This is a genomic window from Achromobacter sp. RTa (assembly GCF_000757485.1).
Classification (GTDB): domain Bacteria; phylum Pseudomonadota; class Gammaproteobacteria; order Burkholderiales; family Burkholderiaceae_B; genus Achromobacter.
The window spans coordinates 333,954-447,134 of record NZ_JPYO01000042.1 but is presented as its reverse complement, the minus strand read 5'-3'; the positions used below and the strand labels follow the sequence as shown (position 1 = coordinate 447,134).

The 113,181-nt window shown below is 66.3% G+C and carries 105 protein-coding genes and 1 pseudogene (1 of these 106 cut by a window edge); 54 read left to right on the top strand and 52 right to left on the bottom strand.

Features of this window, described 5'->3' with window-relative positions:
* A protein-coding gene (locus tag JL37_RS19780) for an IclR family transcriptional regulator (protein ID WP_043546245.1) crosses the window boundary here: on the top strand, positions 1-556 show its 3' portion. Its footprint begins 215 nt before the window's first position; the window shows 556 of its 771 coding nt (coding positions 216-771); the start codon falls outside the window, past its left edge; it ends in the stop codon at positions 554-556.
* A gap of 11 nt (positions 557-567) precedes the next feature.
* On the opposite strand, the gene JL37_RS19775 is transcribed toward JL37_RS19780, so the two are convergent.
* On the bottom strand, positions 568-1,017 hold the full coding sequence (locus JL37_RS19775; protein WP_043546244.1) for a MarR family winged helix-turn-helix transcriptional regulator: 450 nt from the start codon (positions 1,015-1,017) through the stop codon (positions 568-570).
* A 3-nt stretch (positions 1,018-1,020) separates the two neighbouring features.
* Entirely contained in the window at positions 1,021-2,619 is a 1,599-nt protein-coding gene (locus JL37_RS19770; RefSeq protein ID WP_043546243.1) for an MDR family MFS transporter, read from the bottom strand.
* 330 nt (positions 2,620-2,949) lie between these two features.
* Here JL37_RS19770 and JL37_RS19765 point away from each other — a divergent pair, with 330 nt between their 5' ends.
* Together JL37_RS19765 and JL37_RS19760 are read left to right on the top strand one after the other, a co-directional pair.
* Positions 2,950-5,442: an AsmA family protein gene (locus tag JL37_RS19765; RefSeq protein WP_043546242.1), complete on the top strand. Its 2,493-nt coding sequence runs from the start codon at positions 2,950-2,952 to the stop codon at positions 5,440-5,442.
* The gene (locus tag JL37_RS19760) at positions 5,439-5,825 is read left to right on the top strand and encodes an MOSC N-terminal beta barrel domain-containing protein (protein ID WP_043546241.1); all 387 of its coding nucleotides are present in this window, start codon (positions 5,439-5,441) and stop codon (positions 5,823-5,825) included. The genes JL37_RS19765 and JL37_RS19760 overlap by 4 nt, the downstream gene beginning before the upstream one ends.
* Before the next feature lie 19 nt (positions 5,826-5,844).
* Here JL37_RS19760 and JL37_RS19755 read toward each other — a convergent pair whose 3' ends face one another.
* The 4 genes from JL37_RS19755 to rsmD all read right to left on the bottom strand — a co-directional run bounded on the left by JL37_RS19755 (position 5,845) and on the right by rsmD (position 8,561).
* Positions 5,845-7,068, bottom strand: a complete 1,224-nt coding sequence (locus tag JL37_RS19755) for a benzoate/H(+) symporter BenE family transporter (RefSeq protein WP_043546239.1) — start codon at positions 7,066-7,068, stop codon at positions 5,845-5,847.
* Positions 7,065-7,316 carry a YfhL family 4Fe-4S dicluster ferredoxin gene (locus JL37_RS19750; protein ID WP_043547072.1) on the bottom strand — a complete coding sequence of 84 codons (252 nt, stop codon included), beginning with the start codon at positions 7,314-7,316 and terminating at the stop codon, positions 7,065-7,067. The genes JL37_RS19755 and JL37_RS19750 overlap by 4 nt, the downstream gene beginning before the upstream one ends.
* A 116-nt stretch (positions 7,317-7,432) precedes the next feature.
* Entirely contained in the window at positions 7,433-7,936 is a 504-nt protein-coding gene (gene coaD, locus JL37_RS19745) for a pantetheine-phosphate adenylyltransferase (RefSeq protein WP_043546238.1), read from the bottom strand.
* Positions 7,937-7,994: 58 nt separating this feature from the next.
* Positions 7,995-8,561 carry a 16S rRNA (guanine(966)-N(2))-methyltransferase RsmD gene (gene rsmD, locus JL37_RS19740; RefSeq protein ID WP_043546237.1) on the bottom strand — a complete coding sequence of 189 codons (567 nt, stop codon included), beginning with the start codon at positions 8,559-8,561 and terminating at the stop codon, positions 7,995-7,997.
* A 223-nt stretch (positions 8,562-8,784) separates the two neighbouring features.
* Between rsmD and ftsY the strand changes: the two genes are divergently transcribed.
* Positions 8,785-9,840, top strand: a complete 1,056-nt coding sequence (ftsY, locus tag JL37_RS19735) for a signal recognition particle-docking protein FtsY (RefSeq protein ID WP_156124370.1) — start codon at positions 8,785-8,787, stop codon at positions 9,838-9,840.
* A 265-nt stretch (positions 9,841-10,105) separates the two neighbouring features.
* Here ftsY and JL37_RS19730 read toward each other — a convergent pair whose 3' ends face one another.
* Entirely contained in the window at positions 10,106-11,764 is a 1,659-nt protein-coding gene (locus JL37_RS19730) for a CYTH and CHAD domain-containing protein (protein WP_043546235.1), read from the bottom strand.
* 312 nt (positions 11,765-12,076) lie between these two features.
* Between JL37_RS19730 and JL37_RS19725 the strand changes: the two genes are divergently transcribed.
* Both JL37_RS19725 and JL37_RS30555 read left to right on the top strand, forming a co-directional pair.
* On the top strand, positions 12,077-12,853 hold the full coding sequence (locus JL37_RS19725) for an ESPR-type extended signal peptide-containing protein (RefSeq protein ID WP_043546234.1): 777 nt from the start codon (positions 12,077-12,079) through the stop codon (positions 12,851-12,853).
* Positions 12,757-20,802 carry an autotransporter-associated beta strand repeat-containing protein gene (locus JL37_RS30555; RefSeq protein ID WP_043546233.1) on the top strand — a complete coding sequence of 2,682 codons (8,046 nt, stop codon included), beginning with the start codon at positions 12,757-12,759 and terminating at the stop codon, positions 20,800-20,802. The genes JL37_RS19725 and JL37_RS30555 overlap by 97 nt, the downstream gene beginning before the upstream one ends.
* Before the next feature lie 150 nt (positions 20,803-20,952).
* On the opposite strand, the gene phnE (JL37_RS19715) is transcribed toward JL37_RS30555, so the two are convergent.
* The 6 genes from phnE (JL37_RS19715) to JL37_RS19690 form a co-directional block, all read right to left on the bottom strand.
* Positions 20,953-21,777 (bottom strand): phosphonate ABC transporter, permease protein PhnE, encoded by an 825-nt coding sequence (phnE, locus tag JL37_RS19715; protein ID WP_043546232.1) that lies wholly within the window; start codon positions 21,775-21,777, stop codon positions 20,953-20,955.
* Positions 21,774-22,646: a phosphonate ABC transporter, permease protein PhnE gene (gene phnE / locus JL37_RS19710; RefSeq protein ID WP_043546231.1), complete on the bottom strand. Its 873-nt coding sequence runs from the start codon at positions 22,644-22,646 to the stop codon at positions 21,774-21,776. The genes phnE (JL37_RS19715) and phnE (JL37_RS19710) overlap by 4 nt, the downstream gene beginning before the upstream one ends.
* Positions 22,643-23,413: a phosphonate ABC transporter ATP-binding protein gene (gene phnC, locus JL37_RS19705; RefSeq protein WP_043546230.1), complete on the bottom strand. Its 771-nt coding sequence runs from the start codon at positions 23,411-23,413 to the stop codon at positions 22,643-22,645. The genes phnE (JL37_RS19710) and phnC overlap by 4 nt, the downstream gene beginning before the upstream one ends.
* Before the next feature lie 7 nt (positions 23,414-23,420).
* Positions 23,421-24,419, bottom strand: a complete 999-nt coding sequence (phnD, locus tag JL37_RS19700) for a phosphate/phosphite/phosphonate ABC transporter substrate-binding protein (protein WP_043546229.1) — start codon at positions 24,417-24,419, stop codon at positions 23,421-23,423.
* Positions 24,420-24,558: 139 nt separating this feature from the next.
* Positions 24,559-25,377, bottom strand: coding sequence for an IclR family transcriptional regulator (locus tag JL37_RS19695; RefSeq protein WP_043546228.1), 819 nt, complete (start codon positions 25,375-25,377; stop codon positions 24,559-24,561).
* Between the two features lie 11 nt (positions 25,378-25,388).
* Entirely contained in the window at positions 25,389-26,204 is an 816-nt protein-coding gene (locus JL37_RS19690) for an HAD-IIB family hydrolase (RefSeq protein ID WP_043546227.1), read from the bottom strand.
* Between the two features lie 158 nt (positions 26,205-26,362).
* On the opposite strand from JL37_RS19690, the gene ribBA reads away from it, so the two are divergent.
* The 6 genes from ribBA (at position 26,363) to JL37_RS19660 (ending at position 30,870) form a co-directional block, all read left to right on the top strand.
* Complete coding sequence (ribBA, locus tag JL37_RS19685) at positions 26,363-27,538, top strand: bifunctional 3,4-dihydroxy-2-butanone-4-phosphate synthase/GTP cyclohydrolase II (protein ID WP_043546226.1); 1,176 nt, start codon at positions 26,363-26,365, stop codon at positions 27,536-27,538.
* A 10-nt stretch (positions 27,539-27,548) separates the two neighbouring features.
* Positions 27,549-28,079, top strand: coding sequence for a 6,7-dimethyl-8-ribityllumazine synthase (gene ribH, locus JL37_RS19680; RefSeq protein WP_006391339.1), 531 nt, complete (start codon positions 27,549-27,551; stop codon positions 28,077-28,079).
* Positions 28,048-28,551 carry a transcription antitermination factor NusB gene (nusB, locus tag JL37_RS19675; protein ID WP_043546225.1) on the top strand — a complete coding sequence of 168 codons (504 nt, stop codon included), beginning with the start codon at positions 28,048-28,050 and terminating at the stop codon, positions 28,549-28,551. The genes ribH and nusB overlap by 32 nt, the downstream gene beginning before the upstream one ends.
* A gap of 224 nt (positions 28,552-28,775) precedes the next feature.
* Positions 28,776-29,741, top strand: coding sequence for a thiamine-phosphate kinase (gene thiL / locus JL37_RS19670; protein WP_043546224.1), 966 nt, complete (start codon positions 28,776-28,778; stop codon positions 29,739-29,741).
* Between the two features lie 62 nt (positions 29,742-29,803).
* On the top strand, positions 29,804-30,310 hold the full coding sequence (locus tag JL37_RS19665) for a phosphatidylglycerophosphatase A (RefSeq protein ID WP_043546223.1): 507 nt from the start codon (positions 29,804-29,806) through the stop codon (positions 30,308-30,310).
* Positions 30,307-30,870, top strand: coding sequence for a CinA family protein (locus JL37_RS19660; protein ID WP_043546222.1), 564 nt, complete (start codon positions 30,307-30,309; stop codon positions 30,868-30,870). Before JL37_RS19665 ends, JL37_RS19660 begins: the two co-directional genes overlap by 4 nt.
* A 10-nt stretch (positions 30,871-30,880) precedes the next feature.
* Here JL37_RS19660 and pyrF read toward each other — a convergent pair whose 3' ends face one another.
* Genes pyrF through JL37_RS19645 form a run of 3 tightly spaced genes read right to left on the bottom strand, consistent with a single transcriptional unit; the run spans position 30,881 to position 33,473 of the window.
* Positions 30,881-31,699 (bottom strand): orotidine-5'-phosphate decarboxylase, encoded by an 819-nt coding sequence (gene pyrF / locus JL37_RS19655; RefSeq protein WP_043546221.1) that lies wholly within the window; start codon positions 31,697-31,699, stop codon positions 30,881-30,883.
* Positions 31,700-31,705: 6 nt separating this feature from the next.
* Complete coding sequence (locus JL37_RS19650; protein ID WP_043546220.1) at positions 31,706-33,025, bottom strand: NAD(P)/FAD-dependent oxidoreductase; 1,320 nt, start codon at positions 33,023-33,025, stop codon at positions 31,706-31,708.
* A gap of 49 nt (positions 33,026-33,074) precedes the next feature.
* The gene (locus JL37_RS19645) at positions 33,075-33,473 is read right to left on the bottom strand and encodes a diacylglycerol kinase (RefSeq protein ID WP_043546219.1); all 399 of its coding nucleotides are present in this window, start codon (positions 33,471-33,473) and stop codon (positions 33,075-33,077) included.
* Positions 33,474-33,654: 181 nt separating this feature from the next.
* Between JL37_RS19645 and JL37_RS19640 the strand changes: the two genes are divergently transcribed.
* The 11 genes from JL37_RS19640 to JL37_RS19590 all read left to right on the top strand — a co-directional run bounded on the left by JL37_RS19640 (position 33,655) and on the right by JL37_RS19590 (position 45,815).
* Complete coding sequence (locus JL37_RS19640; RefSeq protein WP_043546218.1) at positions 33,655-34,392, top strand: FadR/GntR family transcriptional regulator; 738 nt, start codon at positions 33,655-33,657, stop codon at positions 34,390-34,392.
* Positions 34,393-34,438: 46 nt separating this feature from the next.
* Positions 34,439-35,473, top strand: coding sequence for an L-idonate 5-dehydrogenase (locus JL37_RS19635; RefSeq protein WP_043546217.1), 1,035 nt, complete (start codon positions 34,439-34,441; stop codon positions 35,471-35,473).
* A 61-nt stretch (positions 35,474-35,534) separates the two neighbouring features.
* Positions 35,535-36,509: a sialic acid TRAP transporter substrate-binding protein SiaP gene (locus JL37_RS19630; RefSeq protein WP_043546216.1), complete on the top strand. Its 975-nt coding sequence runs from the start codon at positions 35,535-35,537 to the stop codon at positions 36,507-36,509.
* Positions 36,510-36,573: 64 nt separating this feature from the next.
* Positions 36,574-37,203, top strand: a complete 630-nt coding sequence (locus tag JL37_RS19625) for a TRAP transporter small permease (RefSeq protein ID WP_043546215.1) — start codon at positions 36,574-36,576, stop codon at positions 37,201-37,203.
* A 55-nt stretch (positions 37,204-37,258) separates the two neighbouring features.
* The gene (locus JL37_RS19620; RefSeq protein WP_043546214.1) at positions 37,259-38,665 is read left to right on the top strand and encodes a TRAP transporter large permease; all 1,407 of its coding nucleotides are present in this window, start codon (positions 37,259-37,261) and stop codon (positions 38,663-38,665) included.
* Between the two features lie 13 nt (positions 38,666-38,678).
* The gene (locus JL37_RS19615; RefSeq protein ID WP_043546213.1) at positions 38,679-39,425 is read left to right on the top strand and encodes an SDR family oxidoreductase; all 747 of its coding nucleotides are present in this window, start codon (positions 38,679-38,681) and stop codon (positions 39,423-39,425) included.
* A 31-nt stretch (positions 39,426-39,456) separates the two neighbouring features.
* Entirely contained in the window at positions 39,457-40,323 is an 867-nt protein-coding gene (locus JL37_RS19610) for a fumarylacetoacetate hydrolase family protein (RefSeq protein ID WP_043546212.1), read from the top strand.
* A gap of 24 nt (positions 40,324-40,347) precedes the next feature.
* On the top strand, positions 40,348-41,883 hold the full coding sequence (locus tag JL37_RS19605) for a UxaA family hydrolase (protein WP_043546211.1): 1,536 nt from the start codon (positions 40,348-40,350) through the stop codon (positions 41,881-41,883).
* Between the two features lie 46 nt (positions 41,884-41,929).
* On the top strand, positions 41,930-43,141 hold the full coding sequence (gene manD / locus JL37_RS19600) for a D-mannonate dehydratase ManD (protein WP_043546210.1): 1,212 nt from the start codon (positions 41,930-41,932) through the stop codon (positions 43,139-43,141).
* A 3-nt stretch (positions 43,142-43,144) separates the two neighbouring features.
* Positions 43,145-44,710 carry a mannitol dehydrogenase family protein gene (locus JL37_RS19595; protein WP_043546209.1) on the top strand — a complete coding sequence of 522 codons (1,566 nt, stop codon included), beginning with the start codon at positions 43,145-43,147 and terminating at the stop codon, positions 44,708-44,710.
* 40 nt (positions 44,711-44,750) lie between these two features.
* The gene (locus tag JL37_RS19590) at positions 44,751-45,815 is read left to right on the top strand and encodes an Ldh family oxidoreductase (protein WP_043546208.1); all 1,065 of its coding nucleotides are present in this window, start codon (positions 44,751-44,753) and stop codon (positions 45,813-45,815) included.
* Between the two features lie 28 nt (positions 45,816-45,843).
* Here JL37_RS19590 and JL37_RS19585 read toward each other — a convergent pair whose 3' ends face one another.
* From JL37_RS19585 to JL37_RS19565, 5 genes are all read right to left on the bottom strand, one after another.
* Complete coding sequence (locus tag JL37_RS19585) at positions 45,844-46,854, bottom strand: amidohydrolase family protein (RefSeq protein ID WP_043546207.1); 1,011 nt, start codon at positions 46,852-46,854, stop codon at positions 45,844-45,846.
* 32 nt (positions 46,855-46,886) lie between these two features.
* Positions 46,887-47,420 carry a 3-hydroxyanthranilate 3,4-dioxygenase gene (locus JL37_RS19580; protein ID WP_043546206.1) on the bottom strand — a complete coding sequence of 178 codons (534 nt, stop codon included), beginning with the start codon at positions 47,418-47,420 and terminating at the stop codon, positions 46,887-46,889.
* Positions 47,421-47,548: 128 nt separating this feature from the next.
* Positions 47,549-48,517 (bottom strand): LysR substrate-binding domain-containing protein, encoded by a 969-nt coding sequence (locus JL37_RS19575; protein ID WP_043546205.1) that lies wholly within the window; start codon positions 48,515-48,517, stop codon positions 47,549-47,551.
* 11 nt (positions 48,518-48,528) lie between these two features.
* Positions 48,529-48,990 carry a RidA family protein gene (locus tag JL37_RS19570; protein ID WP_052097418.1) on the bottom strand — a complete coding sequence of 154 codons (462 nt, stop codon included), beginning with the start codon at positions 48,988-48,990 and terminating at the stop codon, positions 48,529-48,531.
* 26 nt (positions 48,991-49,016) lie between these two features.
* Entirely contained in the window at positions 49,017-50,474 is a 1,458-nt protein-coding gene (locus JL37_RS19565; RefSeq protein WP_043546204.1) for a 2-hydroxymuconic semialdehyde dehydrogenase, read from the bottom strand.
* A 141-nt stretch (positions 50,475-50,615) separates the two neighbouring features.
* Here JL37_RS19565 and JL37_RS19560 point away from each other — a divergent pair, with 141 nt between their 5' ends.
* Positions 50,616-51,107, top strand: coding sequence for a MarR family winged helix-turn-helix transcriptional regulator (locus tag JL37_RS19560; RefSeq protein WP_043546203.1), 492 nt, complete (start codon positions 50,616-50,618; stop codon positions 51,105-51,107).
* A 10-nt stretch (positions 51,108-51,117) separates the two neighbouring features.
* On the opposite strand, the gene JL37_RS19555 is transcribed toward JL37_RS19560, so the two are convergent.
* The 3 genes from JL37_RS19555 to groES all read right to left on the bottom strand — a co-directional run bounded on the left by JL37_RS19555 (position 51,118) and on the right by groES (position 54,206).
* A complete protein-coding gene (locus JL37_RS19555) occupies positions 51,118-52,044 on the bottom strand; it encodes a YihY/virulence factor BrkB family protein (RefSeq protein WP_043546202.1) in 927 nt (308 codons plus the stop codon).
* A gap of 196 nt (positions 52,045-52,240) precedes the next feature.
* Positions 52,241-53,881: a chaperonin GroEL gene (gene groL / locus JL37_RS19550; RefSeq protein ID WP_043546201.1), complete on the bottom strand. Its 1,641-nt coding sequence runs from the start codon at positions 53,879-53,881 to the stop codon at positions 52,241-52,243.
* 37 nt (positions 53,882-53,918) lie between these two features.
* Complete coding sequence (groES, locus tag JL37_RS19545) at positions 53,919-54,206, bottom strand: co-chaperone GroES (protein WP_006221616.1); 288 nt, start codon at positions 54,204-54,206, stop codon at positions 53,919-53,921.
* 208 nt (positions 54,207-54,414) lie between these two features.
* Here groES and JL37_RS19540 point away from each other — a divergent pair, with 208 nt between their 5' ends.
* The 4 genes from JL37_RS19540 to JL37_RS19525 all read left to right on the top strand — a co-directional run bounded on the left by JL37_RS19540 (position 54,415) and on the right by JL37_RS19525 (position 59,778).
* Positions 54,415-54,927: a sigma-70 family RNA polymerase sigma factor gene (locus JL37_RS19540; RefSeq protein WP_043546200.1), complete on the top strand. Its 513-nt coding sequence runs from the start codon at positions 54,415-54,417 to the stop codon at positions 54,925-54,927.
* 4 nt (positions 54,928-54,931) lie between these two features.
* On the top strand, positions 54,932-55,945 hold the full coding sequence (locus tag JL37_RS19535; RefSeq protein ID WP_043546199.1) for a FecR domain-containing protein: 1,014 nt from the start codon (positions 54,932-54,934) through the stop codon (positions 55,943-55,945).
* A gap of 102 nt (positions 55,946-56,047) precedes the next feature.
* Complete coding sequence (locus JL37_RS19530) at positions 56,048-58,579, top strand: TonB-dependent siderophore receptor (RefSeq protein WP_043546198.1); 2,532 nt, start codon at positions 56,048-56,050, stop codon at positions 58,577-58,579.
* Entirely contained in the window at positions 58,579-59,778 is a 1,200-nt protein-coding gene (locus tag JL37_RS19525) for a PepSY domain-containing protein (RefSeq protein WP_197064635.1), read from the top strand. The genes JL37_RS19530 and JL37_RS19525 overlap by 1 nt, the downstream gene beginning before the upstream one ends.
* 166 nt (positions 59,779-59,944) lie before the next feature.
* Here JL37_RS19525 and JL37_RS19520 read toward each other — a convergent pair whose 3' ends face one another.
* Genes JL37_RS19520 through JL37_RS19485 form a run of 8 tightly spaced genes read right to left on the bottom strand, consistent with a single transcriptional unit; the run spans position 59,945 to position 66,092 of the window.
* Positions 59,945-61,102: a thiolase gene (locus JL37_RS19520; RefSeq protein ID WP_043546197.1), complete on the bottom strand. Its 1,158-nt coding sequence runs from the start codon at positions 61,100-61,102 to the stop codon at positions 59,945-59,947.
* Positions 61,102-61,500 (bottom strand): Zn-ribbon domain-containing OB-fold protein, encoded by a 399-nt coding sequence (locus JL37_RS19515; protein ID WP_043546196.1) that lies wholly within the window; start codon positions 61,498-61,500, stop codon positions 61,102-61,104. Before JL37_RS19515 ends, JL37_RS19520 begins: the two co-directional genes overlap by 1 nt.
* Entirely contained in the window at positions 61,497-61,961 is a 465-nt protein-coding gene (locus JL37_RS19510) for a MaoC family dehydratase (protein ID WP_043546195.1), read from the bottom strand. The genes JL37_RS19515 and JL37_RS19510 overlap by 4 nt, the downstream gene beginning before the upstream one ends.
* A gap of 45 nt (positions 61,962-62,006) precedes the next feature.
* Complete coding sequence (locus JL37_RS19505; protein ID WP_081955126.1) at positions 62,007-62,972, bottom strand: nitronate monooxygenase family protein; 966 nt, start codon at positions 62,970-62,972, stop codon at positions 62,007-62,009.
* 1 nt (position 62,973) lies between these two features.
* Positions 62,974-63,657, bottom strand: a complete 684-nt coding sequence (locus tag JL37_RS19500; protein ID WP_043546193.1) for a 3-oxoacid CoA-transferase subunit B — start codon at positions 63,655-63,657, stop codon at positions 62,974-62,976.
* The gene (locus JL37_RS19495) at positions 63,641-64,321 is read right to left on the bottom strand and encodes a 3-oxoacid CoA-transferase subunit A (protein WP_043546192.1); all 681 of its coding nucleotides are present in this window, start codon (positions 64,319-64,321) and stop codon (positions 63,641-63,643) included. Before JL37_RS19495 ends, JL37_RS19500 begins: the two co-directional genes overlap by 17 nt.
* Before the next feature lie 14 nt (positions 64,322-64,335).
* Positions 64,336-65,235 carry an SDR family oxidoreductase gene (locus tag JL37_RS19490; protein ID WP_043546191.1) on the bottom strand — a complete coding sequence of 300 codons (900 nt, stop codon included), beginning with the start codon at positions 65,233-65,235 and terminating at the stop codon, positions 64,336-64,338.
* A gap of 26 nt (positions 65,236-65,261) precedes the next feature.
* Entirely contained in the window at positions 65,262-66,092 is an 831-nt protein-coding gene (locus JL37_RS19485) for an enoyl-CoA hydratase (protein WP_043546190.1), read from the bottom strand.
* A 220-nt stretch (positions 66,093-66,312) separates the two neighbouring features.
* Between JL37_RS19485 and JL37_RS19480 the strand changes: the two genes are divergently transcribed.
* Both JL37_RS19480 and JL37_RS19475 read left to right on the top strand, forming a co-directional pair.
* A complete protein-coding gene (locus JL37_RS19480) occupies positions 66,313-67,155 on the top strand; it encodes an IclR family transcriptional regulator (protein WP_052097416.1) in 843 nt (280 codons plus the stop codon).
* Between the two features lie 233 nt (positions 67,156-67,388).
* Positions 67,389-68,375: a tripartite tricarboxylate transporter substrate binding protein gene (locus JL37_RS19475; protein WP_052097414.1), complete on the top strand. Its 987-nt coding sequence runs from the start codon at positions 67,389-67,391 to the stop codon at positions 68,373-68,375.
* Positions 68,376-68,427: 52 nt separating this feature from the next.
* On the opposite strand, the gene JL37_RS19470 is transcribed toward JL37_RS19475, so the two are convergent.
* Entirely contained in the window at positions 68,428-68,814 is a 387-nt protein-coding gene (locus JL37_RS19470) for a VOC family protein (protein WP_043546189.1), read from the bottom strand.
* A 318-nt stretch (positions 68,815-69,132) separates the two neighbouring features.
* Here JL37_RS19470 and JL37_RS19465 point away from each other — a divergent pair, with 318 nt between their 5' ends.
* Positions 69,133-70,677, top strand: coding sequence for an amidase (locus JL37_RS19465; RefSeq protein WP_052097412.1), 1,545 nt, complete (start codon positions 69,133-69,135; stop codon positions 70,675-70,677).
* A gap of 33 nt (positions 70,678-70,710) precedes the next feature.
* Here JL37_RS19465 and JL37_RS19460 read toward each other — a convergent pair whose 3' ends face one another.
* Entirely contained in the window at positions 70,711-71,904 is a 1,194-nt protein-coding gene (locus tag JL37_RS19460) for a citrate synthase family protein (RefSeq protein WP_052097410.1), read from the bottom strand.
* Between the two features lie 121 nt (positions 71,905-72,025).
* Here JL37_RS19460 and JL37_RS19455 point away from each other — a divergent pair, with 121 nt between their 5' ends.
* Entirely contained in the window at positions 72,026-73,231 is a 1,206-nt protein-coding gene (locus tag JL37_RS19455; RefSeq protein WP_043546188.1) for a mandelate racemase/muconate lactonizing enzyme family protein, read from the top strand.
* Between the two features lie 28 nt (positions 73,232-73,259).
* On the top strand, positions 73,260-74,234 hold the full coding sequence (locus JL37_RS19450; RefSeq protein WP_052097408.1) for a tripartite tricarboxylate transporter substrate binding protein: 975 nt from the start codon (positions 73,260-73,262) through the stop codon (positions 74,232-74,234).
* 211 nt (positions 74,235-74,445) lie between these two features.
* On the opposite strand, the gene JL37_RS19445 is transcribed toward JL37_RS19450, so the two are convergent.
* Positions 74,446-75,627 (bottom strand): MFS transporter, encoded by a 1,182-nt coding sequence (locus JL37_RS19445; RefSeq protein ID WP_043546186.1) that lies wholly within the window; start codon positions 75,625-75,627, stop codon positions 74,446-74,448.
* Positions 75,628-75,960: 333 nt separating this feature from the next.
* Between JL37_RS19445 and JL37_RS19440 the strand changes: the two genes are divergently transcribed.
* Together JL37_RS19440 and JL37_RS19435 are read left to right on the top strand one after the other, a co-directional pair.
* Positions 75,961-76,248, top strand: coding sequence for an immunity protein Tsi6 family protein (locus tag JL37_RS19440; RefSeq protein WP_043546185.1), 288 nt, complete (start codon positions 75,961-75,963; stop codon positions 76,246-76,248).
* On the top strand, positions 76,245-76,790 hold the full coding sequence (locus JL37_RS19435; RefSeq protein WP_043546184.1) for a hypothetical protein: 546 nt from the start codon (positions 76,245-76,247) through the stop codon (positions 76,788-76,790). The genes JL37_RS19440 and JL37_RS19435 overlap by 4 nt, the downstream gene beginning before the upstream one ends.
* 101 nt (positions 76,791-76,891) lie before the next feature.
* Here JL37_RS19435 and JL37_RS19430 read toward each other — a convergent pair whose 3' ends face one another.
* Genes JL37_RS19430 through JL37_RS19420 form a run of 3 tightly spaced genes read right to left on the bottom strand, consistent with a single transcriptional unit; the run spans position 76,892 to position 82,763 of the window.
* Positions 76,892-78,373 (bottom strand): efflux transporter outer membrane subunit, encoded by a 1,482-nt coding sequence (locus tag JL37_RS19430; RefSeq protein ID WP_043546183.1) that lies wholly within the window; start codon positions 78,371-78,373, stop codon positions 76,892-76,894.
* A gap of 20 nt (positions 78,374-78,393) precedes the next feature.
* Positions 78,394-81,570, bottom strand: coding sequence for an efflux RND transporter permease subunit (locus tag JL37_RS19425; RefSeq protein WP_043546182.1), 3,177 nt, complete (start codon positions 81,568-81,570; stop codon positions 78,394-78,396).
* Positions 81,567-82,763: an efflux RND transporter periplasmic adaptor subunit gene (locus JL37_RS19420; protein ID WP_304413500.1), complete on the bottom strand. Its 1,197-nt coding sequence runs from the start codon at positions 82,761-82,763 to the stop codon at positions 81,567-81,569. The genes JL37_RS19425 and JL37_RS19420 overlap by 4 nt, the downstream gene beginning before the upstream one ends.
* A gap of 284 nt (positions 82,764-83,047) precedes the next feature.
* Between JL37_RS19420 and JL37_RS19415 the strand changes: the two genes are divergently transcribed.
* From JL37_RS19415 to JL37_RS19400, 4 genes are all read left to right on the top strand, one after another.
* The gene (locus tag JL37_RS19415; protein ID WP_231570393.1) at positions 83,048-84,118 is read left to right on the top strand and encodes a 2Fe-2S iron-sulfur cluster-binding protein; all 1,071 of its coding nucleotides are present in this window, start codon (positions 83,048-83,050) and stop codon (positions 84,116-84,118) included.
* A gap of 69 nt (positions 84,119-84,187) precedes the next feature.
* Positions 84,188-84,667, top strand: coding sequence for a Cu(I)-responsive transcriptional regulator (gene cueR, locus JL37_RS19410; protein ID WP_043546181.1), 480 nt, complete (start codon positions 84,188-84,190; stop codon positions 84,665-84,667).
* A gap of 16 nt (positions 84,668-84,683) precedes the next feature.
* Positions 84,684-85,064, top strand: coding sequence for an ISC system 2Fe-2S type ferredoxin (gene fdx, locus JL37_RS19405; protein ID WP_052097406.1), 381 nt, complete (start codon positions 84,684-84,686; stop codon positions 85,062-85,064).
* Positions 85,065-85,122: 58 nt separating this feature from the next.
* Positions 85,123-85,320, top strand: a complete 198-nt coding sequence (locus JL37_RS19400) for a heavy-metal-associated domain-containing protein (protein WP_043546180.1) — start codon at positions 85,123-85,125, stop codon at positions 85,318-85,320.
* Between the two features lie 58 nt (positions 85,321-85,378).
* On the opposite strand, the gene JL37_RS19395 is transcribed toward JL37_RS19400, so the two are convergent.
* From JL37_RS19395 to JL37_RS19370, 6 genes are read right to left on the bottom strand one after another with little or no spacing between them, the layout of a single operon-like run.
* A complete protein-coding gene (locus tag JL37_RS19395; protein ID WP_197064634.1) occupies positions 85,379-85,885 on the bottom strand; it encodes an aromatic-ring-hydroxylating dioxygenase subunit beta in 507 nt (168 codons plus the stop codon).
* Entirely contained in the window at positions 85,882-87,195 is a 1,314-nt protein-coding gene (locus JL37_RS19390) for an aromatic ring-hydroxylating dioxygenase subunit alpha (protein ID WP_043546178.1), read from the bottom strand. Before JL37_RS19390 ends, JL37_RS19395 begins: the two co-directional genes overlap by 4 nt.
* 29 nt (positions 87,196-87,224) lie before the next feature.
* Positions 87,225-89,135: an ABC transporter ATP-binding protein gene (locus JL37_RS19385; RefSeq protein WP_043546177.1), complete on the bottom strand. Its 1,911-nt coding sequence runs from the start codon at positions 89,133-89,135 to the stop codon at positions 87,225-87,227.
* 4 nt (positions 89,136-89,139) lie between these two features.
* Positions 89,140-90,036 (bottom strand): ABC transporter permease, encoded by an 897-nt coding sequence (locus JL37_RS19380; protein ID WP_043546176.1) that lies wholly within the window; start codon positions 90,034-90,036, stop codon positions 89,140-89,142.
* Positions 90,036-91,055 carry an ABC transporter permease gene (locus JL37_RS19375; RefSeq protein ID WP_231570392.1) on the bottom strand — a complete coding sequence of 340 codons (1,020 nt, stop codon included), beginning with the start codon at positions 91,053-91,055 and terminating at the stop codon, positions 90,036-90,038. The genes JL37_RS19380 and JL37_RS19375 overlap by 1 nt, the downstream gene beginning before the upstream one ends.
* On the bottom strand, positions 91,052-92,602 hold the full coding sequence (locus tag JL37_RS19370) for an ABC transporter substrate-binding protein (protein WP_043546175.1): 1,551 nt from the start codon (positions 92,600-92,602) through the stop codon (positions 91,052-91,054). Before JL37_RS19370 ends, JL37_RS19375 begins: the two co-directional genes overlap by 4 nt.
* Before the next feature lie 217 nt (positions 92,603-92,819).
* Between JL37_RS19370 and JL37_RS19365 the strand changes: the two genes are divergently transcribed.
* The 3 genes from JL37_RS19365 to JL37_RS19355 all read left to right on the top strand — a co-directional run bounded on the left by JL37_RS19365 (position 92,820) and on the right by JL37_RS19355 (position 94,527).
* The gene (locus tag JL37_RS19365; protein ID WP_043546174.1) at positions 92,820-93,314 is read left to right on the top strand and encodes a V4R domain-containing protein; all 495 of its coding nucleotides are present in this window, start codon (positions 92,820-92,822) and stop codon (positions 93,312-93,314) included.
* 10 nt (positions 93,315-93,324) lie between these two features.
* On the top strand, positions 93,325-94,035 hold the full coding sequence (locus tag JL37_RS19360) for a GntR family transcriptional regulator (protein ID WP_052097402.1): 711 nt from the start codon (positions 93,325-93,327) through the stop codon (positions 94,033-94,035).
* 195 nt (positions 94,036-94,230) lie between these two features.
* Entirely contained in the window at positions 94,231-94,527 is a 297-nt protein-coding gene (locus JL37_RS19355; RefSeq protein WP_043546173.1) for a hypothetical protein, read from the top strand.
* A 37-nt stretch (positions 94,528-94,564) separates the two neighbouring features.
* On the opposite strand, the gene JL37_RS19350 is transcribed toward JL37_RS19355, so the two are convergent.
* Positions 94,565-94,933 (bottom strand): helix-turn-helix domain-containing protein, encoded by a 369-nt coding sequence (locus JL37_RS19350; RefSeq protein WP_043546172.1) that lies wholly within the window; start codon positions 94,931-94,933, stop codon positions 94,565-94,567.
* A 104-nt stretch (positions 94,934-95,037) separates the two neighbouring features.
* Between JL37_RS19350 and JL37_RS19345 the strand changes: the two genes are divergently transcribed.
* Positions 95,038-95,742 carry a glutathione S-transferase family protein gene (locus tag JL37_RS19345; RefSeq protein ID WP_043546171.1) on the top strand — a complete coding sequence of 235 codons (705 nt, stop codon included), beginning with the start codon at positions 95,038-95,040 and terminating at the stop codon, positions 95,740-95,742.
* Positions 95,743-95,825: 83 nt separating this feature from the next.
* Here the strand turns inward: JL37_RS19345 and JL37_RS19340 are convergent, their stop codons facing one another.
* Entirely contained in the window at positions 95,826-96,590 is a 765-nt protein-coding gene (locus tag JL37_RS19340; RefSeq protein ID WP_043546170.1) for an IclR family transcriptional regulator, read from the bottom strand.
* Between the two features lie 292 nt (positions 96,591-96,882).
* On the opposite strand from JL37_RS19340, the gene JL37_RS19335 reads away from it, so the two are divergent.
* From JL37_RS19335 to JL37_RS19290, 11 genes and pseudogenes are all read left to right on the top strand, one after another.
* Positions 96,883-98,181: an ABC transporter substrate-binding protein gene (locus JL37_RS19335; protein ID WP_043546169.1), complete on the top strand. Its 1,299-nt coding sequence runs from the start codon at positions 96,883-96,885 to the stop codon at positions 98,179-98,181.
* A 50-nt stretch (positions 98,182-98,231) separates the two neighbouring features.
* Positions 98,232-98,603 (top strand): SCP2 sterol-binding domain-containing protein, encoded by a 372-nt coding sequence (locus tag JL37_RS19330; protein WP_043546168.1) that lies wholly within the window; start codon positions 98,232-98,234, stop codon positions 98,601-98,603.
* Entirely contained in the window at positions 98,604-100,031 is a 1,428-nt protein-coding gene (locus tag JL37_RS30110) for an MmgE/PrpD family protein (protein WP_156124341.1), read from the top strand.
* Between the two features lie 20 nt (positions 100,032-100,051).
* On the top strand, positions 100,052-101,206 hold the full coding sequence (locus JL37_RS19320) for an iron-containing alcohol dehydrogenase family protein (protein WP_052097400.1): 1,155 nt from the start codon (positions 100,052-100,054) through the stop codon (positions 101,204-101,206).
* Complete coding sequence (locus JL37_RS19315) at positions 101,206-102,120, top strand: carbohydrate ABC transporter permease (protein WP_231570391.1); 915 nt, start codon at positions 101,206-101,208, stop codon at positions 102,118-102,120. Before JL37_RS19320 ends, JL37_RS19315 begins: the two co-directional genes overlap by 1 nt.
* Positions 102,113-102,946 carry a carbohydrate ABC transporter permease gene (locus JL37_RS19310; RefSeq protein WP_231570390.1) on the top strand — a complete coding sequence of 278 codons (834 nt, stop codon included), beginning with the start codon at positions 102,113-102,115 and terminating at the stop codon, positions 102,944-102,946. The genes JL37_RS19315 and JL37_RS19310 overlap by 8 nt, the downstream gene beginning before the upstream one ends.
* Before the next feature lie 16 nt (positions 102,947-102,962).
* Positions 102,963-104,438 carry an aldehyde dehydrogenase gene (locus JL37_RS19305; protein ID WP_052097396.1) on the top strand — a complete coding sequence of 492 codons (1,476 nt, stop codon included), beginning with the start codon at positions 102,963-102,965 and terminating at the stop codon, positions 104,436-104,438.
* A gap of 103 nt (positions 104,439-104,541) precedes the next feature.
* Positions 104,542-104,919, top strand: a pseudogene (locus tag JL37_RS31075) (ATP-binding cassette domain-containing protein); the annotation flags it as partial.
* Between the two features lie 18 nt (positions 104,920-104,937).
* Positions 104,938-105,606, top strand: a complete 669-nt coding sequence (locus JL37_RS31070; protein ID WP_369798622.1) for an ABC transporter ATP-binding protein — start codon at positions 104,938-104,940, stop codon at positions 105,604-105,606.
* A complete protein-coding gene (locus JL37_RS19295) occupies positions 105,603-106,937 on the top strand; it encodes an FAD-dependent oxidoreductase (protein WP_043546167.1) in 1,335 nt (444 codons plus the stop codon). Before JL37_RS31070 ends, JL37_RS19295 begins: the two co-directional genes overlap by 4 nt.
* An 83-nt stretch (positions 106,938-107,020) precedes the next feature.
* Positions 107,021-107,809 (top strand): PhzF family phenazine biosynthesis protein, encoded by a 789-nt coding sequence (locus JL37_RS19290; protein ID WP_043546166.1) that lies wholly within the window; start codon positions 107,021-107,023, stop codon positions 107,807-107,809.
* Positions 107,810-107,839: 30 nt separating this feature from the next.
* Here the strand turns inward: JL37_RS19290 and JL37_RS19285 are convergent, their stop codons facing one another.
* From JL37_RS19285 to JL37_RS30910, 6 genes are all read right to left on the bottom strand, one after another.
* On the bottom strand, positions 107,840-109,069 hold the full coding sequence (locus tag JL37_RS19285; protein WP_231570388.1) for an MFS transporter: 1,230 nt from the start codon (positions 109,067-109,069) through the stop codon (positions 107,840-107,842).
* A gap of 18 nt (positions 109,070-109,087) precedes the next feature.
* Entirely contained in the window at positions 109,088-110,293 is a 1,206-nt protein-coding gene (locus tag JL37_RS19280; RefSeq protein WP_052097391.1) for a M20 aminoacylase family protein, read from the bottom strand.
* Between the two features lie 8 nt (positions 110,294-110,301).
* Complete coding sequence (locus tag JL37_RS19275; protein WP_043546165.1) at positions 110,302-110,796, bottom strand: 6,7-dimethyl-8-ribityllumazine synthase; 495 nt, start codon at positions 110,794-110,796, stop codon at positions 110,302-110,304.
* 58 nt (positions 110,797-110,854) lie between these two features.
* Positions 110,855-112,330, bottom strand: a complete 1,476-nt coding sequence (locus JL37_RS19270) for a sodium:solute symporter (protein WP_043546164.1) — start codon at positions 112,328-112,330, stop codon at positions 110,855-110,857.
* Positions 112,327-112,539, bottom strand: a complete 213-nt coding sequence (locus tag JL37_RS19265; protein ID WP_043546163.1) for a DUF3311 domain-containing protein — start codon at positions 112,537-112,539, stop codon at positions 112,327-112,329. The genes JL37_RS19270 and JL37_RS19265 overlap by 4 nt, the downstream gene beginning before the upstream one ends.
* A gap of 135 nt (positions 112,540-112,674) precedes the next feature.
* Positions 112,675-113,181 (bottom strand): aldehyde dehydrogenase family protein (locus JL37_RS30910; protein ID WP_231570387.1); only part of this gene is annotated, 507 nt, incomplete at its 5' end.

Below are 113,181 nucleotides of genomic sequence, written 5' to 3'. Positions count from 1 at the left end.
GCTCAACCTGACTTTCCATTTCCTGCGGATGCACGCGCTGGTCGAGGCGCTCAATCCCATCATGCTGGAGCTGTCGAAGTCCACGGGCGAGAAGATCAGCCTGTCCTTGCTCGATGGCAACGAGCTGGTCCACGTCATGCGGCACCAGACCCAGACCGAGCACTACCACGCATCGCTGGTCGGGCGCCGCGTGCCGCTCTACTGCACGGCGGGCGGGCGGGCCGTGCTGTCCTGCCTCGACGAGTCCGAGGCGTCGTCCCGCCTTGCGGCCGTCGAGCTGGCGGCCCATACGCCCAGGACCCTGACCACGGCGAAGGCGGTCAAGGCCGAAGTGAAAAAGGCCCGCGACCAGGGCTACGCCCTGATCGTCGACGAGTTCATCGTGGGGGAGGTCAGCCTGGCCGCGGCCGTGACGAATGCGCAGGGCGCGCCCTATGGGGCCCTGCACCTGTCGGGTTCATCCAACGCCTGGACGGGGGAGGAATACGCCGCGAAGTTCGCGCCCTTCCTCTTGCGCGCCATTGCGCAGTTCGAGCGCCGCAACCCGCCCGAATAGGCCGGACGGCGTCAGGCCTGCGCCGGCTTGTCGCCGGCGGCATGCAGGAAATTCTGTTCCAGCACGCTGAGCACGCGGTTGAGGGTGTCGATGTCGGCCGCCGTCAGGCCCTTGAGCGATTCCTCGAAGAAGGCGGCCCGCCTGGGCAGGGCGTCGTTCACGACCGCCTGGCCGGCAGGCGTCAGGCGGGCGTTGGTCAGCCGGTTGTCCTGAGGATCCACGGCGCGGGAAATCCAGCCCAGCTTCTGCATGGCCTGCAATTGGCGCGTGAGCGAGGCCGGGTCCAGCCGGCAGCGCTCCGCCAAGTGCTTTTGCGAGCACTGGCCGCATTCATGCAGGGCCAGGAGGATGCGCCAGCGCGGCAGGGCATGGCCGACGCGGCTGCTGAATGCGCTCTGCATGACACGATAGGTCAGCCCCATGTGCTGGATGACCTGCAGGCCTTGTTGCTGTTTGGGCAAAAGCTATTCTCCGACGCTGGCCGGCTCCGGCTTGGAGGGGCGGACCAATTGAACCGGGGGCACGCGCCGCACGCACCAGAGCGCGAAGACGGCGACGGCCAGGGCGATGAGCTGCCCTTCGTGGATGGCGCTGACGAGCGCGACGCGCGCGATCTCGATCAATGATGTCCCATCCTGACCCTGGTGCGCCAATTGTGCCAGGAACTGAGTCTGCGCCTCGGGATTGACCAGCATCTGCGGATCGTTCAGCTCAGGCAGCCAGCGGGCCGAGGCGCCGCGCAGCGTGGATTCGACGCCGCTGAAATAGCTGTGGCTGACCATGGTGCCGACGATGGCCGTGCCCACCATGCCGCCGATCATGCGCAGCGATTGCAGCAGCGCGGTGGCGATGCCCAGGTGGCTGCGGCCCGCGGTCTGCTGGGCGAAGACGGTCAGGTTGGGCATGATGAAGCCCATGCCCAGGCCGGCCATCAGCATGTAAACGGCGATGACGGCGTGTGAGGTGTAGTTGTGGGTGGTAACGATGCCCAGGCACGACAGGGCCATCAGGATGAAGCCTGCGTACAGCATGCGGTTGGGGTGGCGGATGCGGGTGATGATGCGGCCGTTCACGATGCTGCCCACCGTGATGAAGACGACCATCGGCGTGATCAGCATGCCCGCGTCCTGGGGCGACAGGCCGAAGCCCCCCTGCAGCAGCAGCGGGGCGTAGAACAGCAGCGAATACATGGTTACGCCGACCAGCAGCGCCAGCGTGAACAGCATGGCCAGGCCGCGATTGCGGAACATGTCCAGCGGCAGCAGCGGGTGCGGGCAACGCTTTTCCCACCAGTACAGCAGGGCGAAGGCCGTGGCGCTGCCCGCGCCCAGCAGCAGGATGGGCGTGCTCAGCCCTTCCTTGGGCAGCAGTTCGACCAGCAGCTGCAGCGAGCCCAGGCCCAGCGCGATGAGCAACGCGCCCTGCCAGTCCAGCCGCACGGGGCCGGACGTGTGGTTGCGCAGGTGCGGCAGGTAGCGCGCGACGAACCAGAGGCCCAGGGCGCCGATGGGCAGGTTCACGTAGAAGACCGAGCGCCAGCCATAGTGCTCGGTCAGCGCGCCGCCCAGGGTCGGGCCCACGGCGTTGGCGATGCCGAAGGCGGAGCTGAGCATCACCTGCCAGCGCAGCCGCACGTGCGGGTCGGGAAAGAGGTCGGGAATGGTGGCGAACGCCGTGCCCACCAGCATGCCGCCGCCGATACCCTGCAGCGCCCGGGCCAGCACCAGGGTGAGCATGCTGTCGGCCGCGCCGCACAGCGCCGAGGCAAGCGTGAACAGCACGATGGCCGTCACCACGAACGGTTTGCGCCCGTAGTAGTCGCCCAGCCGCCCGAAGATGGGAACGGTGATGACGGAGGTCAGCAAGTAAGACGTCGCTACCCATGCATACAGTTCGAAGCCCTTCAGTTCCGCCACAATGGTCGGCAGCGCGGTGCCCACCACGGTCTGGTCGATGGCGACCATCATCATGACGAAGCACATGCCGAGCATGGCAAGCAGGGTTTGGCGGAAGGGAAGCACCTGGCCGGGGGAATGGGGGGCGCCGGAAGCGGGGGCGGACATTATTGGATGGATCAATGATTGATGTATCAATTATTCTAGCCCTACAATCCGCCAGACAGAAAACCGTCAGCTTTCCACGTCCGTTCCGGAGGCTTTCCGCCCGCGGTTCGGCAGTTGGGCTGGGGCGAATTGCCAGGCGGCCTCGCGAAACCGGCCCGATTTGTTACGATAGCGGTATCTGTACGCTGGTCCGGCCAGCGTCTTCACCTCTCAAAAGGCCTGCGGCGCTACACGCCGGGCGGTCTTTTCCACCGGTAAAGCACCATCCCCGCGTCGCGGCGCGGAGGGCGGCATTCGAGGATTTCCAGTCGAGGTACCGACGGGGCAGCAATGAAAACGTGGTTCAAGCGCATTTTGATAGGCCTGGTGGTGTTGGTTGTCGTGGCCGTCGTTGGCCTGGCCATCTTCTTGCTGACATTCGACCCCAACGCGTACAAGTACAAGCTGGAAGAGCTTGTCCAGCAACGCTACCACCGCACGCTGACGATCGACGGCGAGATCGAGCTGTCGCTGTTCCCGCGCATCGGGCTGTCGGTGCAAGGCGTGTCGCTGTCCGAGCCGAATAGCTCCGAGACCTTCGCTTCCATCGATAGCACGCGGCTTGCGGTCGCCGTGTGGCCCTTGCTGTCCAACAGCTTCGTGGTGGACCACGTGGCCATCAGCGGCTTCAAGGCCCGCGTGATCCGCGACAAGCAGGGCCAGTTCAATTTCAGCAATCTCGTGGGCGGCACCTCGCCGGTCACGGCCGTGCCGTCCAATCCGGCGGAAGCGCTGGTGGGCGCGGCGCAGACCGCGGCGCAGGCCATTACCAACGGCAGCCTGCCGCAGCCCCGCAACAACATGCAGATCGACATCGCCGGCCTGGACCTGAAGGACGGCGAGGTGCAATTGCAGGACGCGATGAGCGGCATGGCGGTGGCCGTCACCAAGATCAACGCCAACACCGGCCGGGTCACGTTCAACCAGCCCTTCGACGTGCGCCTGACCGCGCGCGTCGAGGGCGGCAACCCGCGCGTGGACGCCAACCTGACCGGCCAGGCCCTGCTGACGCTGGATCCGTCCGTCAAGCGCTATGCCGCGCAAAAGCTCGACCTGCGCATGGACGGCAAGCTGCCGGGCGCCGAGGCCAAGAGCCTGGCCATGCGCGGCAACCTGGCGTTCGACGGCCAGAAATCGGCGCTGGACGTGGCCGGCCTGGAAGTCGTGTTCCAGGGCGACATCACCGACCCCGCCGCGCGCGCCACCAATGTGGATGCCAGCGTGGCGATGCCCAAGCTGTCGATCGACCCGCACAAGAGCCAGCTGCAGATCGAGAAGCTGGCCATCCGCGCCAAGGGCGGCGTGGCCGACGGGCCGTTCGAATTCGCCGTGGACGCGCCCGCGCTCAACATCTCTCCCGCCTCGGCCACCGGCGAGGCCCTGACCGGCCGCGTGCGCATCAGCGGCCTGGACGCCAGCTTCGGCCTGAACGGCATCAGCGGCAACGCCGGCGAGCTCGACATCAAGGAAGCCAAGCTCGACAGCACTTCCAAGAACGGCGAACGGGTGGTGAAGCTGAACTTCGCCTCGCCGCTGTCGCTGAATCTCCTGCAGCGCAGCGGCGGCCTGTCGGGCCTGCGCGGCGACGTGAACATCACCGATCCGGGGCTGCCCAAGGGCAGCCTGCAGATTCCCGTGATCGGCAGCGTGACGGCCGACCTGCTGAAGGACCAGGCCACCAGCAAGATCAATGCGGTGCTCGAAGGCGGCAAGTTCGACCTGAGCGCCGACATCACCCGGCTGAGCGACGCGCCCCGCGTGAATTTCGCGCTGGTCGTGGATACGCTGGACCTGGACAAGCTGGTGCCGCCCGCGGCGGCCCCCGCGGCCAAGCCGCCCGCCGAGGGCAAGAAGGACGAAAACAAGCCCGCGCAACCCGCGCCGGCTCCCCCGGACGATTCGATCAATCTCTCGGCGCTGATCGGCCCGAGCGTCAACGGCACGCTGAAGGTTGGCAAGCTGGTGGTGCGCGGACTGAAGGCTGACGACGTCGGCGCGTCGGTGAAGCTGGACAAGGGCAAGCTGGAAGTCACCAGCCTGACGGCGGGCCTCTACGGCGGCAAGCTGGCGGGTGCCCTGACGGTCGATGCCGCGCAGGGCAACCAGCTGGCCACCAAGATGTCGCTGGCGGGCATCGCGATCGAGCCGTTCCTGATGGACCTGGCGAACCAGAACGTGCTGAGCGGCACGGGCAGTCTGGCGTTGGACCTGAAGACGGCGGGCGCCAACGCCTATGCCATGAAGAGCGGCCTGGGCGGCACGATGCAACTGCGCCTGCGCGATGGCGCGGTCAAGGGCATCAACCTCACGCAGACGCTGCGCGAACTGAAGGCCGCGTTCAAGCCGGAGTCGCAGGACGAGACCGTTCCCGCCGACACCAGCAAGCAGACGGCTTTCTCCGAAATGGACGCGGACCTGGCGTTCGCCAAGGGCGTCGCCACCGTGAAGCGCCTGAACGTCGTGTCGCCGCTGTTGCGCGTGACGCAGGGCGAGCCGGCCACGATCGATTTCGTGAAGAGCGAGCTGGATCTGGTGGCGCGCGCGCGCGTCGTGAATCCGGCCGCCGATCCCGAAGGCAAGGAACTGATCGATCTGAAGGACGTGACCATCCCCGTGCACGTGAAGGGGCCGTTCCAGAAGCCGACCTACACCCTGCTCTGGAAGAACGCCGTCGGCGACATCCTGAAACGCAGCCTGGAGAACAAGCTGCGCGAAGCCGTCACCGGCAAGGGCAAGAATGGCGGGGCCGTCGACAAAGCGCTGAAGGGGCTGCTGGGCAAATGAGCGCCGGACAATTCCAACCCATCGCCGAATGCGGCCTTACGCCGCAGCCTGAGGCCGCCGGCTATCACCGCCAATGGCTGGTCGCCAACGATTCGGGGCAGTGGCTCAACCGCGAGCTCTGCCCGCGGCTGGCCGAGGTGACGGTCGAACTGCGGCTGGGCTATCTGGTGCTGAAGGCGCCCGGCATGCTGCGCATGGACATCCCCCTGGACGTCATCGAGGACGACGACAGCGTGCGCTACAGCATGATGGTCGGCGAACAGGCCATCGACGTGATCGACGAAGGGGAGCTGGCCGCGGCCTGGATCTCCAATTTCATCCAGGTGCCGTGCCGCATCATGAAGGTGCATCCGGACACGCCGGTGGCCGTCTGGCCCGCCTAGCGGGCAGCGGGATGTCGCTTCAGGCCTGCGCGCCGGCGCGCCGGTATTCGAACGCCGCGTGGGCCAGCAGGCCCGCCACCAGGCCCCAGAAGGCCGATCCGATTCCCCAGAAACTGAAGCCCGATGCCGTGGCCAGCAGCGTGATGAGCGCGGCTTCGCGGCGCTGGGGATTCGCCATGGCCGCGGCCATGCCGCCCATGATGGTGCCCAGCAGGGCCAGGCCGGCCAGGGCCGCCAGCAGGGCGGGCGGCAGGGCCTGGAAGAACACGGCTACCGCGCCCGCCACGACGCTTAGCGCGACATAGCCCAGGCCGTAGGTGGCTGCGGCGATATAACGCTTGCTGGAGTCAGGATGGGCCTCGGGGCCCGTGCAGATGGCCGCGCTGATCGCACCCATTGTGACGCTGTGCGCGCCGAAGGGCGCGGCCAGCAGGCCCAGCAGGCCGGTGGCCGCTACCAGGCGGGACGCGGGAGGCCGGTAGCCGGCGGCCTGCAGGATGGCCAACCCCGGCAGGTTCTGCGAGGCCATGGCCACGACGAACAGCGGAATGCCCAGGCTGACCGCCGCCTGGGTGCTGAAGGCGGGAGTGGTCCAGACGAATTCGGTGAAGCGCCAGTCCAGCAGGTCCAGCCGTATCAGATCGAGCGCGAACGCGATGGCGATCGCCACCAGCATGACCACCAGCACCGCGTAACGCGGCGCCAGGCGCCGGCAGACGAGATAGGAGGCGCACATCGCCAGCACCAGCGCGGGCTGCTGGTTGATGCTGCCGAAGATGCCCATGCCGAAATTGAGCAGTACTCCGGCCAGCATGGCCGCGGCGATTTCACCGGGGATCCGGCGCAGGATGGGGTCGATCCAGCCGAACAGGCCGCAGGCCAGCGTAAGCGCCGCCGCCAGCACGAAGGCTCCGATGGCCTCGTTGAAGGGGACGCCCGCCAGCGCGGTGACGAGCAGGGCCGCGCCGGGGGTGGACCATGCCATTACGATGGGCAGGCCGGTGCGCAGGCTGTACAGGGCGCCGCCGAAGCCGAACGCCAGGCTCAGCGAGCCGATCCAGGAGCCGATCCGGGCCGAGTCCAGGCCCGCGGTATGGCCCGCCTGCACCATCAGCACGGCGGTTCCGCCGAAGCTGACCAGGACGGCGACCAGGCCGGCCGCGACGGCCGACGCGGAAATGTCGCGGCGGGCGTGGTGACGGGCGGGAGGAAGGTCGATGCTGGATTGCGCCGCGTCGCTCATGCGGCACCGGTGAGGCGGCGGTACTTGGCCATGAGCTGCTCCTGGCCTTCATGCCACTGCGGATGCAGCTCGATGCATTCCACGGGGCAAACCACCTTGCACTGCGGTTCGTCGTGATGGCCGACGCATTCGGTGCAGCGGTCAGGGTCGATCACGTAATAGTCTTCGCCCATGGAAATCGCTTCGTTCGGGCACTGGGGCTCGCAAACGTCGCAATTGATGCATTCTTCGGTGATGGTCAGGGCCATGGCGGGGCTGCGGTAGGGCGATAGGGCGGTTTCCATTGTACCGCCGCCGCCCGCCCGGCTCATGCAGCGCGGAAAGGGCGCGGCTGGCGCCCCAGGGAAGGAACGGCGCCGGCCGCTCAGCCCGGCCAGGATTGTTCGCGGCGTTCCTTGGCCTTTTCCTGCAGCCAGCGTTCGACGGAGGGAAAGACGAACTTGCTCACGTCGCCGCCCAGCTGGGCGATTTCGCGCACGATGGTGCCCGAAATGAACTGGTATTGGTCCGAGGGCGTCATGAACAGCGTTTCGACGTCGGGCAGCAGGTGGCGGTTCATGCCGGCCATCTGGAATTCGTATTCGAAGTCGGACACGGCGCGCAGGCCGCGCACGATGACGCGGCCGCCCTGGTCGCGCACGAAGTCCTTGAGCAGGCCGCCGAAGCTTTGCACTTCCACGTTGGGATAGTGGCCCAGCACCTCGCGCGCGATCTCGACGCGCTCTTCGATGCTGAAGAAAGGCTTCTTGTTGCGGCTAATGGCGATCCCTACCACGACTTTGTCGAAAAGCGTGGCCGCACGGCGGACCAGGTCTTCGTGGCCTCGGGTCAGCGGGTCGAAAGTGCCGGGATATACAGCGGTGATCATGCGAGCTCCGTACCGTTATAAGTGGTGTACACCATCCTCCGAAGCTCGGATTATTGATCTATTTGCGCAATGCAGCAAATTCGAGAAGATGGTAGTGGACCGCGCCGGCCTTGTCCTGCCGCAAAATCGTGAATCCTTCGGGGGCCTCGATGGGGGATTCCGCCTCGACGTAGACCAGTCCGTGCTCGGTCAGGATACCCGGAAGCAGGGGCCACAGGCGAGGCAGCCAGCCCTGGCCGAAAGGAGGATCCAACAGGATGAGGTCAAATCGGGACGCATCCATGCGCTCGGTGACCTGCATGGCGTCGCCCACGTGGATGCGTATCATGTCGGCTTTGAGCTTGTCGCGCAGTGTCCGTAGCGCGGACGCCGCGGTTCCGTCGCGCTCGACCATCTGCACGTGGGCCACGCCACGCGAGGCCGCCTCGAAGCCCAGGGCGCCGCTGCCGGCGAACAGGTCCAGCACCTGCTTGTCGGCGAATTCGCCGCCCCACAGATGAGTCAGCCAATTGAACAGCGTTTCGCGGACCCGGTCGGGCGTGGGGCGCAACGATTCCACGTCGGGCACGGCAATGGGGGTGCGCCTGTATTGGCCCCCTACGATACGAATATACTTGTTACCCATGTTCAGCCGCTTCTTCAAGAAAAAATCCCCTCCGCCCGCCGCGCCGGCCCAGCCCGCGCCGCCCCCGGAGGCAGTAGACCCCATTCCCGCGCCGGTGGAGCCCGCCGCCGCGGAGCCCATTCCGCCTGCGCCGCAACCCCAAGCCGAGGCGCTCGCGCCCGCCCCGGTCGCGCCTACGCCCGCTCCGGCGCCCGCGCAGGCCATCGACGCTGCGCGCGAGCCCGTGCCAGCTCCGCTTGCCGAGCCGGCTCCCGAGGCCAAGCCCGAGCCCGAGCCCGCACCCGCCGCCGCTCAGGCCCCGGCGCCCGTTCCGGCTGTCGAACCGGAGCCCGCTCCCGAGCCTGCTCCGGCCGCCGAGGCGCCCAAGAAGGCCTCTTGGCTGGCGCGGTTGAAGCAGGGCCTATCGCGCACCGGTCAAAGCATTGGCGGCATCTTCGTCGGCGTCAAGGTCGACGAGAACCTGTTCGAGGAACTGGAATCGGCGCTCATTATGGCCGATGCCGGCCTGGAGGCCACCGAGAAGCTGCTGACCGCGTTGCGTGCCAGGGTCAAGAAGGAACGCATCGAGGATCCGGCCAAGGTGAAGGCCGCCCTGCGCCAATTGCTCGCCGACCACCTGCGTCCGCTGGAGCGCGCATTCGATCTCAAGCGCACGCAGCCGCTGGTCGTCATGATCGCCGGCGTCAACGGCGCGGGCAAGACCACCTCCATCGGCAAGCTGGCGCATACGTTCCAGCGCCAGGGCGCCAGCGTGCTGCTGGCCGCGGGCGATACGTTCCGCGCGGCGGCCCGCGAGCAACTCATCGAATGGGGCAGCCGCAATAACGTTACGGTCATCTCGCAGGACGGCGGCGATCCGGCGGCGGTGGCGTTCGACGCCGTCAACGCGGGGCGCGCGCGCGGCATGGGCGTGGTGATGGTCGATACCGCCGGCCGCCTGCCCACGCAGCTGCACCTGATGGAAGAACTGAAGAAAATCCGCCGCGTGATCGGCAAGGCGGACGCCGCGGCGCCTCACGAAGTGCTGCTGGTGGTCGACGGCAATACGGGGCAGAACGTGTTGACGCAGATCCGCGCCTTCGACGCGGCCATCAACCTGACGGGGCTGGTCGTGACCAAGCTGGACGGCACCGCCAAGGGCGGCACGCTGGCCGCGGTGGCGGCGGGCAGCCAGGGCGTGCGCCCGATTCCCGTGTACTGGATCGGCGTGGGCGAAAGCCTGGAAGACCTGCAGCCCTTCGTCGCGGACGAGTTCGCCGGGGCGTTGCTGGCGGAGTAACGGGCTGTTGGTGCTTTACTTTCCGCAGTGCTTTATTTCCCGTAGTGCTTCATTTCCCGTAGTGCTTTATTTCCCGTAGTGTCTGACACCCGTACGAGAAGCCGTTACGAACGGAGGATGGTGTTCCCGGGTGTCAGACACTCGGTGTCGGAGTCAGCCGGTGTCTGACACCCGGGAAGCGTGTTTTGGCGCGTGGGTTATCTCGTATGGGTGTCAGACACACGGAAGGTGGGTCTGGGGTGTCAGACACACGGAAGGTCGGGGTTTACTTCCAGAACGGCTTGCTTGCGGCCAGGTCGTCGAACGCCTGCTGCGCTTCTTCGGCCAATTCCTGCAGGCGGGCGCTGATCCAGCCCAGTGCGAACCACGCCTGCGGGTGGGTGGGGGTACATGACTCGTAGTAGTCCTTGGCGACCGCCAGGTCGTTGATCTCGCCCAGTATGTCCTGCACGCGCGACAACAGCTTGCGGTAGCCGCGCAGCTTGTTGGCGGGCAACAGGGATTCCGCGAAGGCCAGGCTGTAGCGCAGCCGCTTGCCGCGCTTGCGCAATTCATGTCTTGCGGGAATGTCCAGCGCGGCGAACTGCGTGCCCTGATCGGCCACTTTGCTGTGCCAGCGATGGAGCCGGCGGGCCAGCTGCTTGCGCAGGCGCTGCGGATCGGGCTCGGGCGCCAGCATGGGAATGATCGTGGGGCGGACGCTGGGGCCGGCCACGCCGCCTTCCAGCCGGATCGCGGGTTCGGGCGCGGCGTCGCTGGGCGTGCCGTTCGCGATGGGCTGGCCATCGGACGAAGGCAGGGCGGGCGGCACATCCAGGCTCCATTCCAGCAGGTCCAGCAGCCAGGCCTGGAAGGCCTTGCCGCCTGCGATCGAGCGGGCGTCCTGTTCGGGAGGCGCGGCCTCCATGGGGATCACCGGCATGCCGGCGCGCATCAGCGCGGGCGCCACCGTTTCATTCAATACGTCCTGGTCCCGATTGGCGCCGAATGCGGCGAAATGCGTGCGCACGCCTTGCAGCAATGCGTCGGAAACCGGCGCGATCCAGCCGTCGAAAAGCTTCCAGGCCGAACGCAGCCGGCGCACGCCCACGCGCAATTGGTGCACGTGCTCGGAGTTGCCCGCGCGGTAGGCATCCTCGGTATCCACTTCCGCCAGGACCGAGGCGTTGCGGGCGATCTGGTCCAGGCATTCCGCGGCGATGCGCGCCATGGCCTGCGAGGGCGTCATGTCTTCGCGCAGCTTGACCGCGGCGGCGCCGCGAGGCGCCCAGAATTGCGCGATGGCCTGCGCGCGGCGGGTTTCCAGGTCTTCGCCCGGAATGGCGTCCGCATCGGCCAGCCGCTGCGCCAACTGGGCCAGCGCGTCGCCGCGTTCGGACTTGCTGCGCGGATCCAGCACCAGGGCATGGCGCTGCTGCCAGCCGCGAGCGGCCGCGAAGATGGCCGCGGGGCGGCCCGATACCAATTCGAATTCCAGTTCGGAGATGGGCAGTTCCAGCGCGCCGGCCCGCAGGATGCCGGTGTCGTAGGCCAGTTCCACCGTGCCATAGCGGGTGCGCACCTTGCGCAGCAGCCGCTGCACGTCGGTTTCGTAGCGCAGGCCCAGTTCGCCCTTGATGGCCGAAAGCGCGGCTTCGACCTCCGTGCCGGCATATACCGACAGGTCCAGCACGGGACCGGGACGAGGGTGGTTGAGTTCGATGCGCGTGATGGCGTTGATGCCTGGCATCTTCAGGGTCTGCACCCAATCGCGGCCTTCCTGGCGCAGCCGGATGGCGATGCGCGCCCGCGCCAGTTCGCGCTCGGGCGTATCGAAATACATGGCATGCAGGCGGATGCGCGTCGCCTCGCGTTGCTTGATCTCGCGCAGCACGGCCTGGCGGGAAGCCGCGGGCACGTGCAGTTTCAATTCCTGTTCCGACATGGCGGCAAGTGTCCAACGGCAAAAGCCGAGATCTTAATCAAACGAGGCGGCTATTTGATGACTGGTCATATTTAATTCACATAGAGCATAGACGGGTTTGCGGCGCATCAACAATCGCAAGAGCCGGGTTGGGACGTGGTCGGGGGGCGGACCAAATTTCGGCAATTTACCCAATATCAGTGATATGCAACGTTCAGCCCCTCTTTTCTAATTGTAAGTGTCGGATGGGGTAGTTCCTGCCATGCCCGGCCTTCGATTGCGCCCGTATGAGCACTTCACCAACCGGCGCCGACCCTGAAAAGAGAAAACGCCATGAACCGCACCTATCGCATCGTCTTCAATCGCCGCTCCGGCCTCTGGCAGGTTGCCAGCGAGCACGCCCGGGGGCGGGGCAAGAGCCGGTCGCGGAGCGTGGTGCTGGCGGCTGTATTGGCGGCTGTCAGCGCCGCGCCTGCCGCGCAGGCGCTGGCAGGTGCGGTGGCGGTCGGCGACGTGACCCCCTCGATGAACTGGAACGGCTCCAACGACATGGTCGTCGGCAATGCCGCGTTCGGTTCGCTGTTGATCGAGTCCCCGGCGACGATGTTGCGTAGCGCTAACGGCTGGTTGGGGGCGACGCCCGACGGCGAGGGCACGGTGACGGTATCGGGCCTGGGCGCGTCCTGGGAGGTCAACGGCCGGCTGGTCCTCGGCGCCCACGGCAGTGGCACGCTGACGCTCGCCAATCAAGGCACGGTCTCGGTGGGCGCCAATGGCCTGGGGGTTGTCGAGGTGGCCAGCAATCGCGACGCGGTCGGCGTGATCAACATCGGGGCCGCGCCCGGCGGCGCGGCCGCCGATGCCGCCGGCATCCTGGACGCGTCGGAGGTGCGCTTTGGCGGGGGCAGGGGCACGCTGAACTTCAATACGTCGGGGGCCCAGATCTTCGCGTCCGCCCTGAACAGCGGCCAGGGGGGCAGCACCAGCTCAATCATTACGCCGGCATCACGCTATTGCTGGGCGACAGTTCGCGGTTCGACGGCAATACCACCGTCACGGGCGGATCCCTGCAGATCGCCAACATGCTGGGCTCCGCGCACGGCCGGATAGATGCCGGCGCGGCGCCTGGCGCATCGGCCCGGGTCAACGTGTACAACGCGGGCTCGACCTGGGCCCTGACGGGCGACCTGTTCGTTGGCGGCAGCGGGCTGGGGGACCTGAGCATCTTCTATCAAGGCACTGTCTCGAACCAGTTCGCCACGGTCGATGCGCAGCAGAACGGCGCGGCGACCGTCGCGGTTTCGGATGTGGGGGCGCTCTGGAACAATCGCGCAGCGCTGCTGGTCGGCTCGGAGGGCGGCAAGGGCGCCGTGTCGGTCCTGGCGGGCGGGTATGTCGCCAGCGTTGACGGCGTCGTCGGGCGCAATCCGAACGGCAACGGCAATTTCCTGGTGTCGGGGCGCGGTTCTACCTGGGCCAATGCCGGCGAGCTCAGGGTGGGCGACGTATCCGGCCAGGGCACCATGAACATCGAGTCGGGCGGCACCGTCTCGAACCGCGACAGCTATGTGGGCAGCATGAGCGGCAACGGTGATGTCGTCGTGCGCGGCGCCGGCTCCACCTGGAACAACAGCGGCGCGATGAACCTGGGGTTCGGGGTGGGCACGGGAGCGGGCACCCTGACGATCGGGCAAGGCGGCACGGTCAACGTCGGCGCGGCCGGCACGGGGACCGTGTCGCTGGCGTTGGACCGGTTCCTGATCTTTCCCACCCGCGGCACCCTCAACATCGGTGCGGCGGCGGGGCAGTCGGCCAGGGGCGCGGGCACGCTCAACGCTGGCGCGGTCCAGTTCGGCGACGGCATTGCCACGCTGAACTTCAATCATACGGATACGGCCTATCGATTTTCGCCGGCGTTGAAGAGTACGGCCGGGGTGGGAGCCCAGAGCCTGAACCAGATTGCCGGCACGACTATCCTGACTGGCGCCAGTTCCGGCTTCGCGGGCAAAACGACGGTGTCGGGCGGCAAGCTGGTGGTCCTGGGCTCGTTGGGCGGTTCGGCGGAAGTGAGCGGCGGCACCTTGCAATACGGTGATGGCGTGGCGGGCGCGGCCAACAACCTGACCGGTAACCTGCGCGTGGCCGGCGCTGGCAGCGCGTTGTCGGTGCAGGGCCCCGCGACGCTGGCGGTGGCGGGCGACATCGGCCTGGCCGACGGCACCGTCCTGGACGTTAGGGCGGGCACCGGCGGTCCGTCCTTGCGCGCCGATACCGTGACGCTGGGCAACGGGGTGACGTTCAGGTTGAGCGGCATTGCCGACGACAGCCAGCTCGACGCGGTGCTGATCGACTCCACCAATGGAATCAGCGGGGATTTCGCCACCGTAAGCGTGGGCGGTTTCACGGGCCCGGTGGACTATCTCACCGTCAATACGCGCAAGTCGGCAAATAACCTGCAGTACCACGCTGCCTACGCTCCAAGCTGGACGGCCAACAATAACCTGGCCCACGGCACGTTCACGCTGACCGACGCACAGGACCGTTTCAACCTGGGCCTGGCACTTGCGGACCAGGCGGCCAATCTCGCCACGGGCTGGAATGGCAGGATGCTGACCAAGGCGGGCGACGGCACGCTGGTCCTGAGCGGCAGCAATAGCTATACCGGCGGCACCATGATCACCGGCGGCACGCTGCAGGTAGATCGCGACGCGAACCTGGGCAATGCCGCGGGCCCCGTGGTATTTAGCGGCGGCGGACTGGCAGCCTCGAACTCCTTTACGAGCCCGCGCGCCATCATCCTGGCGCGGGCTGGCCGCGTCGACGTGGCGGCTGGCGCGACGCTCGGGCTGGCTGGCGGCGTGTCGGGCAGCGGCGATCTCATCAAGGCCGGCGCGGGCACATTGAGCCTGAGCAATGCCGGCAACGCCTACCGCAATACCTGGATCCAGGCGGGCGCGCTGATTGGCAATGCCGACTCCATCCGGGGCAATGTCAATAACGACGGCTCGCTGATGTTCGAGCAGGCGGCCGACGGAACCTTTGGCGGCGCGCTTTCCGGCGGAGGAGCGTTGTGGAAGACCGGTGCGGGCACGTTGAACCTGACGGGCGATCACACCGCGTACACCGGCCATGCCACGGTGGCGGACGGCAGGCTGGTGGTGCTGGGCGCGCTGCGCGGCTCGGCCGACGTGACCGGGGGCGCATCGTTGCAGTTCGGCGACGGCCTGGCCGGCGCGGCCAGCAGCCTCGGCGGCAACTTGAACGTGGCGGGCGCCGGCAGCATGCTGTCGGTGCAAGGTCCCGCGACCTTGGCCGTCGCGGGCAATATCGGCATGGCGGATCACACTGCCTTGGATATCGCTTCTGGCACGGGCGGACCCGCCATCACAGCGGGCAGCGTGACGCTGGGCGATGGCGTCGCGCTCGCCATCAGGGGCGTCAATGGCACGGGCCTGTCGGACGAAGTCCTGATCGATACCCGCTCGGGCATCACCGGCGATTTCGGGTCGGTGAGCGTGGGCGGCCACACGGGCGCCGTGGACTATCTGGGCGTCAATACCCGCAAGTCGGCGGACAATCTGCGCTATCTCGCCTCCTATGGCCTGAGCTGGATGGCCGGCAACAATCTTGCGCACGGCACGTTCACCCTGGCCAACGCGACGGACGAGTTCGAGGTGAACGCGGCGCTTGCCGATCGGGCGGCCAATGGCGCGACGGGCTGGGACGGCCGGACGTTGACGAAGGCTGGGGCAGGCACGCTGGTGCTGAGCGGCAACAACAGCTATTCCGGCGGCACGCGGATCGATGGCGGCACGCTGCGGGTGGATCGCGACGCGAACCTGGGCGCTGCCGCGGGCAGCCTGACCCTGCGGGGCGGCACGCTGGCCAGCACGGGTTCGTTCGACACCTCTCGCGCCGTTGCGGTGGCGAATACGGGAATCATCGACGTGGCGGGCAGCGCAACCCTGGGGCTGGACGGCGAGGTCTCGGGCAACGGCTTGCTCGTCAAGAGGGGAAGCGGCACGCTGAGCTTGCGCAGTGGAAACAGCCATGTCGGCGGCACGATGATCGAGGGCGGCACGCTGCGGATCGAGCATGACTCCAGCCTCGGCGCGGCAATCAGTCCTCTCATCATCAACCGCGGCATGCTGGCGACCACTTCATCGTTCGGCACGTTGCGCATGATCGGTCTCGGCGCGTCGCAGGATGCGGGCTTTGACGTCGCCGCCGGCACTGAGCTGCGGGTGAGCGGCACTGTATTTGGCGGCGGCGCGCTTACCAAGCGCGGGGCTGGAGCCTTGGTCCTGGGCGGCGCCAATAGCTACAGCGGCGGCACGGCTATCCTGGACGGCACGCTGCAGGTGAACCGCGACGATAACCTCGGCGCTGCAGGCGGCGCGCTGACGTTCGGCGGCGGCACGCTGGCCTCGACGGGGTCCTTTGCCTCCTCGCGCGCCGTCACGCTGGCGCAGACGGGACGCGTCGACGTGGCCGCCGGCTCATTCCTGACGCTGGCGGGCCAGGTGTCGGGCAGCGCCGACCTGGTCAAGGCCGGCGCGGGCGTGCTGCGCCTGGACAACGCCTCCAATGCCTACGGCAATACCTGGGTGCAGCGGGGCACGCTGATCGGCAATGCCGGTTCGATCTCGGGGAACGTCACCAATGATGGCGCGCTGGTTTTCCAACAGGAGGGCGACGGCGTTTTCAGCGGCGCCATTTTGGGCTCCGGCGCGCTGACCAAGTCGGGCGCCGGAACGCTGAGCCTGAGCGGTGTCAATGCCTACGCCGGCGGCACGATGATCGACGGCGGCGCCTTGCTGGTCGAGCGCGACGCCAACCTGGGCGCGGCGGCCGGCAGCCTGACCTTCAACGGCGGCATGCTGGCGACTACCGGCACCTTCGACAGCTCGCGCGCCGTCATGCTGGCACAGGTGGGAGAGTTCGATGTCCGCGCCGGCACGGTGCTGGGCTTGGGCGGCACGGTGTCGGGCAACGGCGCGCTCATCAAAAGCGGCGCCGGCACGCTGGTCATGACCGGCGGCAATGACTACAGCGGAGGCACGGTCGTCGCTGGCGGCACCTTGCGTGTAGGCGGCGATGCCAGCCTGGGCGCTGCATCCGGCGCCCTGGTGTTCAGCGGCGGCATGCTGGCGACCGCGGGCACCTTCGATATCGCGCGCGCGGTCGTCCTGGCGCAAACGGGCCGCATCGACGCGGCGGCCGGCACGGAGCTGGGCCTGACCGGCGCGGTTTCGGGCAGCGGCGGGATCGTCAAGCAGGGCGATGGCACGCTGGTCCTGCGCGGCGCCAACAGCTATGGCGGCGGCACGACGATCGAGGATGGAACGTTGCAGATCAACCGCGACGCGAACCTGGGCAATGCCTCGGGCGGCCTGGCATTCAACGGCGGCACGTTGGCCACGACGGGTTCTTTTGTTTCCTCGCGCGCCGTCGCGCTGGCGCGAACGGGCCGCATCGACGTGGCGGCCACTACCACGCTGGGCCTGGACGGTGCGGTGTCGGGCGTGGGCGGCCTCGTCAAGAGCGGCGGCGGCACGATGGTTCTGAACGGTAGCAACGACTACGCCGGTGGCACGACGATCGCCGGCGGCGCCTTGCGAGTCGGCCGCGATGCGAACCTGGGCGATGCCGCGGGCGGCCTGACGTTCAACGGCGGCTCGCTGGCCACGACGGCTTCCTTCGATACGTCGCGTGCCATCGCGCTGGCGCAATCGGGCCGCGTCGACGTGGCGGCCGGCACGTCGCTGGGCCTGTCGGGCCTGGTGTCGGGCGGCGGTTCGCTCGTCAAGGCCGGGACCGGCACGCTGGTGCTGGACGGCGCCAACACCTATGGCGGCGGCACGCGGATCGATGCCGGCACCTTGCAGGTTGCGCGTGATGGGAACCTGGGCGACGTGACGGGCGCGCTGGTGTTTGGCGGCGGCGCGCTGGCTACCACGGACTCTTTTACGACGTCGCGTGCCATCACGCTGGCGCAGGCCGGCCGCGTGGATGTGGCGGCGGGAACGGCCCTGGGCCTGGCGGGCGGCGTGTCGGGCAGCGGCGACCTCATCAAGGCAGGCGCGGGCACGCTGCGCTTGAGCAATGCGGGCAACGCCTATGGCAACACCTGGATCCAGTCGGGCAGGCTGATCGGCAACGCAGGCTCCCTTTCCGGCAACGTCAGCAATAGCGGCACGCTGGTGTTCGAGCAGGCGGCCGACGGCGCTTTTGGCGGCGCTATTACAGGCGGCGGGGCGTTGTGGAAGACCGGCGCGGGCACCCTGGACCTGACCGGCAATCACGCGGCCTACACCGGCAAGACCACCGTGTCGGAAGGCACGTTGGTGGTGCAGGGCGCGCTGGGCGGTTTGGCCGAAGTGGCCGGGGGCGCGTTGCAGTTCGGCAATGGCGTGGCCGGCGCGGCGAGCAGCCTTGCCGGCAACCTGCGGGTGGCCGTTGGCAGCGCGCTTTCGGTGCAAGGCCCGGCGACCCTGGCGGTGGCGGGCGACATCGGCATGGCCGATCGCACGGTGCTGGACATTGCCGCTGGCGCGGGAGGGCCGTCGATCACGGCCGACAGCCTCACGCTGGGCGAGGGCGTGGCGTTCCGGCTGAGCGGCATCTCCAGCGCGGGCCAGCTCGACAAGGTGTTGATCGATACCCGCGCGGGTATCGGCGGCGACTTTGGTTCGGTGAGCGTGGGCGGCTTCACGGGCGCGGTGGATTACTTGAACGTCAACACCCGCAAGTCGGCGGACAACCGGCAGTACCTCGCTACCTATGGCCTGGCCTGGACGGCCAACAACGATCTCAGCCATGGCACCTTCACGCTGACCAACGCCAGCGACCGCTTCGTGGTGAGCGCGCCGCTGGCCGACCAGGCCGCCAATGCCATGACGGGCTGGGACGGCCGGACCTTGACCAAGGCCGGCGCGGGCACGCTGGTGCTGGCTGGCAATAACAGCTACACCGGCGGCACGCAGCTGGCGGGCGGCACGCTGCAGGTCGCGCGGGACGCGAACCTGGGCGCCGCCGCGGGCGGGCTGGCGTTCAATGGCGGCACGCTGGCCACCACCGGTTCCTTCGACACGTCGCGCGCCATCACGCTCGCCCAGGCGGGCCGCTTCGACGTGGCCGCCGGAACCATTTTGGGCCTGAGCGGCACGGTGACGGGCAGCGCAGACCTGATCAAGGCGGGCGCGGGCATCCTGCGCCTGGACAATGCCGGCAACGCCTATCGTGACACGCGCATCCTGGCGGGCACGCTGATCGCCAATGCGGGCGCGCTCCGGGGGAACGTCGACAACGGCGGCACGCTCGTGTTCGAGCAGCCGGTCGATGCCTCCTATGGCGGCGCGATTTCCGGCAACGGCGCGTTCATCAAGAACGGCGCCGGCACGCTGGGCCTGACTGGGGACAGTTCGGGCTTTACCGGCAGCACCACGATCAATGACGGACGGCTGGCCATGAACGGACGCTTGGGCGGATCGATCAGCATCGGCGCGGGGGGCGTGCTTGGCGGTTCTGGCACCATCGGCTCCGGCGCGGGTTCGACGGTCACGGTTACCGCCGGCGGCATCCTGTCGCCCGGCAATTCGATCGGCACCTTGACCGTCGATGGCGATCTTGCCGTCCAGCCTGGCGCGCGCTTCGAGGTCGAAGCCAATCCCGCAGGCACGGATTCCGATCTGGTCCGCGTCACCGGCAGCGCGACGCTCAATGGCGGCTCGGTGGCCCATATTGGCGCTAACGGCAACTATGGACTGCGCTCCAGCTACACCGTCCTTGCCGCGGACGGCGCGCTGTCGGGCCGGTTCGACGCGGTCACGTCCGACTTCGCCTTCCTGAGGCCGACGCTTGCATACGACTACGACGCGCGCCGCGTCACGCTGGACCTGGCGCGCAACGACGAGGCCATGGCTTCGGCAGCGGCCACGCGCAACCAGCGCGCTTCCGCGGGCGCCATCGACAGCATTGGCATCGCCAGCGGACATCGCGTCTATGACGCGATTGCCCAGATGCCGGACGACAAGAGCCTGCTGCGCTCCAGCTTCGACCAGCTTTCGGGCGAGATCCACGCATCGGCCAAGACCGTGTTGCTGCAGGATAGCCGCTACGTGCGCGATGCTGTCGGCGAACGCCTGCGTTCGGCGGTCGGGGGCGTAGCGGCTTCCTCCGCTCCGGTCCTCGCTTCTGCCGGAAGCGGCCAGCGCCTGGCGCCGGCCACGGCCAAGGGCCCGGCCAGCTGGATCCAGGGCATGGGTTCCTGGAGCCATATCGATAGCGACGGCAATGCTGCGCGCGTCAAGAGCTCGACCGGCGGTTTCCTGATGGGAGTGGATACGCCGGTGTCCGACGCCTGGCGCCTCGGCCTGATGGCGGGCTATAGCCGCACGGACTTCGATGTGCAGGACCGCGCGTCCTCGGGGAATAGCGACAACTATCACCTCGGGGTCTATGGCGGCGGGCAATGGGGCGCGCTGGGCCTGCGCGGCGGCCTCGCCTATGGCTGGCACGACATGACGACCCGCAGGCCGGTCTCCACCCCCAGCTTCGCCGACCGTCTCAAGGCCAGTTACGACGGCCGCACGGCGCAGGTATTCGCGGATCTGAGCTATCGCATCGATACGTCCTCGGCGTCCTTCGAGCCGTTCGCGAACGTGGCGTACGTCAACCTCAAGACGGACGCCTATGCCGAGAGCGGCGGCGCTGCCGCGTTGCGCGCGAAAGGGCAGACCTCCGAAACCACGTTCACGACACTGGGAACGCGTGTCTCGTCCAATTTCGAATTGGCTGGCGCGCAGGCCGCGGCGCGGGGATCGCTGGGCTGGCGCCATGCCTTCGGCGACGTCAAGCCCGTGGCGGTCCAAGCTTTCTCGGCCGGCGACTCCTTTACCGTGGCGGGCGTGCCCATCGCGAAAAACAGCGCGGTGGTCGAGGCAGGCCTGGACGTTCAGATCACGGCTCGGGCGACGTTCGGCTTGTCGTACCAGGGCCAGCTCGCCAGCTCGGCTCAGGATCACGGGGTCAGGGCCGGCCTCAACATCCGCTTCTGAGCCTCTTGCGCAGGAAAGGGCGGCGCCTGGCTGGGCGCCGCCCTTGTTCGATGGCGCGGGCCGCGCCGCGAGGGCCGCGAGGAATGGCTTCCGCAAAAAAAACCGCCCGTTTCCGGGCGGAGCAAAGGAACGCGGTACGGAGCAGGCGCGTCAGAGAATGCGCTTGCGCGCCTGGGTGATGATGATCTCGGCCAGCACGACGACCCCGAAGATGGCTGCCAGGACCAGGGCCACGCGGTCCCACTGGAACAGGTTCAGCGCCGTGTCCAGGGCCATGCCGATGCCGCCGGCGCCGACCAGGCCCAGCACGGCCGATTCGCGCACGTTGATGTCCCAGCGCAGCAGCACGATGGACCAGAACGCGGGGCGGATCTGCGGCCAGTAGGCATACCAGATCACCGAGGCCTTGCTGGCGCCGGTCGCGGTGACGGCCTCGATCGGGCCGCGCTGCGCTTCCTCGATGGCCTCGCCCACCAGCTTGCCGACGAAGCCGATGGAGCGGAAGGCGATGGCCAGCGTGCCGGCCAGGGCGCCCGGCCCGAAGATGGCGATGAACAGCAGCGCCCACACCAGCGAGTTGACCGAGCGGCTGGAGACCAGGATCAGCCGGGCCAGCATGTTGATGGTCTTGCTGGGCGTGAGGTTGTTGGCGGCCAGCAACCCCACGGGCACGGCCATCACCACGGACAGGATGGTGCCGAGCGTGGCGATGTGCAGCGTTTCGATCAGCGCGCCGTGCACGCCTTCCGGGTAGTAGGCCCAGTCGATCGGCCACATGCGCTGGAACAGGTCGGCCATCTGCTCGGGCGCGTCATACAGGAACTCCGGGATGACCTCCACGCCGCGGATCGCCTGCACGATGGCCAAGACGACGAGGAGATACAACGCGAAGCGCAGCAGGCGCTGGCCCATGCTGTAGCGCTGCCACACGCGCGGCGAGCCGGCCGGGTTGAGGGCGGAGGCGGGAGCGTTCATTCTTCCACCTCCGCCTTGCGGGCCACCGGAGCCCTGCTGGCGCCTACCCCGCGCGCGCCGGCGAAGCGGCCTTGCAGGATGCGTTCGAAGCCCAGGTTGTCCAGGAAGACCGCGCGCACGAAGCCCGCCAGGATTTCACCCAGCATGATGATGGCGATCAGGGTCAGCAGGATGGCGCTGACGAAGTCGTAGTCGAAGCGCTGGAACGCCGAGAACAGCGTGCCGCCCACGCCGCCCGCGCCCACGATCCCCACCATGGTGGAATTGCGCAGGTTGGAGTCGAACTGGTAGGTGGCGAAGCCGATGAAGCGGGCGAACACCTGCGGCAGCACGCCGAAGATGATCACGTTGGCGAACGAGGCGCCCGTGGCCCGCACCGCTTCCACCTGCTTGAGCGAGATTTCTTCGATGGCTTCGGTGAAGAGCTTGCCGATGAAGCCGATCGAGGCGACCGTCAGCGCCAGGATGCCCGCCAGCGCGCCGAAGCCCACGGCCTTGACGAACAGAATGGCGACGATGACGGGGTGCAGGGCGCGGCACAGCGCAACGACGGCGCGCGCAGGCCACGATACCCAGGCGGGCATCATGTTGCGGGCGCCCAGCAGGCCGATGGGCAGGGCGATCAGCACGCCCAGCACCGAGGCCAGCACTGCGATCTCCAGGCTTTCGGCGATGCCCTTCCACAAGGTGGCCGGCTTTTCGAAATTGGGGGGGAACATGCGCGAAAGAAACGTGGAGGCATGGCCCATGCCGCTTTCGAAGCGCGCCCAGCTGAAGTCCAGCTGGGCGCCGGCGTACACCGTATAGACCAGCAGCAACAGCAGGCCCGCCTTGGCGCGCCCGGACATGGCGAAGGGGCGAGGGTTCATTCCAGCCAAGACTCGCCTCCGTAGATCGTCTTGAGCATCGCGGCGTCCAGGCCCTGGCCGTCGCCGTCGTAGACCACGTGCCCGCCGGACATGCCGACGATGCGGGTGGCGTAGCGGCGGGCCAGTTCGACGTCGTGGATGTTCACGATCACCGGGATGCCCGTGGCGTTGCCCTGCTCGGACAGCAGCTCCATGATCTCGACGGAGGTCTTGGGGTCCAGCGACGAGGTCGGTTCGTCGGCCAGCAGCAGTTGGGGACGCTGCATCAGCGCGCGGGCGATGCCTACGCGCTGGCGCTGGCCGCCCGACAGCGCGTCCGCGCGCTGATCGGCGAAGCCCGCCAGGCCCACGGTATCGAGCAGCTTGTAGGCATGCTCGATGTCCTGGGCCTCGAAACGCCGCATCCAGGCCTTGACGGCCGAGGTGTAGCCCAGCCGGCCGGTCAGGAGGTTTTCCATGACCGTCAGGCGCTCGACCAGGTTGTACTCCTGGAACACCATGCCGATGCGCCTGCGCGCGCGGCGCAGCGACGCGCCGCGCACGCGGGCCAGGTCCACCGCGCCATCGCGGGACTGGAGCACGATCTCGCCCCGGGTGGGTTCGATCAGCCGGTTGATGCAGCGCAAGAGCGTGCTCTTGCCGGTGCCCGAGGGGCCGATGATGGCGGTCAGCCCTTGTCCCGCGATTTGCAGGTCGATGCCGTTCAGTACCGGCTGGCCGGCCCGGTATTCCTTCACCAGGCCGGAAATGCGTAGCGACGTCGTCATACTGGACTTACTTCTTGCTCTTGGCGGTTTCGCGGTCGTAGGCGGCGCGGTTGAAGCTTTCGCCGCCCGATTCGGCTACCTGGCGGACGATGGCCCAATCCTTCTGGTAGGTCACGGGATAGAAACGGTCGGCGCCGTCGAATGCCTTCGACATTTCCGCGGGGAAGCGGTAGTCGTAGAAGCACTTGAGCATCTGGTCGCGGAACTTCGGCTCCAGGTCATGCGCGTAGGCGAACGAGGACGTCGGGAACTTCTCGCTGCGGTAGATCACGCGGAAGTCGGCTTCCTTGACCTGGCCGCGTTCGACCATGCGCTTGAAGACGTCCGAGGCCACGGCGGCGGCATCGTAGTCGCCCGAGTTCACGCCCATCACGGACTGGTCATGCTTGCCCGAGAAGATCACCTTGTAGTCCTTGTCGGGCGTCAGGCCTTCCTTCGGGAACAGCGCCACCGGCGCCATGTGGCCGGAGTTGGAGGACGGCGCGGTATGGGCCAGCTTCTTGCCCTTCAGGTCGGCCAGCTTCTGGTAGGGGCTGTCCTTCTTGACGATGACGATCAGGTTGTAGCCCTGGAAGCCGTCGGCGTAGCCCTTGACCGCGAACGGCACGGCGCCTGCGATGTTCACGGCGAAGGCGGTGGGGCCGGTCGAGAAGCCGCCCACGTGCAGGCGGCCCGAGCGCATTGCCTCGATTTCAGCCGCGTTGCTTTGCACCTGGTAGAACACGACGCGCTTGCCCGTGCATTCGGACAGGTGCTTGGTGAAGGGTTTGAAGATGTCTTCATAGACCGCCGGGTCTTCCACCGGAGTGTAGGTGAACACCAGCGTGGACGGCGTCTTGAGCTTGGACGCGTCGGTGGGCGTATCCGCCACCAGGTCCTTGTTGGCGTCGCAGTACATCTGGTCCAGGTCGCCGCGGTTGGAGCAGGTGTCGGCGGCGTGGGCGGCGGGGGCCCCGAATGCGAACGCCGCAATGGCGGCCGCTTGCAATAGACGCAAGGCGTGCATGGTGTGTCTCCTCTTGTAGATGAATGTTTCCTGAATTCAATCACATAAGAGGGGACGGCACACCTGGGAAAGTCCCTGTGTTTCTTTTCGTCTTTTGTTCGAAATGTTCGTTTTGCGTTCGTTTTTGCGCGAAGTTGACTCAGGCGCGGTAGCCCAGTTTGCGCGAGATCTCCTGGGCGCAGTCCAGCAGCGGACGCGCGATCGCACCGTCCCAGGAAACGTCGAACAGGCCGGTGGGCCCCAGGCTGGTCAGGGCCAGCACGATGTTGCCCGTGTTGTCGAACACGGGCACCGACAGCGCGTCGACCCCGGGCAGGGGATTGCCCAGCGCCCGCGCCATGCCGTGCACGCGGATGTCCGCCAGTTGGGCCTCGATGTTGGCCCGGGATTCCTTGCGCGGAGGCGGCATGCTGGCGATGACGGCCGTGTCGCCTTCTTCGCGGGCGATGTAGTGTTCGCTGACCTTGGGCGGCAGCCAGGCGGCGAACACCAGGCCGGTGGCGGTGTGCAGCATCGACATCACGGTGCCCTTGCGCATGTTCACGTGGACCGGGTAGCTGGCTTCGGTCATGTGGATCATGGTGGGCCCGTGCGAGCCGAGCACGGCGATGCCCAGCGTGTGGCCGATTTCGGACTGCAGCCTGGCGATCTCGGGCATGGCGATGCGCACCGGATCCAGGCGCTGCAGGCTGACCAGCCCCATTTGCAGGGCGAAGGGGCCGAGTTCGTATTGGCCCGTGATGGCGTCCTGCTGCACCAGGCCGACGCGGATGAAGCTGACCAGGTAAGGGTGCGCCTTGGCGGACGTCATGCCGGCGCCCGCGGCCAGGTCGCGCAGGGTCAGGGGCTTGCCGGCGTCGACCAGGGCGGCCAGAAGCGGCACGCCCACCTCGATGGACTGGATGCTGCGGCGGCCGTCGTTCGCGGCGGCGGAAGAAGGGGTCTTGGATGTCGCCACGTCTGCGGACCTCAGGCCGGCTGTGCTTGGGAGGCGCGCGCGGCAAGCAGCCGGTCGGCCATTTCCACGAACCCCGCGCCGCCGTGGAAGGCGGCGACGAAGGCCGGGCGGTGCGTCAGGCGATGCAGCTGGGCCTGGATGTTGGCCACGCCGACCGAGATCGGGAAGTAGGCGAACATCGGTTCATCGTTGGGGGAGTCGCCGATGAACAGCGTGCTGTCCAGCGCGCCGGCCACGTCCGCGCCGAATTCCCGCTGGAACATCGTGCGCGTCATGGTGAGCTTGTCGTAGTCGCCGAACCAGCCGTTGACGTGGATGGAGCTGACCTTGGCCTGGGCCCCGGCTTCCTGGAAGATTTCGACGATACGGCTGATGGCCGAATCGGGCAGGGCGGGCACGTCCTCGCAGAAGTCGATGGCCAGGTCGGCCACGCGGTAGTCCTGGTCGCTGGCCACGGCCGCGCCGGGCACCTCGGCCAGCACGCGGTCGCGGATGGCGTCCAGCTTGCGGCGGCTGGCCTGGCGCGAGGCGGCGTCCGTCCAGTAGTGCGTCGTCATGCGGCGGGCCTGGCGGTCGTAGGCGTAGTAGAACGCGCCATTTTCGCCGACCACGGCGCGCACGGGCCACATGCGGGCGATATGGTCGCACCAGCCGGCGGGGCGGCCCGTGATCGGAACCACCTGGATGCCGGCCTGTTCCAGGCGTTCCAGCGCGGCGTAGGCGTCCGCCGGCAGGCGGCCCTCGGTCGTCAGCGTGTCGTCGATATCGGTCAGCACGACGCGGACGGCCGCCGCGACGCTCAAGGGCATGGCCGCAAGGGCTTGCATGGGGTTTTTTCCTCGTGGGAGCGTAATTTTCAGGGAGGGTCTCCGGCCGGAAGTTTAACCGGATGCCTCTATTTGGACGGGGGCGGGAAGGCAGGATAGGGGTTCTGCCTCCGGGGGCGGTAAAATCCGGGCTTTCCCGCCTGGTTTGCGTGCCCGCCATGTCCGTCCAGTTGTCCCCCTTGCCCGGCTCCGAGCCGGAATCCTTCGGTATCGCTTCGGTCGCCGAGATCATCGCCGAGCTGCGCGCCGGCCGTATCGTCATCCTGGTTGACGAGGAAGACCGCGAAAATGAAGGCGACCTCGTCATGGCCGCCGAATTCGTCACGCCCGAAGCCATCAACTTCATGGTGACGCACGGCCGCGGCTTGGTGTGCCTGACCCTGACCGAAGAGCGCTGCCGCCAGCTGGACCTGCCCCTGATGGCGGCCCGCAACGGCACGCGCTACGGCACCAACTTCACGCAGTCCATCGAGGCCGCCGAAGGCGTAGAAACCGGTATTTCGGCCGCGGACCGCGCCCGCACCATCCAGGTGGCGGTGTCGCGCGACGCCAAGCCCTCCGACCTGGTCCAGCCGGGCCACATTTTCCCGGTCCGGGCCGTTCCCGGCGGCGTGCTGGTGCGCGCGGGCCACACCGAGGCCGGCTGCGACCTGACCGCCATGGCCGGCCTGACGCCGGCCGCGGTGATCTGCGAGATCCTGAAGCCGGACGGCACCATGGCGCGCTTGCCCGATCTGGTGGAATTCGCCCGCCAGCACGGCCTGAAGATCGGCACCATCGCGGACCTGATCCAATACCGCAGCGAACACGAATCCATCGTGAAGCGTGTGGGCAAGCGGCCCATGCAGACCGCCTGGGGCGCCTTCGAGGCCGTCGCCTACGAAGACGCCGCCACCGGCTCCGCCCATTTGGCGCTGGTGCATGGTAACGTGACTCCGGACGTCGAGACGCTGGTGCGCGTGCATGAGCCCGCGTCCGTGCTGGACGTGCTCGATACCGGCGCCAGCCCGCACAGCTGGGGCGTGGCGCAGGCCCTGCAGGCCATCGCGGCCGCGCCGGCAGGCGTGCTGGTGCTGATGAACTGCCAGTCCTCCACCGAGCATCTGTTTGGCCAGATCGCAGGCTGGAGCGACTCGAAAGCCTCCGCCAATCCCGCCAACGCCGACCGCTTCGGCCTGCGTACCTACGGGATAGGCGCCCAGATTCTGCGCGACTTGAACGTGGGCCGGATGAAGCTGCTGGCCCGCCCGCGCAAGATGCCCAGCATGGCGGGCTTCTCGCTCACCATTACGGGTTACGATTGCGACCCTCCGAACACTCCCGCAACACTCTGAAGGCCGACACATGAACCCTTACATCCTTACCCCCGACCTGAATGGCGAAGGGCTGCACATCGGCATCGTACGCGCCCGCTTCAATGAAGAAATCGGCCAGGCCGAGCTCGAAGCGTGCCTGAAGGAACTGGCCGAGCTGGGCGTGGACGAGCGCGACGTGATGGTCGCCACCGTGCCCGGCGCCCTGGAACTGGGCGTGGCCCTGTCCCACATGGCCGAAACGTTCGAATTCGACGCCTTGATCGCGCTGGGCGCGGTCATCCGCGGCGAAACCTATCACTTTGAAGTGGTCAGCAATGAAATGGCCACGGCAATCACCCGTATCTCCCTCGAAACCGGCATCCCCGTCGCCAATGGCGTGCTGACCGTCGACACCGACGAGCAGGCGCAGGCCCGCGCTGCCGGCAAGGGCCGCGATTGCGCCCAGGTGGCCGTTGAAATGGCCAACCTGGTGGCAGCCCTGGAACCCGAGGAAGAGGACGAAGACGACGAAGACGAGGACGAAGATTTTGACGACGAAGAAGACGACGACCAGCGCTGATAGCGCGGCGCAAGCCCGCGCCAACGCGCGCAGCGCCCGGCGCCGTGCACGCGAATTCGCGTTGCAGGGCGTGTACGCGTGGCTGCTGCGCGGCGGCGAAGGCACGCAGGACGCCGGCGAGATCGACGCCCATCTGCGCGACACCGAGGATTTCTCCGAGGCCGACGCGCAGTGGTTCAAGACTCTGCTGCATGGCGTTCTGCGCGAAGCGCCCACGCTGCGCGAACGTTTCACGCCCTACGTCGACCGCCCGCTGGCCGAGTTGTCGCCTGTCGAGCATGGCATCCTGCTGATCGGCAGCTTCGAACTGATCCATCACGTCGAAGTTCCGTACAAGGTCGCCATCAATGAAGCCGTCGAGCTGGCCAAGTCCTTCGGCGGCACGGACGGGTTCAAGTTCGTCAACGGCGTGCTCGACAAGCTGGCTGCCGACGTGCGTTCGCACGAGGTCCAAGCCGCTGCGCGAAAGTAGGTCCCCCCCCCGAAGCGCTGCGCGCTTCCCCCCCAGGGGGGCGCCTCTGCGGACCGGCGGAGCCGGATCCGCGCGGCCCGGTTTTGGGGGCACCTGTTTCTTGCCACGCGAGGGTTGGGTTGGGGTTTCTTCCTGGTTGTGCGGGGCACTCCGCATGATTTGTGGGGGCGGCAAGCCCCCGTGGGATTCAATGCCGGCCCGACGTGCCGGACTGCGGAGTTGCCTTGGCGTCCGAATTTGATTTGATCGCGCGCTATTTCACCCGCGCGGCCCCTGCCGGCCTGCTGGGGGTGGGCGATGATTGCGCCCTGTTCCCGGTTCCGCCCGGCGAGCAGGTGGCCACCAGCACGGACTTGCTGCTGGAAGGCCGCCATTTCTTTCCCGACGTGGATCCGAAGGCGCTGGGGCACAAGGCCCTGGCGGTCAACCTGTCGGACCTGGCCGCCATGGGCGCGCGCCCGATCGGCTGTGTGCTGGGCCTGGCCCTGCCGAGGCTGGACGAGCCCTGGGTGGCGGCCTTTGCCGAGGGCTTCCATGCGCTGGCCGCCGCTCACGGCTGCCCGCTGATCGGTGGCGACACCACCCGCAGCGGCCACGACCTGGCCATCAGTGTCACCGTGTTCGGCGCCGTGCCTGCCGGGCTCGCCTTGCGCCGGGACGGCGCGCAGGCCGGCGACGACATCTGGGTGTCCGGCGAGCTGGGGGCGGCCGACGTCGCCTACCGCCTGCTGGACGGCCAGTATCCCACCGACCCCGCCTTGCTCGCGGCCACCCGCGACGCGTTGGAACGCCCCGAGCCTCAGGTGGCGCTGGGCCTGGCGCTGCGCGGTATCGCGCACGCGGCGATCGATATTTCGGACGGGCTGCTGCAAGACCTGGGCCACGTGCTGAAGGCCAGCGCGGCGGGCGCCGCGCTGCGCTATGCGGATATGCCGGTCGCGGCGGCGCTGGCCGGCGTCGCGGACGCGCAGCTGCGCCGTGCCGTGTTGGGCGGCGGCGATGTCTACCAACTGTGTTTCACGGCGCCGGCCGACCGCCGCGAGGCCGTCCTGGCCGTGGGCCGGAAGGCCGGCGCGCGCGTGACGCGCGTGGGCGAGATCCAGGCCGAACCTGGCCTCACGGTACTCGATGCCGGCGGGCAGCCGATGGCCGGCCTGCCGCGCGGCTACGATCATTTTCCTGCGGATTGATCCCTGCTCACAGATTCTTCCAAGCCCCAGACATGCCGTCCTCCGATACCCGATCCCCCTCGATGCGCGACCGTACCCGGGCCGCCTATCCGTCGTTGTCCTGGGTCTGCCGCGATCCCGGCCGGCTGATCGCGTTCGGCCTGGGCAGCGGCCTGATCCGGCCGGCCTCGGGCACGTGGGGCACGCTGTTGGCCTGGGCCATCTGGGTCGCCGCGGCGCCTGCCGCGTCGGACCTGGCGGTGGGCGTGTTCCTCGCCGTGGCGTTCCTCTACGGATGCTGGGCCTGCCATCGCGTCGGCCGCGAACTCCAGCAGCCGGATCATGTCGGAATGGTTTGGGACGAGATGGTGGCGTTCTGGCTGGTGCTCTGGCTGACGCCGGAGGGCTGGCTGACGCAGTCCTTGGCGTTCGTGCTGTTCCGCACCTTCGACATCGTCAAGCCGCCTCCCATCAAGTTTTTCGACGCCCACATCAAGGGCGGTTTCGGCGTCATGTGGGACGACATCGTGGCGGCTGGCTATGCCTTGCTGGTCATGGCGCTGGTGGTGCGCACAGGAGTCTTGGGATGAGCGAACAACAGAATCTTCGGTCCGGCCTGTCGGCCGCGGAGCTGGCTCAGGCGACCTCGCTGGGCCTGGCCGAGCTGCTGGGCGATGCCTTGCGGCGCAAGGGCTGGATGCTGGGCACGGCGGAATCCTGCACTGGCGGGCTGCTGGCCGGCGCCATCACGGCGGTGGCGGGGTCCAGCGAATGGTTCGAGCGCGGTTTCGTCACGTACAGCAACGACGCCAAGGTGTCCGAGCTGGACGTTTCGCCCGACGCGCTGCATCACTTCGGGGCGGTCAGCGAGCCCGTGGCCCTGGAAATGGCCAACGGCGTTCTGCTGGCGTCTCCCGCCGCGCATGTGGCGGTGTCCACGACCGGCATCGCGGGGCCGGGCGGCGCCACGCCGGGCAAGCCGGTCGGCATGGTGTGCTTCGGCTTCGCCGTGCGCACCGGCGACGGCATCAGCAGCCGCGCGGTCACCCACGTGTTCCCGGGCGACCGCGCGCAAGTGCGCCAGGCAGCGGTGGACTACGCCTTGCGTGGCACGCTGGAGGTGCTGGGGGCGCCGGTCAACCGGCGCTGAGCCCTCGCGGTCAGCGGACCGCGTTGATCGCGTCGCGCAGGCCCTGCGCCGCCGTGCCGGCGGCCTCGCGCCAGTCGTCGCCGCCGCTTGCATAGATGATGGCGCGCGACGAATTGATCATCATGCCGTTGCGGGCCGCGTTGGCGCCGGCGTTCACGGTCGCGGTGATGTCGCCGCCCTGGGCGCCGATGCCCGGGACGAGCAGGGGCAGGGCGTCGCCGATGCGCTGGCGCACGGCGGCCAGTTCGTTGGGGAACGTGGCGCCCACCACCAGGCCGCACTGGCCGTTGGCGTTCCATTTATCGGCCACCAGGCCAGCCACGTGCAGGTACAGCGGCTGGCCGTCATCCATCTTCAGGAATTGCAGGTCGGAACCGCCGGGATTGGACGTGCGGCACAGCACGATCACCCCGCGGTCGCGCCAGGCCAGGTAGGGTTCGACCGAGTCCAGGCCCATATAGGGGCTGACCGTGAGCGCATGCGCCTGGTAGCGCTCATAGGCTTCGCGCGCGTAGTTTTCCGCGGTGGAGCCGATGTCGCCGCGCTTGGCGTCGAGCACGATGGGCAGGTCGGGATGCTTGTCGCGGATATGCTGGCACAGCGCTTCCAGCTGGTCCTCGGCGCGGTGGGCCGCGAAGTAGGCGATCTGCGGCTTGAAGCTGCAGGCATACGGCGCGGTGGCGTCGACGATGTCGCGGCAGAACTGGAAGATGGCGTCCGGCTTGCCTTGCAGTTCGCGGGGGAAGCGCTGCGGGTCGGGATCGAGCCCGACTTGCAGGAGCGAGTTGCTGGCGGTCCAGGCGTGTTCGAGTTTTTGGATGAAGTTCATGGGGATTCAGTGCAGTTTGACCCGGGGGCGCGTGCGCCGCATGAGCAGGCGGGCGAGGGCCAGGGAGGCGGTGCGCGAGATGCCCAGCACGGCTTTGTGGTGCATCAGGTGCAGGCTCATGTACATCAGGCGCGCCAGTGTACCGCTTACGAAGAGGCCCCGTCCGGCCAGCTTGCCCATCAGGCTGCCCACGCCCGCGTCCTGGCCTAGTGAAACCAGCGAGCCGTGATCCTGGTAGACATAGGGTTCCGTGGGCTCGGCAGCGTGGCGCAAGCGCGCGGTGAGCTTCTTCGCCAGGTAATCGGCCTCCTGGTGCGCCGCCTGCGCGCGGGCGGGCACGGTGCGGCCGTCGCGCCAGGGCGCGGCGCAGCAGTCGCCCAGCGCCACGACGTGCGGATCGGGCGTTTCCAGCCGCTCGTTGACCTCCAGCTGGCCCAGCTTGTTCTGCGGCAGCCCGAGTTCGGCGAGCAGGGCCGGCCCCTGGATGCCCGCTGCCCACATGCAGAGTTGGGCGGGGATCTCGCGGCCGTCCGCCGTCCGGACGGTGCTGGCGGTGACTTCCGACACCCGGCACGAGGTTTCCACTCGGATGCCCAGTTCGGTGAGCCGGTTGGTGGCCGCCACCGATATCTTCTCTGGCAGCGCCGACAGGATGCGCGGAGCGCCTTCGACCAGCGTGATGGCCAGATCGCGTTCGGCACGGAAGTTGGGCAGGCCGTAGGCGCTGACCACGTGGCTGGCTTCCACCAGTTCCACGGCGAGCTCGACGCCGGTGGCGCCGCCGCCCACGATCACCAGGTCCAGCCGGGCCGATGGATTGCTGACCTTGGCCAGGTCCACCTGCGCCATCGCCTTGAGCATGGTCAGGCGGAACTGTTCGGCGTTTTCCGTGGTGTCCAGCGTGACGGCGTGCTCGGCCGCGCCGGGCGTATTGAAGAAATTGGAAGTGCTGCCCAGGGCCAGCACCAGCGTGTCATAGGCCAGCTCGCGGCGGGGCAGGACTTCTTGGCCTTGGGCGTCGCTCACCGCGTCCAGCACGATCCGGCGGCGGTCGCGGTCCACGCTGTCGAGGCGGCCCTGCGCGAACGAAAAGCCGTTCATGTGGGCCAGCATCAGGTAGGACAGGCCCTCCTGGTGGATGTCCAGCGTGCCGGCCGCCGCCTCATGCAAGGAGGGCTTCCAGATGTGGAAGGGCCGGCTGTCGACCAGGGTGATGTGCTGCCGCCCGTGGATGCGGCCCAGCTTGGAAGCCAGTTCCAGGCCGCCGGCGCCGCCGCCGACGATGACAATGCGCTCAGAGGGGTCCGACGTCGATCTAGGCATCATGGCTCCCAGTATAAATAGCGGCGCATCTCCGGGGAGATGCCAAGCCGTGTCAATGCATGACGAAACGGCTGATGGCGACGCCTATCCAGACCATTCCTGCGAAGATCAGCAGCAGCATCACGGCGGCGCTGCCGAGGTCCTTGGCCCGCCCCAGGAGCGGGTGCGATTCGACGGACAGCGCGTCGGCCAGCGCTTCGATGGCGGAATTCAGCAGCTCCGCCGCCAGCACCATGATCACCGTGCCCACCAGGAAAAACACCTCGACCGTGGTCCGGCCCAGGAAGAACGCGGCCGGGATCATCAGGACGGCCAGCGCCAGTTCCTGGCGGAAGGCCGCCTCGTACTTGATCGCGGCCTGCAGGCCCTGCAGGGAGTAGCGCAGCGCGTTCAGGATGCGACGCAGGCCGCCTGTGCTCTTGTAGGGCGAGTGATGCGGGTTCTGTGACATGGGTGCGGAAAGTGGGCTGGGTGTGGCGGCTTTTTAACAGATATGCATTGCCCGCGCGGCCATCGCGCGTGTCTTTGGGCAAACCCTAATTGTGACGCATCCGGGACCGGCGCAAGATTTTGGTCAATTGGTAAGGCCACTTTACCTTTTTGCCCGAGTTCCTCATTTTGCATCGCAGTCCATGCCTATCCAGACCATCGAACCCCGCCGCCTGTACCGCCAGATCGCCGACCAGCTCCGGCTGCTGATCGAGGCGGGCGAGTTCCCGGCCGGCGCGCGCCTGCCGCCCGAGCGCGATCTGGCGCTCAAGCTGGGCGTGTCCCGCCCTTCGGTGCGCGAGGCGTTGATCGCCCTGGAGGTCGAAGGCTGGGTGGAAGTCCGCATGGGTTCGGGCGTCTATGTGCAGAGCCTGGCTGGGGCCCCACGCACCAGCCTGACGGCCGAGAGCCCGCTGGAAACCATACGGGCCCGCCAGGTGATCGAGGGCGAGCTGGCCGCGCAGGCGGCGTTGCGCAACACGCCCGCGCTGGTGGACGGGCTGGCCGAAGCCGTCGGGACCATGGAAGACGAGGCGCTTGCCGGCAACGTGCCCATCCGCGGCGACCGGCTGTTCCACCTGCGCGTCGCCGAGATGGCGAACAACGCGGTGCTGGTGCGCGTGGTGAGCGAGCTGTTCGACGAGCGCCACAACCCCCTGTCCGTGAAACTGGGCGACTACTTCGAGAATCCCGCAAGCTGGGCCGCCGCCATCGCCGAGCACCGCAAGGTGATCGACGCCATCCGCGCCGGAGACGACCGCGGGGCGCGCGCCGCCATGCACCACCATTTGGCCTGCTCGCACGATCGCCTCACCGCAAGCTGGCCCGGCGCCGACGCGCCCGGCCTGCAAGTCGACAGCCGGGAGCAGATGGAACCATGAGCATCGCGCGCAGAAGCCGCTTGGTCCGGACGCGGAGCACGCCGTCATGACGCTGGCCTGCCGCATCCACGGGGCGCGCGACCTGCGCCTGGAACCGGACGAAGTCGCGCCGCTGGCGCCGCACGAGGTAGAGCTGAGGCTGGGCGCGGCGGGCATCTGCGGATCCGACCTGCATTACTTCCTGCATGGCCGCGTGGGCGCTTTCGTCATCCGCGAACCTCTCATCCCCGGCCATGAGGCTTCGGGCGTGGTGCTGCGCACCGGCGAGGCCGTGCGCTCGGTGGCGCCGGGCATGAAGGTCGCCATCAATCCCTCGCATCCTTGCGGCGGCTGCGATTATTGCCGCGCCGGCCGCGGCAATCTTTGCCGCAACATGCGTTTCCTCGGCAGCGCCAGCGTCTACCCGCACGTGCAAGGCATGTTCCGCGAGCGCTTCGCGATGGGAGAACGGCAGCTCACGCCGGTGCCTGAAGAGGGTGTCTCGCTGGGCGAAATCGCCTGTGCCGAGCCGCTGTCCATCGGCCTGCACGGGGTCAACCGCGCCGGCCCGCTGATGGGCAAGACCGTGCTCGTGACGGGCGGCGGCACGATAGGCTGCATGACCGTGCTGGCCGCCAGGCTGGCGGGCGCGGCACGCGTGATCGTCGCGGACATCGCCGACCGGCCGCTGGAGATGGCGCGCTTGATCGGCGCCGACGAGGCCGTGCGCAGCGACCGGGCCGCGTCCGCCGAGCTGGCCGATATCGCGGACGTCAGTATCGAGGCCGCCGGCAGCCCAGCCGCGCTGGCGACCTGCCTGGCCGCGACGCGGCGCGGCGGCCGGATCGTGCAGGTCGGAACGCTGCCCGCCGAGGGCATCGCGTTCCCGGCCAACAACATCATGGCGCGAGAGCTCGACTATGTCGGCGCGTTCCGCGCGGGCGTGGAGTTCGATTGGGCCGTCTCCTACCTGCGTACGCGCAAGGTGGACGTGCGGCCCCTGATGAGCGCGCAGTTGCCGTTGTCGCGGGCGTTCGAGGCCTTCGAGCTGGCGGCGGATCGCAGTCGCAGTACCAAGGTGCAACTTGTAGTTGAAGCATGACCCGCTGGCGGCTCACGACGGGCCGCCGGGCCGGGCATCCGAAAAACAACGAGGAGACGACATGAACCTAGGCAACGCCGTCAAGGCGCTGGTTGCCGCCCTGGCGCTCGCCGCCAGCGGCAGCGTGCTGGCGCAGACCAAGCTCAAGTGGGCCCACGTGTACGAGACATCCGAACCTTTCCACACCGCCTCCGTCTGGGCGGCGCAGGAGATCGGCAAACGCACCAATGGCCGCTACCAGATCGACGTGTACCCCGCCTCGCAGCTGGGCAAGGAAAACGACATCAACCAGGGCCTGATCCTGGGCACGGTGGACATCATCATTTCGGGCTCCAGCTTCGCGGCCAAGAGCTTCCCGCGCATCGGCGTCACCTACTATCCCTACACTTTCCGCGATCCCGCGCACCTGATCGCCTACACCAAGAGCGACATCTACAAGGAGCTCACGCGCGGCTACGACGAGAAGAGCGGCAACCACATCGTCGCCACCACGTACTACGGCACGCGCCAGACCACGTCCAACCGCCCCTTCACCCAGTGTTCCGAGATGAAGGGCCTGAAGATCCGCGTGCCCGACGTGGCCGCCTACCTGGCCATGCCGCGCGCCTGCGGCGCCAACACCGCGCCGATCGCCTTCGCCGAGGTCTACCTGGCCTTGCAGAACGGCACCGTGGAGGCGCAGGAGAACCCGCTCACCACCATCGAGGCCAAGAAGTTCTACGAGGTGCAGAAGAACATCATCCTCACGGGCCACATTGTCGATCACTTGAATACCGTCATCTCGGGCAAGTTGTGGAAGAGCCTGTCGGACGAAGACAAGAAGATCTTCTCCGAGGTTGCTCAGCAGGCGGCGGAGAAGGCGTCCGCCGAGGTGGCGGAAAGCGAGAAGAAGATGGTCGAGGTCTTCCGCAAGCGCGGCCTGAACGTGGCGGAGGTGAACGTCCAGGACTTCCGCGGCACCGTGCTGGAGAAAGTGCCGTTCAAGCAATACGGCTACGAAAAATCGGATTGGGAACGGATCCAGGCCGTGAAGTGAGCGCGCCCGGGGCCGCCCTGGCGGCCCCGTTCCGACCCATCCGATTCCGCGCAAGGGGAACGCCATGCATTCCGATGCCAAGGCCGCCGTCATGGCGGCCGCCAGCAACAACCCCGCCCGGCCAGCCGGGCAGCAGCCGCCGCCGGCCACGGCGGAGGAGATCGTCCACAGTTTCGAGGAGGCCGACCGCCACGAGGTCAGCCTGGCGGGCTACCAGCCCGAGGACTGGATCTGCCTGGCCATCTTCTGGGTCATGGCGCTGCTGGTCTTCCTGCAATTCTTCTCGCGCTATGTGCTGAACGACTCCTACGCCTGGACCGAAGAGCTGGCCGTCTACTGCCTGATCGGCGTGGTGTTCCTGGGCTCGGCCATGTGCGTGCGCGCCTGCCGCCACATCCAGGTGGACTTTCTGTACCGCTACCTGCCTCGCCCTGCCGGGCGCGTCCTGGCAACCGTCATCGATCTGCTGCGCACGGCGTTCTTCGGCTATGCGGTGTGGCTCACCTACCGCTACATCGTGCTGGTGGGCGACGAACCCATGACCACGCTGTTCTGGAACAAGGCCTACGTCTACTGGGTGGCGCTGGCGGGATTCGCCTTGATGTTCTTGCGCTCCGTGCAGGTGTCGATGTGCAATTGGCGCCAGGGCTACTCCATCCTCGAAAACCCCGCGGCCTACGATCCTCAGGACTAGGGCAGGCTATCCGGGGAGGCTCCCGGAATCCGATAACGACAACCGGAAGCGAGACATGGGCATACTGATCGGAACCTTTCTGCTGTTGATGATTTTCGGCCTGCCGGTGGCGGTGGCCATGGCGGGCGCATCGCTGCTGTTCGTGCTGATTTCGGGCAGCGTGCCCGACGTGGTGGTCGCGCAGCGCATGATCGCGGGCGTGGAGTCCTTTCCGCTGCTGGCGGTGCCGTTCTTCATCCTGGCCGGCAACCTGATGAACATCGCCGGCATCACCGGCCGCATCTACAACTTCGCCGTGGCGCTGGTGGGCTGGATGCGCGGCGGCCTGGGGCAGGTGAACATCATCGGCTCGGTGGTGTTCGCGGGCATGTCGGGCACGGCGATCGCCGACGCCGCGGGCCTGGGCACCATCGAGATCAAGGCCATGAAGGACCACGGCTACCAGACCGAGTTCGCGGTGGGCGTGACGGCGGCCTCGGCCACGCTGGGCCCCATCATTCCGCCGTCGCTGCCTTTCGTCATCTACGGCATGATGGCCAACGTGTCGATCGGCTCGCTGTTCCTGGCCGGCCTGATTCCCGGCGCGGTGCTGACCCTGCTGATGATGCTGACCGTGGCCTACTACGCCCGCCGCAACAACTGGGGCGGCGACGTGTCCTTCGATTGGAAGCGGCTGGGCGGCGCCACGTTGGAAGTGTGCATCGTGCTGGCGTTTCCGATGGCGATCTGGCTCATGACCGAGTTCGGCGTGTCGGCGAACCTGGCCGCGGGCATCGCCTTCGCCTTGCTGCTGGCGCTGGACTGGCGCTACAACTTCTCGGCCGTGATGGCGCTGATGGCCCCCGTCATCCTGATCGGCGGCATGACGCTGGGCTGGTTCACGCCCACCGAGGCTGCCGTTGCCGCCGTGATATGGGCGCTGTTCCTGGGCCTGGTGCGCTACCGTTCCATGACCCTGCGGACCCTGGTCAAGGCCTCTTTCGACACCATCGAGACCACCGCGTCCGTGCTTTTCATCGTCACCGCCGCCTCGGTGTTCGCCTGGCTGCTCACCACCACGCAGGCCGCCCAGGCGCTGACCGACGGCATTCTCAGCGTGACGCAGAACAAATGGGTGTTCCTGCTGATGGCCAACGTGCTGATCCTGATCGTGGGCTGCTTCATCGACACCATCGCCGCGATCACCATCCTGGTGCCCATCCTGCTGCCCATCGTGCTCAAGCTGGGCATAGATCCCATCCACTTCGGCCTGATCATGACGCTGAACCTGATGATCGGCCTGCTGCACCCGCCCATGGGCATGGTGCTGTTCGTGCTGGCGCGCGTGTCCAGGCTGTCGGTGGAACGGACCACGGTCGCCATCCTGCCGTGGCTCGTGCCGCTGTTCCTGGCCTTGATCGCCATCACCTATATCCCGCAGATCACGCTCTGGCTGCCCACGGCCATGGGCATGGCCAAATAATGAGGAAATCGCCATGACTGGAAGACTGCAAGGCAAGACCGCCATCGTTACCGCCGCCGGGCAGGGCATAGGCCGGGCCGTGGCCGAGGCCTATGCGCGCGAAGGCGCCGACGTGCTGGCGGTGGACCTCAACGGCGAAGCGCTGGAGACGCTGGCGGGATGCCGGCGCCGCACGCTGGACGTGACCGGCGCCGGCGCCGCCGCAGCACTGGCCGCCGAAGCGGGGCCGGTGGACGTATTGTTCAACGGCGCAGGCTTCGTGCACGCCGGGACCATCCTGGATTGCGACGAACGAGCCTGGGATTTCTCGTTCGAGTTGAACGTGAAATCCATGTACCGCATGATCCGGGCCTGCCTGCCGGGCATGCTGGCGCGAGGCGGGGGCTCCATCGTCAATATGGCTTCGGTGGCTTCAAGCATCAAGGGCGCGCCCAACCGCTGCGTCTATGGCGCCACCAAGGCGGCGGTGATCGGGCTGACCAAATCCGTGGCCGCGGACTACGTGAGCCAGGGCATACGTTGCAACGCCATCTGCCCGGGCACCGTGGAGTCGCCCTCATTGCGCCAGCGCATCGAGGCGCAGGCGAGCGCCGGCGGGCAGACCCTGGCGGCCGTGGAAGCCGCCTTCGTCGCCCGCCAGCCCATGGGCCGCATCGGCAGCGCCGCGGAAATCGCGTTGCTGGCGGTGTATCTTGCCAGTGACGAGTCGGCCTTCACCACGGGCACCGCCCAGATCATCGACGGCGGCTGGTCGAACTGAATATTCAACGCTTACACAAGAGGAACATGCGATGAAATTGTTGCGCTATGGAGCGAAAGGCGCGGAGAAACCCGGGATGCTGGATGCCAGCGGGCAAGTGCGGGACCTGTCGGCCGTCGTGCCGGACATTGCCGCCGCCACGCTCACGCGCGCCGGCCTGGCGCCGTTGCGCGAACTGGACCCGGCCAGCCTGCCGCTGGTGGACCGCCCCGGCCGATTGGCTCCGCCCTGGAGCGGCATGGGCAAGTTCATCTGCATCGGTCTCAACTACGCCGACCACGCGGCGGAGTCCGGACTGCCGGTGCCGGCCGAGCCGGTGATCTTCATGAAGCCCACCTCGGCCTTGGTTGGCTGCAACGATCCGGTGGTGCTGCCGCAAGGCTCCGTCAAGACCGACTGGGAGGTCGAACTGGGCGTGGTGATCGGCGAGCAGGCCCGTTACGTCAGCGAGGCCGACGCCATGAAGCACGTGGCGGGATATTGCGTGGTCAATGACGTATCCGAACGCGAATACCAGATCGAGCGCGGCGGCACCTGGGACAAGGGCAAGGGCTGCGACACCTTCGGCCCGGTCGGTCCGTGGCTGGCCACCGCCGACGAAATCGCCGATCCGCAGGCGCTGGACATGTGGCTGGACGTCAACGGCAAGCGCTATCAGAACGGCAGCACCCGGACCATGGTGTTCGGCGTGGCGCAGTTGGTGGCATATGTCAGCCGCTTCATGACCCTGTACCCGGGCGATCTGATCAGCACCGGCACGCCGCCCGGCGTAGGGATGGGCCAGAAGCCAGCTCCCATCTACCTGAAGGCGGGAGACGAGATGCGGCTGGGCATCGCCGGACTGGGCGAGCAGCGCCAGCGCGTCCACGCCTGGGATCCGTCGCTGATCGACGGTTAGCGGCGCGCGCGCCAGGAGCCATCCATGTCTGAAACCGATACCGCGGTCATACGCATCCATCCGGCGGACAACGTGGTCATCGCCAGGCGGCAGCTGGCCGGCGGCACGCGCCTGGCGGGCGAAGACGTCACCGTGCGCGGGCTGGTGCCGCCCGGGCACAAGGTGGCGACGAGGGCCATCGCCGCCGGCGAGCCGGTGCGGCGCTACAACCAGATCATCGGCGTGGCGCGGTGCGACATCGCCGCCGGCGCCCATGTCCACACCCAGAACCTGGAGTTCTCCGACTTCGAGCGCGACTACGCGGTGGGCGCCGACGCGCGCGCCACCGACTACGTCGATGCGCCCGCGCAGTTCGAGGGCATCGTGAGGGCCGACGGCCGCGTCGCCACCCGCAACTACATCGGCATCCTCACCAGCGTGAACTGTTCCGCCACGGCCGCCCGCGCCATCGCGGACCACTTCCGCCGCGACATCCATCCGGATGCGCTGGCCGGCCATCCCAACGTGGACGGCGTGGTGGCGCTGACGCACGGCGCGGGCTGCGCCACGGGCAGCGAAGGCGAGCCTCTCCGCCTGCTGCGCCGCACGCTCGGCGGCTACGCCAGGCATCCCAATTTCGGGGGCCTGCTGGTGCTGGGCCTGGGCTGCGAGACCAACCAGATCGGCGGCCTGATGGAGCAAGAGGGGCTGCGCGAAAGCGGGCTGCTGCATACCTTCAACATCCAGGAGACCGGCGGCACGCGCAAGACGGTGGAGCGCGGCATCGAACTGGTGCGCGCCATGCTGGCGCAGGCCGACCGCGTCCGCCGCCAGCCCGTGCCGGCGGGCAAGCTGACCGTGGGCCTGCAATGCGGCGGCTCCGACGGCTACTCGGGCATCAGCGCCAATCCCGCGCTGGGCGCCGCCGTGGACCTGCTGGTGCGCCACGGCGGCACCGCGATCCTGTCGGAGACGCCGGAGATCTACGGCGGCGAGCATCTGCTCACGCGGCGCGCGGCCTCGCCCGAGGTCGCGGCCAAGCTGCTGGCCCGCTTGCGCTGGTGGGAGGACTACTGCGCCCGCAACGATGCCGAGATGGACAACAACCCCTCGGCCGGCAACAAGGCGGGCGGGCTGACCACCATCCTGGAAAAGTCCCTGGGCGCCATCGCCAAGAGCGGCACGACCCGGCTGGCCGACGTATACGAGTACGCCGAGACGGTCCGCGAGCAGGGGCTGGTGTTCATGGACACGCCGGGCTATGACCCGGTTTCCGCCACCGGCCAGGTCGCCGGCGGCGCCAACCTGATCTGTTTCACCACGGGCCGCGGATCGGCCTATGGCTGCGCGCCCGCGCCGTCTCTGAAGCTGTCGACCAACACGGCGCTGTGGCGGCGCCAGTCCGACGACATCGACATCAATTGCGGCGAGGTCGTCGACGGCGCGCAAAGCGTGGCCGAGATGGGCGAGCGCATCTTCCGCCTGATGCTCGAGACGGCCTCCGGCCGGCGCACGCGCAGCGAGGAGCACGGCTACGGCCAGAACGAATTCGTGCCTTGGCAGTTGGGCGCGGTGATGTAGGCGTCCGGCTTCGGCCAGGGGTTTCCAGCATTCCACAGGACCACTCATGAAGATCACCCAAGCGCGCGTTATCGTCTGCAGCCCCGGCCGCAACTTCGTCACCTTGAAGATCGAAACCGACGAAGGCCTGCATGGCATCGGCGACGCCACGCTCAACGGCCGCGAGCTGGCCGTGGCGGCGTACCTGACCGAGCACGTGATTCCCTGCCTGATCGGCCGCGACCCGCAGCAGATCGAGGACATCTGGCAATACCTGTACCGCGGCGCCTACTGGCGGCGCGGGCCGGTCACCATGTCGGCCATCGCCGCCGTGGACACGGCATTGTGGGACATCAAAGCCAAGGCGGCCGGCATGCCGCTGTATCAGCTGCTGGGCGGCAAGAGCCGCACGGGCGTCATGGTCTACGGCCACGCCAATGGCCGCGACATCGACGAAACCGTGGACGAGGTGCTGCGCTACCGCGAAATGGGCTACCTGGCCATCCGAGCGCAGAGCGGGGTTCCGGGGCTGAACGCCGTGTATGGCGTGGGCCGCGGCCGCATGTTCTACGAGCCGGCCGATGGTTCGCTGCCATCCGAGCACGACTGGTCCACGGAAAAATACCTGGACCACGCGCCGCGCCTGTTCCAGCGGCTGCGCGACGCCGTAGGCTGGGAAACGCATCTGCTGCACGACGTGCATCACAGGCTGACGCCCATCGAGGCCGGCCGCCTGGGCAAGGCGCTGGAGCCGTACCGTCTGTTCTGGATGGAGGACGCCACGCCCGCCGAGAACCAGGAAGCCTTCCGGCTGATCCGCCAGCATACGGTCACGCCGCTGGCCGTGGGTGAAATCTTCAACAGCATCTGGGATTGCAAGGACCTGATCGAGCATCAGTTGATCGACTATATCCGCGCCACGGTGGTGCACGCGGGCGGCATCACGCATTTGCGCCGCATCGCCGACCTGGCCGCGCTCTATCAGGTGAGGACCGGCTGCCATGGCGCCACCGATCTGTCGCCGGCCTGCATGGGCGCGGCCCTGCATTTCGACCTGTGGGTGCCGAATTTCGGCATCCAGGAATACATGCGGCACACCGACGAGACCGACGCGGTGTTTCCCCATGCTTACAGCTTCGACCAGGGCATGCTATACCCTGGCGACGCGCCGGGCCATGGCGTCGACATCGACGAAAAGCTCGCCGCCAGATATCCCTACCAACGCGCCTACCTGCCGGTCAACCGGCAGGCGCATGATGGCGCACTATGGCACTGGTAACCCATGCTCGAACGCCTGAATTCGGAGTCCCTGCAGTATCTTCCCCAGGATGTGGAACTGCCCGCCTACGACCGGAGCCGGGTGACTCCGGGCATCGTGCATCTGGGTATCGGCGCCTTCCATCGCGCCCACCAGGCGGCGGTGACTGACCTGGCCATGGCGGCCAGCGGGGACCTGAGCTGGGGCATCGTGGGCGTTTCGATGCGCAGCCCCGCCACGCGCGATGCGCTGACGCCCCAGGACGGCCTGTACACCCTGGCGCTGCGCGACGCCGGTCCGGACGGACAGGCCCGCGAACAGTTGCGGGTAATCGGGGCCGTGCTGCGGATCGTGGTGGCCGAGGAAGATCCCAACGCGGTGCTGGAGCGCATCGCCTATCCGCAGACGCGCATCGTCAGCCTGACCGTGACCGAGAAAGGCTACAGCCACGAACCGTCCACCGGCTACCTGCGCTGGGACGACCCGGACATCGCGCACGATCTTGAGCACCCGGACCGGCCGCGCAGCACCATCGGCATGCTGGTGTACGGCTTGGCGCTGCGGCGCGAACGGAGCCTGCCCCCGGTCACGCTGCTTTCCTGCGACAACCTGCACGCCAATGGCGATACCTTGCGCAGCCTGGTGCTGGCTTTCGCGCTGCGGGTGGACGTATGCCTGGCCGCCTGGATCGACAAGAACTGCACCTTCCCGAACTCCATGGTGGACCGCATCGTGCCCGGCACCCGGGACGAAGACCGCGCGCGGGTGGCGAAACGGCTGGGCGTGGAGGACGCATGGCCCGTGGTGGGGGAGCCCTACCTGAACTGGGTCATCGAGGACAAGTTCGCCGCTGGCAGGCCCGCCTGGCATGTCGCGGGCGGCGCGACCTTCGTGCGCGTCGCCGCGCCATACGAGCGCCTCAAGCTGCGCATGGTCAACGGGCCGCATTCCGCGTTCGCCTACCTGGGCGCGATGCTGGGGCTGCGCACCAATAGCGAGGCGGCCGCCACGCCCGCGCTGCGCCGCTATGTCGATGACATGATGCGGCTGGAAATCGCGCCCACGCTGCGCGGCGTTTCCGAATCGGGGCTGGATGAGTACCGCCAGCGCTTCCTGGCGCGCGTCGCCAATCCGGCGCTGCCGCACCTTACGCGGCAGATCGCCATGGACGGTTCGCAGAAGGTGCCGCAGCGCCTGCTCGCCGCCATCCGCGACCGTCTGCGCCGGGGAGACGATTTCAGCCGGCTGGCCCTGGCCGTGGCGGCATGGCTGCACTATCTGCGCGGATGCGATGAGCTGGGCAACGCCTATTCCATCCAGGACCCGCTGGCCGAGGCGCTGGCCAAGCTGCTGGCGCGCGCCGACGTGGCCGCCACCGCCTCGGCTCCGTCGCAGGCGGCGCAGCGGCGCGCCACGGTGCTGGCCGGATTCCGGCCCGTGTTCGGGGAGCTGGGCAGGAAGCCCGCCTTCGTCGAAGCGCTGGCCCTGCAATTGGAGCGCTTGCGCGCGCTTGGCGTTCTGGGCGCGCTGGAGGCCCTGGAGCGGGACGCGGCCCCGCAGGGCGCGGCCCAGCCCGAGCCGGTCGCATGACGGCGGGCGGCATGCCTCCCGCATCTATAAGGAGCGCTGCATGGAGAGGCTGGAGAGCGTGGACGCGGCGCAGTGGCAGCAATGGGGCGACGCCTGCCTGCGGGCCCTAGGCTTCAGCGAGGCCGACGCCAGCTGCCTGGCGTCCAGCCTGGCGCAGACCAGCCTGTGGGGCATCGACTCCCATGGCATTGCCCGGCTGCCGCATTACCTGAACCGGGTCGCGCATGGTTCGATCCGGGCGCGGCCGGACATCCGCATCGAACAGAGCGGCCCGGCTACCGCTCAGGCGCATGGCGGCAGGGGCCATGGCATCGTGGTGGCGCATCGCGCCAACGCGGCCGCGATGGCGCTGGCGCGAGAGGCAGGCGTGGGCGCCGTGGGCGTCAGCGATTCCTCGCATTGCGGCGCGATCGGCCTGTACACGCGCGCAGCGGCCAGGGAAGGGCTGATCGGCATTGCCTTTACCCATTCCGACGCCATCGCCGCGCCCTTCGGCGGCCGGCTGCCGTTCTTCGGCACGAATCCCGTGTCTTTCGCTTTCCCCCGGCTGGGCGGCGAACCGTTATGCCTGGACATGGCCACCACTTCCATTCCATGGAACCGCGTCATGAACGCGCGCCGCGACGGGGTTGAGCTCCCGGCGGGCGTGGCCCTGGATGCCGAGGGACAGGAAGCGACGGATGCGGCGCGTGCCCGGGCCTTGACGCCGCTGGGCGGCGAATACGGCCACAAGGGCTACGGCCTGGCGATGATGATCGACCTGCTGTGCGGACCGCTCAACGGCAATCCTTACGGGCCGCGCATCGGCCCCATGTACGAGCAGCTGGACCGCCCGCGGGAACTGGGCGCGTTCTTCATCGTCATCGATCCTGCCCGGTTCGCGGGCGGCGCGGCGCTGGCTGCGATGGTGGCGGGCATGGCGGCCGAGCTTGCGGCGCAGCCGGGGGCGCCGCGCATGCCGGGCGATCCCGAGCTGGCCGCGCAGGCCGAGCGCATGGCCTGCGGGATTCCGGTGCCGCCGGCGCTGAAGGCCGAAATGGCGGAATGGAGCGGCAGGCTGGGCCTGCCCCTGCCGCCGCTCACGGCGTCGAGCGCCGAAGCCTGAGCGCGGTCCGCCCGTTTCTCTGCGAGGGCTACGCGACGCGCGGGTCCAGGCCGAAGAATTCCACGATGTTGCGGCACAGGATTTTCTGCTGCACCTCGGGAAGCAGGCCGGCGTGCGTTACCAGCCTGCCCACTTCCTGCTCACCCAGCGGATAGGGATAGTCGGAGCCCAGCAGGACGCGGTCTTCGCCCATTACGTCGATCAGCAGCCGCAGCGAACGCGGGTCGAAGACCGCGCTGTCGGTATAGAAGCGATCGGTGTAGGACGATGGCAGCTGCGGACAGTCCTGGCGGATGATGTCGCGGTGCCGCCAGGCGTTGTCCACGCGCCCCAGAAGGAAGGCGAAGCTGCCGCCGCCATGCGCGAAGCACAGCTTCAGGCTGCGCGGTATGCGCTCGAAGGCGCCGGACAGGATCAGCGACAGGATGCCCAGCTGGGTTTCCGCCGGCATGGCGACGAGCCACGGCAGCATCCACTTCTTCATGCGGCCATCGGTCATCATGTCCCAGGGGTGCACCAGCACGGGGATGTCGCTGTTGGCGCAATGGATCAGGAACTGCACCAGGGTTTCGTCATCCAGGTCGCGCGCGCCGACGTGGTTGCCAATCTGCACGCCCAGGTGGCCGGCGGCGCGCGCGCGGGACGCTTCGCTGCAGGCCAGGTCCAGGTCCTGCAGCGGCACCTGCGCCAGCGCCTTCAGGCGCGACGGCGCATGGGCGCAGTGCTCGAGCGCCAGGTCGTTCATGCGCGCCGCCCAGTCGGCGGCGGCCCGCGCCGGGTAGGTGTAGCCGAACATGATGGGAGTCGCGCACAGGATCTGCACGTCCACGCCGTGGCGGTCCATCTGCCGGATTCGCAAGGCCGGGTCCCAGAGGGTGGCGTCCACAGGGCGGAAGGGCCGGTCGCCGGCCATGATCTGGCCCGTGGCTCCATCGCCTTCCGGCCGCAGCCAGGGAGCGTCGACGGGGTCGAGCGCGGCCGCTTCCTCCCGCGTGATAGGCGGGAAGAAGTGGGCATGCATGTCGATTTTCTGGGTCATCGGTGATTGGGCCTGTGGTGCTTGCGGAGCGTTCATGCGGGCGAGTCCCCTTTGCCAGGGTGGATGGCGCCACAGCCGGGGCAAGTGCGCTTTTCGACGCTGGAATAGAAGGTCTGGAACAGGGGCGGCAGGTCGGTCACGATGCTCTGGAGCTGCACCTCGGCGCGATGCACCAGCTGATGGCATTCGCGGCAATACCATTCGAAGCCATCCAGCAGGCCCATGGGGCGCTGGCGTTCGATGACCAGGCAGACGCTGCCGGCTTCGGGCCGCTGCGGCGAATGGCGCACGTGCGGCGGCAAGAGGAAGATGTCGCCTTCCTTGAGGTCCACGCGTTCCGGCTTGCCGTCTATCCAGAGCGAGAGCCAGGCGTTGCCGCGCAATTGGTGGAAGAATTCTTCCAGCGGATCGTCGTGGTAATCGGTGCGCAGGTTCGGGCCACCGACCACGGTAACGATGAAATCCGCGTCCTGCCAGATCTGTTTGTTGCCGACAGGCGGCTTGAGCAGGTGCGCGTTGTCGTCGATCCAGCGCTGGAAATTGAACGGGGGGCCGTAGGCGAGCATGTGGAACTCCAGGACGGGGGGAACTGCGCTCTTCCCCGGAGTCTAAGCGGCGCGGCAAGCGGCTGCACAATAGAAATTGCGTGGCCTGCCATGCCAGTTTTCTATCGCGGGATAACCCTGGGGTGGCGTCATCCGCCGCCGCTTCCGCGCTGGGAGGCGGTCTGCCTCAGATAGTCCACCAGCCGCAGGCAGGCCGCAGTCAAGGGGCGGTCCGCCCGGACCGAGTAGCCCACGTCGCCGAAAGCGCCGAAGACGTCGGTGGGCAAACGGGCCAGCACGCCCATGGACAGGAATTGCGCCGCCGCGTCGTAGGGGATGAGCGCAAGCGCGTCGCTGTGCATGAGCACGCCGATGTTGGTCAGCAGCGACAGCGATTCCAGTTGCCGGGCAGGCAGGCGCAGGCCGGCGTCGAAGAAGGTGCGTTCGATCGAGGCGCGCAGCGGCGACGTGGGCGCGGGCAGGATCCAGATGCAATCGGCCAGGTCGGCCAGCGCCACTTTCTCCGCGCCGGCCAGGGGATGGCGGGCGCCGGCCACCAGGCATAGTTCTTCCCGGTACAGCCTGTGGTGATCCACCGCCACACCCGAGATCGACGCCATGTCGGCGCCGGGCAGGCGGCCGACGACGATGTCCAGGTCGCCCGTGGCCAGGGCCGGCAGCAGCTGGGCGGTCGGCCCTTCGCGGACGGTGACCTGGATGCCCGGATGGTCGGTCATGAGGCGCGCGATGGCCTCGGGCAGCAGCTTGGCGGACGCCGCGATGAGCGTGCCCACCGCCACATGGCCGCTGGCCCCGCCCAGCACCGCGTCGATATCGTCGGCCAGGTACCGGATCTCGGCCATCATGGCGTGGACGCGGCGCCCCAGCACCACGGCCAGTTCCGTCGGCGTGACGCCGCGGTTGGAGCGTTCGAACAGGGGCGCGCCGAAGAACGCTTCCAGGTCGTGGACGGCCTTGGTGACGGTGGGCTGCGTCAGGTGCAGCTCGCTGGCTGCGCGCGACAGCGAGCGGCGCGCCAGCACGCGCTCGAAGATCTGCAACTGATGCAGCTTCAGCTTGTGGCCAAGCGCGTTGGGCGTAATGCGGAAGTTCGACATGCGCGCCGCCGCTAGCGCGCAAGCGGCTTGTAGGCGACCGCCTTGATTTCAATCAGCAACTGCGGGTGCGGCAGTTGATGCACCGCCACGGTGGTGCGCGCCGGGCCGTCCGCGTCGAAGTATTCGCCGTACACCTGGTTGTATCCGCCGAAGTCGTTCATGTTGACCAGGAACGTGCTGATTTCCACCACGTCGGCCAGCGTGGCGCCCGCGGTGCCCAGGATGTCCCGGATGTTCTCGATGACGGCCCGGGTCTGCACCCGGATGTCCAGGGTGGCGGTGCCCATCGCATCCACCTCGGCGCCCGCGATGCGGTTGTCGGGCAGGCGCGAGCTGGTGCCGGAGACGAACAGAAAATCTCCCGCGCGCTTGATGTGCGGGTACTTGCCGCGGGGCGTGGCCTTGCCGGCCACGACGGTGGCGCCGACCGCGGTCCGCTCCGTTTCCGTCCGGTCTGTCTTGTGGTGGTTCATCGCGATTTCCTTTTCGGTGGAACAAGTCAGAGTTTGACGCACACGTTGGTGGGTTCAGTATAGAAATGCAGCGAATGGCGTCCGCCTTCTCGGCCGATTCCCGACAGGCCGCTGCCGCCGAAAGGAGTGCGCAGGTCGCGCAGGAACCAGCAGTTGACCCAGGCCAGGCCCACCCGCATTGCCTGCGCCACGCGGTGGCCGCGGGCGAGGTTCTGCGTCCACACGGCCGCGGCCAGCCCGTAGCGCGTATCGTTCGCCAGGCGGATGGCCTCTTCCTCGGTGTCGAAAGGCGCCACGTGGCAGACGGGGCCGAAGACTTCCTCCTTGATGCAGCGGGCATGCTCGGGCAGGCCGGTCCAGACCGTGGGCTGCACGTAGGCGCCGTTGTCGCGGGCATCCCCGAATTCCGGAATGCCGCCGCCGGCCGCCACCGTCGCGCCTTCCTGGCGGGCCAGCGCGAAGTACGACAGCACTTTCTCGCGGTGCTCGCGCGACACGAGCGGGCCCATTTCGGTATCGGGCTCCATCGGCCAGCCGATGCGCATCGACCGGGCCCGCGCCGCCAGCGCCTCCACGAAACGCTCATAGACCGGGCGCTCGACGTAGACGCGTTCCGTGCACAGGCACACTTGCCCGCAGTTGGCGAAGGCCGAGCGCGTCACGCCGTCCACCGCTGCGTCGAAGTCCGCGTCCGCGAACACCAGCGCCGCGTTCTTGCCGCCCAGTTCGAACGACACCGGCTTTACGCCCGGCGCCACGGCCCGCATGATGGTGGCGCCGGTGGCGGATTCACCCGTGAAGGTAATGCCGTCGATGTCCGGGTGGGTGGTGATGAATTCGCCCGCGGACCCGGGGCCGAATCCGTGCGCCAGGTTCAGCACGCCGGCCGGCAGGCCCGCCTGGCCGGCGACCTCGGCCAGCAGCGTGGCCGTCGAAGGCGTGACCTCGGAGGGCTTCATTACCACCGTGTTGCCGAATGCCAGGGCGGGCGCCACCTTCCAGGTCAGCAGCAGGAGGGGCAGGTTCCACGGAGAAATCACGCCCACCACGCCCAACGGCTTGCGATAGGCATAGTTCAGCGCCTGCCTGCCGTCGGGCGTATCGGTCATGTAGCTTTCCATGTCCAGCGTGCGGGCCAATTCGGCAAAGGCCCGGAAGTTGGCCGCCCCGCGCGGGATGTCGATCTTGCCCGCCCAGCCGACGGGCTTGCCGGTATCGCCGATCTCCGCCTGCAGGAAGTCGTCGAAGCGCCGGTTGATGCCATCGGCCAGCGCCAGCAGGTGGTCGGTGCGCGCGGCGACCGGCAATGCGGCCCAGGCGGGCAGGGCGCGCCGCGCCGCCGCCACGGCCCGGTCCACCTGATCCCGGCTGGCTTCATGGACCCGGGCGAGCAGCCGGCCGTCCACCGGGCTGTGTTTGTCGAAGGTGGACGCGCCCTCTTCAAAGCGGCCATCGATGTAGTTGCGTAGTTGGCGGATCGTCATGCCGGGCCTCTGCTATGATGCAAATAAATACGTATACGTACTATATTTCGAAGATCATAGGCAGCCCTCCGCCTCAAGTCAATGCGCATTTTCCGGAACGCCAGCGCCTACAATCCCCAGGCAGTACTCCATGGAAGTCCGATGACCGCCACAGCCAGACCCGCCCGCGCCGGCCAGGCCAAGCTCCGCGCCCTGAATGAATTCGACCTGACCCACGTGGCGTCCCACCTGCTGCGCCGCGCCCATTTCCGGGCGGAGGGCCTGTTCACCCAGGCTTTTCCCGACGAGGACCTGACCCCGCGCCAGAAGGCCTTGCTGATAACGGTCTACCAGAACCCGGGCGCCACGCAGAACCGCATCGCCGAACTGATCGCGCTGGACCGCAATTCCTTTGCCGAAATGATCGCGCGCATGACGAAGAAGGGGTATGTGCGCCGCACGCGCTCCGCCGAGGACGGCCGCGCCTACGCGCTGGAAATCACGGACGAAGGCGTCGAATTGCTGGCGCGCATCCTGCCGGAGGACGCGGCGGTGGAGGCTCAGGTGCTGGCGCCCGTGCCCGAGGAGCTGCGTCCCGTGTTCCTGAAATGCCTGCGCTTGATGGCGGGGCTGGAAACCCGCGACGAGAACTGAGCCGGAAGAATCAGGCGCCGGGATTGCCGTCCGGCGCCGCCGGTTGCGCCGCGGCCGGCTGCTCCCGGCCGAAGCGCAGCGCGAATTGCCGCGTGAAGACGGCGCCGAAGAAGAAAATCTGCGCCGAATAGTAGATCCAGAGCAACAGGGCGATCAGCGAGCCCGCCGCGCCATAAGCCGATACGGCGGCGCCGCGGCTCAGGTACACGCCGATTCCCCATTTGCCGACGAGGAACAGCGCCGCCGTCACGATGGCGCCGGGAATCACGTCCGCCCATGAGATCTTCGCGCTGGGCAGCAGCTTGAAGATCACCGCGAATAGCGCCGCGACCACCGAGAAGGAAAACAGATTGGAAATCCATTCCGCCACCAGGGCGAAGGACGAGGCCGTCCACAAGTCGCCGTAGTAGCCGCGCGCGGCTCCCAGCCCCGCATTCACGGTCAGGGAAATCAGCAGGAACAGCGCCAGAACCAGCACCAGGCCGAACGACAGCATGCGGCTGCGCACCATGCCGTGCAGGCCGCCCTTCTGGTTGCCGGACACCTCCCAGAGATCGTCCAGGCTGGCCTTCAATTCGGCGAAGGCCGTCGTGGCGCTGAAAATCAGCACGAAAATCGAGATCAGCGCGGCGATCCAGCCGCCGCCGGACTCGTGCGCGCTGGCCAGCACCGTCTGGATGACTTCGGCGCCGCGTTCGCCGGTGAGGTCGCGCAGCTGCGAAAACAGCTCCGAGCGCACGGCGTCCTCGCCGAAGAAGGCGCCCGCCACCGCGATCACCAGGATCAGCATGGGCGCCAGGGAGAACACCATGTACAGGGCCAGTGCGGCGCCCTTGCTCGACGCCCGGTGGGTGGACCACTGCCTGGCGGAATCCATCAACAGCCCGCCGATCTCGGACGGACGCAGGGCACGCAGCAGAGTCTTGAATATGCGCATGGGGTAAGGCTCGTTCCGGGGAACCCCTATTGTAGGGACGCATGCGCCGCGGGGAAACCGTAAGACTGTGCGCAAACGTGTCCACCGGCATGCGGACGGTGGAAAAAGAAAAACCCCCGGGGCGAAGGACCGGGGGTTTTTCGGGATACTGCATTCCCCGGCCGAAGCCGGGGAGGCCTTGCACGAATGGCGGGACTTAGAAGTCCATGCCGCCCATGCCGCCCATGCCGCCGGGCATTGCCGGAGCAGCGGGCTTGTCTTCGGCCAGTTCGACCACGGCAGCTTCAGCGGTCAGCAGCAGGCTGGCGACGGAAGCGGCGTTCTGCAGGGCGGTGCGGGTCACCTTGGTGGGATCCAGCACGCCTTGCTCGACCAGGTCGGTGTACTCGCCGGTCGCGGCGTTGTAGCCGTAGTTGCCCTTGCCGTTCAGCACGTTGTTCACCACCACGCTGGCTTCTTCGCCGGCGTTGGTGACGATCGTGCGCAGCGGCTCTTCGACAGCGCGCAGGATCAGCTTGATGCCGGCGTTCTGGTCAGGCGTGTCGCCCTTCAGGTCGGTGATGGCTTGCTTGGCGCGCAGCAGAGCAACGCCGCCGCCAGCCACAACGCCTTCTTCCACAGCAGCGCGGGTGGCGTGCAGGGCGTCTTCGACGCGAGCCTTCTTTTCCTTCATTTCGACTTCGGTGGCAGCGCCAACGCGAATCACGGCAACGCCGCCGGCCAGCTTGGCCACGCGTTCTTGCAGCTTTTCACGGTCGTAGTCGGACGTGGCTTCTTCGATCTGGACGCGGATTTGCTTCACGCGGGCTTCGATCGACTTGCTGTCGCCAGCGCCGTCGATGATCGTCGTGTTTTCCTTGCCCACTTCGATGCGCTTGGCTTGGCCCAGTTCGGCCAGCGAGGCCTTTTCCAGGGACATGCCGGTTTCTTCGGAGATCACCGTGCCGCCCGTCAGGATGGCGATGTCTTCCAGCATGGCCTTGCGGCGGTCGCCGAAGCCCGGAGCCTTGACGGCGGTGGTCTTCAGGATGCCACGGATGTTGTTCACGACCAGGGTGGCCAGCGCTTCGCCTTCGACGTCTTCGGCGATGATCAGCAGCGGACGGCTCGACTTGGCGACTTGTTCCAGCACGGGCAGCAGGTCACGGATGTTGCTGATCTTCTTGTCGAAAATCAGGACAAACGGATCTTCCAGAGCGGCAACTTGCTTGTCCGGGTTGTTGATGAAGTAGGGCGACAGGTAGCCGCGGTCGAATTGCATGCCTTCGACGACGTCCAGCTCGTTTTCCAGCGACTTGCCGTCTTCGACGGTGATGACGCCTTCCTTGCCGACCTTGTCCATCGCGTCAGCGATGATCTGGCCGATGGAGGTGTCGCTGTTGGCGGAGATCGAGCCGACCTGGGCGATTTCCTTGCTGGTCGTGACCGGCTTGGATTGCTTCTTCAGTTCGGCGACGGCGGCGGCGACGGCCTTGTCGATGCCGCGCTTCAGGTCGATCGGGTTGAAACCGGCGGCAACGTACTTCAGGCCTTCCTGAACGATGGCCTGGGCCAGCACGGTGGCAGTGGTGGTGCCGTCACCGGCGTTGTCGGAGGTCTTCGAGGCGACGTCCTTGACCAGCTGGGCGCCGATGTTCTCGAACTTGTCCTTCAGTTCGATTTCCTTGGCGACGGACACGCCGTCCTTGGTCACGGTCGGGGCGCCGAACGAGCGCTCCAGCACGACGTTGCGACCCTTGGGGCCCAGGGTGGTCTTGACAGCGTTGGCGAGGACATTCACGCCACGGACGATGCGCACGCGGGCGTCGTCACCGAACAATACTTGCTTGGCAGCCATTTCTTAGCTTCCTTCGAAAATTCGTTTGAGGCAGGGTTTACTGGACCACGGCGAGGATTTCGTCCTCGCGGATGACGAGCAGCTCTTCGCCGTCAACCTTCACGGACTGGCCGGCATACTTGCCGAACAGAACCTTGTCGCCAGCCTTCAGGTCGACGGGCAGGATCTTGCCGTCTTCGGTCTTCTTGCCGGGGCCGACGGCCACGACTTCACCTTGATCAGGCTTTTCAGCGGCGCTGTCGGGAATGACGATGCCCGAGGCAGTCTTGCGCTCGTTTTCGAGGCGTTTGACGATCACGCGATCGCCCAGGGGACGCAAGGCCATGTGGAACTCCTGTTACTTAAAAGAAGAAGAGAATGATCGGTTGGGCCCGGGAACGTTGTTAGCACTCACCGGTGTCGAGTGCTAATTATAGGGATGATGTTCTAGGCTTCAAGGGGGGAAGGGCAGCTGTTACATATTGGAAGGCACGGCGCATTATGTATAATGCGATCAATTCTCATTTGATTTGTGGTTTCCATATCCTGTCCTCATGCCAGCCCAGGACTTACCTATCACCGATGATTTGGCAGGACTGTATGTCGAGCACGGCAAGTGGCTCCAGGGTTGGCTGCGCAGGCGCGTCGGCGACACTTTCGCAGCAGCCGACCTGGCGCAGGACACTTTTCTAAGCCTGCTGGACCGCAAGACCGCGGCCGTCGAGATCCGGGAGCCGCGTCCGTTTCTGGCGACGGTTGCCCGGCGGCTCCTCGCACATCGCCATCGCCGGCAGTTGCTCGAAACCGCTTACCTCGAGGCTCTCGCCAGCCTGCCGGAAGAAGTGGCTCCCTCGCCGGAAGCACAGCTAATGGCCGTCGAAAGCCTGCAGCAGCTCGACCGTGTGCTCGATGGCCTGCCTCCCAAGGTTCGAGAAGCCTTTCTGTTGGCTCACCTGGTTGAACTGAGCTACGCCGAAATCGCCGAGCGCTTGAGGACTTCGACCAGTTCCGTAAAGCAGTATCTGACCAGGGCCAACCGCGAATGCATGTTCGCGCTGGCGACCTGAGCTCATGGCCTCTCATAAAGACACGCTGACCCTGCCAAACGGCCGGATCATCAGCCGGGCTACCGCGGATGCAGCGGCGGACTGGCTCACGCTGCTGATGTCCGGAGAGGCCGGCGATGAGCAGCAACACCAATGGCGCCAATGGCGCCAGGCACATGTCGATCATGAAGCCGCCTGGCAACATGTCGAATCTGTCACGGGCCGGATGAAATCGCTGGAGCGTGCTCCGGCTTACGCGGCCCTGTCGTCCTACGGCACGACCGATCAGCCGTCCTCCAACGCCCGCCGGCGGGTCACCCGAATGCTCCTGTGGGGAGGGATAGCCACCAGCGCCGGGCTGCTCGCTTCGCGCACTGAGACCTGGCAGGCCCGAACGGCCGACTACCGCAGCAACACTGGTGAGCAACGCGACTTCACGCTGGAGGACGGTACCCGGCTGACGCTGAACACGGATAGCGCGGTCAATGTGCGCTTTGATGCGAGCCAGCGCCGTATCTTGCTGGTGGCGGGCGAGATCATGGTTGTCACTCGCCATGGGCCGGGGCTGGTCGATCCGCGGCCGCTTTTGGTGGCGACCGCGGAAGGCAGCATCCGTTCGCTGGGTACACGGTTCACCGTAAGGCAGCACGCTGGACGCACCACTGTGGCGGTTCTGGAAAGCGCAGTGGAAGTCTCTCCCTGGGCCGGGTCCGGCAGTGCGAGTGTGCTGCACGCCGGCCAGCAGACCCGGTTCAGCCGCGATGCCGTCGAGGCGCCGCGCTCGATCAATGAGCAGACCGACGCATGGGCGCGGGGTCAGCTGGTGGCCGACGAGCAGCGGCTGGGCGAGTTTGCTGCCGAACTGGATCGCTATCGGACGGGCGTGCTGCGCGTCGATCCGCAAATCGCGAATCTGCGCCTTTCGGGTGTCTTTCCATTGGCGGACACCGACCGCATCCTGGCTACGCTGCCCAGCGTGCTGCCGGTACGCGTGCAATGGCGCACCCGTTTCTGGGCGACGATCGTACCGGCCGATTGAGGCTGGTAAAAAAATTTCTCGAATTGACTGCCCGATTGGCGTGTTCGCGGCACCTACCTGAGAGGGACCGGAAATTTCGGAGGTCCAATCCAGAGGAAGAACATGCCGAACCTGCACCGCGCCCACGATTCGGAGCGCCCATATCCATCGTCTACTGCGCTTGCCGGCCTGACGCTGACTGTCGCCCTCGTGGCCGGCGCTCCGGCCGCCGTGTTTGCGCAAGGCGCCACGCCTGCTGCTGCAGGGGCCGCCGTCGTCGACTTCAGGATTGCCGCCGGGCCGCTGGCGCCAGCTTTGCGCCAGTTGGCCAGCACGGCCAACATCATGTTGACCTTTACCGCCGAGCAAACCGAAGGCAAGCGCACGGCCGGCGTGAACGGCCGCCATCCCGCCGCCGGCGCGCTGAGCCTTTTGCTCGCAGGTAGCGGCCTGCGGGCCGTGCAACTGGACAATGGCGCGTTCGTGCTGCGAGCCGACGAAACGCTCGCGCCGGCCGCGTCCGACGCCGCCACGCTGCCTATGGTCACGGTAACCGGCACAACGGTAGCCGACGGCACTACCGAGGGCACGGATTCGTACACCACCAGCAGCATGGGCACGGCTACCCGGCTCAACCTCTCCATGCGCGAGACGCCGCAGTCGGTCACCGTCATTACCAGCGAACTCATCAAGGATCAGAACCTGCAGACGATCAACGACGTGGTGCAGGCTGCCCCGGGTCTGACGTACCGGCGCTTCGGGCCAGAGCGCGCTTCCTTTTATGCGCGCGGCATGTATGTGGACAACATCATGTTCGACGGCCTGCCCGTGAGCCTGGACAGCTCCAACCTGTCGCAGGACCTGTTGTCCACCGATATGGCCATCTATGACCGCGTGGAGATCGTGCGTGGCGCCACCGGGCTGGTGCAGGGCGCAGGGAACCCGTCGGCCGCTATCAACCTGGTGCGCAAGCGGCCGACCGATGTGCCGCAGGTATCCGTCGACGTGAGCGCCGGCAGTTGGGACCACTATAGAGCCGAGTTGGACGCCTCCGGGCCGCTATCCGAGGACGGCAGCCTGCGCGGCCGCGCCGTGATCGCCACTCAGGATTACGGAAGCTACAAGCGCGGCGAAGACAGCAGTGGCCAGACTTTCTACGGGATCCTGGAAAAGGACCTGGCTGCCTCCACGACGCTCACGCTCAGCGCGCTGCATCAAGAGAGCAGGCTGCATGGCAATGGCTTCACCGGTTTGCCCGTGGCCCGCGACGGCAGTGATCTGGATCTGCCTCGATCCACGTCGTATGCCAATGACTGGGAAAATTGGAACAAGAACACCACCTCGGCATTCGTGGGGCTCGACCACCGATTCGACAATGGCTGGCGTACACATCTCTCGGCCTATTACGCGCAGGCCGAGGTCGACATGCTGGGCCATTACCTCAATTACAACGTCGCCACCGACAAATACCGCCAACTAGGCGCGCGCAACGCCCACAAGGAAAAGCAGAGCAGCGTGGACCTGTATGCCAACGGTCCCTTTGAATTGCTGGGCCGCACGCATGAGCTGGTACTGGGCGCCAGCTACCGCAACGTCGATTTCGACGGCAACAGCCGCCAAGGCGTGGTTCTCTACGACGACCTCGATCTCTACGACTTCGACCCGAGCGCCGTCGCCAATCCCAACATCCCGCTGCGGGACTGGATGGACGCCGACGTCACCCAGCAAAGCCTATACGCCACGACCCGCCTGAACCTGGCCGATCGGCTGAAACTGATATTGGGCGGACGGCTGGACTGGTTCGACTACAACGACACCGTCAACACGTATCCGAGCTTTACCGCCAATACGCCATCCGTCAGTGCGCATAACCGCTACAGCATCAATAACCAACTGACAAAGTACGCCGGCATCGTCTACGACTTGAACGACCAGCATTCGGTCTATGCCAGCTACACGGACATCTTCAAGCCTCAAAATTACATGGATGCCAGCAACAATCTGCTGGATCCGGTGATCGGTCAAAACTATGAAGTCGGTATCAAGGGCGAATACTTCGATGGCGCGCTGAATGCCTCGGCAGCATTGTTCCGCATGGACCAGAAAAACCGCGCCTTCCGCAGCGCCGATCAGACCCAATGCGCCGGCTACCCGACTGTCGCCTGCTACTCGGCCGCAGGCGAGGTGCGCAGCCAGGGCGTGGAATTCGAGTTGCAGGGCGCCATCACCCCCAACTGGCAGGTGAGTCTGGGCTACACGGTGGCCATTGCGCGCTATCGCAAGGATGCGAACCCCGACAATGTGGGCGAGCTGTTCGACACCGACACGCCGCGACACCTGTTCAAGCTGTCGACGATGTACCGGCTGTCTGGCGCCCTGCAGGGCTGGCGCATCGGCGGCTCGATCTACCGCCAGGGCTCCATTTACAACCAGGGCACCACGAGCGGCGTGCCATTCCGCATCACCCAGAACGCCTACACCTTGGCCGACCTGGTGGTGGGCTGGCAGGCGACGCCGAAATTGGATCTGCAGCTCAACATCAACAATATCTTCGACAAGAAGTACTACAACGCGCTGTCCGGCAATGTGAGCTTTCCGAGCAACGTCTATGGCGAGCCGCGCAGCGTGACGCTGTCGGCGCGCTACCAGTTCTGATGCGCGGCGGCATGCGTGGCGCGATGGTGGTGCTGCACCGCTGGTGCGGCCTGTTCATTGCGGGTTTCCTGTTCGTCGCCGGCTTGACCGGCGCCGTGATCGCGTGGAATCACGAACTCGACGAGTGGGCCAATCCCAAACTGTACACGGCCGTCTCCGGCGCGGCAGCCACTGCGCTCGCTCCTTTGGAGTTGGCGCGCCGGGTCGAGGCGGCTGATCCGCGCCTGCGGGTCAGCTTTGTGCCGCTAACGCTGGAGCCCGGCCATACGGCCATGCTGGGCGTGGCCGCGCGCATCGATCCCGCCACCGGCGCGCCGTACGTCCTCGGCTTCAATCAACTGGCTGTGGACCCGGCCACCGGCCAGATCCAGGGGCAGCGGCAGTGGGGCCAAATATCGCTGTCGCGCGAGAACTTGCTGCCCTTTCTCTACAAGCTGCACTACACCATGCACATTCCAAAAGGTTGGGGGATCGAATTCGGGGTGTGGCTGATGGGTGTGGTGTCGGCGGTCTGGATTGCCGACTGTTTCCTGGCGCTCTGTATCTCATTTCCCAATGTGCGTAGCTGGCGTAAGTCGCTGAGCTTCCGGCTGCGCCAGGGCGGCGCGAAACTCAATTTCGACGTGCATCGCTCGGGTGGCGTGTGGGTGTGGGGTCTGCTGCTGATGCTGGCCGTGACCTCGGTGTCGCTGAACCTGGGAACGCAAGTGATGCAGCCGCTGGTGTCGGCTTTATCGCCGCTCACGCCCTCGCCATTTCAGTCGCGCCAGGGCAGTCGCGAGCGGGAACTGGCTGACCCGCTGCTGCGTCGAGAGCAGGCTATCGCGGCAGCCGAGGCCGAGGGCAGCCGCCGAGGCTGGACAGCTCCCGCCGGGTCTCTTTTCTATGCGCAGCGCTTCGGCATTTACGGCGTGACGTTCTACACGCCGGAAGATGACCGGGATGAGAACGGCATGGGGAACAACGTGCTTTACCTGGACGGGGACACGGGTGCGATCGTCGGCGAAAGGGTGCCGGGTAAAGGCTCCTGGGGCGACGTATTCATGCAGGCGCAGTTGCCGCTGCACTCCGGTCGGCTGCTGGGCACGCCGGGGCGCGTGCTGATATCGCTCATGGGGATTTTTGTTGCGACGCTGAGTGTGACCGGCCTGGTGATCTGGGCGCGCAAACGTCGGGCACGAACAGGAAAGTCCGCATAAGCTCCGTCGTTTTTTTGGTCAGGGCGCATCATCCGGAAACGATAAAGGCACGGGCACTTTTTGACTGCATCGTCCTCCGCGGCGACAGGATGGAATAAGACGCCGCGGAGGACGACCGTATCGGATAGCGTCTCATGCTCGCGCGCGCCGCTCTCCGTCCGCATCGCTAGACGGTGGACGGCCCGCCCAGGATCACCGTGTACTGCGACGACAGCACGCCGCCGTTGCCGTGCGCCAGGGCCACCTCCGCCCCTTGGACCTGGCGTTCGCCACAATCTCCGCGCAGTTGGCGGATTGCCTCGATCAGCAGGAAGATGCCGTACATGCCGGGATGGCAGTAGGACAGTCCGCCGCCGTTGGTGTTGACGGGCAGCCGGCCTCCGGGCGCGATGCGTCCGTTGCCGACGAAGGCGCCGCCTTCTCCCTTGGCGCAGAAGCCCAGGTCCTCGAGGAATAAGATGGTGTTGATCGTGAAGGCGTCGTACAGGCCCACCACGTCGATGTCGGAAGAGGTCAGCCCCGCCTGCGCGTAGGCGATGGAGCCGGAAACTCGCGCTCCTGTATTGACCAGGTCGGGCATGTTGCTGATGGTCAGATGGGTGGTGCAATGGCCCGAGCCCAGCAGGTAGACCGGCGCGGTCCGCAGGCCGCGGGCTCGGGCCGGGGTCGTCAGCACCACTGCGCCGCCGCCGTCCGACACCAGGCAGCAGTCCCGGATAGTCAGTGGGTAGCTGACCATGCGCGAGGACAGCACCTCGTCCACCGTCAGCGGCTCCCGTTCCCAGGCGGCGGGGTTCAGCAACGCCCATTGCCTCGCGGCCACCGCTACCTCGGCCAGTTGCTCGCGGGTCGTGCCGAATTCATGCATGTGGCGCGCGGCCGCCATGGCGTAGGCCGTGGCCGGCAGGAAGGGCTTGAACGGGGACTCGTACGGATTCCATTCGGGCCGGCTTGTGTTCTTGCGGCCCAGGGAGCGTTGCGTGCTGCCGTATGCCACCACGGCGACTTCGCACAGGCCGGCCGCGATTGCCGCCTCGGCCCGGGCAAGATGCCCCATGAACGAGGATCCGCCGGTGGAGGTCGAGTCGATATAGGCTTCGGGTAGATTCAGGTATTCGGCCAGGGCGAGCCCGGCCAGGCGGCTCTGGGTCGTCGCGCAGAACAGGCCGTCCACGTCGCGCGCCGACAGCCCGCAATCGTCCAGCGCTCGGTAGACGGCCTGCGCCATCAGGTCCATGGCCGAATAGGCTTCTCCCACGGCTCCCAGGTCGGACTCTGCAGCGCCGGCCACGACGGCCCGGCCAGGTCGGAAATCGGCATTCATCACAGCGGCTCCAGAGGCAGGAAGACGGGAATGGGATCGTCCAGGCCCTCATCGAGGGCGGCCTGGAAGCGCACGCGCTGTCCGATGGCGACAGCCATCGGATCGTCGGCGACGACGCGGCTCATCATGCGGAAGCCTTCGTCCAGGTCGATCAGCGCGACGTTGTAGGGCTCGCCCTTGCGGGGATGGACTACAGAAACGCTATACACCGTGCCGCTCCCGGCGCTGATGCGCCATTCCAGGCAGTCCCGGCCGGAGTAGGGGCAGCGGACCCGGGGAAAGAACACAGCGCGCCCGGCCGCCGGGCTGTACTGGTAGGCGAGTTCTCCCGCCTTCAGGTGGCGCACGTAACGCGCGTAAGGCGCGCCGTCGCCGGAAGCATCGTCGATCCGCATCATTTGCCCTTTTCGTACATCAGGTTGAGGGTTTCGGCGACCATGACCGGGCGTTCCTGGCCTTCGCGGTACATGTGGTTGCCGTAGGTCAGGCGTACGCAGCCGTCCATCCGCTCGAAAGCCACCAGGCTGCGTTCCAGACGGATGCGCGCGCCCACCTGCACCGGAGACGTGAAGCGCACCTTGTTCGACCCGTAGTTGACGCCCCGGCCGCGTTCGCGCACCTGCACGATCTCTCCGCCCATGCCGGACATCAGCGAGAGGGTCAGCAGCCCATGGGCGATGGTTTTGCCGCCGGGCAGTTCGCGCGCGGCGCGAGCCACGTCTACGTGGATCCAGTTGTTGTCGCCCGAAATCCGGGCGAAGTCGTCGATCATCGGCTGGGTGATTTCCACCCAATCCGTCCTGCCCAGGACTTTGCCGACGTGGGCTTCGAGATCGTAGGGAGTATCGAGAATCAGCATGTTCCGCCTTGGAAAAGGGCGTGTTCAGCAAGGAACACGCCGGGTTTACAAAAGAGACGCCAGGCGTCCGGATACCAGGCCATGCGCCTGGTCGACAATGCGTCGCACCAGGTCGCCGCAGGTTGGGATGTCGTCGATCAGCCCCTGGATCATCCCCACCGTCCAGATGCCGCTTTCGACATTGCCGCTTTCGTACACGCCACGCCCCTTGGCGCCCGATACCAGCGGGCCGATGCGGTCGATGCCCGCGCCGCTCGTCTCCAGCTCTACCACCTCGCCGGACAGCTGGTTGCGCCAGACGCGGCTGGTATTGCGCAGGCTGCGCAGGATCAGCCGCGTATCGGTTTCGCTGGAACGGGTGATGGCTTCCTTGATGGCCGCATGCACCGGAGACTCCTGCGTGCACATGAAACGCGTGCCCATGTTGATGCCCTCGGCGCCCAGGGCCAGGGCCGCCACCAGGCCGCGGGCGTCGCCGAAGCCTCCCGAGGCGATCACGGGGATCGTTACCTGCGCCACCGTGGCCGGGATCAGGATCAGCCCGGGGATATCGTTCTCGCCCACGTGGCCGGCGCACTCGAAACCGTCGATGGAAACGATGTCCACGCCGATGTCCTGCGCCTTGCGGGCATGGCGCGGCGTGGTGCACTTGTGGATCACGCGCACGCCGGCCGCCTTCAGCGCCGGCATGTGCTCCTGCGGGTTGTTGCCCGCCGTCTCCACGATCTTGACGCCCGATTCGATGATGGCGTCCCGGTATTCGGCATACGGCACGGGCCTTAGCGTGGGCAGGAACGTCAGGTTCACGCCGAAGGGGCGGTCGGTCATGTCGCGCAGGCGGGCGATTTCGCGGCGGAGGTGTTCCGGACTGGGCTGCGTGAGCGCCGTCAGAATGCCGAGCGCGCCCGCGTTCGAAACGGCTGCGGCGAGTTCGGCGCGGCCGACCCACTGCATGCCGCCCTGCACGATGGGATGTTCGATGCCGAGCATGCGGGTAACTGCGGTTTGCACTTTATTCTCCTTGGGTCGCGGGCTTGCGGTAGGCGGAGCAGTCGGGCGCCAGGGCGAGGGGGGCGCCGGTGACCGCCTGCAGGGCCTCCAGCGTCCAGCCCTCGGCCATGCGGCGCACGACCAGCCCGGCCGGGGTCACGTCGATCACCGCCAGGTCGGTATAAATGCGGTCCACGCAGCGGGGCGCGGTCAAGGAATAGGAGCATTGCTCCAGGATGCGCGGCTTGCCGTCCTTGGTGCAGTGCTCCATCAGCACCCACACCTGCTCGGCGCCCGCGGCCAGATCCATGGCGCCGCCCACGCCGGGAATCTGCCCGGGCGCGTCCACCGTCCAGTTGGCCATGTCGCCGTTGGCCGCCACCTGGAACGCCCCAAGGCAGGCGATCTGGATGTGGCCGCCGCGGATCATCAGGAACGATTCGCTGTGGCTGAACACCGATGCTCCCGGCAGCAGCGTCACCGGCAGCTTGCCGGCGTTGATGACGTCGTAGTCTTCCTCGCCGGGCTCGGGCGCGGGGCCCAGGCCCAGCAAACCTTGTTCGCTGTGCAGCATGAGTTCGCGGCCGGCCGGCACGTAGTCGGCGATCAGAGTCGGCAGGCCGATGCCGAGATTGACGCAGGCGCCGTTCGGGATGTCCCAGGCGGCAACGCAGGCGATTTCCTGGCGACTAAGCTTTGCGCTCATTGGAAAGCTCCACTAAACGATCAACAAATACGCCCGGAGTGATGATGTGCTCCGGGTCCAAGGTTCCCAGCGGCACGATCTCGCGTACCTGGGCGATGACCAGCTTGGCCGCGCCGGCCATGACCGGGTTGTTGATGCGCGCGCCGCGGTGATAGACCAGGTTGCCCCAGCGGTCGCCGCGCAGGCCCTTGAGCAAGGCCACGTCGCCCTTGATGGGGTGTTCCAGCACATAGGTTTCCCCGTCGATGACGCGGGTTTCCTTGCCCTCGGCCAGGCGCGTGCCCGCCGCGGTGCGCGTGAAAAATCCGCCGATGCCCGCCGCGCCGGCGCGGATGCGCTCGGCCAGGGTGCCCTGCGGCACCAGGTCCAGCTCGATCTTGCCCGCGGCGTACAGCTCGTCGAAGATCGTGCGGCCCTTCAGGCCCCGCGGAAAGGAGCAGACGACCTTGCGGATGCGGCCCGCGCTCATCAGCTCGCTGACGATGTCGTCGCCTACCGTGGCGTTATTGGCCACGATGGTCAGGCCCCTGACGCCCAGGTCCAGCAGGCCCTCCATCAGGTCGGCCGGACGTCCGGACGAACCGAAGCCGCCGACCAGGATGACCGAGTCATCCTTGATGCCGGCCACCGCCTCGGCGATTGAACTTACTCGCTTGTCTATCACGGCATGCTCTCCGGTCAGTCGAGATCGTGGCCCTTCATGTCGACGTTGCGCCGGGCCCGCTGGGCCAGTTCGCGCATGACCGGGCCGATGCGCCCGGCGTCGTCGATCGGATCTGCCGCGGGCCCGCGGCGCCAGCCTTCCATCGCCGCCAGGTGGCCACCGCCCAGCTCGAAGATCCGGCCGGTGACGTCGTGGCTGTCGGCGCTGGCAAGCCAGGCCACGGCCGGGGCGATCCAGCGCGGGTGGCGCGCGGCGATCTCCTCGGCGCTGCGCTCGCGGATGCCTTCGGTCATGCGCGTCTGGGCGTGGGGGTTGATCGCGTTGACCGTCACGCCGTAGCGTTTCAGCTCGCGCGCCGCGATGATGGTCATGGCCGCGATGCCCGCCTTGGCGGCTCCGTAGTTGATCTGGCCGATGTTGCCGTACAGGCCGGACGAGGAAGAGGTGTTGACGATGCGGGCATTGACCGGTTCGCCGGTCTGCTTGCAGAGGTCGCGCCAGTAGGCCGCGGCGTGGCGGCTGGGCGCGAACGTGCCCTTCAGGTGCACATTGATGACGGCGTCCCATTCTTCTTCCGTCATGTTGCACAGCGTCCGGTCGCGCAGGATACCGGCGTTGTTGATCAGGCCGTGCAGGGCGCCGTAGCTGTCCAGCGCGGCCTCGATCATGCGTTTGGCCCCGGCGAAATCGGCCACGTTCTCGTGGTTGGCGATGGCCTGGCCGCCACCCTCGACGATTTCCCGGGCTACCGCCTCGGCGGTGCTTTCGCCTGTGTCTTCGCCCGAGCGGGACACGCTCAGGTCGTTGACGACGACGCGGGCGCCTTGCCGCGCCAATTGCAACGCGTATTCCCGGCCGATGCCGCGGCCGGCGCCGGTCACGATGACGACGCGGTCTTTGCAGAGTGTGAGCATTGAAACTCCTTGGAAGAGTGGAAACGTCAGTCCGCGCCCGGGCCGGCTTCGGCCTGGAGCGGACGTTGAAATACGGGAGGGCGCTTCTCCAGGAAGGCGCGCACGGCCTCCTTGTGGTCAGAGCTGTCGACGCATTCGACGTGGCGCGCGCATTCGCGGTCGAGTACATCGCCCAGGCTCAGCGCCATGCCGTCGTTAAGGTTTTCCTTGATGCGGGCGATGGCGGGTCGGGGGGCGCTGGCCAGCGCGCGCGCGATCCCGGCGACCTCCGTTTCCAGCCGTTCGGGGCTGAACACCTCCGTGAGCAGGCCAATGGCGGCTGCCTCGGAGGCCCCGAGCATCGGCGAGCGCAGATAGAGTTCGCGAGCCTTTGCCGGCCCGACAATGCGCGGCAGGAAATAATGGCCGCCGAAATCGCCCGGCACGCCAACTCCGACGAACCCCGTGCGCAGACGGGCCGTATCGTCCCCATAGCGCAGGTCGCAGGCTAGCGCCAGCGACAGCCCGGCGCCGACGGCCGGGCCCCGGATCATCGCGATCGTTGGTTTGGGCATGCCGTGCAGGCGTTCCACGATGCGAGTGCGGGCGCGCATCGCGGCGATGCGTTCGGCCGGGGAGAGCGCGGGCGCCTCGCCTTGCCGCCGCATGCGGGCCACGTCGCCGCCCGCGCAGAAGGCCTCACCGGCGCCCGTCAGCACCACGGCCCCGGCCGCCTCGTCGCGCCCGGCGGCGTCCAACGCATCCAGCAGCGCCTCGTACAGGGCGGGGCTCAGCGCGTTGCGACGCTCCGGGCGGTTCAGCGTCAGCCACAGCACGCCGGCCTCCAGGCGAATGATCAGTTCCTGCTCGTTAACCATGAGCTTCCAAACGGAGATTGCGGATCGAAGGCCTGTATGTTGAGGTCTTTCGGTCGCCTGACCATGCGAAGGGAGCGGGAAACCTCGCAAAAGGAGTCCGTATGATGAACTTGCAGCCCAATCTACCTGGGCATCAGGGCACAATCCATTCAAGAGGCGCGTCCGCTATGTAGACTTCTAAAAGCGCGCCCGTGGCCGGACAGCCGGCGAGGAGACGATCATGAACCAGTCCAGCATCGCGGGCGCCAATGGCGCCGCGGGTACTCAGTCGCTGCAGCGCGCCATCGCCTTACTGCGCATCATCGCGGTCAACAACCGCGGCGGCAGCCGGCTCGTGGAGCTGTACCGGCGCACCGGCCTGGAGCGGCCGACGGCCCACCGGCTGCTGCAGGGAATGGTGGCCGAGAAGCTGGTCCGCCAGGACGCGGAGACCAAGCGCTATCACCTGGGCGGCCTGGCCTACGAGCTGGGCCTCGCCGCCGCGCCCAAGGTGGCGGTGCGCGACATCTGCCTGCCTTACCTGGACGCCGTGGCGGAGCACACCGGCGACACGGTATTCCTGACTGTGCGTTCGGGCTTCGACGGCATCTGCGTCGCGCGCGCGGACGGCTCCTTTCCCATCAAGATGTTCGTGCACGACGTGGGCCGCCACCGGCCCCTGAACGTCGGCGCCAGCGGCCTCGCCCTGATGAGCGCGCTGCCCGACGACGAGATCGACCGGATCTGCAGAATCAACGTCGAACGCACGCAGCGCAAAAGCCCCCGGTTCACCGAGGCCGCCTTGCGCGCCAGCATCGAGAGCACGCGCCGCAGAGGCTATGCCACCAATAAAGTCATGGACGAACCGCCCGTGCACTCGGTCGGCATGGCTATCCGCGCGCCCGACGGCACGCCGGCTGCCGGGATCAGCGTGTCCACGCTCGCCTCGCGCCTGGGGCAGGACCGGCTGGAGATGGTAGTGCGCTGCCTGGACGACACGGTGCGGTCGATCGAGGCCGAGCTGCGCCGCTACGTCGATCGGGACCTCGTTCCCTATGCCATGCCCACGCTGGCCCTGGCCTGACATGCGGCAGGGGCTAGCTGGCTTCCATATTACGGACCCCGCCGGCGCCGGCAGGATGGGGCGACTGCGCCGGATTTTCGGGAAATTCCATAGCGTGGACCTGAATGTGCGGGGACGGCCGCCGAGGGCGGAAAGTGGCCCTGCTAACGCTCTTAGACTGCGGACAGCGTGAACCGGACGATAAGCCCGGTTCCGATATTCCAAGAACGCACGCACTGTCTGAGGAGACCTGAATGTTGAACTTTCGCCCTATCGGATTGCGGCTCGCCGGCCGTATCGGAACTGGATTGCTGGCCGCCGGGCTGGCCTTGCCGGCGCTGGCTGACTACCCCGGTGCGCGCCCCGTCCAATTCGTCTCGCCCTATGCCGCTGGCGGCGCCAATGACTACCTGACCCGCCTCATGGCCCGCTACATGGGCGAGGAGATGAAGGCCAACATCGTGGTCGACAACAAGAGCGGCGCCAACGGGATGATCGGCGGCGCGGCCGTAGCTAAAGCCACTCCCGACGGCTACACCATCCTGATGGGCAACAGCGCCACGCACGGCACCAATCCCACGCTCTACAAGAAACAACCCTACGATGCCACCAAGGATTTCAAGCCGGTGGCTATGGTGGCCTCGGTGCCGGTCGTCATGGTGGTCAACGCCGGTCTGGGGGTGAACAGCGTCGACGAGCTTCTGAAGTACGGCAAGACCCATCGCTTGTCATTCGGCAGCAGCGGCGTGGGCGGCACCGGCCACCTCACCGGGGAAGCGTTCAAGGCAGCTACCGGACTGGACATGGTCCACGTGCCCTACAAGGGAGATAGTCCCGCCGTCACCGATGCGATGGGTGGCCAGGTGGACCTGGCTTTCGTGGGGACGGCTTCGGCTACGACGCAACAGGCGACGGGCAGAATCAAGATTCTGGCGGTCGCCAATCCGAACCGCACGCGCGCCTTGCCGGACGTACCCACCATGGCCGAAGCCGGCTTTCCCGGACTGGAGTTTTCGCAGTGGTATGCGCTGTTCGCGCCTGCCGGCACGCCCGACGCGGTCGTAGAGAAGCTGAACGCGGCAAACAAGGCGGCCTTGGCCAATCCCGATGTGCAAAAGAGCCTGGACGCCCAGTCGGCAGAGGGCACCTACCGCAGCCCCGCTGAACTTGGCGCCTTCTACCAATCGGAAATCAAGCGCTTTGGCGACTGGATCAAGAAGCTCAACCTGTCGGCGGAATGAAGAAGTTCCGGGGGCGGCCTGTGCGAGACGAAAGCCGGAAAGCGGATCCTGATCAGGCCGCGCGGTGGTACACCGCCTCGACGTTGTAGCCGTCGGGGTCCAGGATGAACGCGCCGTAGTAGTGCGGGTGATATTGCGGACGCAGCCTCGGCTCGCCGTTATCGCGACCGCCGGCCGCCAGCGCCGCGCGGTGGAAAGCGTCGACCTCGGCGCGGCTGCGGGCGCGAAATGCCACATGCACGCGCGGGGTGCTGGGCGTGCCCTGGTGGATCCAGAATTCGCCGCCGGGGTCGCCCGCGCCATCGGGCTCGCCAACTCCGAAACCCATGCCGCTAGCCAGCTCCTTGCGCGGCACGTAGCCCATGGTCGCGAGCGCGCTCAGGTAAAAAGCCCGGCTGCGTTCGAAGTCGCTCACGTGAATCTCGATATGGTCGAGCATGTCCTGTTTCCTCCGGAAGGCGGCCGCCGTGGCCGGACAGACCAGCATAAGCCAGCAGGGCAGGCAAGGACGCTTCGATTTGCAACGCGGCCAAATGCAGACGTCCCGGAATGCACGCAGCGGCGCGTCGCGGACCTGCGAAAGAGCCGCTTCGACGGCCACGGGCGGCCGACGCTGCCAAGTGCCGACGATGGGAAAGCGCCACGTATATGTTGCTTCGGCGAATCAACCTGGACGCATCGCTCGGACGGGCCCATGATTTCCCGCATCGCGTCCGCACACAACAATCCCGCCGCGCGGGAAACGGGGAGAACCGACATGGCCCTGAGCCACCACATCAAAACCACCCTGGCATGCGCGCTGGCCCTGCCTATCCTGCCGGCTGATGCGGCGGCTGCACGCGCGCCGGGCCCAGGGGCGATGTCCATCGCCCAGATACTCCAGGCGCAGGCTTCCGGCCAGCTCAGCTGCGTGGATATCGCGCTTAACATGCTAAACACGATCAAGCTGCGGGACTCCGGACTCAAGGCGCTTCTCTCGGTCAATCAGAACCTGATCGCGGACGCGGAAAAACTCGACGAACTGCGTCGAGCGGGCACGCTGCTGCCGCTGCATTGCGTGCCAATAGCGGTAAAGGACAACATCGACATGGAAGGCATGGCGACCACCGGCGGGGCCGAGCAGTTGCGCGGCAATGTTGCGCGCGAGGATGCGGACGCGTTGCGCCGCTTGCGTGATGCGGGCGCCTTGTTGATGGGAAAGACCAACCTCGATGAACTCGCCGTGTCGGGCAGCACCATCAGCTCGCTGGGCGGCCAGACGCTGAATGCCTACGATCCCGCGCGATTCGCCGCTGGTTCCAGCGGCGGCTCGGCGGTGGCCGTGACCACGGGCATGAGTCTGTGCGCGCTGGGCACCGAAACCGTGAATTCGCTGCGCAACGCCGCCAGCTCCGCGGGCGTGGTGGCTCTACGCAGCACCCCTGGCCTGGTCAGTCGGCGCGGTGTTATCGCGCAATCATCGACCATGGACGTCGTCGGTCCGATCTGCCGCTCGGTGGACGACATCGCGCGCCTGCTCGCGGTCATGGCGGAACCCCGTCCCGCCGGGGCCGAGGCGGCGCGCGCGGCGGCGGAATTGCAGGCAGGTCCGCCCACGCCCGCGCGGCTGGCCGGCAAGCGCTTTGGCGTGCTCGCCAATCTGTCCGGCAAGGGACCCGAGCACGAGTCCGTGAACGCGATCATTCGCAAGGCGCTGGATGCGCTGCGCGCACAAGGCGTGCAGATCGTCGAAATCGACGACGCAGAGTTCGACTCCGACTTGAGCAGCAAGCGGCTGAACGTAGCCAATTATGAATTTGGACCCTTGTTCGAGGCGTTTCTCGCGCGGCTGCCTACCGGCGCCGGGCCGGCTTCTCTGCGCGCGTATGTGGACGCGGGCCGGTACCCCGCCGGCATGGGCAAGTTCCTGCAGCAGTCCTTGGCTTGGCAGGCTCCCCTGGCCATGCCGGAGTACCGCGAGGCGCTACGCTACGGCGACTCCCTGCGGGGCAAAGTGCTGGGCCTGATGGAGACGCAGGCGCTGGACGCGCTGGTCTATCCGGCGCAGAAGCGGCCGCCCCTGGCCGTGGGCGAGACGCCGAGGCCGGAACGCAATGGCATATTCGCCTCGGCCCTGGGACTTCCGGCGATCGACCTGCCTGCCGGGTTTACGCCGCCAGACGCGGGCGCGCCGGTCGGATTGCCGGTGGGGCTGGACTTGCTGGCCAGGCCCGGCGACGATGCGCGCCTGCTGGGCCTGGCCATGGCCGTCGAACAGACCTTGCAGGCCCGTCGTGAACCGCCGGCGGCGGATCGCCGCTGACGGGGCCTTGGGTTCTCTTGAGCCGCGACGGACTTAGTCTGGCACGTATCGGGCGCGAGGCCGGATGAGCAGGGGCGAGCTGTACTGCTCCAGCGCATGGGCATTCCAGCCGACGATCCTGCTGACCACGAAAAGGCGTTCGCATGCGTCCGCAGGCAGCCGCAGCAGGCGCGTGGCCGCGGCCAGCGCGAAATCATTCTTTGGCAATAGGCCATGGCCGGCGCGGGCCGTTTGCAGCAGCCCGTCGATGCGCGCCATGTCGCGGCCGGGCGCGATGGCGCGCAGATCGTCGAGAATGGCCATGGCGCGCGGGTCGCCCTTGGGATAGAGCGGATGGTTGAACCCCGGCAAGGCCTGGCCTCCCGCCACGCCGGAGGCGACCAGTGCGGCAGGGTCGGCGCCTTGCAAGGCGGCGCCGGTCAACGCCATCACCGCCGAGAAGTTCGCATGCTTGACGCCGCTGGCCGCGCAGCAGCCCGCGAGTGTGGCGGCATAGGGAGAGGCCATGGTCGAAGCGACGCAGCGCAACGCGAAACTGGAAGGGTTCAGTTCGTGGTCGGCATGCAGCACGAGCGCACGGCGGATGATGTCCGCCGCGCCGGCCGGCGCATTCCAGGCCCTCGCCATGGCTTCGTGTATGGGAGCGCCGCGCAGCTCATCGTCGACCGCGATGATCGCGCCGGCCCGCAGAATGCGGCTGGCATGCAGGAGCTGCTGATCGCGGTTCAGCGCTCGACGCGCGTCCAGGCGGTCCATGTTCATGAGCAGCCATTGATGAAAGCGCGGAGCGAAGGACTTTTCGCCTGCGCCCGGGATGTCGGCCGCATCGCTGTTTCCGGCGTCGGGCAGGCTGTCCACGTTCCATAGCAGAGCGGCAGTCTGCTCCAGTGTGGCGGTTGCGCTGAGAGCGATGGCATCCTGGCCTCGGAACCAGGGCCTGCCGGCCTTGATGGCGCAGACCTGGCTGTCGAGCACGGGCAATCCGAAACTGAGCGAGGCGCGCGCGGCGCTGCCCGCGCTGCGGCCGCGATCGCGCCTGCGCGCGTATTCCTCGACTTCCGCGCGGCTGTACTGGCTGTTGCCCGTAACGGGATCGATGATGCGGCCGATGCGGCCGCGGCTGACATAGGAGTACAGCGTGCGCAGGGAAATCCCGAGCAACCGCGCCGCTTCATCCGATCCGATCAGCGGGATCCGTTTTTTTTCGCGGAATGTGTGGCTTTCCATGCGTTGATTCGGCGAATCTACATTGACCCGAATAGTGTGGCCGATAAGATCGTTGAACACAACACGGCGAGGCGTCGCGCCTCGGTCTCATCAATGCGGTCACGGCGGAGGAGCCCACGGCATGCGCAGCCATTCAATCATGTTGGAAACTCGGGAAACAGGCGTTTCGAGCCGCATCGCGGACGTTAGCCTGCACGTGGCGGGCGTGGCGCCGCGATCGAACTGGAGCTTCTTGAAGCTCGCCATGGACGATGGGCGTTGCGGTTGGGGCGAGCTGACGCTGCGCGCCCACGAAGATGCCATGATCGGCATCCTGGCGCGCATGATGCCGTCGATCCGCAACCAGACGCTGGATGGCCTCGCCGCGCTGTGCAAGGCCTATCCGGGCATGCCCGCAGGACGTGCGGGCAACGCGGTGATCAGCGCGCTGGACCAGGCCTGCCTGGACCTGATCGGGCAATATCTCGGCCAGCCTATCTGCGATCTGTGGGGCGGCGTGGACCGCGCGCCGTTGCGGTCCTACGCGACAGTCAATCGCAGCGTCAAGGAACGCACGCCGGCGGGCTTCGCGGAAGCCTGCAAGGCGGCTGTCGCCGCGGGCTTCCAGGGGGTCAAGATCATGCCGTTCGACGCGGTGACGCCGCGCACCGCGTCGTCCGCCGAAGGCGAGGCGGAGGCCGGCCGAGCGGTGCAGCGCATCCTCGCGGTGCGCGACGCGATCGGACCGGAGCTGCCGCTGATGGTGGATTGCCATTGGCGTCTCGATGGGGACGCCGCCAGGCGCTTCATCGACGCCTTGGCGGACGCTCGGTTGCACTGGCTTGAATGCCCCGTTCCTGAATCGCCCGAATGGCACGACTGTATCCGCGCGCTGCGCAAGCATGCAAACCGCGCCGGCATGCGGCTGGCCGGCGCGGAGAACATCATCGGCGGGGCGGGCGCCCTGCCTTTCCTGGCGCAAGGGTTGTACGACGTCATCATGCCGGACATCAAGTACTGCGGCGGCTATGGCGAATTCGCCCGCATCGCCGCCTTGGCGGCCAGCCATGACGTCTCCGTCTCGCCGCACAACCCCTCGGGACCGGTGGCCCATGCGCACACGGTGCACGTTTGCGCCGCACTGGGCATCACCGAGGCGGTCGAGCAGCAGTTCGCCGAGTCGCCGTTGTTCGAGGGCGCCGTGCGCGGTAACGCTCCCATGCTGCGCGAGGGCCATTTCCACGCGGGCACGGCGTCCGGCCTGGGCATCGCCGTCGATGAAGCCGTCATGCGCGGCAACCCACCGGGCGACGTCGCGTTGTCGCTTTCCGATCCCAGCTTCGCTTGACGCATCCGACAGGATGCAGGAGACAAACATGAATGAACGACGCAAATTCCTGACCGCGACGATGGCCCTGGCGGCTGGCGCGGCGCTGCGGCCGGCCTGGGCGGCCGCGGCCTATCCCGAACGGCCGATACGGCTGGTTGTGCCCTATGCGCCAGGCGGAGGCTCCGACGTGCTGGCGCGCGTGGTGGCGCGCGGGCTGACGGAAAGACTGGGAGTCAGCGTGGTAGTGGAGAACCGCGGCGGCGCGGGCGGCGCCATGGGGTTGGAGTCGGTGGTGCGCTCCCAGCCCGACGGCTACACCCTGGTCCTGCTGTCGACTTCGCACGCGTCCAACGGCGCCGTGATGCGGTTGAACTACGACGTCGTCAAGGACACCAGCGCGGTAGGCCTGATCGCTTCCGGCCCCTGGCTGCTGGTGGCGGGAAAGGAAACCGGTTTCAGCCGCCTGGAGGACCTGCTGCGCGCGGCGAAGGAGAAACCCGGCAGCCTGAACTACGCCAGCTCGGGCACCGGATCGTCGACGCATCTGGCCACCGAGCTGTTCGCGCACAAGGCCGGCATTTCAGTATCCCATGTGCCATACCGCAGCACCGGTCTGGCTTTGACCGACCTGATGGCCAACCGGATCCAGTTCATGTTGGCAAGCGCCGCATCTGTGACGTCGTATGTCCGCGAGGGGCGTCTCGCGGCCTTATGCGTATCCACCGAGAGCCGTAGCAGTCTGCTTCCCGATATTCCAACGGCGCAGGAGGCCGGTGTGGCGGGGTTTTCCGAAATCTTGTGGCATGGCCTGTCCGCGCCGGCGGGGACGCCGGACGTAGTAGTCAACATGCTCAACACGCATTTGTCCGAGGCGCTGCAGGCGCCGGCGCTTCGCGAACAGTTCGCAAGGGAAGGGCTGGAGCCGAAGTCCTCCACGCCGCGGGCATTTGCCGAGCTGGTGGCGCGCGACGTCGAGGTCTGGCGCGAGGCGGTCAGGACGGCGAACATCAAGCTGGACTGAATGAATGGATCGGCAACCGCGCGGCGCCCCAAAAAATCCGCGAGGCGGAAAATCCATAAGCTGCAGTATCCCCCCGTGTGGTTTGCCGGCGCTGGAACTGCCGCTCAGTCTCTTGCTGCGTCCCTTGCCCGGCCTGTCTTCCCTTCGATTGGAAGCGAGCGTGAAGCGGGCCGTCTGAGGGTGGCGGCTTGCAGTTGCCGACGCGCGGACCTCAAACCTGCGCGCGGCGCGGCAGCCAGCGCCAGAATACGCCGGCCGCCACCAGGCCCAGCGTCCCGACGCCGAACGATGCGCCGCCAAGCGATAGCAGGGCGGTCAGCATCGACAGCGCCACCGGTCCGCCGCTCGAGCCCAGATCGGCCATGAAGCGCCAGATGCCGAGGAACTGCGTGCGCGCGCCCGCCGGCGCAGCGTCGGCGCCCAGCGTCATCACGATGCCGGATCCGATGCCGTTGCCGAAGCCCAGCAGCACCGACACCAGGATGAAGCTCGTCACGCCGCTGGTAAGCGGGATGGCCATCAGGCTCAGCCCCATCAGCAGCGTGCACGGCAGCGCCACCCATAGGCGGCCGCGCTGGTCCATCACCTTGCCCGCCGGATAGAACACCGACATGTCGACCGCGGCGACCAGCCCGTAGACGAGCGAGGTGGCGGTGGCGTCCAGGCCGATATGGTCTGCCCACAGCGGAATCACCACCTGGCGCGACGCGCGCAGCGCGCTGATCAGCATCACGCCCACGCCCAGCGTGGCGTACACGCCGCGATGGTCGCGCGCGACCTCGCCCATGCGCGCGCGCGGCGCGCCGGTGCCTTTGCCGCCCGAGGGCTCGATGTCGGGCGCCTTGATGGCGATGAGCCCTGCGCCCAGCATCGCGCAGACCGCAATCCAGTAGGCGCCGTCGAGCCCCAGGAAATGGATCAGCGCCGCGCCCGCGAAGGGGCCGATGAAGGTGCCGATCCGCGTCGTGCCGCCAAGCGTGGACAGGGCGCGCGCGCGGTACGCCAGCGGCACGACCTCGATCATGTAGCTCTGGCGCGCCAGCTGGAACACCGATTGCGCGCACCCCTGCATCAGCATGGCCAGCGCCAGCACCCAGAGCTTGGGCACGCCGATCACCAGCAGCAGGCCGACCACGCTCAACAGGGCCGCGCCGGCCATGGCGCGCTTTTCGCCGAAGCGCTCGGTGATCAGCGCGGACGGAATGTTGGAGAGCAGCGAGCCGACTCCGATGAGGGCGGCGATCAGGCCGGCGGTGGCCACCGACGCCCCATGGTCGCGCGCGGTGAGCGCGATCACGGGGAGAATGGCGCCGTTGCTGATGCCGTAGAGCAGCGACGGGCCGAACGCCGGCACGGCGATCTTCTTCAGATTGAACGAATCGGGTTGGGACATGACTGGAGAATAAGGGCTCGGCCGCCTGCCGGCCGCCTCGCCTCTGCGCGCGGGACCGGCCCGGCGGCCATCGGCGCGGGATCCCGAGAGTGTAGCCGGCGGTTTCCGTTCCAGGCTGTCAACCGGCTGAAGCCGGCGCATTCCTCACCGCGCCTCCCGCGCCCGCTGGGCAACTGGTTTACACTCGCCCGCGGGCGCCGTCCACGGTCCTGCGCGGCGCCTAGCGACGACTGCCAGCCAGTGAGGGGCAGCCCCGTATCCCGCCAGGGGCGGCGCGCGACAATCATTCTCCAACGAGAAGGGCTTCTTTGGTCTGTTTCCCCAGGAGGGATCATGACGACACCCATCGAGTACATCGACCGCGCCCTTGTGCTGGCGGTCGAGCGACTGGCCCGCTATCCGGGGTACCAGGTCCTCTTGTCCGCGGAAAGGCAGTTGCAGTACGTGAAGGCCGTGCTGCTCGACCGCAGCCTGGACCGGGCTCCGCTGCATCGGCTGACCCTCGGCAGCATCGCCGTGAAGGAGTTCGATGAAACCGACCCGGAACTCGCCAGGGCTCTCAAGGATGCGCACTATGTCGGTATGCGCACCGCCGGCGGACTGAAAGTCGACCTGCCGTGAGCGGCACCTCCTCTGCGGTCTGTGCAGACCTCCTGACACAGTTGCTGGCCAATGGCGACTTGGCCCCGATCCTCGCCGGCGAGCCGCCTTGCTTCGTCGAAAACCGTACCGGCGAGGACGAGTCTCAGGATGTCCGCGGGGTCTTCGACCGCGTTCTTTTGCCATGCTGGCAAAGCGGCCGTTTCCCGGATCTTTCCCACGATTTCGCCGACGCCTTGGTCGAGATGATCTCCCGCTGCCACGACCGCCACCGGGCGATCTATCTGGCCCACGGCTGGATCTGGTATTACCGCTTCTGTCTGGCGAAGAAGCGCGCGAATCCTCAGGGCCCCTACGGCGATCTGTTCGAGATCGACCTGGGCGCCGCCGCTGCTACCCTCAAGCGGGAGCTCGAAGCGAACAAGCCTGGCCTGATCCTCGATACCCGCTGGGCCGGGGCCGCCTGGAACAGCGACAACGGCCTCTGGGGACCTCTCTTGCGTACCGCGGCGACCGTGCGCGACAAGCTGGGTGGGCCGGATTTCGTTCCCGATAATGCCTGAGGCGCCGGCGGCGCGGGATCCCGAGAGCGCCGCTATAGCCGGCGCTCTCCGCGCCGGGCGGTCGATCGGCCGAAGGCCGGGCGCGGCGGGATGGGGCGCGGCTACGCGTCTTCCGCCGATCGCACCGTATGCTCCGTCCAGCCTCCTCCCAGTGCTTTGTACAGATCGATGAGATTGTTCAACCGCGTCAGACGCGTTCGCACCAGTATTTGCTGCGCGCCATACAACGTCCGATGGGCTTCGAGCAAAGCGAGGTAGTCGTCCATGCCTTCTTTGAAGCGTTGTTCGGCCAGGGCATAGGCATCGAGGCTGGCGGTGACCGAGAGACGCTCCGAACGGATCTGTTCATCGAGCGTGCGCTTGCCCGCCAGGCCATCGGCCACCTCGCGAAAGGCGGTCTGGATGGCCTTTTCATAATTGACGATCTCGATGCGTTTCTGCACATGCGCCACGTCCAGGTTCGCGATCAGCGAGCCGCCCCGGAAAATGGGCAGCGTGATCTGGGGCAGGAAGCTCCAGGCTCGGGTGCCGGAATCGAACAGGCTGCCGAGGGAAGCGCTGGCGGTGCCCGCCGAACCCGTCAGACTGATCGCGGGCAGGAAAGCGGCGCGCGCGGCGCCGATGCTGGCGTTTGCGCCGCGCAGCATCTGTTCGGCCGCGCGGATATCCGGGCGTCGCGCCAATAGTTCCGAGGGCAAGCCGCCGGGAAGGTCGGCCGGCACGATGCCGTCCGGCAGCGTTGTCGCCTCGTCCAGTTGCCGTGACAGCTCCGGCGTCAGGGGCTGGCCCAGCAACAGCACCAGGGCATTGCGGTCTCGGGCCGCCTGCCGGGTATAGGCTGCGTGGTTGGCCTCCGCGTTGCGCAGCGTGATTTCCGCCAGGCGCAGATCGAGTTGGGTGGAATTTCCTGCCGCAGCCAGTTGCGCAGTCAAATCGTACGAATGTTTCTGCGTCTCCAGCGTGTCGTTCGTCAGGCGCAGCAATTCCTGGTCGGCGCGGAGCGTGAGATAGGCGTTGGCGACTTCGGATACCAGGCTCAGCTGAGTTGCGATACGGGTTTCGTCCAGGGCCAGGTACGAGGCCAGGGCCTGGTCGGTGAGGCTGCGGATGCGGCCCCAAAGGTCCAGCTCCCAGGCGGCCGTTACGCCGGCCACTTCGTATCGCCGGCCGACGTAGGCGGTTTCCGTGGCGCTGAGCCCGGCCGGAGTGCGCTCGGAGGCGCCGCTGGCGGAAACGCTCAGGTTCGGCAGCATCTCGGCGCGCTGGATGCGGTACAGCGCTTGCGCCGCTTCGACGTTGAGGGCGGCTTTGCGCAGATCCCGATTATTGTCCAGAGAAATTTCGATCAATCGTTGCAAGAGCGGATCGCGGAAAAAATCCCGCCAGCCAATGTCGGCGGCGGCCGTCCCGTCCGGATTGCCGGGCGCGTCTTGAACATGGGCGGCATCCGAAGGGTAGGCCGCGTCGATGGGCGCCGCGGGGCGCTCGTACCTGGGCGCGAGGGAGCAGCCGGCCAGGGCGACTGCGAGGGCGAGTGGCGCCAGCATCCCGGCTTGGCGGGAGCCGGAAAAAGCGATCTTCATGTTGAATTTCCTCCTGGCCATCATGCGTGCCGACCGCCCGAACGGGCGCGGGTTTGACGGGCCTCACGGCGCAGCGCCAGCCCGCGGACCACGACATAGAACACCGGCGTCAGCAACAGGCCGAACAAGGTCACGCCCAGCATGCCGGCGAATACCGCGATGCCCATGGCATGGCGCATCTCTGCGCCTGCACCGGTGGCGAGCACCAGGGGAACCACGCCGGCGATGAAAGCGAAAGAGGTCATCAAGATGGGGCGCAGCCGCAGCCGGGCGGCTTCCAGGACCGCCGCCAGCGGATCGGCGCCTTGTTCCTCCTTGCTGCGGGCGAACTCCACGATCAGGATGGCGTTCTTGGCGGCAAGGCCGACCAGCACCACGAATCCGATCTGCGTGAAGATGTTGTTGTCTCCGCCGGAAATCCAGACCCCCGCGATGGCCGACAGCAGCGCCATGGGGGCGATCAGCAGCACCGCGAAGGGCAGCGACCAGCTGTTGTATTGGGCCGCCAGGATGAGGAAGGCCAGCAAGACCGCCAGCGGGAAGATGTACAGCGCCGAATTGCCGGCCTGCTTTTCCTGGTAGACCAGATCCGTCCATTCGTAGACCATTCCTTCCGGCAGCGTCTCGCGTACGATCCTCTCGATGGCGTCGGTGGCTTGGCCGGATGAATAGCCCGGCGCTGGGCCGCCACTGATGTCCGCCGAAGGAAAACCGTTGTATCGGATGACCCGATCCGGACCGGAGCTTCGCGTCAAGGTTACGAACGCGCTCAGCGGAATCATGTCTCCGGTGGCGTTGCGTACCTTGAGCAAGCCGATGTCGTCGGCCTGCATGCGGAACGGCGCGTCGGCCTGGGCCATCACTCGATAGGTGCGCCCAAAACGGTTGAAGTCGTTGACGTAGAGCGACCCCAGGTTGATTTGCAGGGTCTCGAACACGTCGGTCAGCGACACTCCCAGGGACTTGGCCTTTACCCGATCGACGTCCACCTGCAGCTGTGGCGCGTTGGTCTGAAAACTGGCCAGCATGTTTGCCAGTTCGGGGGTCTGCATCGCCTTGGCCATGATCTGGCCCTGCGCCTGTACCAGCGCCTCGAACCCAAGTCCGGCGCGGTCTTCGATCTGCAGCTTGAACCCGCCCATGGCGCCTAGGCCAGGCACCGGCGGCGGCGGGAAGATGCCCAGGAATCCGTCGGGGATCTGGCTGAACTTGCCCATCAGCTTCCCGGCAATGGCGTTGGCCGAAAGCGAGGAATCCTTGCGTTCGTCGAAGGGCTTGAGCATGGCGAACATCAGCGCGGAGTTCGGCACGTTCACGGGGCCATTGACCGACAGGCCAGGGAAGGCGACCACGCTCTCCACCCCGGGTTCGGCCAGCGCGATCTGGGACATCTGCTTGACGGCGGCTTCGGTGCGGTCGAGTGAAGCGCCGCTGGGCAACTGGGCGATGCCGACCAGAAAGTACTTGTCCTGGGCCGGCACGAAGCCGTTCGGAACCTGATGGAAGCCCAGCCAGGTCAGGCCGACGAAGCCGACATATAGCGTGAGTACGATGGCGCTGCCGCGAACCGCCCGGCGCACGCTCCCGACGTAGGTGTTCGACGCTCTATCGAAGAAGCGGTTGAAGCGCCGGAAGAAGCCTCCGAGCGTGCGGTTCATGACGCGGGAGAGCCAATCGGATCCGGCCGTCTCGTGATGCGGCTTTAGCAGGATGGCCGCAAGCGCGGGCGAAAGCGTGAGCGAATTGATGGCCGAGAGTATGGTCGAGATGGCGATGGTCAAGGCGAACTGACGATAGAACTCGCCTTGCAGCCCCGACAGGAACGCCGACGGGATGAAGACCGCGGCCAATACCGAGGTGATGGCAATGATCGGCCCCGTGACTTCGTCCATGGCTTTGATCGCGGCCTGCCTGGGCGGTTCACCGAGAGCCATGTGACGCTCCACGTTCTCGACCACCACGATGGCGTCGTCCACCACGATGCCGATCGAAAGCACTAGCCCGAACAACGATAGCGTGTTCAACGAAAAGCCGAAAACGTGCATCAGCGCGAAAGTGCCAACCAGCGACACTGGCACGGCCACGAGAGGAATAATGGAGGCACGCCAGGTTTGCAGGAACAACACCACCACGATGACCACCAGGACGATGGCCTCCAGCAGGGTGATGGCCACGGACTGCAGCGATGCGCGCACGAAGACCGTGGGGTCATAGGCGATCCGGTATTCGATGTCCTGTGGAAAGCCCTGCTGGAGTTCCTGCATCTTGGCCCGGACCGCATTCGAGACGTCGATGGCATTGGCGCCCGGGCTCTGGATGATCTGCAGCGCGGGTGCCGACTCGCCGTCGAGCAAGCTGCGCAGGGTATAGGCGTCGGCGCCCAAGGAGACCCGCGCGACGTCGCGCAGCCGCGTGACCTGGCCATCGGCGCCGGTCTTTACGATGATGTCGCCGAACTGCTCCGTGCTGGCCAGGCGCCCCAGTGTGTTGACTGTGATCTGGAAGGCGGCGGAGGTGTCCGGCTGCTGGCCCACGGAGCCGGCGGCCACCTGCACGTTCTGTTCCCGCAGGGCGGCAACCACGTCGCTCGCAGTCAGCCCGCGCGTAGCGACGCTGGAGGGATCCAGCCAGACGCGCATGGAGTATTCCCCCGCGCCCCAGACCAGGACATCGCCGACACCGGGCAGGCGCGCGAGCTCGTCGCGCACCTGCCGGATAGCGAAGTTGGAAAGATAGAGCGGGTCGTAGCGTTTCTCGGGTGAAACGAGGTGCACCACCATCAACACGTCAGGCGACGTTTTCTGTGTGACGACCCCGATGCGCTGCACCTCTTGCGGCAGCCGCGGCAAGGCGCGCGAGACCCGGTTCTGCACCTGGATTTGCGCCATGTCCGGGTCGATTCCCTGCTTGAACGCAATGGTGAGCACCATTTGGCCGTCGATGGCCATCTGGGAGTTCATGTAGAGCATGCCCTCGACGCCGTTGATCACCTGTTCCAGCGGCGCGGCGACGGTGTCGGCGATCACTTCAGGGTTGGCGCCCGGGTAGCTTGCCGTTACCTGCACCGTGGGCGGTGTGACGGCGGGGTATTCGCTCAACGGCAGTTGCCAGAAGGCGATTGCGCCCGCCAGCAGCATGAGCAGGGACAGGACGATGGCGAAGATCGGCCGGGCGATGAAAAAATGGGGGAATTTCATTGACTGGCCTCCTCTGGCGTGGGGCTGGCTTGCGCCTTGGCGCCTACGGCGCCATTCGCCTGGGGCGCCGCGATGGCGGTCTGCCGCATGGGCACCTGACGGGGCGTGATCATCATGCCGGGGCGCACCAGGCCCTTGATCACAATCTTCTCGCCGGCTTGCAGGCCGGCATTGATGATGCGCAGCCCGTCCGCCATCTGGCCCAGCTCTATCGCGCGGTACTGCGCCAGGTTGTCCTTGTCCACGACCAGGACATAGTTTTTCCCCTGGTCGGTGCCTACTGCCACGTCGTCGACCAGGATGGCCGGGCGCTCGGCGCCGGTGGCCAGCCTGGCGCGGGCGAACAGGCCCGGCGCCAACTGGCCGTCGGGGTTCGGCACCACGGCGCGGGCGCGGATAGTGCCCGTGCCCCGGTCGATCCGGTTGCCCACGAAGTCGAGCGCGCCCCTGTAAGGAAAACCTCTGTCCGTGGTCAGCCCCACGTCGACTGGCAGCGACGACTTGCCGCCGCCGGCATCGGGCCGGGTCTGCCTCACCGCGTTGAGGTATGTCGCCTCGTCAATGTCGAAGTACACGTGCATGGGATCGATCGACACGATCGTGGTCAGTAGGGTGGCGGCGCCTGCCGCACCGCCATTGACCAGATTGCCTTCGGTCACCAGCACGCGGTCGACACGCCCGGAGATGGGGGCGGTGATGTGCGCGTAGGACAGATCGAGCCGCGCCGCGGCCACGGCAGCCTTGGCCATCTGTACTTGCGCCTGCTGCGCGCTGCGCGCGGAGACGGCGTCGTCGTAAGTCTTGCGTGAGACGGCGCCGGTGGACACCAGCCGCTGGGCGCGGTCGAAGTCGGCTTGAGCCTGGGCGGCCAGTACCTCGGCCTGACGCAGTTGCGCGGTGGCGGTATCGAGCGCCACTTGGAAGGGGCGCGGATCGATCTGAAACAGCCGTTGTCCCTTGCGAACCAGGCCCCCCTCGGGAACGCTGACCGCATGGATGGCTCCACTGACGCGCGAACGTAGTTCGACGGTCTCGGGCGCCGCGAGGAAACCTGTGAAATCGCTCGACGGCGAGATTGTGCGTTCGATGACCTCCGCCACGGGCACCTGCGGCGCTATGGAAGCGCCTGTGGCTTCTTTCCGCGACGCTGCCGCCTTGTCTTCGTCTTCGGCGACGCCATAAGCGGAGAACATAATGGTTCCAGCCGCTGCGATGACGCCTATCAACGCTGCAATTTTGAATTTTCGATGCATGGACATGCCCCTTCTTTGCAGCAGGGCCTCGGCTCTTCCGAAGCGGCTCTGCAGAAATTTCCGGCAAGGCTAGGCATTACAACGACAGGAAGGTCAAGCCTTGTGCCTGCGTGTGTTGCCCGCTATTGACTTTGCAATCGTGGGAAGGAATAGATTGAAGCCGCCGTTTGAAAGGCGAGGCAGAGATAGCCGTTCAACACCAACCTGAGGAATGTGGACCAGTCATGCAGAACAGAACCGGCGGGAGCCATCGCGCTCGAGGCATGCATATCAAAACAGTCGATATCCGGCAGGTGCGAACTCGAGTTCCGGTTCTGGAAGGGCAGACCATTCTGGAGGCGGCGCTTCAGAATGGAATCTCCTTTCCGCACGGTTGCCGCTCCGGCCGTTGTGGAAGCTGCAAATCCCGCCTGGTCGACGGCGAGGTCGAGATGCTCTCGCATTCGCGCTTCGCATTGACGGACGAGGAGAAGGCCGGCGGCCTGATACTGGCGTGCCGCGCGGTCCCGAAAACCGATATCGCGGTGGCCTGGCTGGGCTCCGACGACGAAGCGGCGGCTGCGCAGGCCCGGACGTGGCAGGGAACCGTCGTCTCTATCGACGACCTGACTCATGACATCAGGCGCGTCCGTATCCGTCCAGACCGTACGGATGCGCTGGTGTTTTTCGCCGGGCAGTATGCCGACATCAGATTCGGGCCGTCTCCGGCGCGCAGTTACTCGATGGCCAACCGGTCAGGCGATCCTGAATTGGAATTCCACGTACGCCGGGTTCCGGGCGGGGCGGCGTCGGGCTATGTCCATACCATTCTGAGGCCGGGGGACCGCATTGTGCTCGAAGCGCCGCGAGGTTCCTCGTATTTGCGCGAAAGTCATTGCGGACCCATTCTGTGCATCGCGGGCGGATCGGGATTGGCTCCCATCAAATCGATTGTTGAAACCGCCCTCGCACACGGTATGAGGCAGGCGATCCACGTCTACTTCGGCGCGAGGGCGGAGCGGGATCTATACCTGGTCGAGCATTTCGAAACGTTGGTCCGTCGGCACGCCAACCTGGTCTTTACGCCTGTGTTGTCCGAAGTGCGGGCCACGGCGCGGCGGACAGGCGCGGTCACGCAAGCCGTTGCGGACGATTTCTCCGACCTGACCGGCTTCAAGGTTTACGTCGCGGGCCCGCCGCGAATGGTGGATGCGGCGATGGAGATCGCCTTCGGCCGCGGGCTGAATGCGCGGGACCTGCACGCCGACGTTTTCTTCACCCCGCAGGGGCAGCCGCTGTCCGGCGCTGCTGGATAAAGGCAGGGGACTTGACCTTCCCACAATGGCAAGCCTCAGACTTTCCTTCCCTTGAACAAGGAGACTGCCATGAACATCGGTGAAGCATCCAAGGCGTCCAGGGTATCGGCCAAGATGATCCGCTACTACGAACAGATCGGCCTGATCCCCGCAGCGCAGCGGACCGCATCTGGCTACCGTGCCTATGGCCGGGTCGACGTCCACCGGCTGCACTTCATCCGCCGCGCCCGCGACCTCGGATTCTCGGTGGCCGAGACCAGCAACCTGTTGAGCCTGTGGAACGATCGGTCGCGCCAGAGCGCCGACGTCAAGCGCCTGGCTCAGGCGCACCTTGCCGAACTGGACCGGCGTATCGATAGCATGCGGCAGATGGCGGGGACGCTCAAGGCGTTGATCCGGTGCTGCGCGGGAGACGAGCGTCCCAACTGCCCGATCCTGCAAATTCTCGAACAACCCGACGATGGCTGCGTGGAGCCCGAAGCGCGCACAGGGGGCGTGGCGCGCCGCCCTCACGGCCACAGGCTGGCGAAGCCCGCGTCGTCCTACTGAGCCCCTGGAGCACGATATGCCAATCATCACCGTTCTTCCGCATGCCGATCTGGCGCCCGAAGGCGCCGTGCTGGAAGCGTCATCAGGAACCTCGATATCCGAGGCCTTGCTCGCCAATGGCATTGAAATCGAGCATGCGTGCGATATGAGCTGTGCCTGCACGACCTGCCATTGCATCGTGCGGCGGGGCTTCGATTCCCTGAATGAGGTCGAGGATTGCGAGGATGATCTGCTTGACCGCGCCTGGGGGCTGGAGGCGCAGTCGCGCCTGAGCTGCCAAGCCATCGTGGGCGTTGAAGACCTGACCGTCGAGATTCCCAAGTACACGGTCAACCATGCCAAGGAGAGCCGCCAGGGCGCGACGAGCCGGCGGCCGGCCTTCGACACAATCGCTTGACCTTCCAACCATGGAACCGGTCAGACTGCCTGGTATTCCAACCCGAAAGGAGCATTTCATGCAATTCCATCTCGACGACATGACCTGCGGCGGTTGCGCGCGCACCGTCAAGGCGGCAATCCAGTCGGTCGATCCCGACGCCGGCATCGTCACGGATCCGCAGACCCGCTTGGTCCAGGTACAGACCTCGGCATCCGAGGAGCAGATATCCGAAGCCTTGCGCGAAGCTGGCTATCCGCCGCGCGCGCAGTCATAAGGACGTGTGGCCGGCCCTGGCGGCCTCGCCGGCACGGCGGGGGCCGCGACGCGGCGCTTCATAGCAACAGCTGTATCGCGGGAAGGCTGGCATCCCCATTCAGCAATACGACCTTTTTCATCCGTATCCGGAAGGCGCCCGGCTCGCCTTCGATCGTGTGATAGGCCGTGGCCGCCAGCATTTTCTGGGTATCGCCCTGGGTTTCCATGTACAGGAACGGGGTGCGCGTGTGGTGCAGCTTCGCCGGGGCGTCGCTTGCAAGCACTTGGGGGGCCTGCAGGATGCGGAGCCCCCGTACCGCCGGGTGCAGGGAGTGCGCGCGGGGATTGCGGTAGCGCTGGATGCGTAGCCTCAATAGCAGCAGGTCTTCATGCAGCAGCGACGGCGCCTCGTCGCCCGGGACCTGGTCTTGCGACAGCGGCATCCAGTACAGGCCCGACTCCGCATACATGGCGAGCCATTCGTCGTAGCGTTGGGTGTCCAGGAGCATGGCCTCGTGGTACACGAATGCCGCCAGCTCCGCCGAGACAGACGCGGTATCCCTATCCATCGACACAGTGTTCACGCCGCGTCTCCCATCAATTCCAGCCAGCCTCGGTGCTGATTGCGCATGACCCATTCGTTGTTGCCGCTATCCATGGACACGGGGACCTGACCGATCTCTCCGTCCCGGTATCCCCGATGCAGGCTGAGCCATTCGTTGCCCGAGCAGAGCAGGCCGCGCTGCTGGCTTTCGAACAGGTGCACGTCGTCATGCGCCACGACGGACATAGGCGAGAACACCAGCCGGGCATAGGACGCCGCGCGTTGCCGCAGGCGGGCGGGGGCATTCTTTGGAGCGAACGCCCATATCTCGACGAGCGTCCGGTCCACCGCCAGGGGGCGCAGGACTCGCAGGATCATGGGGGATGCCTTGGCCGCCAGGCTGGGATAGAGCACGGTATTCTGCGGAGAAAATTGCAGGATCCGTTGCGCGGCTTCCTGACCGTGGCGCGCTTCGAGTTCCGCCTGGTAATCAGGCAGCGGCGCGTAGCCGGTGTGGATGCTGAACTTGGTGCCCAGCACGCTGTGCCCGTGCGGCAGCACGCGCGCGCCCATTTCCGAATAGAAGCTGTAGCCTGCGCCGAAGGGCAGCAGCTGCTCCATGGCCAGCACGGTATCGCCGTTTTCGGACAAGGTCTGCGCGACTTCTTTCGCGGCGGAGGCGGCCGACTCGTGCGTGGAAATCGGGTGCACGGTGTCGTTCACGTTCTCCAGGTACAGCTTCCAGTTGCAGTCGATGCGGCTGCGCAGGGGCTGACCGAGCACCGAAAGCTCGCCGTCCGGCGCGCGCGCCACCATGTTGTCCAGCGTGGCCAGGGCTTCACCAAAATAGCCCATGAAGTCCGGTCCGTCTTCGCCGATCCGGACGAACACGAACCCCTTGTAGTTCATGCAGGCGGCAGGCGAGGACAGACCCTTCCCGGACGGGCACGAAGACAGGCCCGTGCCCTCGTAATCGTTCTTCAACGGGATGGACAGCAGGGAGCCGTCGAGGCGGTACGTCCAGGCGTGATAAGGACAGCGCAACATCTTGCCGCAGTTGCCCTCGCGTTCGTGCACGAGCTGGCTGCCCTTATGGGCGCAGCGGTTCATCAGCACCGTTACCTCTTGCGGGCTCTTGCGCAGCATGATCAGCGATTGCCCGGCGATCTCGGTGGTGTAGTAGTCGCCCACGGCGGGTATCTGGCTTTCGTGACCCACATAAACCCAGGCGCGCGTCCATAGCCGGGCCTGTTCGGAGGCGTAGACGCCGGGATCGGTGTAGAGATCCCGATGCACGCGATTCGGACCGACCAGGTGCCGAAAGCCTTCCGGGGAAGTATGGCCTGTCATATTGTCTCCAATGCGTTTCATTGTCCGGCTCATGCCGTGGCCGCTTGCGCGGACGATGGGGCAGCCGCGGAAAACGGTGCCGGCGCCCACGGGCGGCTGGCGGAATCGGGCGGGACGGCCGCTATCAGGGCGCGGGTGTAGGCGTGCTGCGGCTGGCCGAATACCTGGTCGACAGGGCCTTGTTCCACGACCCGACCCTGATGCAGCACGAGAACGCGCGTGCACAGGTACCGGACCACGGCCAGATCGTGGGACACGAAGACGAGCGCGATGCCCAGCTCCTGCTTGAGCCGCAACAGCAGATTCAGGATCAGCGCCTGCACCGATACGTCCAGGCCCGACACGATTTCGTCCGCCACGATCAGGCGGGGCGTCACGCACAGGGCCCGCGCGATGTTCACGCGCTGCTTCTGGCCTCCCGACAACTGCGAGGGCAGGCGATCCACCGCTTCCGGCGGCAGGCCCACGGATGCCAGCAAGCGTCTGGCCAACTCCAGCCGCTGCGACGGGTCCGATCCCGCTCGCGCGGAAAACGCGCCGGACTCCAGGATCTGGGTCACCAGCGCGCCTACGCGCCGCCGCGGATTCAAGGCCGAGTCGGGGTTCTGGAATACCAGCTGCACGTCGCGTGGATCCGCCAGCGAAGTGCGAGGCCGTCCCGCCGTCGATCCGGGATACGCGATGTGTCCGGTAGTGGGCGCGGCCATCCCGGCGATCAGGCGCACCAGGCTGGTCTTGCCGCTGCCGCTCTCGCCGACGATGCCCAGGAATTCACCGCGCTCCACTGCGAGCGACAACGGCTGTAGGATCTGCAATCGCGGCCTGGCCCGGAACAGGCGGGCGCGGCCGGGGTAGCTCAGCGCGACGTCCGTCAACGTGACGACGGGATCGCCGCCGGCCGCAGCAGGCGCGGCCCGCATGGCCAGGAACGCCGCGCTTTCGCTGCGGGCCACCGCGCCCAGGGAAGGAATGGACGGCAGGCAGCGCGCGGCGCGCTCGCCGCCTCGCTCCAGCAAGGGAATCTCCTGTGCGGCGCAGGCCGTCTGGCGCGTCGGGCAGCGAGACGCAAAGCGGCAGCCGCGCAGCGTCGCGAAGTCGCGTAGCCCCGGCATGAAATCGGGCAAGGTACGCAGGGCCTGCGTCGGCGCTTCCATGCCCGGGGCAGACTCCTTCAGGCTGCGCGTGTAGGGGTGCAGGGGTTCGTCGAGCACCTGCCGCGCGGAACCGACTTCCACGACTTCGCCCGCGTACAGCACCGCTATCGAGTCGCAGACGTGCGCCGCCAGCCGCAGGTCGTGCGTGACCAGCACCACGGAGGTCCGGTGGCGCTGTTGCTGGTCGGCCAGAACGCGCATGATCTGCGCCTGCGTGATCACGTCCAGCGCAGTGGTGGGCTCGTCGGCAAAGATCAATGCCGGGTCGCCGCAAAACGCCATGGCGATCAGTATGCGCTGGCACTGGCCGCCCGACATCTGGTGCGGATAGCGCGCCAGCATGCCAGGGGCATCATTCAGGCCGACCTCCTGCAAGCGCGCGCGGGCGTAGGATTCCCATTGCGAGGCCGGTATCCCGACGTGGCGCAGATGCTCGAACAGCTGCTGGCGCACCGTCAGCGCGGGATTCAGGCCGGACAGCGGCTCCTGGGGAATGAACGCGATCTGGCGGCCGAGCATTTCGCGGCGCCGCGCCGGCGTCATTCGGTTCAGGTCCGTTCCGCGGAACTGGATGGTGCCGGCGGTGATGCGGAAGCCGGGGGGCAGGGTGCCCGACACCATGCGCCCCATCATGCTTTTGCCGGCGCCCGATTCGCCCACCAGGCCCAGCATGCGGCCTTCGGGGATGTCCAGGTCGATGCCGCGCAGCACGGCGGCGGGCAGGCGCTGGCCGTCCACGTCCACGTCCGCGGTCAGCGTAAGGTTGCGCAAGCTCAATAGCGACATGGGCTCAATTCCTTCCACGCTTGCGAGGATCCAGCAGCTGGCGCATGCCGTCGCTGAGCAGATTGAACCCGAAGACCGTCAGCACGATGCCGGTCACCGGCGCGATCAGGGTCCATATGGCTTCCTGCATGGTGCTGCGCGCGTCGGCGATCATGACGCCCCACGCGACCACATCCGCAGGCACGGATAGCCCGACGAAGCTCAAGATGGCCTCGACGATGATGGCAATGCCGATCTGCAGGCTGAACAGTGTCAGGATCAGCGGCGTCAGGCCCGGCAGCATTTCCCTCAGCATCACGCGGATATGGCCGAAGCCCATCAGGCGTGCCGCCGTCACGTAATCGTTGCGGCGGATCTTGAGGGCCTCGGCGCGCACCACCCGGCAGAACCGTGTCCAGTCCACCAGCACGATGGCGAGAATCACGTTGCCCACGCCGGTGCCCAGGCCCACCATGAGGATCAGCGAAAGCACCACCGGCGGAAACGACATCCACAGATCGACCAGGTAGCCGATGCCCTTGTCCACGCGCCCGCCGAAGTAGGCGGCGACCAGGCCCAGGGTGGACCCCACCAGCGTGGCGCCCATCGCCGCGCACAGGCCGACCCACAAGGCCACGCGCGTGCCGTAGATCAGACGAGACAGCACGCAGCGGCCCAGGCTGTCCGTGCCCAGCGGATACTGGGCCATGCCGTCGGCCGCCCAGGCGGGGGGCAAGAGCGGCGACAGCAGGTCCTGCGCCAAGGGATCGTTCGGCGCGATCGCGGGCGCGAAGATCGCGATCGCTACCAGCGCCAGCACGATCACGCAGCCCAGTGCGGCCTTGGGCGAGGCGCGCATGGCGGCCCACCAGGCCGATGCGCGCAGGGCAGGCGGCGCCGCGCGTACATTCAGCGTAGTCATCAGGTGTCTCTCAAGCGGGGATCGATCACGGCGTACAGGCAATCCACGCTCGCATTGATCAGCAGGATTACGGCGCAGAACACGAGCGAGATTCCCTGGATAAGAGGAAGATCGTGGTTGCGCACGGCCTGAACCATCATGTTGCCGAGGCCAGGAAAGGAAAAGATCATCTCGATCAGCAGGGTTCCGCCGAACAGAAACCCGAACTGCACGCCGATCAGCGTCAAGGTCGGCAGGAAGGCGTTGCGCAGCATGTGCCGCAGGATAATGCGGCTTTCGGGCTGCCCGCGCAGCCGCGCGACCGTCACATACTGTTCGTGGCTGGCCTCCAGCAGGCTGGCGCGCAGCACCCGCACGATCAGGGGGCTGAACCCCAGCGCCAGCGCCAGGGCCGGCAGCACCAGGTGCGAGGCCGCGTCGGCCCACTCCCGCCAACGGCCCTGCAACAGGAAGTCCAGAAGCACGAAGCCGGTGTACCCGGATGCGGAGACGTCCGAGCTGAAACGGCCGGAAAACGGCAGGATGGGCCAATGCACGCCGAAGGCCAGCATCAGGAAGATTCCCCAGAGAAAGCCGGGGATGGAGATCAGCAGCACCAGGCCCGCGTCAGCGGCCAGCTCGCCGCGGCGATCGTGCAGCACATAGAGCAGCAGGCCGCCCGGGATGCTGATCGCCAGCGCCATGAGGAGCGCCACGAACGACAGTTCCAGCGTCGCCGGCAAGGTCGTCGCGATCAGCTGTGCGACGGGCGCGCCGGAACTGATGGAGCGGCCCAGGTCGCCATGCAGAACCTGTCCCAGCCAGATGCCGTACTGCGCGATCAGCGAGCGGTCCAGCCCCATGGCGTGGCGCAGGGCCTCGACTTCGGCGCGGGTCGCGCTCGGCGGCAGCATCATGCCGAGAGGATCCGCCGGCAACAGCCGCAGCACCACGAAGACGACGACGGACAGCGCCAACATGGTCGGCACTGCCACTGCCAGGCGGCGCGCGAAATGGGACGCCAGCGCCATCCACATCATTGGCTCCAGCGATAGACCGCCGGCAGGACGTAGCCGGTCTGGTAGACCTTCATGTCCACGGCCTTCTTGGACGCCACCGTGGCGACCGACTGCAGCAGAGGCAGGCTCCATACGTGCTCCGTCGCCTGTCGGGCCAGCTCACGGTAGCCGTCATAGCGCTTGGCGGGGTCGCTCTGCGCGGCCAGGGCGTCGATGGTCTTGGCGAGCTCCGGCTCCTTCCAGGTCGAGAAGCGCAGGCGCGGATCCAGGATCTTGCCGGCGAAGATTTCCGGGTCGCCGGTCGCATTGGCCCAGCTGTACAGCATGACGCCCGGCACCTTGGACGAATGGCTGAGGTCCAGGTACTTTGCCAGCGTGATTTCCTGCAGGTCCGCCTGGATGCCGATCTGCGACCACATCTGCACGATGGCGCGCGCCATCTCGTAGTCGCTGGGGAAGGTATTGTTGGTCGACAGGAACTGGATCTTCAGCGGCTTGTCGGGCCCGTAGCCGGCCTTCGCCAACTCCGCCTGCGCGGCCGTCTTGTCGTAGGCATAGCTGAATCCGGCCACGTCGCCAGGCGAGCCCGGCGTGGCCAACACGGAAATCGGCTTGGCCACATTGGCGTAGAACGCCTTGGAAATCGCCTGCTTGTTGATCGCCAGATGCAGGGCGCGCCGCACATGCTCGTTCTGAAACTCCGGAACGTAGCTGGGAATCTGCAGAATGAAGATCTCGCTGTACGGATAGACCTCGGCCTTCAGCGCGGGAATCTTGTTCAGCCGGTTGACTTCGCGCAGCGGAATCTGCACCGCCACGTCGGCCCTGGCCGATTCCAGCATCGCCACGCGCGCGGAAGAGTCCGGAACGAACTCGAAAACGACCCGCTTGATAGCGGGCTTTTCGCCCCAGTACTTGTCGAATGCCTCAAGCACTACGCGCGAGCCGCGTTCGTAGCGCACGATCTTGTATGGGCCGGCGCCAATGGGCGCCGCCTGGAATCCGTCCTCGCCCACCTTTTCCATGTAGGCCTTGGGCAGGACGTAGGAAGTCAGGAAGCCCAGATAGTTGGGCGCGGTGGGCGTCGGGGTGGAGAACACCATGACGGCCTGGGTCGGACTGGATATCTCTATGTTTTGCAACGCGCCGAAAAAGCCGTTGATGGCCAGGCGTTTTTCCTTCTTCGGGCGATCGAGGAAGCTGAACTTGAAGTCTTCGGTCGTCAGCTTGGAACCGTCATGGAAGGTCACTCCGTCGCGCAGCTCGATGGCGAGCCGCATGTTCTTGTCGTCCAGCCAGCGCCAGCTCTTGACCAGCGCGGGCTGCAGCTTCAGGTCGCCGTCGATGAAAAGCGGGGAGTCGAACACGGCCTTGTACAGCGATTGTCCTGCCGGAAACGTGACTGCCGTCGGATCCCAGGACGGCACGTCCACCGGATAGGCGATCTTCAACTCGTCCGGTTTGTCCGCTTGGGCCAGCGCCGCCGACGCCGCCAGCCCGCCGCCCACCAACACAAGACAGGATGCCAGGACCCTGCCCAACCACCGTACCCACCATGCATCAATCATGAACGGCCTCCGATAGCGGAATCGTTGCGAAAGCACCCGGCCAAACCACGTGCAAACAGTATACTGTTTGTGATTTAAGCATTAATAGTTCATGATTCAACTAATTATTTACCCTGATATCAGTGGCTTATGGTCCTGCAAAAACAGTATATTGTTCAGGGATAACCCTAGCCGATGTGGGTAAACGATCCATCCCTCCGCCACAGGACCAGACCGAATGGGACAGCTGCAACAACGCCTGCAATGGGACCAGGATTCCGGCGCAATCCTGGATGCCGACCGCCGTTACGTCATGCTGCGCGCCGACGTCCTGATGGGGCTGTTCGCCGGCCTGCCGCCCGCGCAGCGCGCCCAGGCACTCGACAGCCTGCAAGCGTCGGTGCGCGCGCATGGCGGCGCATCTGCGCGCGCCTATCGAGCCGGCGGCGCGGCCGCCGATGCATTCCTGCAGGTGATGGCCGAGTCTGCGGCCGACCTGGGGTGGGGCATATGGCGCTTCGAATCCGGCGACGCGGCCGCGCTGACGCTTGCGGTGCGAAACAGCCCCTTCGCGATGGCAGCCTCCACCCGCGACCGGCCGGTGTGCCACGCGATAACGGGTATGCTCGAAGCCGTAAGCGCCCTGGTGGCGGGAGAGCCCAGGACGTTTCGCGAGACCAGGTGCGCTAGCATGGGCGCGCCCTGTTGCGTATTCCTGGCGCAGAACGAGTGAGGCGAGGCCGGTGGAGACGAAGGTAAAAAGCAGGAAAACGAGCAGCGCGGCGCGCAAGCCCAATCTGCGCGAACGCGTGTATGGCGTCGTCCGCCAACGCATACAGATGGGCTTGATCCGGCTTGAAGACCGGCTGGTGGATCACGATATCGCGCATGAGCTGCATGTATCCCGCATGCCGGTCCGCGAAGCGCTCATGCAACTGAAGAACGAAGGTGTGCTCGAAGGAACGGCGCGCGGTTTCGTGCTGCGCCGCTTCACGCTCGCCGAAATGAACGAGATCTTCGAGATCCGCACCTTGCTGGAACCCCCCGCCGCCGCCTCCGCATCGCTGCACGCGGATCCCAAGGGCCTGGCCGAAATGAAGGCCGCCCTGGAGCAGGCCGAAAGCGCGCATCTCCGGACCGACCTCGACGATTTCATGCGCAGCAACGCGCGCTTCCGGCTGGTCTGGCTCGCCATGGTGCCCAACCGCGAACTGGCCGGCGCGATTTCGCGCTATATCGATCACGTGCAGGTAGTGCGCCTGGTGACGATGGACGATCACCAGGTCCGCAGCATCATCCTGGACGGAATGCGAGGACTGTACGAAGCCTTCCTGTCCGGCGATACCGAACTTGTCCGTATCCGCATGCTTGGCCACGCGCGCGCGGCGGCTGCGTGCTACTACAGCGCTTACCAGAAAATTTTCGAGTCTGGCCCCTCAGGCAAAGGGAGTTGAGGGGCGCCTGTCTTGCCACCGGGCAATTCGAAATCCTCCGCTTGGTCTCCATCCGCTTTCCGATCGTGGTTTTTCGACGCATACGCGATGTGCGTATCTGGCTGCATGCGTGCTAAAACTCGTGGCCTGACACCTCTTTTCATGCCGGCCCGCGCATCCGCCTGGCCGTTGCAGACCCGATAAGGTACCGCCGCCTTGTTCCTCTATTACCGAATCAGTTTCGTCTTGAGCGTGCTTGCGCTCGCGGCCTGGGTGATCGGCGTTGCCACCTATGACGCGCCGCGTCTTGGCGACGGCAATGGCCCGGACCCCCTCGGCGTTCTGCTGTTCCTGTCGCTATGGCTCGTCGGCCTGCTGCTGGCGCATTCGAGCATGCTTGCCTGCTTCGCGCGCGCCAGGCGGCCCGCGACGATCCTGCAAGGCCGGCAGGGGATCGCCATCCATCTCGCGCTGTGGGCGGGTTTTCTCGCCTACGCGCTGTATACGTTCTAGCCGGGCTGAGTTCCGGGCCAGCCCTGGCGGGGCGGCCCTAATCCCGGGAGGCGCCGCCGCCTTCACCGGCGCTGGCCGCCGCGGAACCCTCGAGCGGCGCCGTGTTGTCGTCCCACCAGTCGCCCAATGCTTCCAGCAGCGGCACCAGCGCGCCGCCCGAGGGCGTGAGGTCGTACTCCACGCGCCTGGGATATCCGTCGAAGTCGGTACGCCGGACAATGCCGGCCAATTCCAGCTTGCGCAGTTCCAGCGTCAGCATCCGGTGGGAGATCGTCGGATTGTCGCGGCGCAGGTCGCTGAAGCGCTTGGTGCCCTCTTTGAGGTAGTAGATCAGCAGCGTCGGCCACCTGCCGCTCAGGATCTGCATGATCTCTTCGATGGGGCAGCGCGATACCAGGTCTTTCATCGGCGGGGCATGGTCACATAAATGTGCGTAGTTTACTTGTCTGGCCAGGTCCGTAGAATCCAATCCGCTGCGCAGCGGAACCACTAACTACGGAGAAAATCATCTTGGAACCCATCTTGATTTATGGATTTCCGCTCGGCAGTTCCATGGGGCTCGTCGCGGCGCTGGAGTGGCTTGGCAAGCCATATCGCTTGTGCCGTGTGGACATGCTGGGCGAAATGAGGCTGCCTTCCTATGCGCGGCTCAACGCGCGCCATGAGACGCCCGCTTTCGTCGGCGAGCATGGCATGGTGTTCTCGGAGACCATGGCGATTGCGCGGTGGATCGAGAACCGGGACACGGAGCGGCGCGTCAGCTTCGATCCTCTCTCACCGGAATCGGATCGCATGCACCAGTTCATTGCGTTCCTGAATACCGGCTTTACCGCCGCCTTCACGCCGCACTGGGTGGCGCTGGAAATGAATCCGCCCGATCCGGCAATGCAGAAAATTATGAGGGAATGGGGCGCGCAACGCATCATCGAACGGCACGACAAGCTCGAGGCGATGCTTGGCGACACGCCGTTCCTGGTGGGCAGCCGCCCGACGCTGGCGGACGCCGTGCTGGTCGGCGTGGGGCGTTGGCTGGATTTCCATGGCGTTGCCGATCCGACCCGTTGGCCTCGGCTGGCGGCATTGCGGCAGCGCCTGGAAAACGACCCGGCGGTGAAGTACGCCACTGCGCTGGAGGCCGGCGAAAGCCCGTCCGGCTCGGGCTTTTGCAAAGGCCACGTGCCTCTGGACGAACTGATATCGGCATACGGCAAATAGGCCGGCGCCGGCGTTTGTCCAGGAACGGCCGGCGGCTGGGCGCGGCCGCCCGTTCCGCAAGGTCGAGAGCGTGCGCAAGCGCCTTACGGACTGCCGTGGCGGAACGCCCGCTGCAGGCGATCCGCGGCCGCGCTCAGCAGCGGCAGGACATCCTTCACCAGTTTTTCCCGGGAGTAGTCCTTCGTGTTCACGGAAACCGCCAACCCATATTGCTGGGCGCCGGCCTCCACCAGGGTGCCGATGGCGGAATAGCCGATACCGAGATCTTCCTCGACGAGTGACCAGCCTCGCTTCCTGGTCTCTTTCATCTCCTTGGCCAGCTTGCCGCGATGGACGAGCGTCTTGGACGTCATCTGCGAGATTTTCATGCCGGCCACGTAGGCATCGATATCGTCGGATTGCGAGATCAGCATGCGGCCCATGGCGCTGCAGTGGGCGGGCAGGCGGCTGCCGACATGTATGTTCATGGTGACGAGCTTGCGCGTTTCGAGCGACGCGATGGAGCGGGCCACGACTACCACTTCGTCTCCTTCCAGCAAGCCCAGGTGCACCGAGCCGCCAACCGCGTCGGCCAACACCTCCATTTCGCTTTCCGCCATGAGGGGCAGCGACAGGCTGGACAGCGCGGCGTACCCGAGTTCGAGCACCAGCGGCCGCAACTGGTAGCGCTTGGTTTCTTCATCATGGCCTACATAGCCTTCGTCCTGCAGTGTGCGCAGGAATCGCAGGCAGGTCGCCTTGGTCAGATTGACCCGAGTGGAAATCTCCGTGAGGGATGGCGAGGGAATTTCATTGAAGACTCGAACAATGGCGAGACCTCGCGAAAGCGAGCGGTTTGAAACAGTCACGGTATCTCCGATTTTGCGGACTTATCGTTGCCACAAAGACTAGCGCGGAAGCATTCTTTCTTCGATGTCTTCCATGCGGTGGCACCTAGTGTAAATGGGCGGCGGCCCGTCATTCTTCTCCACTGATAGATCCAAAAACCTGAATTTATTCAAGGGCATCCGCGGCAATTGCTTGCTGCGGTGCAGAACAACTTGTTCTTGCATGTTCAAAAGTTGCCGCCTAGTATTGGTTTAAAGAGCGACACAATGGTTCACTAAATGAACCATAAGATGATAACTAAAGGAGACATGCATGCATACCCTATTTGGTTCCATCAGGCGCGTGTTGACGACGGTGTTGCTGGCATCGTCACTCGTTTCCCTCGCAGCGCATGCGCAGGAGCCCGTAAAGCTGACGCTTTGGTTCACCGATTCACGGGCGCAGTACAAGACCTGGCTGGAAAAGTCGGCCGCGGAATTCCGCAAGACCAATCCCAACGTCAGCTTCGAGATCGTGCAGATGTCTCCGAATGACGCCTATATCAAGTGGCCGGCCTCGATCGCGGCGGGCAACCAGCCGGACATCACTTGGATGTTCTTCGCGTTCTCGGCCTGGGTGAACGATATTCCGGGTGGCGCGCTGGCGCCCATGGACGACGTAATCAACGCGCTGGGCAAGGACAAGTTCCATCCCGACGGCCTGTCCGCGTGGCGCTACAAGGACAAATACCTCGGCGTTCCGTACACGCGCCAGCCGTTCTATCTCTTCTGGCGCAAGGACAAGTTCGCCGAGGCGGGACTGTCGGCCCCCAAGACCTGGGACGACATCATCAACGCGGCCAAGGTGCTGCACAAGCCGGAGAAGGGCCAGTACGGCATCGCCATCGCGGGCAAGAACGATTGGACCGTGCGCCAGAATTTCGAGCTCGTGCTGTATTCCAATGGCGGGCACCTGCTGACCAAAGACGGCAAGGCCGCGTTCGACAACGACGTGGGGCGCAAGGCCATCGATATCTACACCGAGCTTTTCAAGTACACGCCGCCGGGATCGTTGAATGCGGCCTATGCGGAAGTGAACCGGAGCTTTGCCACGGGCACCTCGGCGATGGCGATCTCGCTACCCGTGGCGCTGAGCCAGTTCCACGACGCGAACCCGGGCAAGGCCGGGCAGGTCGGGGCGCTGATTCCTTCCGACGCCGGGTTGGCCATGACCATGCAGAACAACAAGGGATGGTCGATCTTCGAGAAATCCAAGCATCAGGCCGAGGCGAAGAAGTTCGTGCAGTTCCTGTATGAAACGGACCAGTACGCAAGAGGCCTGGAGGCCAGCGCGCTTGGCGGTCTTGCGCTATACGACGACAAGCAGGCCGTCGAAATGTACTTCGACCGCGTGGGTTCGGTGAAGGCCTATCCGGACGTGGTGAAGACCTTGCTTTCGAACCATTCGGGCTACTACTCGGGCATCGACTGGTACGGGCAGAACCCCAAGGGCGGCCTGGTGGGCTCCAAGGGGATAGTGGAGCGCAATCTGAACATGCATCTGGCCAAGAAGCAGGATACGGCCCAGACCGCCCAGGCCATTCAGCGCGAGCTGAAGGAAATTTTCGACTGACGTTCCGGAGAGGGGCTCCTCTCCGCTTTCCAATCCATCGGAGAAACAGCATGCAGGATGACACCATCCTTGGCACGGGGTTGCGCACGCTTGCGCAACGCTGGGAGCGCAATGGATACCAGTTGATGAGTCGCCGCCTGGAAGGCGCGCTGGGGCGGGAATTCCGGTTCGAATGCGCGGGCGAACCCGCCATGAGCCTGATGTTGACGGCCAAGACAGCCGCCATCGGGCCCGCCGATCCGGCACAGCCCGCGTACGCGACCATCGCGATGGGGCCCGCCGACTGGAAACAGGTCTTTTCCGGGAAATGGTCGGTGATGACGGTCATCCTGGGCGGCCGCAGCAATTTTCCCAAGCATGAACGCCGCTACATCATGCAGCTGTCCATGCTCATGCAGGCACTTTTGCTTCTGGAGGCATAAATGGGCGCGTCGGATATTCAGGAAGCGCGGGGGCTGGCGCGCGAACCGGTCACCATGGAGTACGCCAGGTTCGTCGCCGGGCTGGGCTATGAAACGCTGCCGGAGGCAGTCGCGACGGTCGCGAAAGACCAGATCCTCGCCACGATCGGATCCTGCCTCGCGGGCTCGCGCATGCCGGGCGCGGAGTCGTTGCGCAGAGGGAGCCGGATCCTGGGCAGCGGAGAGGCGGCCACGCTGTTCGGCCTGCCGGAAAAGGTGCCGGCGACTGCCGCCGCCCTGTACAACGCGGGCACGGGCCAGATTATCGAATGGGATGACTGGGTTCTCATCAGCCATACCGGCGCTTGCGTCGTGCCGACGGCCTTTGCCACCGGCGAAGCGTGCCGGAGTTCAGGACGCGACGTGGTGACTGCGGTCGTCATCGGAAACGAGGTGGCGGGGCGGACCTCGCGCGCCATCCAGCGAGGCGCCTATCTCGGCAACGGCATGCCCAACCACCAGGCCGAAGCGTCCCTGGTGGCCGGCCACCTGATGAAGCTCGACCCGATCGCATTGGCGCGTTCGGTCAGCCATTCGGCTTATCTCGCGATGGAAAACTGCTTCCTGGGCTGGGCGAGCGATTCCAAGGTGCTGGTCAACGGCCTGCCGGCGATGTGGGGGATCGTTTCCGCCAATCTCGCCAAAGAAGGCCTGATCGGCAACCTGGACATGATCGAGCATCCCGCGGGGTATCTGGCCACGGTGTCCGAAGAGGTGGATCACAGCGAGCTGCTCAAGGGCCTGGGCCAGGACTGGTACACCTTGACCTTGAACACTAAGCGCTATCCGTCCTGCGCCTACAACCTGGCGGCGATCGAATCGGCCATCACGCTGAACCAACGCCTCGGGTCTGAAGCCACTCGCAGGATCCGCAAGATAGTCATCCAATGCCCCGGCGTGACGATCTACGTCAGCGGCCGCTATCACGGCTTCGAGCCGGACATTCGCGAGCTGATACGGGACGACAGGCTGAGCCATATGGGCCTGTGCTTCGACGCGGGCTATGCGGTGGCCGCCGCGCTGGTCGACGGCAAGCTCACCTACAAGCAGTTCCTCAAGGAACGGATCTTCGACCCCGAAGTCGCCCGCCTGCACGGAGTCGTCGAGTACCGCACCGATCCCGACATGCAGAAGGCCTACTACAAGGACTACCAGTACGGCTCCCGCGTGGAGCTGCACATGGAGGACGGCTCGGTCCTGCACGAGGAACGCAAGCAGTTGCTGGGCGCGCGCGATCGGACCTTCGACCACGTCGAGAAGTTCATGGAAGGCGCGGAGGACGTGCTGCCCTACGCACAGGCATGCGAGGCCGCGGAAGCGCTGCGCTCGCTGGAAAAGATCCAGGACATCAACGAAGTCGGCGCCTTGCTGCGCCCCAGAAATCGCTGAACACCGAGAGGAAGAACGACATGAAGAATTTTTCCACCGTATGGCCGCGCGACATGGTTTTCGGGCGCGGGGCGCTGAACCAGCTGGGTGCGCGCGCGAAGGCGATGAACGTGCGGCGCATGCTGATCGTCACCGATGCCGGGCTGGTCAAATGCGGCCTGGCCGAGAACGTCGCGCAGACGCTGGCCAAGGACGGAATCGAATCCCGCATCTTCGGCGAAGTACAGCCCAACCCTACGATGACCGAGGTGCGGCGGGGCGTCGCGCTGTGGCGCGCGGAATCCTTCGACGGTCTTCTCGCGTTGGGCGGCGGCAGCTCCATGGACGCGGCCAAGGCCATCGCGACCACGCTGCTTTCAGGCAAGGAGATTGTGGACCAGGTCAACAACGGGGTGGACCACCTGCCCGGCGAACCCGTTCCGTTCTTTGCCGTTCCGACAACGTCCGGCACGGGTAGCGAGGCGACCTCCGCGGCGATGGTGAAGGACGACGATGGCCGCAAGTACCTGATCCGCAGCCTGCGCTGCCGGCCCGTCCTGTCGGTGCTGGATCCCGAGATCACGGCAAGCGTGCCGGCCCGCATGACCGCGGCAACCGGCATGGACGCGTTGATCCACGCGATGGGCGCCTACACGAACAGCAGCCAGCATCCCATTGCCGACGTCCTGGCGCTGGAGGCGATCCGCCTGGTGATGGAGAACCTGCCCCGCGCCGTGCAGCGCGGCGACGATCTCGAAGCCCGGGAGAACATGATGCTGGCCAGCCATCTGGCGGGCATCGCCATTTCCTGCAAGGGCAACGACGCTGTGCACGGCCTGTCCACCCCGGTCGAGTCCCTGCTGGACGTGACGCACGGCGAAAGCCTGTCGGCCATATTGCCGCACGTGGTGGCGTTCAACATCGAAGCCCGGCCGGACCTCTACGCCACGATAGGGCGCGCGATAGGCGCGGCGGACAAGGACGCCAGCGATCAGGCGGCCGCCCGCGCCCTGCTGGAGCGGGTGACGGCATTGCGCGATGAGATTGGTGTTTCGCGCGCGCTGGCGCCGCTGGGCGTGAAACCGGAGATGATCGAGCGTTTGTCGGAGCTTGCCGAGAACAGCCGATCCACGCTGATCAATTGCCGCAAGATGTCGCGCAGCGACATCCAGTCGATGTACCAGCGGATGCTCTGATGAACGCGCCCGCCATATCCATGTGGCGGCCGGGCCCCCGGCTGGCCCGGCACAGCCTGCCTTACCTGCTGATGGCTCCAGCGCTCATCCTGCTCACGGCCTTGACGCTGGTGCCGCTGCTGTACTCCATCTTCCTGAGCTTCTACGAGGCGCAGCTCGGGTTGGGGCTGGGCCGCTTCGTCGGCCTGGACAACTACGCGGCGGTCCTTCAGGAGGCCCGATTCTGGACGTCGGCGTGGAACACCGTGATCTGGGTGGCGGGCTCGGTCGCGTCGCAGATCATCGTGGGAGTCGTGCTGGCGGTGATCCTGGACCGGCTGGTCATCGGGCGAAACTTCTTCCGCGCGGCGCTGTTCCTGCCGTGGGTGATGCCGGTGGCCGTGATCGCCTATCTGTGGCGCTGGATCCTCAATCCGCAGTCCGGCATCGTGAACGTCACGCTCAGGAACCTGGGATTCGATTGGGGGGCGACGCTGCCCTGGCTGTCGGAGCCGGATACCGCCATGGCCAGCGCACTGCTGATCAACCTCTGGCGGGGCGTGCCGTTCGTGCTGATCATGGTAGTGGCTGCCTTGCAAGGCATTCCCAAGGACGAGTACGAGGCGGCGCGCATTTCGGGCGCGGGCGCGCTCCGGGAGTTCTGGTACGTCACGCTGCCCAACCTGAAGCTGATCATCGCGACGCTGGTGCTTCTGCGCACCATGCAGATCGCGAACAACTTCTCGCTGATGTGGCTGCTGACCGGAGGCGCGCCCGCGGACTCGACGGAAATCCTACCGATCCTGGTCTACCTGAAGGCCTTCGGCGCGCACCAGTTCGGGCAGGCATCCGCGCTGGCGGTGTTGCTGCTGATCGTCCTGATGGCGGTCGCCGTGCTGTACGCGCGGGCGTTGAAGGAGCGCAATCATGCTTAGGAAACCTACCCCCGGCATGCTCTTCGCCTACGCCACCGTGATCGCGACCACGTTCGCGGTGCTGTTCCCGATCGTATGGATGGTGCTGACGGCCATTAAGCCCACCGCCGAAATCTACTCTCCGGAAGCGTCGTGGATACCCGCCACGATCGATTGGTCGCATCTGCGCTCCGCGTGGCTGGAGAAGAACTTCAGCGTCTACTTTCTCAATAGCCTCATCGTGTCCACGGCCACGGCGGTTTTCAGCACGGCCGTGGCCATACTGGGAGGCTACGCCCTGTCGCGCTTCGAGTTCAGGGGAAAGCGGGTGCTGGGCGCTTTCGTGCTGGTGATCTACCTGGTGCCCGTCATTCTGCTTGCCTTGCCGTTCTACCTGCTGCTCAGCAAGCTCAATCTACTGGACACGCGGACGGGGCTGATGCTGGCCGTATCCACCTACGCGGTGCCGTTCTCGGTATGGGTGCTCAAGGGGTATTTCGCCCAAGTTCCGCCCGAGATCGAAGAGGCCGCCATCGTGGACGGCGCAAGCCGGATCGGCGCCTTGTGGCGCGTGGTCCTGCCGGTTGCGCTGCCAGGCATCGTGGCGACGTTCCTCTTCTGTTTCATTTTGGCCTGGGACGACTACCTGTTCGGCTTGATCATCATCAACTCCGACAGCATGCGCACGCTGCCCCTGGCGGTTGGATTGCTGGCGGCCGATTACTCGGTCACCGACGGCCAGATGATGGCCATGGGCACCATCACGACGGTTCCCATCATTTTCCTGTACCTGTTCTTTCAACGCTATTTCATCAGCGGCCTGACCTCTGGATCGGTCAAGGGCTAGCCAATAGGAGACAAAAATGGATCAGGCATTGCCGAAAACCCTGCGCGACGCGCCGTATCCCCTGCTGATCGGCGGAGAGGAGGTGCCGGCGGCATCGGGAGCGACCTTCGCCAGCATCAATCCCGACAACGGGGAAATCCTGGCGCACGTGGCGCAGGCGGGGGCCGCCGACGTCGATCGGGCGGTGCTGGCCGCGCGCAAGGCCTTCGAGGGGCCATGGGGGAAAATGACGCCCAAGGAGCGCAGCAAGGCGCTGCTGAGGCTGGCGGCCGTGCTGAACGACAAGGCCGAAATGCTGGCGCAGATCGAAATGCTGGACGTGGGCAAGCCCATCAAGCAATCGCGCGCGTCCATGGTCGGCCTGGCGCCCACGCTGGAGTATTACGCCGGCGTGCTGCTGGGAATGGGAGGGGAAACGATCAACGTCTCCGATCCGACCATCATGGATTTCACGCTGCGCGAACCGTTGGGCGTATGCGGGCTGATCGTGCCTTGGAACTACCCGGTCAGCCTGGCGGTGCTGAAGCTGGCGCCCGCCCTGGCGGCGGGTAACACCGTGGTCATCAAGCCCTCCGAGGTGACGCCGCTGTCCACGACGGAGCTCGGCCTGGCGGTTGTGGAGGCGGGCATTCCGCCGGGCGTCGTCAACATCGTCCACGGAACCGGGGAGGAAGCGGGCGATGCATTGGCGCGCCATCCCGGCGTTGCCAAGATTTCGTTTACCGGCGGCACGGTGACAGGCCGGAAGATATTCCGGGCGGCAGCTGACTCCATCAAGCGGCTGACGCTGGAACTGGGAGGCAAGTCGCCGCTGATCGTCTTCGCCGACAGCGACATCGATGCCGCCGTCACGACCGCCTACAACGACATGACCCGCAATACCGGCCAGGTGTGCGCCGCCTGCACACGCCTGGTCGTCGAGCGGTCCGTCCACGATGAATTCATCGAGAAGCTGGCGCAGCGCGTGGCCAAGGTGAGGATAGGCAGGCCCGATGACGAAACCACGGAAATGGGGCCGATCGTCAACGCCACGCAGATCAAGCGCATCCAGGCCTATCTGCAGGTGGCGGGGGAGGAGGGCGTCCGGACCGTGCGCGGCGTCGACCTGGCAAGCCGGCCCGAACTGGGCAAGGGCTACTACATGGATCCCGTTCTGTTCCTGGATGCGAACAACGAGATGCGCGTGGCCCGCGAGGAAATCTTCGGGCCGGTGCAGACCGTGATCGCCTTCGATACCGAGGACGACGCGGTGCGCATCGCCAACGACTCTCCGTTCGGCCTGGCCGCTGCCGTCTTCACGCGCGATGCGGCCCGTTCCATGCGCATGGTGCGCAGGATCCAGGCGGGCACGGTATGCGTCAACCATGGCGCCAAGGCCGCCGTCGATGCGCCTTTCGGCGGCTACAAGGAAAGCGGCATCGGGAAGGAACGTGGAATGTTGGCAATGTTGGACGACACGCAGGTGAAAAATGTCCGTTATGCACTTGTCTAAGCCCAGCTCGCGGATCGAGCTGGACGGGATTGCGAAGCGCTTTGGCGACAATTCCGTCTTGCACGATCTGAACCTGTCCATCGAACCCGGCGAGTTCGTCGTGCTGCTGGGGCCTTCGGGTTGCGGAAAAAGCACCTTGCTGCGCCTCATCGCAGGCCTGGAGGAGCCCAGTGCCGGACGCATACGCATCGGCCCTCGCGACGTGACGGATTTTCCGCCGCGCCGCAGAGACGTCGCCATGGTGTTCCAGAGCTACGCGCTCTATGCGCACCTGAGCGTTGCCGACAACATCAGTTTTCCGCTCAGAATGCGGGACTTGCCCTGGTACTACGAAGTACCGGTGCTCAGCGGGATGATGCCGGCCGCCCGGGAACGGAAGCGGTCGCACAGGGAGCAGGCGGTCAAGGCGGCCGAGGCCGTGGGCATGCAGCACCTTCTGCATCGCAAGCCGCGCGAACTTTCGGGCGGGCAGCGGCAACGCGTGGCGCTGGCGCGCGCCATGATCCACGATCCGTCGGTGTTCCTGATGGACGAGCCGCTATCCAACCTCGATGCGCAGCTGCGCTCTCATACCAGGGCCGAGATCATCCGCCTGCACCAGCGCTTGAAACGCACCTTTATCTACGTCACGCACGATCAGGTCGAAGCCATGACCATGGGAACCCGGGTGATCGTCATGAACCAGGGGCGGATCCAGCAGGACGGCACGCCCGACGACCTCTACGATGCGCCCGCCAATGCATTCGTCGCCGGTTTCGTGGGCAGCCCCGCCATCAATCTGATCCCGGCGCAACCCGCGGCGGAAGGGTTTGCCATCAATGGCCACGTGCTCCCGGGATCGGTCCAGTATCGCGCCGCCATGGGCGCCGCCCAGCTGCCGCGCAGCCTCACGCTCGGCATTCGGCCCGAGTATCTCCGGATCGGTGACCAAGGGATGCCCGCGCAGATCGAACTGGTGGAACGGCTGGGAACCGAACAGGTAGTGACGCTGCAGGCCCATGGCGCGCCTTTGCGCGTCAAGCTCGATAGCGAGGTGCGTTACCGGGCTGGGGACCGCGTGAATGTGAGCCTGGATTGGAGCCGTGTGCATCTTTTCGATACCGAAGGCGGCGGCCGTATCGAAACCTGTCGCGGCCAGACGCGATCATTGAAGGAGAAATTCGCATGAGCGCAAAGACTGTAAGGGAACCTGCCCGCGATATTCCCGTGCTGGCCGAGCCCGATGTGCTGGTGGCGGGAGGCGGGGTTGCGGGCATTGCAGCAGCGGCCGCGGCCGCGCGCGCGGGGGCGAAGGTGCTGTTGCTCGAGCGTTGGGGATTCCTGGGCGGAACGGTGTCGGCGGTTACGCTGGGAGGCTTCTGCGGCATCTGGGCGGTAAGGCCGGATGAGCTCATTCCGGTCGTCGACGGCCTGTTCGGCCAATTGGTGGACCGGTTGCGCAAGCGCGACGCGGTGACCGGGCCGCGCCGCTGGTCCCAGGCCGCGTCGCTGCCATACGATCCGACCAGCGTGCGGCTGGTGGCGGACGAAATGATGGCGGCCTACGGGGTGGAAGTGCTGTTCCACACCTGGGTGGCCGACGTCGCGGTGGAGGACGGCAGGGTCGGCACCGTATACGTGGAGAACAAGGGCGGCCGGTTCGCCGTGCGTCCGCGCATGGTGATCGACTGCACGGGAGACGGCGACATCGCGGCGCGCGCGGGAGCCCCGTTCGAATTGGGCTCGGGCGGGATCACGCAGTTCGGATCCAGCATGTTCCGCATGGCGCCCGTCGACGTGGAGACATTCTGCAAGCTTAGCCGGGACGACGTCAGCGCGCGCATGGGCGAGATCGTCGCGGGCGGGACGCCGCTGCCCCGCACCATGGTCGCGCTCTACCCGAATCCGATCGAGGGAGTGGTGCACCTGAACGCGACGCGCGTCGCGCGCGAGGATGGAGAGCCATTCGACCTGACCGATCCGGTGCAGCTTTCCGAGGCGGAAAGGGAAGGACGCCGCCAGGCTTACCTGTACGAATCCGTGCTGCGCGAGCACATGCCGGGGTTCTCCCGCGCGCGCATCGTCGATATCGGCGCGCAGATCGGCATCCGGGAAACGAGGCTGGTCAAGGGGGACCACGTCCTGACGGCGGAGGAGGTCCTGGGCGGCGCAAAACCCGACGACGGGATCGCGTGCAACGCATGGCCGGTCGAGGTCCACGCGCAAGGGCTGAAAACGGTATGGAAATTCCTGGAGCCGGGCGAATATTGCCGGATACCTTATGGTTGCCTGACGCCGCTGGCGTTGCGCAATGTCCTGGTGGCGGGGCGCTGTGCTTCGTCCACGCATGAAGCGCAGGCATCGATCCGCGTTTCCGCGCCATCCATGGGCATGGGCGAGGCGGCCGGAATCGCCGCCGCCATGGCGCTGGAGGCGAATTGCGATAGCCGGGCGATCCAGGTCGGGACGCTGCAAGAGGCGTTGCGGCGGGAGGGCGCGATTCTGGAACCTAAGGGCTGAGCCGGCCGGCGCGGCGGCCCCGGATATAGCAAAATGGCGTCTGGCGCCGCGCGCGCGATTCTTCTTTTCTGCCAGGACCCGCCATGCCCCAGTTCGATCTCTATCAGGTTGATGCCTTTACCGCCGCGCCATTCGGCGGCAACCCCGCCGCCGTGGTGCCGCTGGACGCCTGGCTGCCAGATGAGACGCTGCAGCGGATCGCCGAGGAGAACAACCTTTCCGAAACCGCCTACTTCGTTCGCAAGGGCGATGTCCACGAGCTGCGCTGGTTCACGCCCGCAGTCGAGGTCGATCTTTGCGGGCATGCGACGCTGGCTTCGGCCTACGTCCTGTTCGAGCAGTTGGGGGCGCGGGAGGAGGTGCTGCGGTTTGCCACGCGCAGCGGCGAACTGCGGGTGAGCCGGGCGGGCGACCGGCTGGCGATGGACTTCCCGGCCAAGCGGCCCGAGGCCATGGATATCCCGCCGGGGCTGCTGCGGGCGCTGGGCTTGCCGGATGCCCGGGCGCTGTACCGCACGGACGACTACCTGCTGGTGATTGACGACGAATCGCTGATCGACGGGCTGAAGCCGGATTTCGCGGCGCTCGCGGCGTTCGATACGCGCGGCGTGGCGGTGACCGCGCCGGCGTCCAGCTTCGATTTCGTATCGCGCTGGTTCGGGCCGCGGGTCGGCGTGAATGAGGACCCGGTGACGGGTTCCGCGCATACGTCGCTGGCTCCGTACTGGGCGGAGCGCCTGGGCAAGCGCGCTTTGAGCGCGCAGCAGGGCGGGGCGCGCAAGGGGCAGCTTCAATGCGAGGTGCTGGACAACGGCCGGGTGGTCATCAGCGGGCAGGCCGCGCTGTACATGCGCGGCACGATCCATCTTTGATGCCCGCGGCCACGCCGGCCCCGGAGGCGGTCAATCGCGGATGGTCCGGGCGGTCAGCACGTAGCCGAGCAGGCCGATAACGGGGCCGGGCACCAGGACCCAGGCGGCATCCAGGCCGATCTTCTCCAGGACGGACGTGGTCAGCGCGATTGAGACCACGGTAATCGCGAAGCCGATCGAATTCTGGATGGCCAGGGCGGATCCGACGATTTCGGGCGGGCAGTTGCGTGCGGACAGGGCCGAGAATTGCGGCGAGTCCGCAACCACTGAGGCCCCCCAGAGGACCAGGAGCGCCATCATGGCCGTGGCGGGCAGGACATGCCAGGAAAGCGCGAATATGGCGCCGGAGAGGCCCGAGAGGCAGAGCGCCCCGAGGGCGACCGGCGCGCTTCCATGGCGCCGCGAGACCAGCCCGCCCAGGATGCAGCCTAGCGCGCCGACGGCAATGATCGCGAACGAAATCCCCGGAATGCCCGTGAATGGCAGGAAAGAGGCGAGGTCCGTGCGGGCCACCAGGACGGGAACAACGGTCCAGAATGCGTACAGCTCCCACATATGGCCAAAGTATCCCCAGGCCGAGGCGCGGAATTTCCTGACCTTGAAGGCGGACAGCACATTCAGCCTGGCGGGCGCTGCGGCGCTGTCCGCCGCAGCGCGCGGGCGCCTGGCGGGCAGGAATGGGCCATCTCCCAGCTTGAGGATCATCAGGCCTCCCGCCACTGCCAGCGCCGAGGACGCGAGCACGACGGATTGCCATGGCAGGCCGGCGCCAAGTTCGCGCAGGAGATGAGGCAGGGCGGTGCCGAGGGTAAGCATGGCGACGAGCTGGGCCAGCGCCATGCCCGTGCGCGCGGGCTCCCAGCTCACGATCAGCTTCATGCCGAGCGGATAAATTCCGGCAAGCGAAAGACCCACGAGAAATCGATAGGCCATCGCGTCGCCGAGGCCATGGGCGGCGAGCGCGAAGAGTCCGTTGAAGACCGCGCCGAGCGCCGTGCTCAAAGCAAACACCCGGCTCGCGGGGTAGCGGTCGGCAAGGCCGAATATGGCCAGGATCAGCGTTCCTGCGATGAAGCCGGCCTGGACGGCGCTCGTCAGCCACCCGATGTCCGACGCGGTGATGTTCCACGAGATGGCCAGGTCAGGCGCGGCGCTGTTCGCGCTGAACCACAGCGACGTGCCCAGCAGCTGCGCGACCGCGATCACGGCCGACGGGCGTAGCCAGCGGTTCGTTTCCATGCTGGGGGAAGTGGCTTTCATGCGGTTTTCCATCCGGATTCACCCGATCGCCTGACCGCCCCGCGCCTGCCGGAAGTAGGCGTGCGCGAGATCGACCCAGTACCGGACGCCATGCGGAATGGCCGTATCGTTGAAGTCGTAATTGGGATGATGAAGATTATGCGATTTCCCGCCCGGCGAACCATTTCCGATAAGAATATATGCGCCGGGCTTCTCCTGGAGCATGAAGCCGAAGTCTTCCGAGGTCATGTTCGGCGGCGTGTCCACGTCCACTTTGTCAGCCCCGAAGGCATCCTGCAGGACCTGCGCGCAAAGCCGTGTTTCGGCTGTGGAGTTCACGGTTGCCGGATAGAACTGGAAGAATTCCACGGAGATGCTGGCGTCCTGGGCCAGTGCCAGGCCGTTGCGGATATTGCTCATGCCGCGCTGCAGCAGCTCCAGGACCCCGGTGGAGAGGGTGCGCGCCGTGCCGCGTATTTCCACGCTTTCGGGTATGACGTTATCGGTGTGTCCGGCGTTGAGCATGCATACGGAGATCACGGCGGGGTCTATGGGGTTCTTGTGCCGCGCGGCCAGGGTTTGCAGTTCCAGGACGAGCGTGCAGGCCAGGGGAATTGGATCCCGTCCCAGATGCGGCTGCGCGGCGTGCGCTCCCTTGCCCTGGACCACGATCCGGAAGCGCACGCCGGCGGCCATGATCGGCCCCGGGCGGATCCCCGCGCTTCCGACAGGCAGCGCGGGCCAGTTGTGCATGCCGAAAACCGCATCCGCGGGAAAGCGAGTGAACAGCCCTTCGTCGATCATCCGCTTGGCGCCCGCGCCGCCTTCTTCGCCGGGCTGGAACACGAAATGCACGGTTCCGGGCAGCTGGGGCTGGAGCTTCAGGGCCCTGGCGGCCCCCAGCAGCATGACGATGTGGCCGTCGTGGCCGCAGGCGTGCATGCGGCCCTGGTGCCGCGAGGCATGCTCGAAATCGTTGGCTTCCTGGATCGGCAGCGCGTCCATGTCCGCCCGCAGCATGATGGCCCGGCCCGGGTCCTTGCCGGGCAGCGTGGCCACCAGGCCGGTCTCGGCGATGCCCTGCTCGACGGCATAGCCGTAGCTTTCCAGGGCCTGGGCGATGGTGCCGGAAGTGAAATGCTCTTCGAAGCGCAGTTCAGGCCTGGAATGAAGCCGCTTGCGCAGCCCGCAGAGGCGCTCGATCGGATCTTGGGAGACGCCGGCGGCGCAGGTATCTGTGTCCATGGCGTGCCTCAGGCGGCTTGATCGAGGTCTTGTGGGGGGAGGTCGAGCTCGAACCTGTTCAGCGCGTCGAGCATGCCCTCGCAGGCATCCGCGCCCTCTCTGCCCTTGTGCTTCAGGTGATCGGAGAAGAATTTCTCGTGGTCCCCATGTGAATGAAAGTGATGGGGAGTCAGCGACATCGAGAACACCGGAACGTTTGTTTCCAGCTGCACGCGCATCAGGCCGTCGACGACGGCTTGCGCGACGAACTCGTGCCGGTAGATGCCCCCGTCGACGACCAGGGCGGCGCCCACGATCGCGTCGTATCGCCCGGAAAGCGCGGCGCGCTTGGCCAGCAGGGGGATTTCGAAGGCGCCGGGCACGTCGTAGGTGTCGATGCGATTCAACGCCCAGCCGTAGTGGGCCATCCTGTCGTAGAAGGCCAGCCTGGAGTGGGCCAGCAAGGCGGAGTGCCAGCTGGACTGAATGTAGGCGATGCGCCTGGTCTGTGTCTTGTTCCGCATAAACGTACGTTTGCGGCGCCGTTCGCGATGAACGGCGCCGCAGGCTCGGGGTCAGGGGTTAGGAAGCATTGGTGGAAAGCCGGCCCGGGGCGGAGAGGCCGCGTGTGGCGATCGAAACGACGGTCAGGACGGCCAGGTTGAAGAGCAGCGCGATCATGCCGACGTTCAAGTCCTTCAAGGCGGTCGGCAGGAACGGGAACATGCCCGCGACGGTCTGCTTCGTCAGGGAGACATAGGCCACCGTGGAGACGCCCACAATGATGCCGGCGAAGGCGGCGGGCTTCGAGACGGGGTTCGATTTGAACAGGCTGGCCAGGAACACCGGGAACAGCTGCGTCACGAATGCGTATGCCATGAGCAGAAGCGCCACGATCGTGTCCCCTCCGCCCAGCGTGAACCAGACGGCCACCGCCATGATGACGGGGGCCAGCCATTTGGCGACGCGGGCGATGTGCGCGTCTTCCACGCCTGGCCGCAGGGGGCGGTAGACGTTGTTCGCGATCAGCGTGGCGGAAGTCATCAGGATCATGGAACCTGGGACCAGCGCGGTGAGGATGCCCGCAGCGCCGATGACGCCGACGAACCAGGGGTCGAACGTCTGCAAGGAGATCTTGAAAAGCGCCAGGTCGATATCGCCGCCTTTCAAGCCGGGGACCTGCAAAATCGCGGAGAAGCCGACGAACAGGATGAACAGCAGCATGAGCTGGTAGATCGGCAGGATGAACGCGTTCTTGCGAAGAACGCCGTCTCCCTTCGCCGTGTACACCGCCATGAACATATGGGGCCACATATAGAAGCCGAGGGTCGACAGCACCACGGTCGACACCATCCACGTCGGGCTTTGGCCAACGTCGCGCAGCGCCAGGAAGCCGGGCTTCGCCGCCTCGATGGCGGTGAACATGTTCTCGATCCCGCCGTAGTAGTGGTACGGCAGATACAGGCCGAGGAAGACCGCCACGAACATCACCAGGGCGTCCTTGATCACCGAAGTCCAGGCCGATCCATGAACGCCCGACAGCGCGACATAGGCGGCGACGACGATCGCGCCGATGATGACGCCCTGGTTCGAGGAGATGGCGGAGTAGGAGGAAATGCTGACGATGATGCCCAGGCCCTTGAGCTGCAATACCAGGTAGGGGATCAGCGCGATGAAGCCGACGATCGCCACCAGCACGCCGAGCGCGCTGCTCTTGTATTTGGAGGCGAAGAAGTCGGGTTGCGACAGCAGCCGGCGCTCTTTCGCATACCGCCACACCGGAGGCAGGATGAAGTAGGAAAGAATGAAGGGCAGGCTGCCGTACCCGAGCAGGTAGTAGGCGCCGGCGCCGTTGCCGTAGGCGAATCCGCTGCCGCCCAGGAAGACGAACGTTGTGTAGATTTCTCCTGCCATCAGCAGGAAGACGATCGCCGCGCCGAATCCGCGACCCCCGACCGTCCACTGTTCCAGGCTCATGTCCTTGCCGCGCCTTGCCCGGATCCCGAGAAAGAGCGCGACGCCGACCGCCAAGGCAATAAAGATCAGTGCGCTGTTCATTTTGCGTGGCCGTCCCGTTGAGTGGATTGTGCCTTCTGGTCAGAGAAATAGATGATCGCCATCACAATGGATGTGAGGACGAGGGACAGCGCCAGCCAGGACAGCAGAAACGGCATCCCGAGCAGGAAAGGGGTGACGCGATTCAGAAAGAACGGCCCTACTAGGACCATCAGGACTGGCGCTAGCGCCAGGGTGTGAACGGCTCGCATGGATGGATCTCCGGTTTTTCCCTTGTGATTGGACGTGAGTCGACCTCAAGACGATGGTTCATCGCCTCGATAATCTCTGCACGCGGTTGTTACGGTGAGCGTGGCCGACGCTCACCGCCTATCGTCGATGGAGGCTTATGCCCAATCCATCAAATGGGAGACGCTCTTGACGTGCGTGTAGCACTCAAGGCCTTCTGTGCCGCCTTCGCGGCCGTACCCGCTTTCCTTGACGCCGCCGAACGGCGTTTCGGACACCGCGGATACCAGGTGATTGATCGCCAGGTTGCCCACTTCGAGCTCATCGCCCAGCTTGTAGGCATTGGCCGCGGATGTGGTGAAGGCGTAGCCGGCCAGCCCGTACGGCAAGGCGTTCGACCGCGCGATGGCCTCGTCGATATCGGCCACGCGCACGATGAGGACCAACGGGCCGAACGGTTCTTCGTTCATGGCTCGGGCATCGCCGGGAACGTCGGCAAGCACTGTAAAGGGGTAGACGCATCCCGCGCCCGAAGGCGGGTTCCCGCCGCAGACCAGCCGCGCGCCGCGTTCGAGCGCATCTTTCGTCAGCGCGTCGATGGCGTCGAAGCGGCGGCGGTTCACCACGGGTCCGATATCGTATGCCGCCTTCTGCTTGAAAAACAC

Excerpts from the sequence above, each read along its gene's own strand:
- JL37_RS19770 (WP_043546243.1), bottom strand. The coding sequence starts at position 2,619 with ATGTCCGCCCCCGCTTCCGGCGCCCCCCATTCCCCCGGCCAGGTGCTT.
- JL37_RS19765 (WP_043546242.1), top strand. The coding sequence starts at position 2,950 with ATGAAAACGTGGTTCAAGCGCATTTTGATAGGCCTGGTGGTGTTGGTT.
- JL37_RS19760 (WP_043546241.1), top strand. The coding sequence starts at position 5,439 with ATGAGCGCCGGACAATTCCAACCCATCGCCGAATGCGGCCTTACGCCG.
- JL37_RS19755 (WP_043546239.1), bottom strand. The coding sequence starts at position 7,068 with ATGAGCGACGCGGCGCAATCCAGCATCGACCTTCCTCCCGCCCGTCAC.
- JL37_RS19750 (WP_043547072.1), bottom strand. The coding sequence starts at position 7,316 with ATGGCCCTGACCATCACCGAAGAATGCATCAATTGCGACGTTTGCGAG.
- coaD (WP_043546238.1), bottom strand. The coding sequence starts at position 7,936 with ATGATCACCGCTGTATATCCCGGCACTTTCGACCCGCTGACCCGAGGC.
- rsmD (WP_043546237.1), bottom strand. The coding sequence starts at position 8,561 with ATGGGTAACAAGTATATTCGTATCGTAGGGGGCCAATACAGGCGCACC.
- JL37_RS19730 (WP_043546235.1), bottom strand. The coding sequence starts at position 11,764 with ATGTCGGAACAGGAATTGAAACTGCACGTGCCCGCGGCTTCCCGCCAG.
- JL37_RS19725 (WP_043546234.1), top strand. The coding sequence starts at position 12,077 with ATGAACCGCACCTATCGCATCGTCTTCAATCGCCGCTCCGGCCTCTGG.
- phnE (WP_043546232.1), bottom strand. The coding sequence starts at position 21,777 with ATGAACGCTCCCGCCTCCGCCCTCAACCCGGCCGGCTCGCCGCGCGTG.
- phnE (WP_043546231.1), bottom strand. The coding sequence starts at position 22,646 with ATGAACCCTCGCCCCTTCGCCATGTCCGGGCGCGCCAAGGCGGGCCTG.
- phnC (WP_043546230.1), bottom strand. The coding sequence starts at position 23,413 with ATGACGACGTCGCTACGCATTTCCGGCCTGGTGAAGGAATACCGGGCC.
- phnD (WP_043546229.1), bottom strand. The coding sequence starts at position 24,419 with ATGCACGCCTTGCGTCTATTGCAAGCGGCCGCCATTGCGGCGTTCGCA.
- JL37_RS19690 (WP_043546227.1), bottom strand. The coding sequence starts at position 26,204 with ATGCAAGCCCTTGCGGCCATGCCCTTGAGCGTCGCGGCGGCCGTCCGC.
- ribBA (WP_043546226.1), top strand. The coding sequence starts at position 26,363 with ATGTCCGTCCAGTTGTCCCCCTTGCCCGGCTCCGAGCCGGAATCCTTC.
- ribH (WP_006391339.1), top strand. The coding sequence starts at position 27,549 with ATGAACCCTTACATCCTTACCCCCGACCTGAATGGCGAAGGGCTGCAC.
- JL37_RS19665 (WP_043546223.1), top strand. The coding sequence starts at position 29,804 with ATGCGCGACCGTACCCGGGCCGCCTATCCGTCGTTGTCCTGGGTCTGC.
- JL37_RS19660 (WP_043546222.1), top strand. The coding sequence starts at position 30,307 with ATGAGCGAACAACAGAATCTTCGGTCCGGCCTGTCGGCCGCGGAGCTG.
- pyrF (WP_043546221.1), bottom strand. The coding sequence starts at position 31,699 with ATGAACTTCATCCAAAAACTCGAACACGCCTGGACCGCCAGCAACTCG.
- JL37_RS19650 (WP_043546220.1), bottom strand. The coding sequence starts at position 33,025 with ATGATGCCTAGATCGACGTCGGACCCCTCTGAGCGCATTGTCATCGTC.
- JL37_RS19645 (WP_043546219.1), bottom strand. The coding sequence starts at position 33,473 with ATGTCACAGAACCCGCATCACTCGCCCTACAAGAGCACAGGCGGCCTG.
- JL37_RS19640 (WP_043546218.1), top strand. The coding sequence starts at position 33,655 with ATGCCTATCCAGACCATCGAACCCCGCCGCCTGTACCGCCAGATCGCC.
- JL37_RS19635 (WP_043546217.1), top strand. The coding sequence starts at position 34,439 with ATGACGCTGGCCTGCCGCATCCACGGGGCGCGCGACCTGCGCCTGGAA.
- JL37_RS19630 (WP_043546216.1), top strand. The coding sequence starts at position 35,535 with ATGAACCTAGGCAACGCCGTCAAGGCGCTGGTTGCCGCCCTGGCGCTC.
- JL37_RS19625 (WP_043546215.1), top strand. The coding sequence starts at position 36,574 with ATGCATTCCGATGCCAAGGCCGCCGTCATGGCGGCCGCCAGCAACAAC.
- JL37_RS19620 (WP_043546214.1), top strand. The coding sequence starts at position 37,259 with ATGGGCATACTGATCGGAACCTTTCTGCTGTTGATGATTTTCGGCCTG.
- JL37_RS19615 (WP_043546213.1), top strand. The coding sequence starts at position 38,679 with ATGACTGGAAGACTGCAAGGCAAGACCGCCATCGTTACCGCCGCCGGG.
- JL37_RS19610 (WP_043546212.1), top strand. The coding sequence starts at position 39,457 with ATGAAATTGTTGCGCTATGGAGCGAAAGGCGCGGAGAAACCCGGGATG.
- JL37_RS19605 (WP_043546211.1), top strand. The coding sequence starts at position 40,348 with ATGTCTGAAACCGATACCGCGGTCATACGCATCCATCCGGCGGACAAC.
- manD (WP_043546210.1), top strand. The coding sequence starts at position 41,930 with ATGAAGATCACCCAAGCGCGCGTTATCGTCTGCAGCCCCGGCCGCAAC.
- JL37_RS19595 (WP_043546209.1), top strand. The coding sequence starts at position 43,145 with ATGCTCGAACGCCTGAATTCGGAGTCCCTGCAGTATCTTCCCCAGGAT.
- JL37_RS19590 (WP_043546208.1), top strand. The coding sequence starts at position 44,751 with ATGGAGAGGCTGGAGAGCGTGGACGCGGCGCAGTGGCAGCAATGGGGC.
- JL37_RS19585 (WP_043546207.1), bottom strand. The coding sequence starts at position 46,854 with ATGACCCAGAAAATCGACATGCATGCCCACTTCTTCCCGCCTATCACG.
- JL37_RS19580 (WP_043546206.1), bottom strand. The coding sequence starts at position 47,420 with ATGCTCGCCTACGGCCCCCCGTTCAATTTCCAGCGCTGGATCGACGAC.
- JL37_RS19575 (WP_043546205.1), bottom strand. The coding sequence starts at position 48,517 with ATGTCGAACTTCCGCATTACGCCCAACGCGCTTGGCCACAAGCTGAAG.
- JL37_RS19570 (WP_052097418.1), bottom strand. The coding sequence starts at position 48,990 with ATGAACCACCACAAGACAGACCGGACGGAAACGGAGCGGACCGCGGTC.
- JL37_RS19565 (WP_043546204.1), bottom strand. The coding sequence starts at position 50,474 with ATGACGATCCGCCAACTACGCAACTACATCGATGGCCGCTTTGAAGAG.
- JL37_RS19560 (WP_043546203.1), top strand. The coding sequence starts at position 50,616 with ATGACCGCCACAGCCAGACCCGCCCGCGCCGGCCAGGCCAAGCTCCGC.
- JL37_RS19555 (WP_043546202.1), bottom strand. The coding sequence starts at position 52,044 with ATGCGCATATTCAAGACTCTGCTGCGTGCCCTGCGTCCGTCCGAGATC.
- groL (WP_043546201.1), bottom strand. The coding sequence starts at position 53,881 with ATGGCTGCCAAGCAAGTATTGTTCGGTGACGACGCCCGCGTGCGCATC.
- groES (WP_006221616.1), bottom strand. The coding sequence starts at position 54,206 with ATGGCCTTGCGTCCCCTGGGCGATCGCGTGATCGTCAAACGCCTCGAA.
- JL37_RS19540 (WP_043546200.1), top strand. The coding sequence starts at position 54,415 with ATGCCAGCCCAGGACTTACCTATCACCGATGATTTGGCAGGACTGTAT.
- JL37_RS19535 (WP_043546199.1), top strand. The coding sequence starts at position 54,932 with ATGGCCTCTCATAAAGACACGCTGACCCTGCCAAACGGCCGGATCATC.
- JL37_RS19530 (WP_043546198.1), top strand. The coding sequence starts at position 56,048 with ATGCCGAACCTGCACCGCGCCCACGATTCGGAGCGCCCATATCCATCG.
- JL37_RS19525 (WP_197064635.1), top strand. The coding sequence starts at position 58,579 with ATGCGCGGCGGCATGCGTGGCGCGATGGTGGTGCTGCACCGCTGGTGC.
- JL37_RS19520 (WP_043546197.1), bottom strand. The coding sequence starts at position 61,102 with ATGAATGCCGATTTCCGACCTGGCCGGGCCGTCGTGGCCGGCGCTGCA.
- JL37_RS19515 (WP_043546196.1), bottom strand. The coding sequence starts at position 61,500 with ATGATGCGGATCGACGATGCTTCCGGCGACGGCGCGCCTTACGCGCGT.
- JL37_RS19510 (WP_043546195.1), bottom strand. The coding sequence starts at position 61,961 with ATGCTGATTCTCGATACTCCCTACGATCTCGAAGCCCACGTCGGCAAA.
- JL37_RS19500 (WP_043546193.1), bottom strand. The coding sequence starts at position 63,657 with ATGAGCGCAAAGCTTAGTCGCCAGGAAATCGCCTGCGTTGCCGCCTGG.
- JL37_RS19490 (WP_043546191.1), bottom strand. The coding sequence starts at position 65,235 with ATGCTCACACTCTGCAAAGACCGCGTCGTCATCGTGACCGGCGCCGGC.
- JL37_RS19485 (WP_043546190.1), bottom strand. The coding sequence starts at position 66,092 with ATGGTTAACGAGCAGGAACTGATCATTCGCCTGGAGGCCGGCGTGCTG.
- JL37_RS19480 (WP_052097416.1), top strand. The coding sequence starts at position 66,313 with ATGAACCAGTCCAGCATCGCGGGCGCCAATGGCGCCGCGGGTACTCAG.
- JL37_RS19475 (WP_052097414.1), top strand. The coding sequence starts at position 67,389 with ATGTTGAACTTTCGCCCTATCGGATTGCGGCTCGCCGGCCGTATCGGA.
- JL37_RS19470 (WP_043546189.1), bottom strand. The coding sequence starts at position 68,814 with ATGCTCGACCATATCGAGATTCACGTGAGCGACTTCGAACGCAGCCGG.
- JL37_RS19465 (WP_052097412.1), top strand. The coding sequence starts at position 69,133 with ATGGCCCTGAGCCACCACATCAAAACCACCCTGGCATGCGCGCTGGCC.
- JL37_RS19460 (WP_052097410.1), bottom strand. The coding sequence starts at position 71,904 with ATGGAAAGCCACACATTCCGCGAAAAAAAACGGATCCCGCTGATCGGA.
- JL37_RS19455 (WP_043546188.1), top strand. The coding sequence starts at position 72,026 with ATGCGCAGCCATTCAATCATGTTGGAAACTCGGGAAACAGGCGTTTCG.
- JL37_RS19450 (WP_052097408.1), top strand. The coding sequence starts at position 73,260 with ATGAATGAACGACGCAAATTCCTGACCGCGACGATGGCCCTGGCGGCT.
- JL37_RS19445 (WP_043546186.1), bottom strand. The coding sequence starts at position 75,627 with ATGTCCCAACCCGATTCGTTCAATCTGAAGAAGATCGCCGTGCCGGCG.
- JL37_RS19440 (WP_043546185.1), top strand. The coding sequence starts at position 75,961 with ATGACGACACCCATCGAGTACATCGACCGCGCCCTTGTGCTGGCGGTC.
- JL37_RS19430 (WP_043546183.1), bottom strand. The coding sequence starts at position 78,373 with ATGAAGATCGCTTTTTCCGGCTCCCGCCAAGCCGGGATGCTGGCGCCA.
- JL37_RS19425 (WP_043546182.1), bottom strand. The coding sequence starts at position 81,570 with ATGAAATTCCCCCATTTTTTCATCGCCCGGCCGATCTTCGCCATCGTC.
- JL37_RS19420 (WP_304413500.1), bottom strand. The coding sequence starts at position 82,763 with ATGTTCTCCGCTTATGGCGTCGCCGAAGACGAAGACAAGGCGGCAGCG.
- JL37_RS19415 (WP_231570393.1), top strand. The coding sequence starts at position 83,048 with ATGCAGAACAGAACCGGCGGGAGCCATCGCGCTCGAGGCATGCATATC.
- cueR (WP_043546181.1), top strand. The coding sequence starts at position 84,188 with ATGAACATCGGTGAAGCATCCAAGGCGTCCAGGGTATCGGCCAAGATG.
- fdx (WP_052097406.1), top strand. The coding sequence starts at position 84,684 with ATGCCAATCATCACCGTTCTTCCGCATGCCGATCTGGCGCCCGAAGGC.
- JL37_RS19400 (WP_043546180.1), top strand. The coding sequence starts at position 85,123 with ATGCAATTCCATCTCGACGACATGACCTGCGGCGGTTGCGCGCGCACC.
- JL37_RS19390 (WP_043546178.1), bottom strand. The coding sequence starts at position 87,195 with ATGACAGGCCATACTTCCCCGGAAGGCTTTCGGCACCTGGTCGGTCCG.
- JL37_RS19385 (WP_043546177.1), bottom strand. The coding sequence starts at position 89,135 with ATGTCGCTATTGAGCTTGCGCAACCTTACGCTGACCGCGGACGTGGAC.
- JL37_RS19380 (WP_043546176.1), bottom strand. The coding sequence starts at position 90,036 with ATGACTACGCTGAATGTACGCGCGGCGCCGCCTGCCCTGCGCGCATCG.
- JL37_RS19375 (WP_231570392.1), bottom strand. The coding sequence starts at position 91,055 with ATGATGTGGATGGCGCTGGCGTCCCATTTCGCGCGCCGCCTGGCAGTG.
- JL37_RS19370 (WP_043546175.1), bottom strand. The coding sequence starts at position 92,602 with ATGATTGATGCATGGTGGGTACGGTGGTTGGGCAGGGTCCTGGCATCC.
- JL37_RS19365 (WP_043546174.1), top strand. The coding sequence starts at position 92,820 with ATGGGACAGCTGCAACAACGCCTGCAATGGGACCAGGATTCCGGCGCA.
- JL37_RS19350 (WP_043546172.1), bottom strand. The coding sequence starts at position 94,933 with ATGAAAGACCTGGTATCGCGCTGCCCCATCGAAGAGATCATGCAGATC.
- JL37_RS19335 (WP_043546169.1), top strand. The coding sequence starts at position 96,883 with ATGCATACCCTATTTGGTTCCATCAGGCGCGTGTTGACGACGGTGTTG.
- JL37_RS19330 (WP_043546168.1), top strand. The coding sequence starts at position 98,232 with ATGCAGGATGACACCATCCTTGGCACGGGGTTGCGCACGCTTGCGCAA.
- JL37_RS30110 (WP_156124341.1), top strand. The coding sequence starts at position 98,604 with ATGGGCGCGTCGGATATTCAGGAAGCGCGGGGGCTGGCGCGCGAACCG.
- JL37_RS19320 (WP_052097400.1), top strand. The coding sequence starts at position 100,052 with ATGAAGAATTTTTCCACCGTATGGCCGCGCGACATGGTTTTCGGGCGC.
- JL37_RS19315 (WP_231570391.1), top strand. The coding sequence starts at position 101,206 with ATGAACGCGCCCGCCATATCCATGTGGCGGCCGGGCCCCCGGCTGGCC.
- JL37_RS19310 (WP_231570390.1), top strand. The coding sequence starts at position 102,113 with ATGCTTAGGAAACCTACCCCCGGCATGCTCTTCGCCTACGCCACCGTG.
- JL37_RS19305 (WP_052097396.1), top strand. The coding sequence starts at position 102,963 with ATGGATCAGGCATTGCCGAAAACCCTGCGCGACGCGCCGTATCCCCTG.
- JL37_RS31070 (WP_369798622.1), top strand. The coding sequence starts at position 104,938 with ATGATCCACGATCCGTCGGTGTTCCTGATGGACGAGCCGCTATCCAAC.
- JL37_RS19295 (WP_043546167.1), top strand. The coding sequence starts at position 105,603 with ATGAGCGCAAAGACTGTAAGGGAACCTGCCCGCGATATTCCCGTGCTG.
- JL37_RS19290 (WP_043546166.1), top strand. The coding sequence starts at position 107,021 with ATGCCCCAGTTCGATCTCTATCAGGTTGATGCCTTTACCGCCGCGCCA.
- JL37_RS19285 (WP_231570388.1), bottom strand. The coding sequence starts at position 109,069 with ATGAAAGCCACTTCCCCCAGCATGGAAACGAACCGCTGGCTACGCCCG.
- JL37_RS19280 (WP_052097391.1), bottom strand. The coding sequence starts at position 110,293 with ATGGACACAGATACCTGCGCCGCCGGCGTCTCCCAAGATCCGATCGAG.
- JL37_RS19275 (WP_043546165.1), bottom strand. The coding sequence starts at position 110,796 with ATGCGGAACAAGACACAGACCAGGCGCATCGCCTACATTCAGTCCAGC.
- JL37_RS19270 (WP_043546164.1), bottom strand. The coding sequence starts at position 112,330 with ATGAACAGCGCACTGATCTTTATTGCCTTGGCGGTCGGCGTCGCGCTC.
- JL37_RS19265 (WP_043546163.1), bottom strand. The coding sequence starts at position 112,539 with ATGCGAGCCGTTCACACCCTGGCGCTAGCGCCAGTCCTGATGGTCCTA.